General features: G+C 61.4%; 110 protein-coding genes, 1 other RNA gene and 2 pseudogenes (2 of these 113 cut by a window edge). 32 read left to right on the top strand and 81 right to left on the bottom strand.

All coding sequences use genetic code 11. The features are described from left to right. From E5221_RS26830 to E5221_RS26885, 12 genes are all read right to left on the bottom strand, one after another. Positions 1 to 487, bottom strand: the beginning of a protein-coding gene (locus E5221_RS26830; protein WP_021783604.1) for an MFS transporter. The gene continues 827 nt to the left of window position 1, outside the view; only the first 487 of its 1314 coding nucleotides appear in the window; its start codon is at positions 485 to 487; its stop codon lies off the left edge, out of view. 72 nt (positions 488 to 559) lie between these two features. Further along, positions 560 to 1399: a class II aldolase/adducin family protein gene (locus E5221_RS26835; RefSeq protein WP_009681448.1), complete on the bottom strand. Its 840-nt coding sequence runs from the start codon at positions 1397 to 1399 to the stop codon at positions 560 to 562. 252 nt (positions 1400 to 1651) lie between these two features. Continuing rightward, on the bottom strand, positions 1652 to 1867 hold the full coding sequence (locus tag E5221_RS26840; protein WP_009681449.1) for a 4-oxalocrotonate tautomerase family protein: 216 nt from the start codon (positions 1865 to 1867) through the stop codon (positions 1652 to 1654). Positions 1868 to 1915: 48 nt separating this feature from the next. Next, positions 1916 to 3013: an alkene reductase gene (locus E5221_RS26845; RefSeq protein WP_082044636.1), complete on the bottom strand. Its 1098-nt coding sequence runs from the start codon at positions 3011 to 3013 to the stop codon at positions 1916 to 1918. Between the two features lie 28 nt (positions 3014 to 3041). Continuing rightward, positions 3042 to 3608: an OsmC family protein gene (locus E5221_RS26850; RefSeq protein WP_021783602.1), complete on the bottom strand. Its 567-nt coding sequence runs from the start codon at positions 3606 to 3608 to the stop codon at positions 3042 to 3044. A gap of 67 nt (positions 3609 to 3675) precedes the next feature. Further along, positions 3676 to 4347 carry a DsbA family oxidoreductase gene (locus tag E5221_RS26855; protein WP_021783601.1) on the bottom strand — a complete coding sequence of 224 codons (672 nt, stop codon included), beginning with the start codon at positions 4345 to 4347 and terminating at the stop codon, positions 3676 to 3678. A 45-nt stretch (positions 4348 to 4392) separates the two neighbouring features. Next, on the bottom strand, positions 4393 to 4725 hold the full coding sequence (locus E5221_RS26860; RefSeq protein ID WP_009681453.1) for a carboxymuconolactone decarboxylase family protein: 333 nt from the start codon (positions 4723 to 4725) through the stop codon (positions 4393 to 4395). Positions 4726 to 4820: 95 nt separating this feature from the next. Continuing rightward, the gene (locus E5221_RS26865; RefSeq protein WP_021783600.1) at positions 4821 to 5381 is read right to left on the bottom strand and encodes a TetR/AcrR family transcriptional regulator; all 561 of its coding nucleotides are present in this window, start codon (positions 5379 to 5381) and stop codon (positions 4821 to 4823) included. A 59-nt stretch (positions 5382 to 5440) separates the two neighbouring features. Next, on the bottom strand, positions 5441 to 6226 hold the full coding sequence (locus E5221_RS26870) for an SDR family oxidoreductase (RefSeq protein ID WP_021783599.1): 786 nt from the start codon (positions 6224 to 6226) through the stop codon (positions 5441 to 5443). 397 nt (positions 6227 to 6623) lie between these two features. Continuing rightward, complete coding sequence (locus E5221_RS26875) at positions 6624 to 6989, bottom strand: histone-like nucleoid-structuring protein, MvaT/MvaU family (protein WP_021783598.1); 366 nt, start codon at positions 6987 to 6989, stop codon at positions 6624 to 6626. 142 nt (positions 6990 to 7131) lie between these two features. After that, entirely contained in the window at positions 7132 to 7338 is a 207-nt protein-coding gene (locus E5221_RS26880) for a hypothetical protein (protein ID WP_021783597.1), read from the bottom strand. An 80-nt stretch (positions 7339 to 7418) separates the two neighbouring features. After that, entirely contained in the window at positions 7419 to 7610 is a 192-nt protein-coding gene (locus tag E5221_RS26885; protein WP_021783596.1) for a hypothetical protein, read from the bottom strand. Between the two features lie 343 nt (positions 7611 to 7953). Between E5221_RS26885 and E5221_RS26890 the strand changes: the two genes are divergently transcribed. Together E5221_RS26890 and E5221_RS26895 are read left to right on the top strand one after the other, a co-directional pair. Beyond that, complete coding sequence (locus E5221_RS26890; RefSeq protein ID WP_155249904.1) at positions 7954 to 8250, top strand: hypothetical protein; 297 nt, start codon at positions 7954 to 7956, stop codon at positions 8248 to 8250. 702 nt (positions 8251 to 8952) lie between these two features. Next, positions 8953 to 9246 carry a hypothetical protein gene (locus tag E5221_RS26895; RefSeq protein ID WP_021783593.1) on the top strand — a complete coding sequence of 98 codons (294 nt, stop codon included), beginning with the start codon at positions 8953 to 8955 and terminating at the stop codon, positions 9244 to 9246. A 16-nt stretch (positions 9247 to 9262) separates the two neighbouring features. Here the strand turns inward: E5221_RS26895 and E5221_RS26900 are convergent, their stop codons facing one another. The 4 genes from E5221_RS26900 to E5221_RS26915 all read right to left on the bottom strand — a co-directional run bounded on the left by E5221_RS26900 (position 9263) and on the right by E5221_RS26915 (position 11316). Next, positions 9263 to 9655, bottom strand: coding sequence for a hypothetical protein (locus E5221_RS26900; RefSeq protein ID WP_021783592.1), 393 nt, complete (start codon positions 9653 to 9655; stop codon positions 9263 to 9265). 65 nt (positions 9656 to 9720) lie between these two features. Next, on the bottom strand, positions 9721 to 10449 hold the full coding sequence (locus tag E5221_RS26905) for a metallophosphoesterase family protein (protein WP_047934421.1): 729 nt from the start codon (positions 10447 to 10449) through the stop codon (positions 9721 to 9723). Positions 10450 to 10536: 87 nt separating this feature from the next. Then, positions 10537 to 10932, bottom strand: coding sequence for a hypothetical protein (locus E5221_RS26910; RefSeq protein ID WP_047934419.1), 396 nt, complete (start codon positions 10930 to 10932; stop codon positions 10537 to 10539). A gap of 3 nt (positions 10933 to 10935) precedes the next feature. Further along, positions 10936 to 11316, bottom strand: a complete 381-nt coding sequence (locus E5221_RS26915) for a hypothetical protein (protein WP_031322386.1) — start codon at positions 11314 to 11316, stop codon at positions 10936 to 10938. 225 nt (positions 11317 to 11541) lie between these two features. Here E5221_RS26915 and E5221_RS26920 point away from each other — a divergent pair, with 225 nt between their 5' ends. Then, the gene (locus E5221_RS26920) at positions 11542 to 12033 is read left to right on the top strand and encodes a helix-turn-helix transcriptional regulator (protein WP_021783588.1); all 492 of its coding nucleotides are present in this window, start codon (positions 11542 to 11544) and stop codon (positions 12031 to 12033) included. Positions 12034 to 12154: 121 nt separating this feature from the next. On the opposite strand, the gene E5221_RS26925 is transcribed toward E5221_RS26920, so the two are convergent. The 8 genes from E5221_RS26925 to E5221_RS26960 all read right to left on the bottom strand — a co-directional run bounded on the left by E5221_RS26925 (position 12155) and on the right by E5221_RS26960 (position 21657). Beyond that, entirely contained in the window at positions 12155 to 12988 is an 834-nt protein-coding gene (locus tag E5221_RS26925; RefSeq protein WP_021783587.1) for a thymidylate synthase, read from the bottom strand. Continuing rightward, on the bottom strand, positions 12985 to 13497 hold the full coding sequence (locus E5221_RS26930; protein ID WP_021783586.1) for a hypothetical protein: 513 nt from the start codon (positions 13495 to 13497) through the stop codon (positions 12985 to 12987). Before E5221_RS26930 ends, E5221_RS26925 begins: the two co-directional genes overlap by 4 nt. Beyond that, entirely contained in the window at positions 13497 to 15584 is a 2088-nt protein-coding gene (locus tag E5221_RS26935) for a site-specific integrase (protein ID WP_047595866.1), read from the bottom strand. The genes E5221_RS26930 and E5221_RS26935 overlap by 1 nt, the downstream gene beginning before the upstream one ends. A 3-nt stretch (positions 15585 to 15587) precedes the next feature. Then, complete coding sequence (locus tag E5221_RS26940) at positions 15588 to 17975, bottom strand: site-specific integrase (protein ID WP_170033503.1); 2388 nt, start codon at positions 17973 to 17975, stop codon at positions 15588 to 15590. Beyond that, positions 17972 to 19207: a site-specific integrase gene (locus E5221_RS26945; RefSeq protein WP_047595867.1), complete on the bottom strand. Its 1236-nt coding sequence runs from the start codon at positions 19205 to 19207 to the stop codon at positions 17972 to 17974. The genes E5221_RS26940 and E5221_RS26945 overlap by 4 nt, the downstream gene beginning before the upstream one ends. Positions 19208 to 19295: 88 nt before the next feature. After that, positions 19296 to 20000 (bottom strand): thymidylate synthase, encoded by a 705-nt coding sequence (locus tag E5221_RS26950; protein ID WP_282189722.1) that lies wholly within the window; start codon positions 19998 to 20000, stop codon positions 19296 to 19298. Positions 20001 to 20051: 51 nt separating this feature from the next. Continuing rightward, positions 20052 to 20858, bottom strand: a complete 807-nt coding sequence (gene lgt, locus E5221_RS26955; RefSeq protein WP_013974665.1) for a prolipoprotein diacylglyceryl transferase — start codon at positions 20856 to 20858, stop codon at positions 20052 to 20054. Between the two features lie 16 nt (positions 20859 to 20874). Further along, positions 20875 to 21657, bottom strand: coding sequence for a sulfite exporter TauE/SafE family protein (locus E5221_RS26960; protein WP_247846690.1), 783 nt, complete (start codon positions 21655 to 21657; stop codon positions 20875 to 20877). A gap of 128 nt (positions 21658 to 21785) precedes the next feature. Here E5221_RS26960 and E5221_RS26965 point away from each other — a divergent pair, with 128 nt between their 5' ends. Further along, a complete protein-coding gene (locus tag E5221_RS26965) occupies positions 21786 to 22532 on the top strand; it encodes an NRDE family protein (protein ID WP_061550293.1) in 747 nt (248 codons plus the stop codon). Between the two features lie 134 nt (positions 22533 to 22666). Here E5221_RS26965 and ptsP read toward each other — a convergent pair whose 3' ends face one another. Together ptsP and E5221_RS26975 are read right to left on the bottom strand one after the other, a co-directional pair. Then, positions 22667 to 24946 (bottom strand): phosphoenolpyruvate--protein phosphotransferase, encoded by a 2280-nt coding sequence (gene ptsP / locus E5221_RS26970; RefSeq protein ID WP_013974668.1) that lies wholly within the window; start codon positions 24944 to 24946, stop codon positions 22667 to 22669. A 22-nt stretch (positions 24947 to 24968) separates the two neighbouring features. Further along, positions 24969 to 25448 (bottom strand): RNA pyrophosphohydrolase, encoded by a 480-nt coding sequence (locus E5221_RS26975; protein ID WP_003249017.1) that lies wholly within the window; start codon positions 25446 to 25448, stop codon positions 24969 to 24971. A 141-nt stretch (positions 25449 to 25589) separates the two neighbouring features. On the opposite strand from E5221_RS26975, the gene E5221_RS26980 reads away from it, so the two are divergent. Then, complete coding sequence (locus E5221_RS26980) at positions 25590 to 26246, top strand: HAD family hydrolase (RefSeq protein ID WP_247846691.1); 657 nt, start codon at positions 25590 to 25592, stop codon at positions 26244 to 26246. Positions 26247 to 26375: 129 nt separating this feature from the next. Here the strand turns inward: E5221_RS26980 and E5221_RS26985 are convergent, their stop codons facing one another. Both E5221_RS26985 and ilvA read right to left on the bottom strand, forming a co-directional pair. Next, positions 26376 to 26801 (bottom strand): DUF2269 domain-containing protein, encoded by a 426-nt coding sequence (locus tag E5221_RS26985; RefSeq protein ID WP_015272187.1) that lies wholly within the window; start codon positions 26799 to 26801, stop codon positions 26376 to 26378. Between the two features lie 194 nt (positions 26802 to 26995). Continuing rightward, entirely contained in the window at positions 26996 to 28510 is a 1515-nt protein-coding gene (ilvA, locus tag E5221_RS26990; protein ID WP_013974671.1) for a threonine ammonia-lyase, biosynthetic, read from the bottom strand. A gap of 134 nt (positions 28511 to 28644) precedes the next feature. On the opposite strand from ilvA, the gene rpiA reads away from it, so the two are divergent. Beyond that, on the top strand, positions 28645 to 29319 hold the full coding sequence (gene rpiA / locus E5221_RS26995) for a ribose-5-phosphate isomerase RpiA (RefSeq protein ID WP_013974672.1): 675 nt from the start codon (positions 28645 to 28647) through the stop codon (positions 29317 to 29319). Positions 29320 to 29435: 116 nt separating this feature from the next. On the opposite strand, the gene E5221_RS27000 is transcribed toward rpiA, so the two are convergent. From E5221_RS27000 to E5221_RS27015, 4 genes are all read right to left on the bottom strand, one after another. Further along, positions 29436 to 30338, bottom strand: a complete 903-nt coding sequence (locus E5221_RS27000) for an SdiA-regulated domain-containing protein (protein WP_061550289.1) — start codon at positions 30336 to 30338, stop codon at positions 29436 to 29438. 90 nt (positions 30339 to 30428) lie between these two features. Then, entirely contained in the window at positions 30429 to 31349 is a 921-nt protein-coding gene (locus tag E5221_RS27005) for an SdiA-regulated domain-containing protein (protein ID WP_247846692.1), read from the bottom strand. Between the two features lie 182 nt (positions 31350 to 31531). Beyond that, positions 31532 to 32197, bottom strand: coding sequence for a fumarylacetoacetate hydrolase family protein (locus tag E5221_RS27010; protein WP_015272191.1), 666 nt, complete (start codon positions 32195 to 32197; stop codon positions 31532 to 31534). Between the two features lie 25 nt (positions 32198 to 32222). Further along, positions 32223 to 33620, bottom strand: a complete 1398-nt coding sequence (locus E5221_RS27015; protein ID WP_061550287.1) for an FAD-binding oxidoreductase — start codon at positions 33618 to 33620, stop codon at positions 32223 to 32225. A 170-nt stretch (positions 33621 to 33790) separates the two neighbouring features. Between E5221_RS27015 and serA the strand changes: the two genes are divergently transcribed. Next, positions 33791 to 35020, top strand: coding sequence for a phosphoglycerate dehydrogenase (gene serA, locus E5221_RS27020; protein WP_003258542.1), 1230 nt, complete (start codon positions 33791 to 33793; stop codon positions 35018 to 35020). A gap of 105 nt (positions 35021 to 35125) precedes the next feature. On the opposite strand, the gene E5221_RS27025 is transcribed toward serA, so the two are convergent. Then, on the bottom strand, positions 35126 to 35602 hold the full coding sequence (locus E5221_RS27025) for a DUF4399 domain-containing protein (protein ID WP_024087878.1): 477 nt from the start codon (positions 35600 to 35602) through the stop codon (positions 35126 to 35128). Between the two features lie 224 nt (positions 35603 to 35826). On the opposite strand from E5221_RS27025, the gene E5221_RS27030 reads away from it, so the two are divergent. Continuing rightward, positions 35827 to 36315 carry a transporter substrate-binding domain-containing protein gene (locus E5221_RS27030; protein WP_061550286.1) on the top strand — a complete coding sequence of 163 codons (489 nt, stop codon included), beginning with the start codon at positions 35827 to 35829 and terminating at the stop codon, positions 36313 to 36315. A gap of 122 nt (positions 36316 to 36437) precedes the next feature. On the opposite strand, the gene E5221_RS27035 is transcribed toward E5221_RS27030, so the two are convergent. Together E5221_RS27035 and E5221_RS27040 are read right to left on the bottom strand one after the other, a co-directional pair. Next, entirely contained in the window at positions 36438 to 36941 is a 504-nt protein-coding gene (locus tag E5221_RS27035; RefSeq protein ID WP_061550285.1) for a DUF523 domain-containing protein, read from the bottom strand. After that, a complete protein-coding gene (locus E5221_RS27040; protein ID WP_061550324.1) occupies positions 36928 to 37560 on the bottom strand; it encodes a 2OG-Fe(II) oxygenase in 633 nt (210 codons plus the stop codon). Before E5221_RS27040 ends, E5221_RS27035 begins: the two co-directional genes overlap by 14 nt. Before the next feature lie 113 nt (positions 37561 to 37673). Between E5221_RS27040 and E5221_RS27045 the strand changes: the two genes are divergently transcribed. Further along, entirely contained in the window at positions 37674 to 38426 is a 753-nt protein-coding gene (locus E5221_RS27045) for a DUF2059 domain-containing protein (protein ID WP_003258544.1), read from the top strand. On the opposite strand, the gene E5221_RS27050 is transcribed toward E5221_RS27045, so the two are convergent. Next, positions 38427 to 39353: an alpha/beta hydrolase gene (locus tag E5221_RS27050; protein WP_247846693.1), complete on the bottom strand. Its 927-nt coding sequence runs from the start codon at positions 39351 to 39353 to the stop codon at positions 38427 to 38429. Between the two features lie 212 nt (positions 39354 to 39565). Here E5221_RS27050 and E5221_RS27055 point away from each other — a divergent pair, with 212 nt between their 5' ends. After that, the gene (locus tag E5221_RS27055; protein WP_061550283.1) at positions 39566 to 40135 is read left to right on the top strand and encodes a DUF6436 domain-containing protein; all 570 of its coding nucleotides are present in this window, start codon (positions 39566 to 39568) and stop codon (positions 40133 to 40135) included. On the opposite strand, the gene E5221_RS27060 is transcribed toward E5221_RS27055, so the two are convergent. Next, positions 40114 to 40680: a sugar O-acetyltransferase gene (locus tag E5221_RS27060; RefSeq protein WP_015272200.1), complete on the bottom strand. Its 567-nt coding sequence runs from the start codon at positions 40678 to 40680 to the stop codon at positions 40114 to 40116. The two genes, E5221_RS27055 and E5221_RS27060, sit on opposite strands and share 22 nt — an antisense overlap. Before the next feature lie 86 nt (positions 40681 to 40766). On the opposite strand from E5221_RS27060, the gene E5221_RS27065 reads away from it, so the two are divergent. Further along, positions 40767 to 43172, top strand: a complete 2406-nt coding sequence (locus E5221_RS27065; RefSeq protein WP_247846694.1) for a penicillin acylase family protein — start codon at positions 40767 to 40769, stop codon at positions 43170 to 43172. A gap of 85 nt (positions 43173 to 43257) precedes the next feature. Further along, a complete protein-coding gene (locus E5221_RS27070) occupies positions 43258 to 44076 on the top strand; it encodes an alpha/beta hydrolase (RefSeq protein ID WP_247846695.1) in 819 nt (272 codons plus the stop codon). An 85-nt stretch (positions 44077 to 44161) separates the two neighbouring features. Here E5221_RS27070 and E5221_RS27075 read toward each other — a convergent pair whose 3' ends face one another. The 14 genes and pseudogenes from E5221_RS27075 to E5221_RS27140 form a co-directional block, all read right to left on the bottom strand. Next, positions 44162 to 44947, bottom strand: coding sequence for a MetQ/NlpA family ABC transporter substrate-binding protein (locus E5221_RS27075; RefSeq protein WP_013974690.1), 786 nt, complete (start codon positions 44945 to 44947; stop codon positions 44162 to 44164). A gap of 175 nt (positions 44948 to 45122) precedes the next feature. Next, positions 45123 to 45953, bottom strand: a complete 831-nt coding sequence (locus E5221_RS27080) for a sigma 54-interacting transcriptional regulator (protein ID WP_247846696.1) — start codon at positions 45951 to 45953, stop codon at positions 45123 to 45125. Between the two features lie 64 nt (positions 45954 to 46017). Further along, the gene (locus E5221_RS27085) at positions 46018 to 46599 is read right to left on the bottom strand and encodes an alpha/beta hydrolase (protein WP_061550280.1); all 582 of its coding nucleotides are present in this window, start codon (positions 46597 to 46599) and stop codon (positions 46018 to 46020) included. A 147-nt stretch (positions 46600 to 46746) separates the two neighbouring features. Next, positions 46747 to 46830 (bottom strand): annotated as a pseudogene (locus E5221_RS27090) (MotA/TolQ/ExbB proton channel family protein); the annotation flags it as partial. Positions 46831 to 46941: 111 nt separating this feature from the next. Further along, positions 46942 to 47721, bottom strand: coding sequence for an RHS repeat-associated core domain-containing protein (locus E5221_RS27095; RefSeq protein WP_247846697.1), 780 nt, complete (start codon positions 47719 to 47721; stop codon positions 46942 to 46944). A gap of 387 nt (positions 47722 to 48108) precedes the next feature. Further along, complete coding sequence (locus E5221_RS27100) at positions 48109 to 49098, bottom strand: sulfate ABC transporter ATP-binding protein (protein ID WP_247846698.1); 990 nt, start codon at positions 49096 to 49098, stop codon at positions 48109 to 48111. Between the two features lie 3 nt (positions 49099 to 49101). Then, positions 49102 to 49974 (bottom strand): sulfate ABC transporter permease subunit CysW, encoded by an 873-nt coding sequence (gene cysW / locus E5221_RS27105; protein WP_015272212.1) that lies wholly within the window; start codon positions 49972 to 49974, stop codon positions 49102 to 49104. 11 nt (positions 49975 to 49985) lie between these two features. Then, the gene (cysT, locus tag E5221_RS27110) at positions 49986 to 50804 is read right to left on the bottom strand and encodes a sulfate ABC transporter permease subunit CysT (RefSeq protein ID WP_247846699.1); all 819 of its coding nucleotides are present in this window, start codon (positions 50802 to 50804) and stop codon (positions 49986 to 49988) included. A gap of 100 nt (positions 50805 to 50904) precedes the next feature. Next, on the bottom strand, positions 50905 to 51912 hold the full coding sequence (locus E5221_RS27115; RefSeq protein WP_013974696.1) for a sulfate ABC transporter substrate-binding protein: 1008 nt from the start codon (positions 51910 to 51912) through the stop codon (positions 50905 to 50907). A 48-nt stretch (positions 51913 to 51960) separates the two neighbouring features. Then, the gene (gene oscA / locus E5221_RS27120) at positions 51961 to 52143 is read right to left on the bottom strand and encodes a sulfur starvation response protein OscA (RefSeq protein WP_003258557.1); all 183 of its coding nucleotides are present in this window, start codon (positions 52141 to 52143) and stop codon (positions 51961 to 51963) included. Between the two features lie 248 nt (positions 52144 to 52391). Beyond that, the gene (locus tag E5221_RS27125; protein ID WP_013974698.1) at positions 52392 to 55445 is read right to left on the bottom strand and encodes an efflux RND transporter permease subunit; all 3054 of its coding nucleotides are present in this window, start codon (positions 55443 to 55445) and stop codon (positions 52392 to 52394) included. Continuing rightward, positions 55442 to 56509 (bottom strand): efflux RND transporter periplasmic adaptor subunit, encoded by a 1068-nt coding sequence (locus E5221_RS27130; protein WP_013974699.1) that lies wholly within the window; start codon positions 56507 to 56509, stop codon positions 55442 to 55444. Before E5221_RS27130 ends, E5221_RS27125 begins: the two co-directional genes overlap by 4 nt. Then, positions 56506 to 57594 carry an efflux RND transporter periplasmic adaptor subunit gene (locus E5221_RS27135; protein WP_247846700.1) on the bottom strand — a complete coding sequence of 363 codons (1089 nt, stop codon included), beginning with the start codon at positions 57592 to 57594 and terminating at the stop codon, positions 56506 to 56508. Before E5221_RS27135 ends, E5221_RS27130 begins: the two co-directional genes overlap by 4 nt. A 216-nt stretch (positions 57595 to 57810) precedes the next feature. Continuing rightward, entirely contained in the window at positions 57811 to 58089 is a 279-nt protein-coding gene (locus E5221_RS27140) for a DUF3077 domain-containing protein (protein WP_247846701.1), read from the bottom strand. A 506-nt stretch (positions 58090 to 58595) separates the two neighbouring features. Between E5221_RS27140 and E5221_RS27145 the strand changes: the two genes are divergently transcribed. After that, positions 58596 to 59051 (top strand): transposase, encoded by a 456-nt coding sequence (locus E5221_RS27145; protein ID WP_039614989.1) that lies wholly within the window; start codon positions 58596 to 58598, stop codon positions 59049 to 59051. Positions 59052 to 59158: 107 nt separating this feature from the next. Here E5221_RS27145 and E5221_RS27150 read toward each other — a convergent pair whose 3' ends face one another. From E5221_RS27150 to E5221_RS27180, 7 genes are all read right to left on the bottom strand, one after another. Next, a complete protein-coding gene (locus E5221_RS27150) occupies positions 59159 to 60052 on the bottom strand; it encodes an ABC transporter permease subunit (protein ID WP_003258560.1) in 894 nt (297 codons plus the stop codon). Then, positions 60049 to 60969, bottom strand: coding sequence for an ABC transporter permease subunit (locus E5221_RS27155; protein ID WP_015272217.1), 921 nt, complete (start codon positions 60967 to 60969; stop codon positions 60049 to 60051). The genes E5221_RS27150 and E5221_RS27155 overlap by 4 nt, the downstream gene beginning before the upstream one ends. Next, positions 60966 to 62108 carry a polyamine ABC transporter ATP-binding protein gene (gene potA, locus E5221_RS27160; protein ID WP_013974704.1) on the bottom strand — a complete coding sequence of 381 codons (1143 nt, stop codon included), beginning with the start codon at positions 62106 to 62108 and terminating at the stop codon, positions 60966 to 60968. Before potA ends, E5221_RS27155 begins: the two co-directional genes overlap by 4 nt. A gap of 71 nt (positions 62109 to 62179) precedes the next feature. Further along, positions 62180 to 63274 (bottom strand): polyamine ABC transporter substrate-binding protein, encoded by a 1095-nt coding sequence (locus tag E5221_RS27165; protein WP_015272218.1) that lies wholly within the window; start codon positions 63272 to 63274, stop codon positions 62180 to 62182. Positions 63275 to 63432: 158 nt separating this feature from the next. Further along, complete coding sequence (locus E5221_RS27170) at positions 63433 to 64530, bottom strand: polyamine ABC transporter substrate-binding protein (RefSeq protein ID WP_039615410.1); 1098 nt, start codon at positions 64528 to 64530, stop codon at positions 63433 to 63435. A gap of 170 nt (positions 64531 to 64700) precedes the next feature. Then, positions 64701 to 66062 (bottom strand): aspartate aminotransferase family protein, encoded by a 1362-nt coding sequence (locus E5221_RS27175; RefSeq protein ID WP_015272220.1) that lies wholly within the window; start codon positions 66060 to 66062, stop codon positions 64701 to 64703. A 46-nt stretch (positions 66063 to 66108) separates the two neighbouring features. Beyond that, the gene (locus E5221_RS27180) at positions 66109 to 67467 is read right to left on the bottom strand and encodes a glutamine synthetase family protein (RefSeq protein WP_013974708.1); all 1359 of its coding nucleotides are present in this window, start codon (positions 67465 to 67467) and stop codon (positions 66109 to 66111) included. Between the two features lie 41 nt (positions 67468 to 67508). Here E5221_RS27180 and E5221_RS27185 point away from each other — a divergent pair, with 41 nt between their 5' ends. Both E5221_RS27185 and E5221_RS27190 read left to right on the top strand, forming a co-directional pair. Continuing rightward, a complete protein-coding gene (locus E5221_RS27185; protein ID WP_063912150.1) occupies positions 67509 to 67769 on the top strand; it encodes a hypothetical protein in 261 nt (86 codons plus the stop codon). 272 nt (positions 67770 to 68041) lie between these two features. Beyond that, entirely contained in the window at positions 68042 to 69418 is a 1377-nt protein-coding gene (locus tag E5221_RS27190; protein WP_003259348.1) for a glutamine synthetase family protein, read from the top strand. Between the two features lie 150 nt (positions 69419 to 69568). Here the strand turns inward: E5221_RS27190 and argA are convergent, their stop codons facing one another. Then, positions 69569 to 70867 (bottom strand): amino-acid N-acetyltransferase, encoded by a 1299-nt coding sequence (gene argA, locus E5221_RS27195; protein WP_247846702.1) that lies wholly within the window; start codon positions 70865 to 70867, stop codon positions 69569 to 69571. A gap of 124 nt (positions 70868 to 70991) precedes the next feature. Further along, on the bottom strand, positions 70992 to 72134 hold the full coding sequence (gene argE, locus E5221_RS27200) for an acetylornithine deacetylase (RefSeq protein WP_247846703.1): 1143 nt from the start codon (positions 72132 to 72134) through the stop codon (positions 70992 to 70994). Between the two features lie 218 nt (positions 72135 to 72352). Here argE and E5221_RS27205 point away from each other — a divergent pair, with 218 nt between their 5' ends. Further along, positions 72353 to 73720 carry a CYTH domain-containing protein gene (locus E5221_RS27205; RefSeq protein ID WP_003259352.1) on the top strand — a complete coding sequence of 456 codons (1368 nt, stop codon included), beginning with the start codon at positions 72353 to 72355 and terminating at the stop codon, positions 73718 to 73720. An 85-nt stretch (positions 73721 to 73805) separates the two neighbouring features. Here E5221_RS27205 and E5221_RS27210 read toward each other — a convergent pair whose 3' ends face one another. Next, positions 73806 to 74276 (bottom strand): Lrp/AsnC family transcriptional regulator, encoded by a 471-nt coding sequence (locus E5221_RS27210; RefSeq protein ID WP_015272225.1) that lies wholly within the window; start codon positions 74274 to 74276, stop codon positions 73806 to 73808. A gap of 126 nt (positions 74277 to 74402) precedes the next feature. Between E5221_RS27210 and E5221_RS27215 the strand changes: the two genes are divergently transcribed. The 3 genes from E5221_RS27215 to E5221_RS27225 all read left to right on the top strand — a co-directional run bounded on the left by E5221_RS27215 (position 74403) and on the right by E5221_RS27225 (position 77012). Beyond that, the gene (locus tag E5221_RS27215) at positions 74403 to 74708 is read left to right on the top strand and encodes a hypothetical protein (protein WP_003259353.1); all 306 of its coding nucleotides are present in this window, start codon (positions 74403 to 74405) and stop codon (positions 74706 to 74708) included. A 214-nt stretch (positions 74709 to 74922) separates the two neighbouring features. Then, a complete protein-coding gene (locus tag E5221_RS27220) occupies positions 74923 to 76608 on the top strand; it encodes a GspE/PulE family protein (protein ID WP_247846704.1) in 1686 nt (561 codons plus the stop codon). Positions 76609 to 76697: 89 nt separating this feature from the next. Further along, positions 76698 to 77012, top strand: a complete 315-nt coding sequence (locus E5221_RS27225) for a DUF2388 domain-containing protein (protein WP_003259356.1) — start codon at positions 76698 to 76700, stop codon at positions 77010 to 77012. A gap of 119 nt (positions 77013 to 77131) precedes the next feature. Here the strand turns inward: E5221_RS27225 and gcvP are convergent, their stop codons facing one another. The 10 genes from gcvP to E5221_RS27275 all read right to left on the bottom strand — a co-directional run bounded on the left by gcvP (position 77132) and on the right by E5221_RS27275 (position 89547). Further along, complete coding sequence (gene gcvP, locus E5221_RS27230; RefSeq protein WP_061550272.1) at positions 77132 to 80005, bottom strand: aminomethyl-transferring glycine dehydrogenase; 2874 nt, start codon at positions 80003 to 80005, stop codon at positions 77132 to 77134. Between the two features lie 193 nt (positions 80006 to 80198). Beyond that, positions 80199 to 80582 (bottom strand): glycine cleavage system protein GcvH, encoded by a 384-nt coding sequence (gene gcvH, locus E5221_RS27235; protein WP_013974715.1) that lies wholly within the window; start codon positions 80580 to 80582, stop codon positions 80199 to 80201. 51 nt (positions 80583 to 80633) lie between these two features. After that, positions 80634 to 81716, bottom strand: a complete 1083-nt coding sequence (gene gcvT, locus E5221_RS27240) for a glycine cleavage system aminomethyltransferase GcvT (protein WP_015272229.1) — start codon at positions 81714 to 81716, stop codon at positions 80634 to 80636. Positions 81717 to 81841: 125 nt separating this feature from the next. After that, a complete protein-coding gene (locus E5221_RS27245; RefSeq protein ID WP_061550271.1) occupies positions 81842 to 83464 on the bottom strand; it encodes an iron ABC transporter permease in 1623 nt (540 codons plus the stop codon). 143 nt (positions 83465 to 83607) lie between these two features. After that, positions 83608 to 84609 (bottom strand): extracellular solute-binding protein, encoded by a 1002-nt coding sequence (locus E5221_RS27250; protein ID WP_013974718.1) that lies wholly within the window; start codon positions 84607 to 84609, stop codon positions 83608 to 83610. 122 nt (positions 84610 to 84731) lie between these two features. Continuing rightward, positions 84732 to 85949, bottom strand: coding sequence for a 2-octaprenyl-3-methyl-6-methoxy-1,4-benzoquinol hydroxylase (locus E5221_RS27255; RefSeq protein ID WP_177328631.1), 1218 nt, complete (start codon positions 85947 to 85949; stop codon positions 84732 to 84734). Between the two features lie 9 nt (positions 85950 to 85958). Next, positions 85959 to 86444 carry a DUF4442 domain-containing protein gene (locus E5221_RS27260; RefSeq protein ID WP_013974720.1) on the bottom strand — a complete coding sequence of 162 codons (486 nt, stop codon included), beginning with the start codon at positions 86442 to 86444 and terminating at the stop codon, positions 85959 to 85961. Then, entirely contained in the window at positions 86441 to 87640 is a 1200-nt protein-coding gene (ubiH, locus tag E5221_RS27265) for a 2-octaprenyl-6-methoxyphenyl hydroxylase (RefSeq protein WP_247846705.1), read from the bottom strand. The genes E5221_RS27260 and ubiH overlap by 4 nt, the downstream gene beginning before the upstream one ends. After that, positions 87637 to 88971: a Xaa-Pro aminopeptidase gene (pepP, locus tag E5221_RS27270; RefSeq protein ID WP_003259366.1), complete on the bottom strand. Its 1335-nt coding sequence runs from the start codon at positions 88969 to 88971 to the stop codon at positions 87637 to 87639. Before pepP ends, ubiH begins: the two co-directional genes overlap by 4 nt. 21 nt (positions 88972 to 88992) lie before the next feature. Continuing rightward, complete coding sequence (locus E5221_RS27275; protein ID WP_003259367.1) at positions 88993 to 89547, bottom strand: YecA family protein; 555 nt, start codon at positions 89545 to 89547, stop codon at positions 88993 to 88995. A gap of 181 nt (positions 89548 to 89728) precedes the next feature. On the opposite strand from E5221_RS27275, the gene E5221_RS27280 reads away from it, so the two are divergent. The 4 genes from E5221_RS27280 to E5221_RS27295 all read left to right on the top strand — a co-directional run bounded on the left by E5221_RS27280 (position 89729) and on the right by E5221_RS27295 (position 91113). Beyond that, the gene (locus tag E5221_RS27280; RefSeq protein WP_029886233.1) at positions 89729 to 89911 is read left to right on the top strand and encodes a TIGR02449 family protein; all 183 of its coding nucleotides are present in this window, start codon (positions 89729 to 89731) and stop codon (positions 89909 to 89911) included. Beyond that, on the top strand, positions 89908 to 90228 hold the full coding sequence (locus E5221_RS27285; RefSeq protein WP_003259368.1) for a cell division protein ZapA: 321 nt from the start codon (positions 89908 to 89910) through the stop codon (positions 90226 to 90228). The genes E5221_RS27280 and E5221_RS27285 overlap by 4 nt, the downstream gene beginning before the upstream one ends. Before the next feature lie 17 nt (positions 90229 to 90245). After that, a non-coding RNA gene (gene ssrS, locus E5221_RS27290) (6S RNA) lies at positions 90246 to 90425 on the top strand. Between the two features lie 79 nt (positions 90426 to 90504). Further along, positions 90505 to 91113: a 5-formyltetrahydrofolate cyclo-ligase gene (locus tag E5221_RS27295; RefSeq protein ID WP_003259369.1), complete on the top strand. Its 609-nt coding sequence runs from the start codon at positions 90505 to 90507 to the stop codon at positions 91111 to 91113. 18 nt (positions 91114 to 91131) lie between these two features. Here E5221_RS27295 and E5221_RS27300 read toward each other — a convergent pair whose 3' ends face one another. Continuing rightward, on the bottom strand, positions 91132 to 91284 hold the full coding sequence (locus tag E5221_RS27300; protein ID WP_170033651.1) for a hypothetical protein: 153 nt from the start codon (positions 91282 to 91284) through the stop codon (positions 91132 to 91134). Between the two features lie 178 nt (positions 91285 to 91462). Here E5221_RS27300 and E5221_RS27305 point away from each other — a divergent pair, with 178 nt between their 5' ends. The 4 genes from E5221_RS27305 to E5221_RS27320 all read left to right on the top strand — a co-directional run bounded on the left by E5221_RS27305 (position 91463) and on the right by E5221_RS27320 (position 96951). Beyond that, positions 91463 to 91912: an EVE domain-containing protein gene (locus tag E5221_RS27305; RefSeq protein WP_039612292.1), complete on the top strand. Its 450-nt coding sequence runs from the start codon at positions 91463 to 91465 to the stop codon at positions 91910 to 91912. A gap of 248 nt (positions 91913 to 92160) precedes the next feature. After that, positions 92161 to 93120 (top strand): HlyD family efflux transporter periplasmic adaptor subunit, encoded by a 960-nt coding sequence (locus E5221_RS27310; protein WP_039612293.1) that lies wholly within the window; start codon positions 92161 to 92163, stop codon positions 93118 to 93120. Beyond that, the gene (rbbA, locus tag E5221_RS27315) at positions 93117 to 95837 is read left to right on the top strand and encodes a ribosome-associated ATPase/putative transporter RbbA (protein WP_247846706.1); all 2721 of its coding nucleotides are present in this window, start codon (positions 93117 to 93119) and stop codon (positions 95835 to 95837) included. The genes E5221_RS27310 and rbbA overlap by 4 nt, the downstream gene beginning before the upstream one ends. 1 nt (position 95838) lies before the next feature. After that, positions 95839 to 96951, top strand: coding sequence for an ABC transporter permease (locus tag E5221_RS27320; RefSeq protein WP_039612295.1), 1113 nt, complete (start codon positions 95839 to 95841; stop codon positions 96949 to 96951). 181 nt (positions 96952 to 97132) lie between these two features. Here the strand turns inward: E5221_RS27320 and E5221_RS27325 are convergent, their stop codons facing one another. Continuing rightward, complete coding sequence (locus E5221_RS27325; RefSeq protein WP_003259380.1) at positions 97133 to 97537, bottom strand: flagellar basal body-associated protein FliL; 405 nt, start codon at positions 97535 to 97537, stop codon at positions 97133 to 97135. A gap of 168 nt (positions 97538 to 97705) precedes the next feature. Between E5221_RS27325 and E5221_RS27330 the strand changes: the two genes are divergently transcribed. Continuing rightward, entirely contained in the window at positions 97706 to 98683 is a 978-nt protein-coding gene (locus E5221_RS27330; RefSeq protein WP_061550266.1) for an NADPH:quinone oxidoreductase family protein, read from the top strand. Positions 98684 to 98797: 114 nt separating this feature from the next. Here the strand turns inward: E5221_RS27330 and E5221_RS27335 are convergent, their stop codons facing one another. From E5221_RS27335 to trxA, 5 genes are all read right to left on the bottom strand, one after another. Beyond that, a complete protein-coding gene (locus E5221_RS27335; RefSeq protein ID WP_247846707.1) occupies positions 98798 to 99448 on the bottom strand; it encodes a gamma-glutamylcyclotransferase in 651 nt (216 codons plus the stop codon). Between the two features lie 246 nt (positions 99449 to 99694). Further along, complete coding sequence (locus E5221_RS27340) at positions 99695 to 100663, bottom strand: CDP-6-deoxy-delta-3,4-glucoseen reductase (RefSeq protein WP_013974732.1); 969 nt, start codon at positions 100661 to 100663, stop codon at positions 99695 to 99697. After that, positions 100663 to 102129: a 4-hydroxy-3-polyprenylbenzoate decarboxylase gene (ubiD, locus tag E5221_RS27345; protein ID WP_013974733.1), complete on the bottom strand. Its 1467-nt coding sequence runs from the start codon at positions 102127 to 102129 to the stop codon at positions 100663 to 100665. Before ubiD ends, E5221_RS27340 begins: the two co-directional genes overlap by 1 nt. A 201-nt stretch (positions 102130 to 102330) precedes the next feature. After that, positions 102331 to 103590, bottom strand: coding sequence for a transcription termination factor Rho (rho, locus tag E5221_RS27350; RefSeq protein WP_003253661.1), 1260 nt, complete (start codon positions 103588 to 103590; stop codon positions 102331 to 102333). 373 nt (positions 103591 to 103963) lie between these two features. Continuing rightward, positions 103964 to 104290, bottom strand: a complete 327-nt coding sequence (gene trxA, locus E5221_RS27355) for a thioredoxin TrxA (protein ID WP_012274768.1) — start codon at positions 104288 to 104290, stop codon at positions 103964 to 103966. A 256-nt stretch (positions 104291 to 104546) separates the two neighbouring features. Here trxA and ppx point away from each other — a divergent pair, with 256 nt between their 5' ends. Further along, positions 104547 to 106049 carry an exopolyphosphatase gene (gene ppx, locus E5221_RS27360; RefSeq protein ID WP_004375529.1) on the top strand — a complete coding sequence of 501 codons (1503 nt, stop codon included), beginning with the start codon at positions 104547 to 104549 and terminating at the stop codon, positions 106047 to 106049. Here the strand turns inward: ppx and ppk1 are convergent. Beyond that, on the bottom strand, positions 106036 to 108276 hold the full coding sequence (gene ppk1, locus E5221_RS27365; protein ID WP_013974735.1) for a polyphosphate kinase 1: 2241 nt from the start codon (positions 108274 to 108276) through the stop codon (positions 106036 to 106038). The two genes, ppx and ppk1, sit on opposite strands and share 14 nt — an antisense overlap. 213 nt (positions 108277 to 108489) lie before the next feature. Between ppk1 and E5221_RS27370 the strand changes: the two genes are divergently transcribed. Continuing rightward, on the top strand, positions 108490 to 109134 hold the full coding sequence (locus tag E5221_RS27370; RefSeq protein ID WP_015272245.1) for a DedA family protein: 645 nt from the start codon (positions 108490 to 108492) through the stop codon (positions 109132 to 109134). Positions 109135 to 109635: 501 nt separating this feature from the next. Here E5221_RS27370 and E5221_RS27375 read toward each other — a convergent pair. Next, positions 109636 to 110262, bottom strand: a pseudogene (locus E5221_RS27375) (sterol desaturase family protein); the annotation flags it as partial. Positions 110263 to 110374: 112 nt separating this feature from the next. On the opposite strand from E5221_RS27375, the gene elbB reads away from it, so the two are divergent. Further along, positions 110375 to 111034, top strand: a complete 660-nt coding sequence (gene elbB / locus E5221_RS27380; RefSeq protein WP_169775119.1) for an isoprenoid biosynthesis glyoxalase ElbB — start codon at positions 110375 to 110377, stop codon at positions 111032 to 111034. A gap of 180 nt (positions 111035 to 111214) precedes the next feature. Here the strand turns inward: elbB and E5221_RS27385 are convergent, their stop codons facing one another. Then, positions 111215 to 111667 carry a YaiI/YqxD family protein gene (locus tag E5221_RS27385; protein WP_013974739.1) on the bottom strand — a complete coding sequence of 151 codons (453 nt, stop codon included), beginning with the start codon at positions 111665 to 111667 and terminating at the stop codon, positions 111215 to 111217. A gap of 172 nt (positions 111668 to 111839) precedes the next feature. Here E5221_RS27385 and E5221_RS27390 point away from each other — a divergent pair, with 172 nt between their 5' ends. Beyond that, positions 111840 to 113234, top strand: the 5' portion of a protein-coding gene (locus E5221_RS27390) for a class I adenylate cyclase (protein ID WP_247846708.1). Its footprint extends 1461 nt past the window's final position; the window shows 1395 of its 2856 coding nt (coding positions 1–1395); its start codon is at positions 111840 to 111842; its stop codon lies off the right edge, out of view.

The raw sequence follows: 113234 nt of genomic DNA on the forward strand, positions 1-113234 counted from the left end.
GGATGCCAGTGAGGAACATCGCAGTAATTTTCCCGCGCCGGGAAGACGGGAACCAGTAGGTCAGGTAAAGGATGATACCGGGGAAGAATCCGGCCTCAGCAACCCCCAGCAGGAATCTCAGCATGTAGAACATGGCGGGCGTTTGTACGAACACCATACAGGCTGACAGTACACCCCAGCTGACCATGATGCGGGCGATCCACCGACGAGCGCCGATCTTGTGCAGCATCATGTTGCTCGGCACCTCAAAGATGAAGTAACCGAAGAAAAAGATCCCGGCCCCAAGACCGTACACGGTCTCGCTGAACTTGAGTTCGTCGAGCATCTGCAACTTGGCAAAGCCGACGTTCACCCGATCCAGGTAAGCGAACACGTAGCACAGAAAGAGAAAGGGGATCAGTCGAAGGGTTAAGCGCGCGTACAGCTTTGACTCGTCCGGAATGGAACGCGAATCGGGGACGCAGGCAGCATCAAGAGCATTAGGCATCTGCCTATCTCCAGTCATTGTTATTGTGCGGTAAGGAAGAGGCGCCGCCCGGACGGACAACGCCAGAGGGCGTTACGAGAACATGTCAGGCTGCTCAGCCGCGATCTTGTCGTACAGCGCCTGGAAGTGCAGCCAGCCAATGAAGGGGCTGCCCACGTTCTCACGGCTGTAGCGGCAACGTTCTGGCGACACCAGTTTTGGTGTGATGCCAGAGGCCTCGATCAGCAACTGCTGCTGGCAGCAGCGTTCCAGAGCGATGAACCAGAATGCGGCTTCGTCGATGCTGTGGCGGCTCGCGGTCAGCAGGCCGTGGTTTTGGTGAATAGCAGCGCGCACGTCTTTGAAGTAATCGCAGACGGCGTTACCAGCCTTGGTCTCCACCGCAACGGCGCCGGCTTCTGCAGTGATGACGACGTGGTCTTCAAAAAACACGGCAGCATCTTGGGTGATCGGCAGCAGCGGACGCCCGGTGGAGGCCCATGCGCCACCGTAGATGGTGTGAGCGTGGCACATCGCAACGATGTCCGGGTGCGCTTCGTGGACGGCAGCGTGCAACACGAAACCGGCACGGTTGATGGCGTAGTCACCCTGAACCACTTTGCCCTTGTGGTCGGCCAGGATCAGGTTGGACATCTTGACCTGTGAGAAGTGAACGGCCATCGGGTTCGTCCAGTACAGCTCAGGAAACTCTGGATCACGGACAGTCAGGTGACCAGCAAAGCCGTAATCGAGGCTGTGCTCGGCGAATGCGCGGCACGCAGCCACCAGGTGCTTCTTGCGGTACTGACGCTCTTCTTCGAAGTTCTTGAACTCAGGGATCTCGGGGAAGATGAGCCCTTCCTGTTCAGGCTGATAAATCGAAATGCGCTTCTTACCGCCTGCGGTTGGGTCAAGTTTGAGTACCGATTCCACGATTACCACCTCTGGATATTGTTTGGGGTGACGTCATGGTCTCGATCTGGCGTGGGGGTGACAAACGATCCGTTTTCAAGCAAGGCTCAATAAAATTCAGTCTTCGCTGTTTGGCATCTACGGCATGAAGCCGGCACTACGAAAGCTCTCGAGGGCCTGATTGTAATTCAGCCCTTGAAACGCAAAATGCCCTGGAGCGAGTAAACGCCAGGGCACATTGCACTGATGCTGCGATGCAGCATTGGAAGGTTGTCAGGCGTTTTGCATAGCTCTGACTTTGTCAGTGGTAATGAGCTCACCACCGATGCCCCAGTCACCGCTCTTCACCTCTTCGAAGATGACCCAGGTCACACCACGCATTTTCTCGCCTTCAACCGAGACCATGGCGTCGGTGATCTTGCTGATGATCTCTGCCTTCTGCTCCGCAGAGAAAACACCTTCGATGCCTTTCACAGTTACCAATGGCATAACCGCACTCCTTCAGTTATTGGGTATTCCGATGATCAACACGCCTGATCAAGCCTGGTAAGGCGCGTAGTCCGTGTAGCCTTTTGCCCCGATCACACCGTAGAACGTGGAATGATCGCTGGGGGCCAGAGGCCAGCCGTTTTGCATCCGCTCCACCAGATCGGGGTTGGCGATGTAGGAGGTGCCGAAGGCGATCAGATCGTGATTGCCGTTCTGCAGCTCCGCTTCTGCCAGCTCAGCGGTGAAGCCACCTGCGCCAATGACCGTGCCCTTATAGAGCGAGCGGAACTGCTTGTAGAAACCATCCGGGAATGGAACCGCGTCCAGTGTTGGCTGGTAGTTCAGATGGACGAAGGCCAATTCGCGCTCGTTCAATTCGGCAGCAACACTGTTCCAGGTTGCTTCCTCTTCCGGGTACGGGCGAAGGTCATACAGGCGCCCAAACGGCGAGATACGAACACCGACACGGAAGCTGCCAATGGCATCAGCAATCGCGTCGACCGTTTCCAGCAAGAAGCGCTGTCGGTTTTGAATCGAGCCGCCGTACTCATCGGTACGCGTGTTGATTTGGCTGCTCAGGAACTGGTCGAACAGGAATGCGTTAGCCGCCATGAGCTCCACACCATCGAAGCCCGCATCCACCGCTCGCAGTGCGGCGGCAACGAAGTCTTCGGTCACGCGGTGGATCTCATCCACAGTTAAAGCACGCGGGACACTCGGTGCGACCGGGCCAGCCACACCGGGTGCAGTCCAGGCGTAAACCGTAGTGCCCACAGCAGGCTCGGCACTTGCCGAAACAGGCGCTGCGTTGCCAGGCTGCAGCGATTCGTGAGACATCCGGCCTACATGCCACAGCTGGGCGAAGATCTTGCCGCCTTTAGCATGAACGGCATCAGTTACCTCGCGCCAAGCGCGGGTCTGCTCGTCGGTGTAAATGCCGGGGGTGTACAGGTAACCGCGCCCCTCGTCGGAGATCGGCAGGCCTTCAGTGATAATTAGGCCCGCCGAGGCCCGCTGCGCGTAGTACAGAGCGGTCAGCTCGGACGGCACATTGTCTTCCGTCCGGGTGCGGGTCATTGGGGCCATCACAACGCGGTTGGCGAGTTTGAGGCCTTCCAGGTCGTAAGGAGTAAACAGCTTTTTCATGATCTACCTCTGCAAACAACTTCGTGAATCAGGCGGTTGGTTGACCAGCGATAACTTCCAGCTTGGGCACCATGCGGATGGCCTTCGAGAAGTTGGCGAGGTTCACGGAAGTCTTGGTGACGATGCGATGCAGCTCTTCCACTTTTTCTGCAGGTGCATCGGTGTGGATGCGCACCACGTAGCTCATCTCGTCAAAGCCTGGGTTGACGCTTTCGTCCAGGCCCAGGAAGCCACGCAGATCCAGCTCGCCACTGGTTTCGATTTCCAGACTGTGGATAGTGATGCCCATGGCCGACGCGTTCACCACATAGCCAACTGAGAGGCAGGCGTTCAGGCCAGAGATGAGTAGCTCCTGCGGGTTGGGGGCAGAGTTGGTACCCAGCAGCTCCAGCGGCTCATCAGCCGCGATCTGGACGTTTCGTGGGTAGTCGGTGCCGCTCAGGTGGAAGCGGTCAATGGTCGCCACGGTGCGGGTCTGATGTTCCCACTTGGTGTTGATTTTGAAGCGTGCGTGACGCTTGGCTGGATCTTCAGCGACGCCCTGTGCAAAGGCTTGCAGAGCAGCGACATCGATACCGTTGAGATGCTTGTCCATTTTCAGTTCCTCTCAAAATCGTGGATAAAAAATCAGAAATAAAAAACAGGTGAAGGCGATGGCCTGGTCAGCTCTCGCAACCAGAAATCGAGCAACTTGCTCCACTCACGCTCTCTCCATCGTTCGAAAGATCCTCAACAGCTGATTTCAGCACCTTGGAGAACACCTCAATCTCTTGGGCCCCTGAGAGATAGCGGTTGCCATTGACAACGAACAATGGGATGCCGGTGCCAAGGCCCTTAACGGTTGCTTCATCGCTGAGAATCGCTGCTTCCGAAGAATCGAATCCAAAGAGGTCAGCAGCACCAACTTCAGCTGCAAGATCTCTAAGTGTTCGCTCATCGAAAATGTCGCGCCCCTCTGTAGTTCCAGCTGCGTAGAGTCGCTCTACATATTTCGCCTGTAGCGTCGGACTCGAAATGGCTTTCACGTACTGATGCGCCGCACTGGTGTCCCCGAAACGCATCACATCGAAGCGGTAGTCCAAGCCCTCAAGAGAGGCGACTTCCTGAATAGCTTCCATGAAGACCTGTGCACGAGCCCGGCTACCTGTCTTCAGCACCAGTGCCTTCTCGAATGCGATGGGCTGCATGCCTTTGGCCAAGCGGTAGGCCCTGGGTACAACTTCAACCTCTACGTCGCTCGGAAGAGCGCCGATTGCCTGCTCCAATCGCTTCTTTGCTATCCAGCACCAGGGACAGACAAAGTCGGAATAGACTTCAACCGTGATCTTTTTCATAACTTTCCTCTGCACCTTTGCTGTCACAAAGAACGGCCTGGGCTATCAGCTACGATCCATGGCATCCAGCACGTGGGTGCTGTAAACAACCGCCGCGCCGGCATTCAGGTTCACTGCTACTCCAAGTGCCTCAGCGACTTCCTCGGTCGTGATGCCAAGCTTCTTGGCTTCCGCTGCATGGAACGCGATGCAGCCGTCACAGCGAGTCGTTACTGCCACCGCCAGCGCGATCAGCTCGCGAGTCTTCGCGTCCAGGTGATTGGTTTTGTTGCCGGCGTTACCGAGCATTGCCACGCCCCGCAGGGTGTCAGGCGAATGTGCGCCGAACTCTTTCAGGCGGGCACTGACGTCGGTGATGGTTTGTTCCCAATTAGGCATGCTAGACATGATTACCACCCTACTAGTTGATAGGTAAGATTAGCCAAAAAATGGGCCGACACGGACAGCGCTTCGACCCTGTGCTCTTGCAGAGATCAGTACTCTGCGATCATCCAAATTACTGCCTTGTTCACATGGTCATCTTCGTTGGTGGCCCAGTTAATGAAGCTGGAACCTTCAAGGATGCTCAACAGCAAATAAGCCTTCTCTCTGGAGCCCCTACCTCGGGTGATTTCTCCTGAGGCGATTCCTTGCTCCATGACTCCGGTCAACCAGGACAGCTGCACATCGAAAAACCTGCGCGTTTGTCGCTGCAGCCCCTCGGGCAACGCAGCCATTTCAGCGGCCAGCGCACCACACAGTGGTAGAAGCCCACCTTCAGTACTGGCATGGAACAACACGAAAAACGCATGAAGTCTGTCCAGTGCACTTGGGTGATTGATTTCGATACGTTCGAACTCAGCCTCCACCCGAGATACATATTCTTCAACGATCGCAATCCCAAGGTCTTCCTTCGTCGGGAAGTGGTAGTGAATGCTCGCCTTTCGAATACCTACCGCATCGGCAAGATCTGCATAGCTGAATGCCGCATACCCCTTGGTACGCATCAGCCCTTCAGCGGTTTGAATCAATGCGTCCCGTGTTGCCAGTGTCATAAATTCTCCTGCCACAATCGCTCGACCAGAAAAGAGCGATTCCGGCCACTACCAGTATGTTACTTGCCTTGCTTACGACCGGCCATGACCCCGCCGTCAACATCCCACACCGCGCCAGTTACCCACGACGCCTTGTCCGACAGCAGGAAGACGATCGATTCAGCGACATCACGCGGAGTGCCGTTGCGGCCCAGCGGGTGGAAATTGTTGAAGTCCTTCAGGGCACCATCCAGCTGATCACCAGGAATGAAGCGTTCGAAAATCTTGGTTTCCACAATGCCAGGGCTTACCGAATTCACGCGGATACCATGCTCTGCCAACTCTGCACCTGCGTGGCGAGTGAGCGTGTCCAGGCCGATCTTGGCCATTGAGTAAGCTGATGCGGGTACACCTTCAACGGCCTGGCGGGCAGCAGCAGCAGTTACGTTTACGATCGAGCCATGCTTTTTCTGCGCGACCAATTCTGCAGCTACGTGACGGGTCAGGAAGAAAATGGCGCGATTGAGGTTGAGGAAGTTGTCGTAGTCCTCCAACGAGTGCTCAACGAAGGCCTTTGGATAATAGATGCCGGCGGAGTTGACCATCAGATCAATGTCCTTGTGCTCGGCAGCCAGTTTCTCGATCAATCCCTTCACGCTAGCGAAGTCGGTGAGGTCAGCCGAATAAGCAATGACCTTATTCTCACCTACCAGAGCTGCCAGCTCTTTACGGGCCGCTTCGGCCTTTTCGGCACGGTTACCCACGATCACGACTGAGCCGCCTTGTTCCGCCACCATACGTGCGGTTTCAAGACCGATGCCGCTCGTACCACCTACAACCAGAAGCTTACGACCTTTGAACTGCATGAGTAGTACCTCCTCGCTTGTCTATCTACTGGTAGGTAGATTAGGCCTGCGTGATTTGGGTGTCAAGCTACCGCCTGTCGTGATCGGTCAGAGGGAGTGGATGACGCCGCGAGGGGGCGCTAACCCGGGCGGATCAGAAACCGGTACAACTAAAGGAAGCTAGACCAGCTAATGACCAGCACGAAGACACCCTTCATTTGATCGTTCTTGGATTGCCCAAGCCAGGTCGAGACGGAAACAAAAAAACCGCCAACAGGCGGTTTTTTTAATGGTGTAGCTCGGGGTCTCCGACTCTCCGCGACGGGGGATTGATTTACCGCTGAAGGGTTCATTTCCTCGTCGGCGATTTACCAGATGAGGCTATCTATCGGGCCCACACCTCATCAAAACGCGATGATTACTGGCGCCACGACTCCACAGTCTCAGCACCATGTTCAGCTTTCCAAGCTTTCAAAACAGCGTGGTTACCGCCTTTGGTCTGCACTAGCTCACCATTGTGCGGGTTTTTGTATACCTTGATTTCACGTGGTTTGCGAACGGACTTCTCTTGAGGCTGGGGAGCTTGACGGCGGCTGCCTGCTTGCGGATCCAGGATGTTGATGACATCCCGAAGGGTGTAGCCATACTCGCCAAGTAAGGCGCGCAGCTTCTCCTCAAATTCCATCTCCGCCTTGATTGCGGAATCACCTTTCATAGCTTCCAGCTCTGCGAGCTGTTGAGCGAGTTGCTGCTCTAAGCGTCGGAATTCGGCGAGACGAGACATATGCTTCTTCCTAGATGGTTGTTTCAACAAGAGGATAGTTTGTCATATTCGACTGCTACATCGAAGTGAAAAAGTACTGCCCAATTGGGCCTAATTCGAAACTCATACTTAAGAGTGCCAGTTGACTAACCAGTATCATCGTTCAATGACTGGTCACTGCCGGGCCGCCCAGAGCCTGAAGCTGATAGTCCGTGACCGCCTGGAAGCGGTGATCAGTGAGCAAACGCAGCCGCTCAAGCTCAGCACCAGTAATACCGCCATCCTGCGCCTGGTGATACGCCTTCAACGCCTCGACGGCTTCCGCGTACATCGGATGATCATGAGGAAGCATTTTGCTGAGGTCTTTCATGACTGCTACTCCAATGGACAAAGGTTCCGGGTGGCGTGAGCTCAAGATTACTCAGGCTTGAGGGGCGTTGAGTATGTCGATCATCCCTCTCTACCACCTCCTGTATTCTCGAGGATGCAGCTCACGACCCCAGCCAGTCCTGGGTGTTGACCGGCTGCCTGAAGCTCTTTGGCCAGCCGTTTCAACTCAGCAGATTCTTGGCTCGTGAAGATCAAATCGCAGTAGTGAAGATCTGCGGTGGCCTCATTCAACCTGGCCTGATAATCCTTCATGGAAGATACCTGGGCTAGCCAAGAGCTATCGGCCGCGACGCCAACCTAAACCGCCCATTGGTGCCTTCAAATTGACCACGAACGGGCTCGGAAACGGCGTCACGGCCACCGAGGTGTGGTAAGGGCTGCTCAAAAAAAATCTAAGCCGCTCTGCATTTGAGGTCAATAGAAAAGCTAGCCGGCCTAGCGGCCGGATAAGCGATTACCACTACGACGGCTCAAGGCAGGAGACATCGTAGCCTTTGATAAAAAAAGCATCAAAAGCCAGTCGACCTTCCTGTTAATAGCGAATAGCCATGGACAAAGAAAAAGCAAAGCAATAGAAGCAGCTGAAGGGTATTCGATGAGTGACGGGGGAAAGGTGGGAGAGAGCAGCTTATTTTTGATTACAAATAATATACTCCGTCCCGCAAAAAAAATTTCAAGGGGGGTCTTTGAAAATATTTTCGGAAGTCGCCTTTCAATGGCTCATGGCCATCAACCACCTGCAGGATCTACCGAAGAGCAAAACCTCATCGATCCCGCTTCAATCCCTGCCCCTCGTGAAGTTTTCTATCCGCCCAAAGGCTTCATCGGCCAGGAAGGCGTCCGCTTTTTCTTCGAACATCATGCCGAGCCACCGCGCTCGCTTGATGCCTGATAGCTGAGTGAAGAAGCAGCTTTCACAGAGGTGCAACTCGTACACCTCACTCTGGTGTGTCGCCCCGTTACCCCATGCTCCGTGCAGTGTTCCAAACTGAAAATCGCCCTCACTCCCACGCGTAGAACACCCACAGCCGTCACAAGTGACGTCGACAATTTCGTTAGGTTCATCTAATCGCGAGAGCTTCATTCCTTATCCCACTCTTTAACTCGCTCATCAGGACTCAAGCCATACACTCAGTGCCTGGTTTCCGAATTCTCACGAGCGCATTCGCCAGCCCAATCGCACACCACATAGACACTGCGTAAGGTTCGTACAACCAAGAAGCCCTGAAGCTCTTGGAAGTCGAGGACGATTGATGTGATGATCGACGATCCATCCTCGAAGCGACGCTCGCGATCACCGAAAACGATCCCTTTGAGGGATAGCTCACCGGCCCCATATCGCACACTCGACAAGTACCCCGTTATCTCGACCCCAAAGGAACGTTCCATTGCGTTTGCGACGCTGCTTGGGATGGTGATCGCTGGAGTTTCCTCGATTGGACAGCTAGAGAGCGGTATGCGGCTTTTGACCATTTCAATCTCCTTGCGTGATCGTTGCTACGTCTGAACTGAGCGCTCCATGGCCGGACTGTTAACAGGCGAATGAATAAACGCGTGATAGCCTTGCCATCCCCATTCCCTAGGAGAACCCTCCTTGAGCACCACCTCGCGTCCTGGCTATTACGCGTCCCTTATCCATGCGCCCGCTTTCGCCGCCGATGCCACCGGCAGGCGTCAGAGCGAGTGCTGGAAACGCCTCGTTGATGACATTCACAGCTGCACAACCGAGCAAGACCTTTGCGTGGCAAGAGCCAAGGCAGAAGGCTTCATCTTCGGCCTGGTCGAAGCTGGCCATCTCCGCCCAGACGGCGAAAGGGACTACGTAATCCTGAGCAGCATCCAGCGCCGAAAAGATTTCCTGCGGACGCTGCTTTCGACGGTCAGTTGATGAACCATTCGCGTCTTCAGGCGCCCGTCAAGGCGCCTGGCTGCCTTGCTGAACGCGAATCCGGCTCGTCGGCTGTTGCGATCAATGCTCGAAGGCTGTCACGGCCTGTGCCGCGCCTGAAGGTCGTCAGCACGTAATTCCCGCATTTCGAGGAGATCACCCAATACCGCCCTATCTTCGACAGGGTGTAGATCGGCTCCGTCCTCAGCGTGTAGCCACGCATGTGCGACCCATGTCCTTGAACCATCTGACCAAAAACAACACCGAGCGCGCAGTCGGACGAGATGACCACATCACTCAGGTAAGCCGTGATGGGCATAGGGTACTTCTGAGCCATTGCCCGGATGACCCGTTTGAGTTGAAAAGTAGAGAGCTCTTCACCGCAGTATTCCTTGATTTGATCTGCCATTCACACATCCTGTTAATGCGTCTAAACCATACCAATGCACTTGGTGCTGACCGCTTAAGCGGCTTTCAAATATCGACGGTGAACTCCGGAGAAAACCCCGTACGCTCACCCGGATATCCTTTCGGATTGGAGACCACACGGCAGCCAAAAACGACTTTGTCCACCGCGTGATGCGTATGACCAAAAATCCACACGTCGGCCTGCGCTACCAAGTCGTGCCAAGCATTGAAATAAGCAGCCCCCAAGTGACCCTCATGACCACTCCCGGCGACCTCAGGGATAGGGCAATGGTGCGTGACCACGACGGTCGAACCGTCAAAGCTCTTGGCGAGCTCTGAGGCCAGGTAAGCACGAGCAGCAATGTTCCGGGCAATGAGGTCGACTGGGCGAAGCTTGCTGTAGCCGGTACCGACGCGGATCCGTTTGAAGTCAGTCATCCACTCTGCGCACTCCCGCATCGCGGCCCTGTAATCACCGGTTGCGGTGTAATCCGTCCAAGCCGTAGCGACCAAAAAACGGACGCCGCCAATGACGATGCTCTGGTTGTCCAGCACATGCACGTGGTGCGCAGCAGCCTCACACATTTTGGCCAACGTCCGGTCAACGTTTCCGCCGTAATGCTCGTGGTTGCCGCAGGCATAAATCACCGGGCAATCGAAGACCTCATTTGCCCAATGCACACCCCGGCTACGCACTGAAATGTCGCCTGCAAGTACAACGAGATCCGCGTCTACTGAAGGTGGCTGGAAGTCAGCAAACTCCAAGTGCAAATCAGAAAAAACCAAAACCTTCATACGGAACCCCGTACTCCACGCTGCGGAAGGCTACGTCGCCCATCCAAGGCCACCCAGAGGGGGCCGGGCTCAAAAATCTGGAATGCTCTACGGCTGCAACGACAAAACCAGCTCGAGCTTCGCCTGCTTCCTGTAACCATCTCCGACGAGAAGGTAGACCGTGCTTTTCGTTTCAAACATGCACGGGTGCTCGAACGAAACCGCATACGTGGATCTCACCCAGGAGCGTGGCGCAAAGCGCCTCCGGCTGTCATGGATCACGTCATGGGCAAAGATCACCATGGGCGCTATTCCATTCGGTAACGTCTCAACCTCTTCCGGAGGCAGCTCTACCAGAATCCAGCGCTGCACCAGGCAAAACGCTTTACCTGAAAAGCGTTCGTGCGCAGCTTGAACTAGTTCAACTCTCGTACCTGTCCAACCCTCCAATAGCTCCCCGGCGCCGTAAAGAAACTCCGTTATCTCATCCAACGAGATGACCATGATTCAGCCTCTCGCGCTCGAATAGACGTGGCCATCACTCGTGACAAATTCGTACACCGGGGTCGGCTGGGTACCTTCCTTGATCCGAATTTCGGAGAGCAGCTTCATCGAGAACTCGGATTGATTGGTCATCGCTGGAGGGGCGAGTAGCTGGACTTTATTAACGCTTAAAAAATCCACTGCATCCCCTTTGCAGAGGGAATCTACAACCTCAACGCTCGACACCAAACGCACGGAGGGGCCTAAACAGCCATTAACGAAGCCACTTCCTTCAACGACAAAGTAATAGCAATCAGGATTGAGGCTTGCTGAATCCCAAAACAAATTCAGGCTGTCCAGAGCTAAAAACTGCCCTCGTAGTTCGGTTCTTTGGGTGACCAGCACAACACACTCCACCTATCAATCGCGGGCATCTAGCTAGCACTTCGCCCTTAAACAATTCATATAAATTGACAATCTCGCGCCCACGGATGATCGTGCTTTGAGAACAAAAGCCACATGCGGGAACGGATGGCGCCACCATAACACCATTCTACATTCACTGCCTATAGTACGTGGATGTAGAATTTTCAGTGTGGCCTTATGCTTCCCTTTGCGGGAAGCTCTACCATGCCAACGCGATACACCCTGGCAGCCGTGCTCCGCACCACTCGTGCCGCTCGCGGCCTGTCCCAAGAACAGCTCGCATCCACGGTGGAGCCTCGGCATTTGCACAGGATCGAGCACGCGAAATCCAACATCAGCTTCGAGATGCTCGAAGACATCAGTAAACGCTTGGACGTCGACTCGGTAGCACTCCTCGCAGCTGCCGCTTGCTACGAGCGCCAAGAACAACTTGAAGAGTTCATGACGCACCTCTGGACAGAGCTGAGTAAGCTTCGTGAGATGCGTGTGATGGAAAGCCTGCCTGCGCAATTCTCGAATGGGAGTCTGATAGCAGCCAAATCCGGCAAGCCGCCGACTCCTCCAGACAGGATCAAAGCAATCCTCGACTGCAAGGCTGAAGGCCTCAGCCAGAAAGCGACCTCAGTGAAGCTGGGGATGCCTTATTCCACCGTCCACAAGTTCTGGCACATGCCAGCGGGGGAGCGGAAGGCCTGAGCAGTTGAGCCTTCAAATTCTCACCAGGGGGCGCTGTAGGCTCCCCGAGTTGTACTGCCGGCGGGAAGTCAGCTGAACACGACAACCGACCCATAGGGCCGGTAATCGTATGCCAGGTCAATCAGACCGAGACGGCTGCCGCGATGTGAGGGTGCGGGTCGTAGCCAACGAGTTCGAAATCTTCGAACTTGTAATCGTAAATCGATGCCGGCTTGCGAAGCAGCTTCAACTCAGGCAGCTGCCGAGGCTCACGAGCGATTTGAGTTTTCACCTGCTCCATGTGATTGGAGTAGATGTGGACATCACTCAACGAAATCACGATCTCACCTACATCCAGGTCGCACTGCTGAGCCAGCATGTGGGTCAAGCACGCCAAGGACGCCGTATTGTATGGCAGGCCGAGGAAGCTGTCGGACGAACGGATGAATAAATGTGAAGACAGCTTGTTGTTCACAACATAGAACTGGTACAGCAGGTGGCACGGAGGGAGTGCCATCTTGCCGTTTTTGGCGTTCTCTTTCGGGCTCACCTTCTCATCAGGGAGGAACTCGACATTCCACCCATGGAACAAGATCCGTCGGCTATTAGGGTTCGTCTTCAGCGCATTGACGACATAGTCGATCTGATTGATCGTCTTGCCGTCCTTGGTAGGCCAGGCTGTCCACTGTTTGCCATAGACCGGGCCTAGATCACCGTCTTCGGTGGCCCACTCATTCCAAATCTTCACGCCATTCTCATTGAGCCACTTAATATTGGTATCACCATTAAGGAACCAAATCAGCTCATTAACAATACTCTTGAAATGCAGCTTCTTAGTTGTAAGTAATGGAAAGCCTTTCGACAAGTCATGGCGAAACTGACGACCAAAGACACTCACAGTACCGGTACCAGTGCGATCATCTTTGACCGCACCGTTTTCTAGAACATCTGTCAGTAGTTCCAGGTAGCTTTTCATGAAATTTTCTCCGCCTGGGCAGCTTCCAGGATACTGATAACCTGCTTGAGTCTATCAATTTCCTTCTGGGAGTCCAAGAGCCGCTTGTTAGCATCCGCCAGAAGGTTTTGATAAGTATCTCGAGAACTTACCATGTTAATATATTTTCTTTCGCTCTTCTGATGCTCTTCCTCCGCATCCCTGCACTTAGTGAACCAATGAAGAATCTCAACCCTTGCGTTCTCCAGCTTTTCAGTCAGAAGCACCACAGGATCAACTGGTTTCTTTTTTGTGACCTGTTGGCGAAGAACTTCAATGCGCCGGTTTTCTTTGATGGTCTCCAGCCGTTCCAGAGGCCATACACGCTGCCTGATAGTATTGCGGTGAATACCCGTTAGCCGGCTCAGTTCCGCCGCCGTTGCTTTCAGTGAGTCATTCGCCGCGATATCCAGAAGCGCTTGCGCGAGCAGCTCAGAATAACGATCAAAATCTTCTTTGTTTTTCTGATCGAAAGCGTGGGAATCCGTCATCAGAGTTCTTCTCCCAGCAGCTCAAGCACCCCGTAGGCCTCTTCCATTGCAGCTTTGCTTTGGGCATGCAGATGGGCGTACTCAAGGTTCTCCAGCAGCTTCTTGTTTTGATAATACACATCTCGCCAGGCAGGGGCGTTGGCCTTGCTGACGACAGCATTTTCGCAACGGTTCGGGTTGCAGCGAAGCCCGCCGATGCAGGGGATCGATTCATCGAACTCCATGGGCCCGCCACCGTAGCAGAAGCCCTGGCCCACGCTGATGACAGCGATGTGCTGTTCAGCCATGGCCTCGAAGATATCGTCCTTGGTGTGTCCGGATGCCATGTATCCTTTGAAGACCCTCTGCAAACGCTCCTTGTGGGCTGCAGCGTTCACACCGGCATAACTGCCATCAGGATCGAATCGCTGCTTAATGCTCTCCACCTCGGCGTCATGGCGGAAGGACTTGCCGCTTACGCCCCTACCGCCACTTTTCGTCAGCATTTCAGCGATTTCACCGTACCCCAGAGTCGTCTTACTGAAGCCCCGCTCGGAATGGCCAACCCCTACGATTTCGCCAAAGTGCTTCAGCTGGTGAGAGATGAAGGGAAGGCCCACATCCGCACGGTACAGTTGATAGGCGAGCGTATGCCGCATCATATAAGCATTGAAGTCGAGGTCGGAGAACTGCTCAGGAGTCAGAACCTTCTTGAAGAATTTATCTAGCGTCTCCTTGGAGCCGGCACCACCAAGCGGCTGACCCTGCTTGCCAAAGGGCACCGTGTCGACGTTCGAAAAAATGAAATCGTTATTCTTATATTTGGCAAGTAACTGAGCAACACGCACAGCATCGCGAACAATCGGAATCGCCAACCAGAAGTCATCAAAGAGTTCGACTAGGTTATCTTCTTGCTTACTGACATTACTTCTCAACACCCAGTAAGTGCCATCAAATATTAAGCAGGAACTCGCCAAAAGTTCGGCATATTCAGAAGGGCGCATGCCTGTATACTGGCCAATGACGTACATACAAGCATAGTTAACATAATTCAAATAATACCTAAACCCATCGTCAATCTTTGAGCCAGTATCTTCAGAATACATCTTCACCGCATCTAGAGCGTCTGTAAAAAAGTAATAGCTTGAATCAAAAAACGTATCCCCAACCACCTTGGAGACTTCACTCTTAGGAAAACCCTTGTACGCAAGACGCTTATAAACATACACGTTAAACTTGAGCGGACACAATCCATATATATGACTTAATAATTGTTTTTCCGAGTTGCGCCGACTCAAAGTAAGAGTATCGACAACCCTTTCACCCATAGCGTCAAGAAAATCGACGATGGCCAGCGAGGAAGCGCGCGAGGATACTTCAAAAACGTCGTTTGGAAGCACCTGTCGCTTCTTTTTCTCCTCTCCCTCAGGACGTTTAGCTTTACCAAGAAGCTTCCATTTTAGCGTTGAAAGGTTTACAACTGGCAAGCATGAGCCAAAGACATTCTCTACGAGATATCCAGAGCGAAGCCCTTTAAAAAAAACTTCCAAAGCATTATCAAAGACATATTCAAAGTCTTTCGCAGCTTCCTCGTACAAGTGAGAAGGCAGCATGTGAACCGACAGAAATTCGCGTTCAACATGTTCCCGCCCTAACTCTTGGACTGCAGCCGAAAAGGTTTTATCTAAGAATCGTAATCCAGCTTCGAATCTAGCTATTACTGTATTAGGTTTTGGAAGCGCCTTGGAAATTCGCATGGAGCTTCCTTGCTCCGGCACTCCACTAATCCCCTTCAAAATAAGCATGAAGGCAGTTCGCAACTCAAGCATCGCAAACTCAGGAATATTCGGGTACTTTGTGAAGTCCATTCGCAGCTTCGCTCCGCGAATGTGCCGTGATGCATTCGGATAGTCCGCATTGAAGTCCCAGACCGGCGAAACAAAGGCGGAAAGCTTGGATACCTGTAATGACTGGATATAATTCAGAAATTTGAGAGCTTCACCCGAAGCAATATCATCATCACCTGACTTCAACTGAAGCAGAATCGCAGATACGGTTTCTCGGTACTTGGCGAAAGACAGTAGAGTTGAAAATTCGAACTGCTCCATATACTACAACCCCACGCCATCAATAAGAATAGTTGTATCTACGAACTCAGCGAGACGACGACCTTCGGCAAGCTCATCAGCAGTAAAATCAGATTTATCACCAAGGATACTTTCGAGCAGCGACAAATTCTCATGCACTACATGCCCATAAGGGGTATCCATCACTCGGCTGACCTCAGCAAGTTTTCGATAATCCCGCTCCATGGCAAATAGCTCAGGCAGGTTGGAAGCAGTGAGCAGGACATTCTCACAGCCCAAGCACATGTTGTACATGGAACATGGCCGTCCAGGTACATAAGTGCTCAACTTCTTGATGAAATCTGGGGGGTTGAAGATGTTCTTGCAGCTTGCCAATGGCGTCTTGAACACTACCACTGGAGCATCGAGCTGTACGACCTCGATAAGATTTGCGGACTGTGTCTCGTTCGGCTTGGGCGCAATAGCCAGGTCTGCTGCCCCAACCGCACGGTCGTGAAGCTGCCGTAGCGCCACATCTAGCTTGGCACGCGCAATGGTGTTGAAGTCCATCCGATCGAGGTATGCCTGGGTGGTCTTGATGTGTTTGTGGCCCAGAATCAACTGGATTTCACGAATCGGCACACCACGCTCAACCAGCTCGCTGATGAAGCTCGGACGTAGGCGTGCGGGAGTAAGGTTGAGCGGGGTGCCTTCATCGCTGAGGATGCCCTTTCGCTGCGCATAGCTGTTGAAAACGACCGTTACGAACCCGTTCTTACCCGTGGTAAACGACTTAACCTCAAGGAAAGCGCCGGGCGAACTCGATTGCCAGATGAATAGGCTGTTTCTCGCTTTCTCAGGCGCAGCGCCACGGAACCCCTCGGTGAGGGCCTCCACGTCCTTGAAGACTTTCGCTACCGCTTCAGCCTGAGAAGTGGTGAGCCAGGTGATATCCGCATCAAATAGATCAACGGGCATCACCTTTCCGCCCCCTGAGCGCTCCTTCCAATATTTCAAGCAGGCACGCCCGGTCAGCTCATGCTGCGGCTCGAAGTCGTCCAAATTCAGATATTTTAGCGAATCCGCATTAAGACCCGTTATTTGTCCCAATTTAATCGCATACGGTGCGATAACTTGGGAGTCGATAACATAATGCGTACCCCAGCTCTCTAGGAGCTCACGCAGGCCTACACCAGAACGACTAACGATGCCCCAGAAGGCATCAGTGTATGAATCACCCCTAGTTCTCGATCTCGTACCTACCACATTGCAGTTCAGTTTGTTTTCGAAAATCCACCGGGCATTGTCGAGCGTACCGAATCCCTTTTTCACTTGGCCATTGGAGCCGACAGGATCCTCACCAACACCGGATAACTGATATGGCTGCGCGAGCGCATTGTTGCGCAAGATGTCTTCATCTACGCATGCGGCGATCCGTCGACGCTCGGAACTTGTATACGGACGATACTGATCAGTGACTCGGTCAGCATCGAACCCCTGGCAGTTGACAAAGTCAGGCCCAGCGTAGCCCTTCAGGTTCTTGATAGTGGTGAGCGTTTTACGAAACGCACTGAGCAGAGTATTGGCAAAGCTTGGAGACGATTCACCACGGACAATCATCTGCTCCAGATGGCTATAGAAGCGAGGAAGGATAAACGCATCCAAGGTAGCAGCAATAGGCTCGCCTCCGGTGAGCCCACGCTCAAGGAAAAACCGCGACACAAGGTTGAACGCGTCGAGGTAGTTGCGCTCGCCCGAATCGCTCGCCGTTTTCAACGAAGCAATTGCAAATGCGTGCTTGAGATCATTGAATGGCTTAACCTCTGAGGCTGCCTCAAGGTCGGCTACGGTCACGAACTCTTTCATTCGCAGGCGCTTAAAATCAACGAGGATAGGTTCCTGAGGAACGTATTCTTCTTTGTTTTCGCGCCGCTCTTTGACAGTTTGGTAGTCGCTGGAGATTACTCCAAGGCGCTGAAGGTCTTGGTTGATTTCATTATAAGCGCTGGCAACGCTGGCGTAGCGACTCAGCTGGGACTCAATGCCCTCTAAGCCTGGCACCAATGTAAGACCGCGACGAATGCTCAGCTTGTTGCCGAAAATAGGAAGCTTGCGCTTATCCTCCTCTGGAAGGCTCTTGTACCAACCCAAGACCTTGAGGCGCCAATTGCACCCCGCAGCAGACTCACCAAGATGGATTGCTCCACTGATGCACATATCCAAGATGATTTTCTGTTCCGCCAACTCGAATACCTCAAGTGACGGGTTAAGATCTTTGCTTGCAATATAAGAAGCACTTAGCGTGAGCGGAGCATACATTCCGCTATCATTATCACTAAGTTCGATCTCGTAGTAACCGTGCGGATCCTCTTCCAGCTCCTTCAACCAGCTGTATACCCGCATGCCTCCGATGGCGCGCTCATGAGTAGTCATTTTTTATCTCCCAAACGGATTTTGAGCGCGGTCTCGGCAACGAGGGCCGCCATGCTACTTTCCTTAGTTGCTATCTTTCCATTAGAGGAATGGCAGATGCGGAAGACTTCTTGCGGAAGTTGAAGGTAATGCCTTTCGGTAGTGGCGCTGCTGCTATGCCCCAACGACAACTGAGCCGCGACCAGATTATCCAAATAGGTCTTACCCAAGTCAGGGCTGGTCATGATTTCGTACCCATGTCCATGGCGAAGCTTGTGCGGAGAGACACTGCGATCTAGCCGCTTACTTTTTATAGCTCGCTCCGATACCCGCTCAAGCAGTTTGCTGACAGAATCTGCGTTGAATGGAGAGCCCTCTGAGTTGAAAAAGCAGGGAGTGACATCGGCGGACTCATACTGTCTCGCGTATTTTCGGTACAAAGGAGTAGCATGATAGCGCTTGATACGTTCAAGCGTAGACTTACTCACAATTGCATATCGCTCTTTAAGCTCTTGCCCGCGCCCCTTGCTACCCTCGATGAAAAGTGGGCAATAATCGGGATGTATCCACTCAATATCGTTTTCACCGATGAAGTTAGCGCGGGAGAATTCCAGGGCTTTGTTGACCGCACCAAGAGTAATCCTGCCAACCTCGCTCCGACGAATACCCGCATCAAAGATTGTCTGCAGGAGAACCCGTTCCCTTTCACTTTCAGTGCTCAAGATGAGTGCCTTCAGATCTTTGAGCGAACATGGCTCGATCAGTTTCTTCTTCGGCGGCGGGGAAATGAATCCAGCTGCATACGGATTATCTTCTCGCAGAGCGGGTTGATGATTGCGGCCAACACACAAGAAGTCGTTGAATAGGGCAGCGTAACAACCATCTCTGTTCCGGATAGTTACCGACGACAAACCTTCAACCTCGCGCAGATGAATAAAGTATCTGGCGATTCCCTGCTGGCTTACATTGAGGAGGATTTCATCCCAAGATGAATTGTGGAACGTGGTAGTTCCTTTAAGGTTTTCGAGCAAGTAGCCGATATTTCGCCCATATGTTTCAGCAGAAGCAAAGGAGAGATTCGCGGTTTTAATAGCTTGGGTGAGGTACTCACTTACAAGCGGAACGAGCCTCTCTTCTGAGTCAAAAAGCCCCACCGCCGTCACGGATGCCAGGCCAGCTGCGTGTGGCCCGTCTTCGTTGAGCATCGACCCGCCTAGGTCGATCATTTGATTTTGTGTGACTACAACCTTCACCGACTACCCCCTTTTGAAGGCCGCCCATCCTATGCAGAATGTGCAACTTGTCAAGGTCAAGATAAAGTCGGGAGAGAGGCAAATTTTTTTACGCTGCTAGCACGTACTGTGCGTTATTAGCTGCGTCATATAAAAGGCCCAGGTCGTTCGAGCGGATGTAGAGGGTCAGGGAGATTTCTCTGGTCTCAACGTTCGGGTGGAACTGGTACAGCAGGTGGCACGGCGGCAAGGCCATTTCGTCCAGCTGCGCGCAGTTCCAGCCGTGGAACAGGATACGGCGGCTGCCCGGGTCATTGGCGATGGTGTCCAGGCACTGCCGCACCTGGTCGATGGCCTTGTACAGGATGACGAACGCGACGCCGTCCTCCTCGTCCTGAGCGATGCGGCGGAAGCCCGCCTTCTCGGCCATTTCGATGGCCGCCGGGTTGCTCAGCGGGATGCGCTTGTAGCCCGGCCACTGGCGCCATTGCACGCCGTAGATCTCGCCCAGGTCGTCATGGCCCTGACGGAACGGGTTGGCCAGCCACTGGGCGTTCTCGTTGGCGTTCTGGTCCCACACCTTGCAGCCCAGTTCGCGGAATTCACCGGCGCTCTTCACGCCACGCAGGAAACCGACCATTTCGCCGATCGCCGACTTGAACGCCAGTTTGCGCGTGGTAATGGCCGGGAAGCCCTTCTGCAAGTCGAAACGCAGCATGGCGCCCGGCAGGCTGATGGTGCGGATGCCGGTGCGGTTGCCCTGCAGCGTGCCGTTGTCGATGACGTCGCGGACCAGGTCCAGATACTGTTTCATGGCTTACCTGTAGCAAAAACGGCAGGGGGATCGCCCCTGCCGTGGGATTAATCAGGCGGGTTTCGCCGTAGGCTTGCGATTATAAGCCCACCAGATCAGGCCAAGGCCAGCCAGGATCATCGGCACGCACAGAATCTGACCCATGGTCAGCCAACCCCAGGCCAGGTAGCCCAGCTGGGCATCCGGTACGCGGACGAATTCGACGATGAAGCGGAAGATGCCGTAGAACAGCGCGAACATGCCGGATACCGCCATGGTCGGCCGCGGCTTGCGCGAGAACGCCCAGAGGATGAGGAACAGCGCCACACCTTCGAGTGCGAACTGGTACAGCTGCGATGGGTGACGCGGCAGCTGCGCCGGGTCGCTGAACGGCGGGAAGACCATCGCCCATGGCACGTCGGTGGCCTTGCCCCACAGCTCGGCGTTGATGAAGTTGCCGATGCGCCCGGCCCCCAGGCCGATCGGCACCAGCGGGGCGACAAAGTCCATCAGCTCGAAGAACGACTTGTTGTTGCGCTTGCCGAACCACAAGGCCGCCAGCATCACGCCGATGAAACCGCCGTGGAACGACATGCCACCCTTCCACACCTCGAAGATCAGCGTCGGATTGGCCAGGTAGGCGTGCAGGTCGTAGAACAGCACGTAGCCCAGGCGACCACCGACGATCACACCCATCGACAGCCAGAACACCAGGTCGGAGAGCTTTTCGCGCGTCCAGGTGGGGTCGAAGCGGTTCAGCCGGCGCGAGGCGAGCAGCCAGGCACCGCCGATGCCGACCAGGTACATCAGGCCGTACCAATGGATTTTCAGCGGCCCGATGGCCACGGCCACGGGGTCTATCTGCGGGTAAGGCAGCATGGAACTTCCTCTCGATTCAAATCAAAAAGCTGAGACCGACACAGAACAGCAGGGCTGCGAACAGGCGTTTCAACAAACGTGGCGACAGCTTGTGCGCCAGGCGCGCGCCGAAGCGGGCGAAAAACATGCTGGTCAGGGCAATGCCGAGCAGCGCCGGCAGGTACACGTAACCCAGGCTGTGGGCCGGCAGGTGCTCTTCGTGCCAACCCAGCAGCATGAAACTCAGGGCACTGGCCAAGGCAATGGGCAGGCCACAGGCCGAAGACGTGGCCACTGCCTGCTGCATGGGCAGGCTGCGCCAGGTCAGGAACGGCACGGTCAGCGAACCGCCCCCGATGCCGAAAATGGCCGAAGCCCAGCCGATCACCCCACCTGCACCGATCAGCGCGGGCTTGCCGGGAATACCTCGACTGGCCTTGGGCTTGAGGTCCAGGGCCATCTGCGCGGCGATGACCAGGGCGAACACACCGATGATCTTTTGCAGCAACGGCCCCTGTATCAGCGAGGCGGTCTTGGCGCCGACACCGGCCCCAAGAAGGATGCCGAGGGTCATCCAGGCGAAGATCGGCCATTGCACCGCGCCCTTGCGATGGTGCTCGAGCACGGCGTTGATCGAGGTGAAGACGATGGTTGCCAGCGACGTACCGACAGCCAGGTGGGTCAGCACCGAGGCATCGAAACCCTGCAAGGTGAAGCTGAACACCAGCACCGGCACGATGATGATACCGCCGCCCACGCCGAACAGCCCGGCCAGCACACCGGCGCAGGCACCCAACAGCAGATAGAGCACGAATTCCATTCGTCTTCCCCAAGAAATCAATCCGGCATGGTAACGGAAGCCGGGCTCACGGCTCTAGTGAACTGTGTGTCAGGTTGGAAGTGCCCCATCGGAGTGGGTACAGTGGAAAAAAACCGGAGGCCCTACCGATGTGCCTGATCGTATTCGCCTGGCGACCGGGGCACGCCCTGCCGCTGATCGTGGCGGCCAACCGCGATGAATTCTATGCCCGCCCCACCCAGGCCCTGGCGGCCTGGGAGGATGCTCCCGGGGTATATGCCGGGCGCGACCTGGAGGCCGGCGGCACCTGGCTGGGCGTCGGCCCGCAGGGGCGGTTCGCGGCGCTGACCAATATTCGCGACCCGGCGCAGGCTTTGGGGCCGCGCTCGCGGGGCGAGCTGGTGGCGGCGTATCTGCAGGGGGAGTTGGGGGTCGAGGCCTATCTTGACCAGGTGGCCAGCCGCAGCAGGCAATATTCAGGGTTCAACCTGCTGGTGGGCGATGGACTGCAGCTGGGCTATCTGCATGCCCGAGACGCGGCGCCGCGCTTGCTGGAGGCTGGGGTTTACGGGCTTTCCAATGCCGGGCTGGATACGCCTTGGCCTAAGCTGGTGAAGGCGCGCAGTGGGCTGGAAGGGTTACTGGAAACGCCAGAGCCACAGCGCTTGCTGGCATTGCTGGCCGATGCCGAACCTGCGCCGGAGGGCGAGTTGCCGGAGACGGGCGTGGGGTTGGCGACCGAGAAGCTGCTGTCGAGCGTGTTCATTGCCAGCCAGAACTACGGGACGCGGGCGAGCACGGTGCTAATTGTGGATGATCAGGGGAAAAGGCGGCTTATTGAGCGCAGTTTCGGGCCATTTGGCGGGCACTTGGGGGAAGTTGAGTTGCTGGCCTGATAATTTGACGTTGCTTGCTCCGGCCTCTTCGCGGGTAAACCCGCTCCCACAGGGATTGCGCCGCATCTGAAGGCTGCGCTGTACCTGTGGGAGCGGGTTTACCCGCGAAGAGGCCGGAACAGGCCACCTCACACTCAGAGGGTTTTATTGGCCCCAGGCCCGATCATCCGCGCCAACCCAAGGTTTTTCAGGGCCAGTTGCAGCGAGCTGTGGATAACCTGCGGGTTGTCATGACTCAAGGCCTCGACCAGCAGCTCCTTGGCCTTGCTCATATTCACCTGACGCAGCATCCACTTCACCTTCGGCAGGTTGGTGGCGTTCATCGACAGGCTGTCGAAGCCCATGGCCATCAACAGGATCGCCGCTGCCGGGTCACCGGCCATCTCACCGCAGATACTCACCGGCTTGCCTTCGCCATGGGCGTCGCGCACCACCGTGTTCAGCGCCTGCAACACCGCCGGGTGCAGGTAGTCGTATAGGTCGGCGACCCGCGGGTTGTTGCGGTCCACCGCCAGCAGGTACTGGGTCAGGTCGTTGGAACCGACCGACAGGAAGTCCACCTGCCGCGCCAGCTCCTTGGTCTGGTACACCGCAGCAGGAATTTCCACCATCACGCCAACCGGTGGCATCGGCACATCGGTGCCTTCGTCACGCACCTCGCCCCAGGCGCGGTGGATCAGGTGCAGCGCCTCTTCCAGCTCATGGATGCCGGAAATCATCGGCAGCAGGATACGCAGGTTGTTCAGCCCCTCGCTGGCCTTGAGCATGGCGCGGGTCTGCACCAGGAAGATTTCCGGGTGGTCGAGGGTGACGCGAATGCCGCGCCAGCCGAGGAACGGGTTTTCTTCCTTGATCGGGAAGTACGACAGCGACTTGTCGCCACCGATGTCGAGGGTACGCATGGTCACCGGCAGCGGGTGGAAGGCCGCCAGCTGCTCGCGGTAGATGGCCAGCTGCTCTTTCTCGCTGGGGAAGCGCTGGTTGATCATGAACGGCACTTCGGTGCGGTACAGCCCCACCCCTTCGGCGCCACGCTGCTGGGCACGGGCAACGTCGGCGAGCAGACCGGTGTTGACCCACAGCGGCATGCGGTGGCCGTCCGGGGTAACGCACGGCAGTTCGCGCAGGGCATCCAGGCCCTGGGCCAGCTGGCGCTCCTCCTCGACCACGTCGCTGTACTGCTTGCGCAGCACTTCGCTGGGGTTGGTGAACACCTCGCCCTTGTAGCCGTCGACGATCATCTCGATGCCGTCGACCTTGGAATAAGGCAAATCGACCAGGCCCATCACCGTGGGGATGCCCATGGCGCGAGCCAGGATGGCGACGTGGGAGTTGCCCGACCCCAGTACCGAGACCAGGCCGACCAGCTTGCCTTCAGGCACTTCGCCGAGCATCGCCGGGGTCAGCTCTTCGCTGACCAGGATGGTGTTGTCGGCGTACACCAGCGACTGCGCGCGGGCTTCCTGCAGGTAGGCCAGCAGGCGCCGGCCCAGGTCCTTGACGTCGGAGGCGCGCTCGCGCAGGTAGTCATCGTCCATCAGCTCGAAGCGGTTGACGTGCTCGCCCACCACCTGGCGCAGGGCACCCTGGGCCCACTGGCCGGTCTTGATGACTTCGGTCACCTCACCGCCCAGGGCCGCATCTTCGAGCATCATCAGGTACACATCGAACAGTGCACGCTCCTCCGGGCGCAGCTGGGTGGCCAGCTTGGCCGACAGCTTGCGCATATCGTCGCGCACACCTTCGAGGGCGTTCTGGAACAGCTTCAGTTCGGCGTCGATGTCATCGACGGTCTTGTCCGGTACCACTTCCAGATCGGCTGGCGGCAGCATAACCACTGCGCGCCCCACGGCGGCACCGGGCGAGCCCGGTACGCCGACGAAGCGCGCTTCCTGGATACCCTTGCCCTGGCGGCCCAGGCCACGGATCGAGCCAGTAGCCTCGGCGTGGGCGATAACCCCGGCGAGCTGGGCGCTCATGGTGACCAGGAAGGCCTCTTCGCCCTCGTCGAACTGGCGGCGCTCCTTTTGCTGGATGACCAATACCCCGACCACGCGGCGGTGGTGGATGATCGGCGCACCGAGGAAGGAGGCGAATTTTTCCTCGCCGGTTTCGGCAAAGTAGCGGTAACGCGGGTGGTCGGCAGCGTTTTCCAGGTTCAGCGGCTCTTCCCGGGTACCGACCAGGCCGACCAGGCCTTCGTTGGGGGCCATGCTGACCTTGCCGATGGATCGCTTGTTCAGGCCTTCGGTGGCCATCAGCACGAAGCGGTTGGTTTCCGGGTCGAGCAGGTAGACCGAGCAGACCTGGCTGCCCATGGCCTCCTTGACACGCAAGACAATGATCCCCAACGCCGACTTGAGATCTTTGGCGGAGTTTACTTCCTGGACGATCTTGCGCAGCGTATTGAGCATGGCTCGGGGTCGAACTCCGTCGTCAGTCGCGCGTCAGCAGACGCGGTGCTAGCTCTTTCAGGGCGCGTCGGTAGACCTCGCGCTTGAATGTCACAACCTGGCCCAGCGGGTACCAATAGCTGACCCAACGCCAGCCGTCGAATTCCGGCTTGCCGGTCAGGTCCATCCGCACCCGTTGTTCGTTGCTGACCAGACGCAGCAGGAACCATTTCTGCTTCTGGCCGATGCACAGCGGCTGGCTATGCGTACGCACCAGTCGCTGGGGTAAACGATAACGCAACCAGCCACGGGTGCAGGCAAGAATTTCCACATCATCGCGTTCAAGGCCAACTTCTTCGTTCAGCTCGCGGTACAGGGCATCTTCCGGCGTCTCGTCAGGGTTGATGCCACCCTGGGGAAACTGCCAGGCATCCTGGTTGATCCGTCGAGCCCATAGCACCTGCCCGGCATCATTCGTGAGAATGATCCCGACATTGGGGCGAAAACCATCCGGGTCGATCACGGCAGCAACCTCGCAAACGCATGTCACCGCATTGTTCCACAAAGCTTGCGAGCGCAGCAACGCGCCCGCCAAGCTTATGTGCAGCAGCGTGAAAACTCCGTATTCTGCGGGCCTACCCTGTGGCTTATGCGAGTGACCGCGATGCGCCTGGCTTTATTCGACCTGGACAATACCCTCCTTGGTGGCGACAGCGACCATGCCTGGGGTGACTACCTTTGCCAGCGCGGCATCCTCGACTCGGTTACCTACAAGCAACGCAACGATGGCTTCTATCAGGAATACCTGAACGGCACCCTGGACCTGCAGGCCTACCTGGCCTTTTCCATGGAAATCCTTGCGGCAACACCGGTAGCCCAGCTCGACGAATGGCACCGCGACTTCATGCGCGCCTGCATCGAGCCGATCATCCTGCCCAAGGCGCTGACCTTGCTGCAGCAGCACCGCGAGGCCGGCGACCAGCTGGTGATCATCACCGCCACCAACCGCTTCGTCACCGCACCGATTGCCCGGCGCCTGGGGGTTCGCGTGTTGCTGGCGACCGAATGCGAAACGCGTGATGGCCGCTATACCGGGCGTAGTACCGATATACCGTGTTTCCGTGAAGGCAAGGTGACGCGGCTGGAGCGCTGGATGCTGGAGAACGGCTTCGACCTTGAGGACAGCTATTTCTATAGCGACTCGATGAACGATTTGCCGCTGTTGCAGCGGGTGGCGCATGCAGTGGCGGTGGATCCCGACCCGAAGCTGCGGACGGAGGCCGAGATGCGTGGGTGGCCGGTGGTTTCGCTGCGGGATTGAGGTTTTCCTGTGCCGGCCTCTTCGCGGGTAAACCCGCTCCCACAGGTACTGCACAGCCCTCAAGCCTTGCTCAGACCCTGTAGGAGCGGGTTTACCCGCGAAGAGGCCAGCACATACAGCACAAAGCTGTCAGACCGGCTTGGCCCCCATCAGCCCGGCGATGGACAGGAAGCAAACCCCACTGAACACCGCCAGTGCCAGGGTAAAGCGCAACCCCACCACCTCGGCCTTGCGCAGCCGGTTCAACCGCACCAGCAGCCACCACACGGCAAACGCGCCCAGCGTATAGATGACGCTGGACGCCAGCACCCAGGTCTGCCCCAGCGGCCAGCCCACCAGGTGCACCAGCCACCAGCCGGTGAACGGCATGCTCACCAGGCACAGGCCCATCACCAGCCAGACGAACACCAGCGGCCGACGCAGTAGCTTGGCGTAAGCCTCGGCATCGCCCTGGCGGCGGGCGCGCACGGTCCATAGCGCCAGGCCCAGAGCACCCAGCAGCAGGAGCGCGGTGGCGATGATGTGCAGGGTCTTGAGGGTGGTCAGGTGTTCCATGTCCGAATTGTCCTTTGTCAGGCCATTTATGCAGCAGCCCCTAACCCTTGTAGGAGCGGCCTTGTGTCGCGAAAGGGCTGCAAAGCGGCCCCGGGATCTCGGCCATGATTACACATTGTCGGGGCCGCCTTGCGGCCCATCGCGACACAAGGCCGCTCCTACAAAAAGCGAGATTTCTGGCTTAGCTTAGCCGCTCAGCCCAGGAACAGCTTGTAAGCCGGGTTGTCAGTCTCGTCCCAGTACGGGTAGCCGATCTTCGCCAGCGCCGCCGGCACCAGATGGCGCTCGTCTTCCGGCACCTGCAACCCCGCCACCACGCGCCCGTCAGCGGCGCCATGGTTGCGGTAATGGAACATCGAGATGTTCCAGCGCCCGCCCAGCTTGTTGAGGAAGTTGAACAGCGCCCCCGGCCGCTCGGGGAACTCGAAACGCAGCACCATCTCGTCACTGGCACCGGCCGAATGACCACCAACCATATGGCGAATATGCAGCTTGGCCAGCTCGTTGTCGGTCAGGTCGGTAACCGGGAAGCCCTGCTCGGTCAGTTGCTGTACCAGCGCCGCACGCGGGTCGTTTTCCGGGTGGGTCTGCACGCCGACGAAGATATGCGCCTCGTCGGAGGTGTGCTTGCGGTAGTTGAATTCGGTGATCTGGCGCTTGCCGATAGCCTCGCAGAAGGCCTTGAAGCTGCCCGGGCGCTCGGGAATGGTAACGGCGATGATCGCTTCGCGCTTTTCACCCAGCTCGGCACGCTCGGCCACATGGCGCAGGCGGTCGAAGTTGACGTTGGCACCGGAGTCGATGGCCACCAGGGTCTGCCCGGTCACGCCGTACAACTCGACGTACTTCTTGATGCCCGCCACGCCCAAGGCACCAGCAGGTTCGGTGATCGAGCGGGTATCATCGTAGATATCCTTGATAGCCGCGCAGATTTCGTCGGTACTGACGGTGACCACTTCATCCACATGATGGCGGCAGATGTCGAAGGTGTGCTGGCCGATCTGAGCCACCGCTACACCGTCGGCGAACAGCCCGACCTGCGGCAGCACCACGCGCTCGCCGGCCGCCATGGCCGCCTGCAGGCAGTTGGAGTCGTCCGGCTCGACACCAATCACCTTGATTTCCGGGCGCAGGTATTTCACGTAGGCAGCAATGCCGGCGATCAGGCCACCGCCACCCACCGGCACGAAGATCGCGTCCAGCTGGCCTGGGTGCTGGCGCAGGATTTCCATGGCCACGGTGCCCTGCCCGGCGATAGTGTGCGGGTCGTCGTAGGGATGCACGTAGACGAAGCCCTTTTCATCGACCAGTTTCAGCGAATAGGCCAGCGCCTCGGGGAACGAGTCGCCATGCAGCACCACCTTGCCGCCCCGCGAACGCACGCCCTCGACCTTGATCTCCGGGGTGGTCTTGGGCATCACGATAGTGGCCTTGATACCCATCTCGCGCGCAGCCAGGGCCAGGCCCTGGGCATGGTTGCCGGCAGAGGCGGTGACCACGCCGCGGGCCAGTTCTTCCGGGGTCAGTTGGGCCAGCTTGTTGTAGGCCCCGCGGATCTTGAACGAGAACACCGGCTGCAGGTCTTCGCGCTTGAGCAGAATCTGGTTGCCCAGGCGCTTGCTCAGCTGCCCGGCGCTCTGCAGCGGGGTTTCGACCGCGACGTCGTAGACGCGCGAGGTGAGGATCTTCTTGACGTACTGTTCGAGCATCGGGAATGCATCACTGGGCCGCGGGACAAGGGCTGGGAGTCTACCCCAGCGCTACGTCGGGCGACCACAGCAAAGCCGCCCGAGCCGTTATACTAGGCTCTTTTCAAATCCGCCCTGCCCCTCTCGGAGCCCGCATGACCCAGGACCAACTCAAACAGGCCGTCGCCCAGGCCGCTGTCGACTTCATTCTGCCCAAGCTGGATGAAAAGAGCGTCGTCGGCGTCGGCACCGGTTCGACCGCCAACTTCTTCATCGACGCCCTGGCTCAGCACAAGACCGCCTTCGACGGCGCGGTCGCCAGCTCCGAAGCCACTGCCCAGCGTCTGAAGGGCCATGGCATCCCGGTCTACGAGCTGAACAGCGTCAGCGAACTGGAGTTCTACGTGGACGGCGCCGACGAGAGCGACGCGCACCTGAACCTGATCAAAGGCGGCGGCGCAGCCCTGACCCGCGAGAAGATCGTCGCCGCCGTGGCCAAGACCTTCATCTGCATCGCCGATGCCAGCAAGCTGGTACCGGTGCTGGGCGCGTTCCCGCTGCCGGTCGAAGTGATCCCGATGGCCCGCAGCCACGTGGCGCGCCAGCTGGTCAAACTGGGCGGTGACCCGGTGTACCGTGAGGGCGTGGTTACCGACAACGGCAATGTGATCCTCGATGTGCACAACCTGCAGATCACCAACCCGGTGGAGCTGGAAGCGCAGATCAACGCCATCGTTGGCGTGGTGACCAACGGCCTGTTCGCGGCACGGCCGGCGGATTTGCTGCTGCTGGGTACCTCTGAGGGCGTGAAGAGCCTCAAGGCCGAGTAACTTTCTGCTAGAGCTTCGCCCTCGATTCGCAGCACAAGGCTGCTCCTACAGGGGTACGCGGTTTCCTGTAGGAGCAGCCTTGTGCTGCGAATGGGCTGCAAAGCAGCCCCACCTGCTCACTCCGCTGGCTGTTTGAACACATAGAACAGGTTCGGCTCACTGACCAGATAGATGGTCCCCGCCTCATCCATCGCAATCCCCTCCGCCTGTGGCACCGTCGCCTGCAACCCCTGGAACCCCTTGCGCAACGACAAGGTACTCAGCGGCCGGCCCTCCACATCCAGCTCCAGCACCAGCCGCGACTCGTCCGACAGCGCCAGCAAGTGCCCGCTGCGCTCATCGAACTGCAAGCTCGACAGGTCCCGCACGAACAGCCGCGAATCGCGCTTGCGGTCCTGCACCACATGCACCGCATAGGGCTGCTCAGGATTGTCGTGCGGGAAGCCATGCACCTCGTAGATCAGCATTGGGTCACGCTCCTTGGCCACGAACAGGCGCTTGCCCGCCGAATCATAGGCCAGCCCCTCGAAGCCCTTGTTGCCATTCAGGCCAATGCCCAGGGTCAGCTGCTCGGCATCGCCGGCATCGAGGAACATCGCGTCGTCCTCCAGGCGCACGCGAATCAGCCGCTGCTGACGCTCATCGGTGATCACATAGCTGTTGGGCCCGACGTACTCCACGGCTTCCGGGTCGCCGAAGCCGGTCAGCGGCACTCGGCGCAGGATGCGCCCGTCCAGCGATAGCTCGATCAGCTCCGAGCGTGCGTTGGTAACGGTAAACAGAGTCTTGCGGTCGGGGTCGTAGGTCAGCGCCGAGATGTCATCATCCAGCCCCTCGATCGGCTGCGCCTCCACCACCACCCGGTATCGGTCCAGGCCGATGCTTTGCTCGGCTGGCTGCCACCAGGCCTTGAGGTTGAACCAGCCACGCTCGAACAGGCGAAACTCCTGCCCGGCCAAGCCGAGCAGGATCAGGCCAATAACGACCAGAACAGGGAACGGACGAACAAAACGGCGCATGAGGGAAAACTCGACACAGGGGTGACGAATCTAATCACGCACAACTGAAGTAAAGCTTAATGCCAGCATCCGAAAAGTCGGATGTTTGGGTCAGTTTTTGCTGAAGCGATAGAACAGTGCCGGCTCGCTGACCATGTACAGGTTGCCCTTGTCGTCCATGGCCACCCCTTCGGCACGCGGGATGGTGTCCTGCAGGCCGTTGAAACCGCCGAGCAGGGTCATGAAACTGACTTGCTGGCCCTGCTCGTCCAGTTCCAGAAGCATGTTGGAGTCGGACGACAGCACCAACAAGTGGCCGGTACGCGGATCCACGCCAAGCGCCGAGAGGTTGCGCAGGTCCAGTTCATCACTGGGCAAAAGCTGTTTTTCACCCGTGAGCGGGCTGCGGCCGTCGGTATTCCAGGTATACAGCCTGGGCGGGCGCTCCTCGCCGATTACCAGGCGCTGGCGCAGCGGGTCCCAGGCCACCGCCTCGAAGCCCTTGTTGCTCTTCACCGACGGGCCCAGGTCGTGGCTCTGGAAATCATCATGGTTCAACGAGGTGGTCTGCGCATCCACCTTGACCACGGTCAGGTCGTGCAGGCGCTCATCGGTGATTGCCAGGTAGCCGTCCTCCAGCACGGCGACGCCTTCCGGGTTGTTCCAGCCGTTTAGGGGGATCTTGCGCAGCACATCGCCATCCAGGCTCAGTTCGACCAGGATCGGGTTCTTGCCCATGACTGCGAACAGGGTGCGGGTACGCGGGTTGAAGGCCACATCCGACGCCTCATCGTCGTCCATGCCCGGCAAGGGTTTGGCATCGATGTCGACCTTGTAGTCTGGTAGCCATACGCTCTCGCTGCGCTCGGCGGCGCTTTCGAATCTTTCCTTGACCCACAGCGCACCGCGGTCATCCCAATGCATGGCTACGGCCACGCCATAGCCGACTACCGCCGCCGCGGCCAGGCCGAAGGGCCAGCGCAGGAAGAAACGACGCTTGGGGGTTGCCGGGGCGCTGGAGGGAGATGGCATGCGGGGGTCCTGGGGAAATGGGCGTAGATTCGCGCATTATCCGGATCAGGTGTGAAAAATCGGTAAACAGGACCGGCCTCTTCGCGGGTAAACCCGCTCCCACAGGCATAGCGTCGCCCTTGAGGGTTGCGCAGTACCTGTGGGAGCGGGTTTACCCGCGAAGAAGGCGACGCGGTCTCGAGTCAGAGCACCCGGCTTTCGAAGCGGCTCACACCTGGCAACTCCAGCACCAGTTCATCACCGACATTGAACGGCCCCACACCCGCCGGGGTACCGGTAAGGATCACATCCCCCGCCTGCAGCGAGAAATGCGCGGCCATGTGCTGGATCATCGGCACGATCGGGTTAAGCATCATCGCGCTGTTACCATCCTGGCGAACTTCGCCGTTGACTGTCAGGCGCACCGGGATGTCGGTCACATCCTCGAAGCTGGCGGCCGACACGAACGGCGGCAGTACGCAGGCGCCATCGAAGCACTTGGCCAACTCCCAGGGCAGGCCCTTCTCTTTCAGCTTGGCCTGCACGTCACGCAGGGTAAGGTCTAGCGCCGGTGCATAGCCGGAAATGGCGTCCAGCACCTCTTCCTCGCTCGGATGAGTCGACAGCGGCTTGCCCAGCAGCACGGCAATTTCCGCCTCATAGTGCACCGAGCCACGTTCCGTCGGAATCTTGAAGCCACCCTCGGCTGGTACCACGCAGCTGCCCGGCTTGATGAACAGCAGCGGTTCGGTGGGGATCGGATTGTCCAGCTCCTTGGCATGCTCGGCATAGTTACGGCCGATGCACACCACCTTGCCCAGCGGGAAGTGAATGCGTGTGCCGTCTACGTACTGATGCTGGTAACTCATGGCCGACTCCTCTGGATACTGCTTTCTATTCAGGTGCGAAGATCTTACCCGGATTCATGATGCCGTTAGGGTCGAACACGGCCTTTATCGCCTTCATGCAGGCAATTTCTTCGGGCGAGCGGCTGTAGCCCAGGTAGTCACGCTTGGTCATGCCCACACCATGCTCGGCGGAGATCGAGCCGTTGTAGCGCTCGACGATCTCGAACACCCACTTGTTGACCTTGGTGCACGAGGCGAAGAAGTCGTCCTTGCTCATGTGCTCGGGCTTGAGGATGTTCAGGTGCAGGTTGCCGTCGCCGATGTGGCCGTACCACACCACTTCGTAATCCGGGTAATGTTCGGCGACGATGGCATCTATATCGCGCAGGAACGCTGGCACTTTCGACACCGTGACAGAAATGTCGTTCTTGTACGGGGTCCAGTGCGAGATGGTTTCCGACAGGTACTCGCGCAGTTTCCACAGGTTTTTCAGCTGGGTCTCGCTCTGGCTCATCACCCCGTCCAGCACCCAGCCTTGTTCGACGCAGTGCTCAAAGGTGGCCAGGGCTTCGTTGGCCACCTCCTCGGTGCTGGCCTCGAACTCCAGCAGCGCGTAGAACGGGCAGTCGGTCTCGAACGGCGCCGGCACGTCGCCACGCGCCAGGATCCTGGCCAGGCCCTTGTCGGAGAAGAACTCGAAGGCAGTCAGGTCCAGCTTGCCCTGGAAGGCATGCAGCACAGGCATGATCGAGTCGAAATCGGGGGTACCCAGCACCATCGCGGTGAGGTTGCGCGGCGCACGGTCCAGACGCATGGTGGCCTCGACCACGAAGCCAAGGGTACCTTCGGCACCGATGAACAGCTGGCGCAGGTCGTAGCCGGTGGCGTTCTTGATCAGGTCCTTGTTCAGCTCCAGCAGCTCACCCTTGCCGGTCACCACTTTCAACCCGGCCACCCAGTTGCGGGTCATGCCGTAGCGAATCACCTTGATTCCACCGGCATTGGTGCCGATATTGCCGCCAATCTGGCTGGAACCGCTGGAGGCGAAGTCCACCGGGTAATACAAGCCCTGTTCTTCGGCGTAGGCCTGCAGCTGGCGGGTAATAACCCCTGGCTGGCAGACTACGGTGCGGTCGAATGCATTGAAGCCGAGAATCTGGTTCATGTAGTCGAAGGCGACCACCACTTCGCCGTTGGCCGCCACGGCGCCTGCGGAAAGCCCGGTACGACCGCCAGACGGCACGAGCGCCACCTTGTGCGTATTGGCCCAGCGCACGATCGCCTGCACCTGCTCCACCGTCTTGGGAAAGACGATGGCACTGGGTGCCGGTGGGTAATGCTTGGTCCAGTCCTTGCCATAGGCTTCCAGGGAAGCTGCGTCGGTCAGGACCTTGCCAGGGTCGACAAGGGTCATCAGTTCATCAATTACAGCGGGGTGGGTCATCGCTGGAACTCTCGACTTATTCATAGTCACCCTGAGCACTCTTCACCTGTCGGGATAAGCTCAGATTGTGTCGCGTATGCTAGCATAGCCCTCCCGCTGTTCATGCTAAGGCCGCCTTTGCGCCTGGCATCACCCTCGCCATTTTTTCTCCGGGATACAGGTTTACGCAGATGAGCAAGACTTCTCTCGACAAGAGCAAGATCCGGTTCCTTCTTCTTGAAGGTGTGCACCAGAACGCGGTCGATACCCTCAAGGCCGCCGGCTACACCAACATCGAATACCTCACTGGTTCGCTGCCGGAAGCCGAGCTGAAGGAAAAGATCGCAGATGCCCACTTCATCGGCATCCGTTCGCGCACCCAGCTGACCGAAGAGATCTTCGACTGCGCCAAGAAACTGGTCGCCGTTGGCTGCTTCTGCATCGGCACCAACCAGGTCGACCTGGAAGCTGCCCGCGAGCGCGGTATCGCCGTGTTCAACGCGCCATACTCCAACACCCGTTCGGTAGCCGAACTGGTACTGGCCGAAGCCATCCTGCTGCTGCGCGGCATCCCCGAGAAGAACGCTTCCTGCCACCGTGGCGGCTGGATCAAGAGCGCGGCCAATTCCTTCGAAATCCGCGGCAAGAAGCTGGGTATCGTCGGTTACGGCTCGATCGGCACCCAGCTGTCGGTCCTGGCCGAGAACATGGGCATGCAGGTGTATTTCTACGACCCGCTGACCAAGCTGCCACTGGGCAACGCCGTGCAGGTCACCAGCCTGCACGAGCTGCTGGGCCTGGCCGACATCGTTTCGCTGCACGTGCCTGAGCTGCCGTCCACCCAGTGGATGATCGGCGAGAAGGAAATCCGCGCGATGAAGAAGGGCGCGATCCTGATCAACGCCGCACGCGGCACGGTGGTCGAGCTGGACCACCTGGCCGCCGCCATCAAGGACCAGCACCTGATCGGCGCCGCCATCGACGTGTTCCCGGTGGAGCCGCGCTCCAACGACGAGCAGTTCGAAAGCCCGCTGCGTGGTCTGGACAACGTGATCCTGACCCCGCACATCGGTGGTTCCACTGCCGAAGCCCAGGCCAACATCGGCCTGGAAGTGGCCGAGAAGCTGGTCAAGTACAGCGACAACGGTACCTCGGTATCCTCGGTCAACTTCCCGGAAGTGGCCCTGCCGGCGCACCCAGGCAAGCACCGCCTGCTGCACATCCACGAAAACATCCCGGGCGTGCTCAGCGAGATCAACAAGGTCTTCGCCGAGAACGGCATCAACATCTCTGGTCAGTTCCTGCAGACCAACGAGAAAGTCGGTTACGTGGTGATCGACGTTGACGCCGAGTACTCCGACCTGGCGCAAGAGAAGCTGCAACAGGTCAAGGGCACCATCCGTTCCCGCGTCCTGTTCTAAGTTCGCTGGCGGCATGAAAAAAGGGAGGCCCTGGTGGCCTCCCTTTTTTTGCCTGTTACATTGGTGTCGCTTGCTTCGCGGGCTTGCCCGCGAAGAGCTCAACCCCTATTTCACGTCGACAGTAATCTTCTGCGACACGACGCTCGGCTTGAACGGCACGTGATACTGGTCACCCAGCACCAGCTGCAGGGTGTGCTTGCCTGGGGTCAGGGTAATGCTGGTTTCGGTCTGCGCCTTGCCGAAGTGCAGTACTTGCGGGCCATCCGGCAACGCGGTGCCGGCCTGTGGCATCAGGCTGGCCGGCAGGGCCATGTCGGCCACAGGCTCTTTATCCACGTCCACCAGCAGGTGGTGGTGCCCGGTGTGCGGGGTGCTGTCACCCGCAGGCTTGAGCGCCATGCCCTCGATGCCGAACTTGACGGTGAAGGTCTTGTCGACCGTGGCGCCATCGGCGGGGGAAACGATGAAGACCTTGGCATCCTTGGGCGGCTCCTGGCTCTTCAGGGCATCTGCGGCACTGGCGAACATCGACGCTCCCATCAACAGACCAGCAACGGCAGCACGCGAAAATAGGCTGTTCATTCACTTCTCCTGTGATTCACTTATTGACCGCCGCCAGTATTCCAGTGGCGGCGGTGGTTCACCTTAGTTGATATCTGTGCCTGGATGTTCACAGCGCCAGGCAGAAATATTTCAATCAGGGTTAAACAATGCCGAGGCTTCAAGGTCATAGGCTGCGCTCGACCACGGCGAGGAAGAAAGCCGTGGCGAAGGTTATTCATCTGCCAAAGAGAAAAGGGGCTTTAATGCGTTCGACCATAGGAGTAATGCTGGCGATACTGATCACGCCATTGGCTCAGGCCGAGCTGATAGACGAAATTGCCGACCGGGGCGAACTGCGCATAGCCGTACAGGCCGACAACTCGCCGTACGCATTCAAGGAAAATGACCACCTGAGCGGCTTCGAGATCGACTTCGGCCAGGCGCTGGCCAAGGAACTGGACCTGCGCGCAGAGTTCATCGAAGCCCCTGCGGCAGAGGTACTGCCCGGTGTCGAGAGTGGCAAGTACGACATCGCACTGACCCCGTCGAGCGAATCACCCAAAGGTGACGGCCCGCTCGATGTGAGCCTGCCGTTTGGCGAGAAGCAGCTGGTGATCCCGTTCCAGAAGGACAACCCGGCGTTCGAGAGTGCGGTGAACAATGCACTGCAGCGGCTCAAGGACAGCGGGCGGACTGCCGAACTTGAGCAAAAGTGGTTCAAGGGTGTGCCTGAGACTGCGGCCGGGCAATAGGATTTTTGCTGCCTGTACCGGCCTCTTCGCGGGTGAACCCGCTCCCACAAGTTCTCCACAGCCCTCAACGCTTGTGATGTCCCTGTGGGAGCGGGTTCACCCGCGAAGGGGCCGGAACAGGCTTAAGCTGAAAGCCCGGCCAGAGCCTGCTGTGCCTCGTCCAGCTCCAGCTCGCTGAACACCAGCACCCCCGCCCGCCGCAGTAATGCCGTGGTCACCCCTTCCCCGGCCACCTTCACACCACTGAACGTGCCGTCATAGGTCAACCGGTTGCCACACGAAGGGCTTCCAGCTTTCAGCACGGCCACACGAATGCCATGCCGGTGCACCAGCTCCAGCGCCCGCTGCGCCCCAGCCAGGAACTCGGCGCTGACATCCTCGCCCGCCACCGTCAGCACCTGCGCACCACCGTCGAGCACCTCCCCACCCTGCCCGCCCGGTATCTCTGCAGGCGGCCGTGGGGTCGGCAAGCCACCCGCCACTTCCGGGCACAACGGCACCACGCGCCCTTCGACCTGCCAGCGCTGCAACAGGTCGGGGTGGCCACTGGCGCGGCCGTCATAGCGCACCGGCTGCCCCAGCAGGCAGGCGCTGACCAGCACCTTGGGCAGGTCAGAAGGGGTCATTGCCACGGCGCCGGAACCAGCCGGTCAACGAAAGCCGCTCACGCCCTGCCGGCAGCACCTCATGGGGCACCTCGCCCGACAAGAACACCACCAGGCAGCCCGCCACCGGCTCGACATCATGCTCGACACCGTCCGCCAGGAACATGCGCAACTGGCCACCGTCCTGCGGCTGCCAGCCTTCATTCAGGTACAGGACTGCCGACACCATGCGCCGGTCATCATCGCGGAAGCGGTCCAGGTGCCGGCGATAGAACGCCCCTGGCGGGTACAAGGCAAAATGGCACTCGAAGTCTTCCAGGCCAAGGAACAGGCCCTGGTTGATGGCCTGGCGCAGCTGCTCCATGGCGCTCAGGTACTGGTCGCAGGCCTCGGCCTGGCCGGGGTCGATCCACTGGATCTGGTCGCCGCGAATGGCCTCGCGCACCTCCTGGGCAGCACCGCGCCCAACCCCTGCAGGGTTGAGTTCGCCTTCGGCATCACGGCGCCGACACTCGGCCGCGAGCGCACGCACCAGGTCGGCGGGCAGAAAAAGCGCCTGCTGGGACCAGCCATGGGTGGCCAGATCGTCGACGACGGCCGCAAGCATCGGGTGTTCAGGGGAGATGTGCATGGCGCGCATCATATCCATTAGCCATGCCGGCGCACAGCGCCACTTGGCCGAGAAGCACGCGGATATCTCGACAAACCGGCGCCCGGCCACGGACAATAGCCACCTGCCGACAGGAGTCCTGAATGCGCCGTCTGTTTTCCCTGATTCTGCTGATGATCTGCACCGTGCCTGTCTGGGCAGACAACCTGGATCAACTGTACAAGGCCGCCGGCTGGCCCGACCAGCGCGCCCATTTCAATGATGCCCTGACCGCTGCCCAGGAACGCTACCGCAACAGTTTGCCACCCGCCGTGTACCAGGCGCTGGTAAACAACAGCAACCAGCGCTTCCAGGCCCAGGCGGTGGACCGTCGCGCCCAGGCGCAGCTGCGCGCAACCTTGGCCAACCCGGCACCGGCGCTGGCGTTCTTCCGGTCGCCGCTGGGGCGCAAGGTGGTGGCTGCGGAGCTCAAGGCCACACGCAAGGACGAACTGGCCAGGAATGCCAAGGGCTTGCCGAAGATCCAGGCCAGCGATGATCGCCTGCTGATAATCGGGCATCTGGCCCAGGCCCTGCCGGCGCGCGAAGCCGGCGCCGAAGTGAGCCTGGCCATTGCCGGCGTGGCGGCCGACAGCCTCAGCTCGATGATCCCCGGCCTGTTCGGCGGCGGTCAGGCCCAGAACCTGCTCGACGGCCAGCGCCAGCGCCTGATGGGCCAGATCGGCGAAGACCTCAACAACACCCTGCTGTATGTCTATCGCGACCTGTCCGATGCGGAGCTGGAAGAGTTCGCTACCTTTGCCGAGTCGCCAGACGGCAAGGCTTACTACCAGGCCGCCTTGGCCGCCGTTCGCGCAGGCCTGGCAGTTGGCCAGAGCAGCAGCGACCTTAAGTGATCAGCCCAGGCGCTGGTCGATGAAGTCGAAGTAGCGCTGACGAATGCCCGGCAGCTCGTTGGCCAGGTGGTGACGGGCCTCGGGCAGCATCAGAATCTGTGGTTCGGCGAACTTGGCCTTGAGTACTTCGAGGTTGTACGGCCAGTCCACTGTACCATCCGCTTCTCCTTGCACGATCAACGGCCGCCGCGTGCTGCGCGGCGCGGCCTCGATGCGTTTGACCCAGACAATCAAGGCACCCACCCAAGCTGTAGGCAGGCGGCGCGGTTGCAGCGGGTCGGCTTCGAGGAACGGCAGGAAGGTCGGGTCATTGGTGTTCTCGCTGAAGCGCCGCTCGATGCCATTCACGAAGTGACGCAACACGCGATAGCTCAGCTTCGACCAGCGCCAGGCACAGGGCCGCACCAGCGGTGCCAACAGGATGACCTGGCCATCGATGGGGCTGCGCGCGCCCTGGTACAACAGGTGGTCCACGGCGATGGCGCCACCGGTGCTTTGCCCGCATAGGTGCCACGGGCGCGGCAGTTGCAGCGTGCGCGCCTGTTCGAACAAAGCCTCCAGCACCTGCTGGTACACCGCGAAATCACTGATGCTGGCTCGCTCGCCGCTGGACAGGCCGTGGCCGGGCAGGTCGCAACTGATCACGGCGAACCCCTGTTTGAGCGCCCAATCGATCACATGCCTATAGAGGCCCATATGGTCGTAATAGCCGTGCAGCAGGAACAGCGTCGCGCTCGGCTGGTCGGGTAGCCAGGCCTGCCCGACCAGCTCGAAGCCTGCGGCCTGGAAGCCGCCCAGCCAGCTGTGGGCCGACAGGTTCAGGCCATAGAAGCGCTGGTAGTCCTGCGCCTGCGCCGACAACGGCTGGCGAAAGGTCAGTGGCGCCAGGCTGGTGCGCAGGAGGTCTGGGTGAAAGGCAGCGGGCATCGGGTACATCCACAGTGAAGCAAGTATTGATCTGGGATATTCAGCTCTGGCTGGCGTCGTGGCAAGCTTGCTCGATTTCAGGCCGATAGCGGTATCCCCCGGTAGGCGCAACCTTGTGCTGCGAAGAGGCCGGTACTGCCACAACAACACCATCAGTCATGCCGGCCCTTTCGCAGCACAAGGCTGCTCCTACAGAGGGCCGCGGAAACTTCATGAAGACTCGGATCATCAAACCGCTGTGCACAGCAATCGCCCTTCTGGTCGGTGTGACCATCCTCTGGCAGGCCTACACCACCTTCCAGGCCCGCTACCTGCGCCCGTTCGACAACCAGGCCACGCTGTTCGACGGCAGCCAGCTGCAGTTGCCCCCCGAGCTGGCCGGCCCCGGCCCGATCCGGGTAGTGCATTTCTGGGACCCGGCCTGCCCGTGCAACGTCGGCAACCAGCAGCACCTGGGCGACCTGATCAACCAGTTCGCCAGCCAGGGCGTGACCTTCCACGTGCTGCAAAAGCCCGACAGCCACGGCCAGCTGCCCGCCAACCTCACCGCCCTCAAGCCACTCGCCAGCCTGCCCGGCAGCGAACACCTGCCCGCCTCCCCGGCCGTGGCCATCTGGGACCGGCAAGGCCACCTGGCCTACTTCGGCCCCTACAGCGAAGGCGCGGTGTGCAATGCCAGCAACAGCTTCATCGAGCCGATCCTCAAGGCGCTACTCGACGGCCGCCAGGTGAGTGCCTCAAATACCCTGGCGGTGGGCTGCTACTGCCCCTGGGCCGGCTGACGCACCCGCGCAGGGTTGCCCACCACCACCGCCCCTGCCGGCACGTCACGGGTGACCACACTACCGGCACCCACCACGGCGTTATCGCCAATGGTCACCCCCGGCAGGATGATCGCCGCGCCGCCGATCCACACGTTGTTGCCGATGGTCACCGGCCGGCCACTCTCCAGCCCTGTGCGGCGCACCTCGGGGTCGAGCGGGTGGTCGGCGGTATAGATCTGCACGTTGGGGCCGATCTGGCAGTCATCACCGATACGCACCGGCAGCACATCGAGGATCACGCAGTTGAAATTCATGAAGGTGTTGCGGCCGACGCTGATGTTGTAGCCATAGTCGCAATAAAACGGCGGGCGGATCACCGCGCCTTCGCCGACCTGGCCAAAGTGCTCTACCAAGAGCCCATGACGTGCGTCGTTGAGCAATTCGACACTGCTGTTGTAGCGGTGCATCCAGTGCTTGTTGGCGATCTGCTCGGCCTGCAGCTCGGGACAGCCAGCGTGATAGAGCTGGCCTGTAAGCATTTTCTGTTTTTCGCTGAGGGACATGGAAACTCCTTCCTGGGGCTATGCTCTGGTCGCGAATCCGCCGATCATCGGACCACATTTTTCGCTTGAACGCACAAGGAGCCTGCATGAAGCGCAGCTTGACCCTATTGGCCGTGATGGTTGCCGTGGCCGCCGGCGCCGGATACTGGTATGTGCAGGGCAAGCTGCCGCAACGCGAGGGCGAGGTGGCCATCGCCGGTCTGCAGGCGCCGGTCAACGTGCGCTACGACGCCCGTGGGGTGCCGCACCTGCAGGCGCAGAGCGAGCCGGACCTGTATCGTGCTCTCGGTTACGTGCATGCCCAGGACCGGCTGTTCCAGATGGAGATCCTGCGGCGCCTGGCCCGGGGCGAGCTGGCCGAGGTACTGGGCGACAAGCTGCTGCCCACCGACACCCTGTTCCGCAGCCTGCGCATTCGCGAACAGGCAGCACTGATGGCCAAGCGTCAGGACCGCCAGTCACCCGCCTGGCAAGCCCTGCAGGCCTACCTCGACGGGGTGAACAGCTGGCAGGCCAGCCACCCAAAACCCGTGGAGTTCGACCTGCTCGGCATCACCCCACGCCCCTTCAGCGCCGAAGACACGCTGAGCATCGCCGGCTACCTGGCCTACAGCTTCGCCGCCGCGTTTCGCACCGAGCCCGCGCTCACCTATATCCGCGACCAGCTGGGCCCTGAGTACCTGAACATCTTCGATCTCGCCTGGCAGCCCGAGGGCGCCTTGGGTACACCGCTGGCCGCTGCCGACTGGCAAAGCCTGGAGGCCCTCGCCCGCCTCAGCCATGACGCGCTGGGCGATGCGGGCATCCCGCAATTCGAGGGCAGCAACGCCTGGGCCGTGGCCGGCAGCCGCACCCGCAGCGGCAGGCCGCTGCTGGCCGGCGACCCGCACATCGGTTTTGCGGTGCCGGCGGTGTGGTACGAGGCCGAGCTGTCGGCGCCGGGCTTCAACCTGTATGGCTACTTCCAGGCGCTCAACCCGTTCGCCCTGCTCGGCCACAACCGCGACTTCGGCTGGAGCCTGACCATGTTCCAGAATGACGACGTCGACCTGATCGCCGAGCGCACCAACCCTGCCGACGCCAACCAGGTGATGGTCGATGGCAAATGGCATGCGCTGGAAAAGACCGAGCAGCAGATTGCCGTTAAAGGCGAAGCACCGGTCACCCTCAGCCTCCGCCGCTCGCCCCATGGCCCGATCGTCAACGACGTACTGGGTGCCACTGCCGGGCCCACGCCAATCGCCATGTGGTGGGCGTTCCTGGAAACCGAAAACCCGATCCTAGACGGTTTCTACCAGCTCAACCGCGCCGATACCCTGGGCAAGATGCGCGAGGCTGCGGCCAAGGTGCATGCGCCGGGGCTGAACCTGGTCTGGGCCAATGCCCGTGGCGATATCGGTTGGTGGGCAGCGGCGCAGTTGCCGATCCGCCCCGACGGCGTCGACCCCGTGTTCATCCTCGATGGTGCCAGTGCGCAGGCAGACAAGCTCGGCTTCTACCCCTTCAGCGTCAACCCGCAGCAGGAGAACCCGGCACGCGGCTACATTGTCTCGGCCAACTACCAGCCTCCAGCAGCAGTGCCGATACCCGGTTACTACAACCTGCCGGACCGAGGCCGCCAGCTCGATCGCCACTTGGCCAACCCCGATGTGAAGTGGGATACCCAGAATAGCCAGGCGCTGCAGTTGGACACTGCAAGCGACTATGGCCCGCGCACCCTTGCACCACTGCTGGCAACGCTACGCGCAGTGGCCGAAGGTGACGAAGAGAAGGAGTTGGTTGAGCAACTGGCAGCCTGGAGCGGCGACTACCCGCTCGACTCGACCAGTGCCACGCTGTTCAACCAGTTCCTCTACGAGCTGGCATTCGCGGCCTTGCATGACGAGCTGGGCGACACCTGGTTCCCGATGCTGATCAGCACCCGCGCCATCGACGCAGCCCTGCCGCGCCTGGCGGCGGATGCCGATTCGCCGTGGTGGAACACCCGCGGAGCCAACCAGCGCACCGACCGTAACGCCGTGGTGCGCATGGCGTGGCAGAACAGCTTGAAGCACCTGCGGGAAACCCTGGGCAACGACCCGGCCAGTTGGCAGTGGGGCAAGGCCCATACCCTGACCCACAACCACCCGCTGGGGGTGAAAAAGCCGCTGAACCTGCTGTTCAACGTCGGCCCGTTCGCCGCACCGGGCACCCATGAAGTGCCGAACAACCTCTCGGCGAAGATCGGCCCGGCGCCATGGCCGGTGACCTATGGGCCGTCGACGCGGCGGCTGGTCGACTTTGCCGATGCCGGGCAGGCGCTGACCACCAACCCGGTCGGGCAGAGTGGTGTGCCGTTCGACAGGCATTTTGCGGATCAGGCCGAAGGGGATGTGCAGGGGCAGTACCAGAAGGCGCAGATGGGGGTGATCCCGGCGCAGAGTACCTTGCGTCTGGTGCCAGCCCATTCGCAGCACAAGGCTGCTCCTACAAGAGACCGCGATCCCCTGTAGGAGCAGCCTTGTGCTGCGAATGGGCCGCAAAGCGGCCCCCGACAATTTCGAATACCCTACAGCACTCCCAGCCGAGACCCATTCCATGCAAAGACACTTCATCGAAATCGACGGCGCCCGCATGAGCTACATCGACCAGGGCCAGGGTTTCCCGGTCCTGCTCGGCCACAGCTACCTGTGGTCCGCCGAGATGTGGCAGCCACAAATCGAAGCCTTGTCAGAACACTTCCGCGTCATCGTCCCCGAGCTGTGGGGCCACGGCGGCTCCGATGCTCCGCCTGCCACGACCATCGACATGAACAGCTTGGTCCACCAGCACCTGACGTTGCTGGACAAACTGGAAATTACCAAGTGCCACCTGGTCGGGCTGTCGGTAGGCGGTATGTGGGGGGCACCGCTGGCTGCTACCCACCCTGAACGAATTGATCGCCTGGTGCTCATGGACACTTACCTGAGCGCCGAGCCGGAGGAAACTCGGCTCAAGTATTTCGCCTTGCTGGATACCGCCAGCGCAGCCGGCGAATTCAGCGACCCGTTGCTCGACATCATCGTGCCTATTTTTTTCCACGCAGGCGGCCAGACCGTGCCTGAAATCCGTGAGCGGTTTCGTGCTCAGCTGAAGGCAAGCAGTGCACAAACCATTCGCGAGAGCCTCGATCCCATGGGGCGGATAATCTTTGGACGACACGACCTGCTGGAGCAACTCGAGCAGCTGCCGAGCGAGAGAACCATCCTGATGTGCGGCGATCAGGACATTCCGCGGCCGCCGGAAGAGTCCAATGAAATGGCGCGGATCATTGGCTGCCTGGCGGCGCAGATTCCGTTTGCGGGGCATATCTCCAGCCTGGAGAACCCGCGGGTGGTGAATGAGTTCCTGTTGAACTGGCTACCGCGTAACCAGTGAGATTGCCGAGGCTGCTTTGCAGCCCTTGTGAAAAACGCCGACACAAGGGTGTCGGCGTTGGGTCATGCAAGGTAATGCAAGCGCATCAGAACGCCGGCAGCACCGCACCTTGGTACTTCTTGGCGATGAACTCCTTCACTTCCGGGCTGGTCAGGGCCTTGGCCAGTTTCTGGATGGCTTCGCTGTCCTTGTTGTCCGGGCGGGCGACCAGGAAGTTCACGTATGGCGAGTCGCTGCCTTCGATTACCAGCGCGTCCTTGGCCGGGTTCAGGCCGGCTTCCAGGGCGTAGTTGGTGTTGATCATGTCCAGGTCGACCTGGTCCAGCACGCGCGGCAGCATGGCCGACTCAAGCTCGCGGAACTTCAGCTTCTTCGGGTTCTCGGCAATGTCCTTGGGGGTGGCCAGGGCGTTCTTCGGATCCTTCAGGGTGATCAGGCCAGCCTTCTGCAGCAGTAGCAGGGCGCGGCCGCTGTTGCTGCCCTCGTTAGGGATGGCAACGGTAGCGCCTTCTTTCAGTTCGCTCAGGCTCTTGACCTTCTTCGAGTAACCACCAAAGGGTTCGACATGCACGCCGATCACGGTTTCCAGGTGGGTGCCCTTGCCTTCGTTGAAGTTCTGCAGATAAGGCAGGGTCTGGAAGTAGTTGGCGTCCAGGCGCTTCTGGTCAACCTGCACGTTCGGCTGCACGTAGTCGGTGAAAACCTTGATCTGCAGGTCCACACCTTCCTTGGCCAGGGTCGGCTTGATCAGCTCGAGGATTTCGGCGTGCGGTACCGGGGTGGCGGCGACAACCAGTTTCTCGGCGGCGGTAGCCAGGCCGGCAAACGACAGGGCAGCGGCCAGGGCAGTGGTCAGCAGGGTCTTCTTCATGGTGATCCTTGTTCTGGTTCTGGGCCATCGACGATGGCGAATCGGGTGCCCAACCGGTTCACCAGCGGGCGTGAGGCGGACAATACCCAGATTTTTTATTCCGTAAAAATATCTTTTATTTAGCTGCTTATTCCAAAAACAAAATGCTATCAGCCATTTTGCTTTTGAGCAGTGCCTAGCGCGCAGGGTCGGGCAGGTCCAGGTCCTCTGCCAGGATCTCCTCGCCGTCATTCACCAGCAAGGCAAAGTGGATGACATTCTCCAGTTCTCGGGTGTTGCCGGGCCAGGGGTGTGCCTCCAGCACCTGCTGCGCCGCCTCGCTCACCAGCGGCACAGGCCGCTGTAGCCGCACGCTGTAGATGCCCACGAAATACTCGGCCAACGGCAAGATATCGCCCGGCCGCTCGCGCAGTGGCGGTAGCTCCAGCGCTCCCTCGCGCAGGTACTGGTACAGGCGCTCGTTGAAGCGCCCCGCGCGCACCACCCGCGCCAGGTCGATACTGGTGGCGGCTACCAGGCGCACGTCCACCGGTTGCGGCTGCTGCGCGCCCACCCGGGTAACCTCGCGGTTTTCAAGGGCGGCCAGCAGCTTGCCCTGGATGGCCAGCGGCAAGTCGGCGATCTCGTCCAGGTACAACGTGCCGCCGTTGGCCGAGCCGAACCAGCCGGCACGGCTGCTGGCTGTGCCGCCTTGGCTGCCGGCACTGTAGCCGAACAGCTCGGCATCGGCGTAGGTGGGGCTGATGGCAGCGCAGTTGACCGACACGAACAACCCGCTGCGGTCACTGGCACGGTGGATCTGCCGGGCCAGCAGTTCCTTGCCGGTGCCGGTTTCGCCACGGATCAGCACCGGCAAGGATTGTGGCGCCAGGTGCTCGAGCTCCTCGCGCAGCTGCTGCGAACGTGGGTCGATGAACACCAGCGCCTTGGCGCGGATGCTCAGTGGGCTCTTGTCCAATTCAGGGAAGGTCAGCAACGGCTGGCCAAAAGGGTTTTGAAAAGTCATGACGAACTCCCGCCCCAGGCCTTCAATGGCCGGGCGTCAGGCAAACGGTAAACAGTAAGGGCGATCAGGCGCGGCGCAGTGCGCGCTGCTCGACCCGGCTCTGCAAGCGATACAAGTAGGCGAAACCTTGTTCCCAGCGCTCATGGCCGGACTTGACGTTGATGTGCCCGGCGTTGGTCAGCAGCCCTGCTTCGGCGCCCCAGACCTGGGCCAGGTACAACGCCCTTGGCACGCTCACGGCCGGGTCGTTGTCCGAGCTGACCACCTGGCTGGGGAATGGCAGTGCTTCGGTCGGTATCGGCGCGAAGTTGCGCAGAGCCGGCGCGCAGGTCGGCCGCTCTACGTCAGAGGGTGCCACCAGCAGCGCGCCACGGACCCGCCGCAGCAGGGCCGGGCTGGCTTGCGCGGCCCAGTGAGCGACGGTTATGCAGCCCAGGCTATGGGCAATCAGAATCACCGGTGAGCGCTCGGCGGCAATCGCCTGCTCCAGTGCCTGCACCCAGTCCTGGCGTTGCGGAGTCAGCCAGTCGTGCTGCTCGACCCGCACACTGTTCGGCAGGGTGCGCTGCCAGTGACTTTGCCAATGGTTGTCTGGCGATCCTTGCCAGCCCGGCACAATCAGGTAACGAATCGACTCATTGCGCATGGGGACGCCTCCAGTGAGCTTGCGTGCTTGGAGACAAGTATAGGGGCGGACATATATCAGTAAAGGAATAAGAAGCTATTTGTTAATAACCAAAAGCTACCAATGACGCGATCCCTGTGGGAGCCTCGGGTTGAAAAAAAGGGGCCAAAGACTACCTAGGCTGGCGGAGCCGGCCGCGCTGATGCCCTTGAGCGCTTCCATGATGCCCCAGACGGTGCCGAACAGGCCGATTCGAGAGAGTATGCCAGAAGGCTCATGATGACACCCCTCGCCCCCCGCAGCTTTACTTCTTAGATGATGGCCTGCATACCTTGCATGCCTAAAAAATGCGCGGGGCATCGCTCATCGACGCATCATTTGACCAACCATACGAACACTCATCGCTGGTACATTTATCGACCTCAAGTAATTCACCGCCGCCTGTGAGCTTCTGTAACTAGGAAGATAATGACCCGAATGATTATCAACATAAGTTTGACCATTTTCCCTATATATATATCCCGCAGCTACAACCGGAGAGGCCGACCTTAACTGACGTCGACCAAGCTCCGCAAGACTGGCGTGAGAAAGAGGAGCATCATCAAACTCGGAAAAGGTACTGATAAAAAAATTTTCATCCTGCCTTAGAATGAATTTATGCTTTTTCTCAGAAAGGTCCAACACCGACAAGCCCTTCTGATTCACCACATGCGTCACGCTCTCTTTACCAGATGAAATTTTTTCTTTGGCATATCTAACCTCTGGAACAATCGATTCTTTCTTCCAGTTCCGTAATGGGCGCCATTCAACGGGACCTTTAATCTTGGCAAAGAGCAGACTTTTAAAGCGACGCGCCGCAATCGCGGTCAACGCCGGCGTCGCGAAAGAAGTTTTTCCGTTAGGGTCTTGACGATTAACAGGATCCCCTAAGCAATAACAGTAACAATTCAACCCACCGCTATCGAAAGGACTTAACTCATCAGGTCCATTGAAACGCATCAACGCTGGACTGAACGCCCTGTATCCGAGCCCTAGAAAATATAGATCACTTAGTGCATCAAGGTGTTCACCATTAAAATTCAATGCACCTACAAAAGCACTCACAGAGAAAAAATATCCATAAGGAGAGTATGAATTAAACATATTACAAGCCCCATGATTTTCTACGCGATGAATTTAAACCTCAGGACACCTTAATAACAATGGCCGTGGCAACAGCCCAGAAAAGGCGCACTCGACAATTCCTTGACTCAGGCCCACCCAAAAACCCAATACTCCGCCGATTCCCGGCGATTGAAAACTAGCAAATTTACTAGGCCAAGAATCAAGAGCTTCTAGATCGACAGCTATATAGGACCTCCGCCGTTATCCACAGCGAGAAGCCGATTACTTAACCAACCGCTAAATCTTGCGCACGCATCGTTTATTAATAAAAAACAGACGTTTCTGCTTAGCGTTAGCGCCGCCATTCTGTCAGGCATAAAAAAAGCCCGGGACCGCCCCCCGGGCTTTTTCATCGTCAAAGGCGAATCAAATATCCGCCACCTTCTGCCAAACCTTCGGCCGGAAGAACAATGTCTCCCCCCGCGCCAACCCGGTCAGGCTGTCATGGTCCTTGACCACTTCGGCCTCGATCAGCTCGCTCTGCCCTTCCACCTTCAATGTCACCCGCGTGGTCGCGCCCAACGGACGGATGTCGCGCACCTCGGCCGCATGGTGCCCTTCGGTCTCGTGCCGCGACAGCGACACTTCGTGGGGGCGGAACAGCACATGATGCCCTTCGCTCAGGGCCAGGCGGTTGGAGTCACCAAGGAAGTGGTAGACGAAATCGTTGGCCGGGTGCTCGTACACCTCGCCCGGCGAGCCGATCTGCTCGATCACGCCCTTGTTCATCACCACGATGCGGTCAGCCACCTCCATGGCTTCTTCCTGATCGTGGGTGACGAACACCGACGTCAGGTTGATGTCCTCGTGCAGGCGCGCCAGCCAGCGGCGCAGCTCCTTGCGCACCTTGGCATCCAGCGCACCGAAAGGCTCGTCCAGCAACAGCACCTTGGGTTCCACCGCCAGCGCACGGGCCAGGGCGATACGCTGGCGCTGGCCACCGGACAACTGCTCGGGGTAGCGGTCGGACAGCCAGTCCAGCTGCACCATGTTCAGCAGTTCATGCACCTTCTCGGCTATCTTGCCCTCGCTCGGGCGCTCGCCCTTGGGCTTCATGCGCAGGCCGAAGGCGACGTTGTCGAACACACTCATGTGGCGGAACAACGCGTAGTGCTGGAACACGAAACCGACGTTGCGGTCGCGCACGTCATGGCCGGACACGTCCTCGCCATGGAACACGATATTGCCCTGGTCGGGGGTTTCCAGGCCGGCGATGATGCGCAGCAACGTGGTCTTGCCGCAGCCGGAAGGGCCAAGCAGCGCCACCAGCTCGCCGCTGTTGATGTCCAGGTTGATGTTGTCCAGGGCCTGGAAGCTGTTGAAGCGCTTGCTGACGTTACGAACTTCGATCGACATGAATCATTCCTCCGCGGCGCTGTGGCGCAGGCGGTTAATACGGTTCTCGCTCCACTGCTTGAGCAGCAGGATGAAGAGCGCCAGGATCAGCAACAGGCTGGCCACGCTGAAGGCCGCGACATGGTTGTACTCGTTGTAGAGGATCTCCACGTGCAGCGGCAAGGTGTTGGTCACGCCGCGAATGTGGCCGGACACCACCGACACCGCGCCAAACTCGCCCATGGCCCGCGCGGTGCACAGCACCACCCCATAGATCAGGCCCCATTTGATGTTTGGCAGGGTCACGTGCCAGAACATTTGCCAGCCATTGGCGCCGAGCAAGCGCGCGGCCTCCTCTTCCTGCGTGCCCTGCTCCTGCATCAGCGGGATCAGCTCACGGGCCACGAACGGTACGGTGACGAAGATGGTGGCCAGGACGATGCCCGGCAGGGCGAACACGATCTGGATATCGTGGTCCTGCAGCCATGGCCCGAACAGGCCTTGCGCGCCGAACATCAGCACGTAGACCAGGCCCGCGATCACCGGCGACACCGAGAACGGCAGATCGATCAGGGTGACCAGGATACTCTTGCCACGGAAGGTGTACTTGCTCACGCACCAGGCGGCGCTGACACCGAACACCAGGTTCAGCGGCACCGAAATGGCCACGGCGAGCAGGGTCAGCTTCAGCGCCGACAATGCGTCAGGCTCGAAGATCGCCTCGAAGAAGGTGCCAAAGCCGTTCTTCAGCGCCTGCGACACCACGATCACCAGTGGCAGCAGCAGGAACAGCGCGAACACCAGCCAGCCAAGGCCGATCAGGATACGCCGCGAAGTGGCGCTGCCCCGGCGGGCGGCGTTGGCGGCGGCGGTTGCATTCAGGGATGAACTGGACATGCCGGCCTCCTTCAAGGGGTTTCGATGCGGCGCTGCAGCAGGTTGATCAGCAGCAGCAGGATGAAGGAAACCACCAGCATCAGCACGCCGATGGCGGTCGCGCCGGTGTAGTCGTATTGGTCGAGCTTGACCATGATCAGCAGCGGCAGGATCTCGGTTTTCATCGGCATGTTGCCGGCAATGAAGATCACCGAACCATACTCGCCCACGCCGCGGGCGAAGACCAGGGCAAAACCTGTCAGCCAGGCAGGCAGCAGCGCTGGCGCCAGCACATGGCGGAACACCTGCAGCGGCTTGGCGCCCAGGCAGGCAGCGGCCTCCTCCACTTCACGCGGAATGTCGGCCAGCACCGGCTGCACCGTACGCACCACGAACGGCAGGGTGACGAAGGTCAGCGCCAGGGTGATGCCCAGTGGGGTGTAGGCGATCTTGAAGCCCAGGTCGGTGGCGAACTGGCCGACCCAGCCCGAGGGTGCGTACAGGGCGGTCAGGGCAATACCGGCCACGGCGGTGGGCAGGGCGAACGGCAGGTCGATCATTGCATCGATGATCTTGCGCCCAGGGAAGGTGTAGCGCACCAGCACCCAGGCCAGCAGGGTACCGATCACACCATTGATGATGGCGGCGAACAGGGCGGTGCCGAAACTCAGCTTGAGCGCGGCGATCACCCGCGGTGCACTGATGATGTTCCAGAACTGCTCCCAGGTAAGCTGCGCGGCATGCACGAACATGGCGGCCAGCGGTATCAGCACTATCAGGCTGAGGTACACCAAGGTGTAGCCCAGCGTCAGCCCGAAGCCGGGTATGACGGGGGAAATGCGACGTGACATAAATATCCCTGGTTGAACGCACGAAACCCGGGACAGATCCCGGGTCGGTGCAAGCTTCTGAATCCTGGGGCCGCAGCGCGGCCCCGCTTTTCCTTGGCGATTACTGTGCCTGATAGATCTGGTCGAACACACCGCCATCATTGAAGAATTTAGGTTGTGCAGTCTTCCAGCCACCAAAGTCCTTGTCGATGGTCACCAGGTCCAGTTTCGGGAACTGCTTGCCGAACTCGGCAGCGACCTTCTCGTCACGCGGGCGGTAGAAGTTCTCGGCTGCGATCTTCTGCCCGGCCGGGCTGTACAGGTGCTTGAGGTATTCGGTGGCAATCTCGGTATTGCCCTTCTTCTCGGCGTTCTTGTCCACCACCGCCACTGGCGGTTCGGCGAGGATCGACAACGACGGCACGACGATCTCGAACTTGTCGGCACCTCCGTCTTCCTTCAGCGCCAGGAAGGCTTCGTTTTCCCAGGCCAACAGCACATCGCCCTGGCCGTTATTGACGAAGGTGATGGTCGAGCCACGGGCGCCGGTATCCAGCACCGGGACGTGCTTGAACAGCTCCTGCACGTACTCCTTGGCCTTTTCTTCGCTACCGCCGGCCTTCAGGCCATAGGCCCAGGCCGCCAAGAAGTTCCAACGGGCGCCGCCGGAGGTTTTCGGGTTGGGGGTGATGACCGACACGTCCTTCTTGATCAGGTCGCCCCAGTCCTTGATGCCTTTCGGGTTGCCCTTGCGCACCAGGAACACGATGGTCGAGGTGTACGGGGTGCTGGCATCCGGCAGGCGGGTCTGCCAGTTGTCTGGCAGGGTCTTGCCGAGCTTGGCGACTTCATCGATGTCGCCGGCCAAGGCCAGGGTCACCACGTCGGCACGCAGGCCGTCGATCACCGCACGGGCCTGCTTGCCCGAACCGCCGTGGGATTGCTGGATCTTCACCTTGTCGCCCGGGTGGGCCTGCTGCCAGTGCTTGATGAACTCGGCGTTGTACTGCTGGTACAGCTCGCGGGTCGGGTCGTAGGACACGTTCAGCAGTTCGTAGTCCTTGGCGATGGCGGAACCGGCAAAAACAGCACTGGCCAGGGCGGCAAGCGCATAACGGCGGATGGACATGGTGAAGCTCCCGATTGGCATTTTTCTAGTTTTGAATGTGTGGCGCGATCAGCCGGTCTTGTTGCCGGGCTGCTGCAGGCGGAACTTCTCCTTGCGCTCGATCTGTACGACCTGAGCGTTGTGCACGGTTATCTCCACCGCACCGAATCGCAGGTCGCGCAGAGCGCTCTGGATTTCACGCAGAATGGTGGCTTCGTCCTGACCGTCGATGCTACGCAGAGATGCACTCATGCTCGTTCTCCTTGGAGTGAGGGTGCCGGGCTGAGGTTTGAAGGGGATTTGCGCCTGGCTTGAGGGCAATAGTAGTGAGGCGGGGTTATTCTTAAAAATACTGTTTGAGAATGTTTATATAACCAAAACAAAATACAATTTTGAAAGCGACGGAAGACCCTGTGGGAGCGGGTTCACCCGCGAATGCGGCGGTGGTTCCACCATCGCATTCGCGGGTGAACCCGCCCCCACAGGGCCCGTGCAGGGCTTCAGTTGTGTTTCTGTGGCTCGCGGATCTTGTACCAGGCCACATACAAGGCCGGCAGGAACAGCAGCGTCAGCAGGGTCGCCACGATGATCCCGCCAATCATGGCGTAGGCCATCGGCCCCCAGAACACTTCGCGGGCAATCGGGATCATGCCCAGGCTCGCCGCTGCTGCGGTCAGCAGAATCGGCCGGCGCCGGTGGTTGGTTGCCTCCACCACCGCATCCCACGGCGACAAGCCCTGGGCTTCGAACTCATCGATCTGGGTCACCAGGATCACCGAGTTACGAATGATGATGCCCGCCAGCGCGAGAATGCCGAGAATCGCCACGAAGCCCATGGGCGTACCTGTGGGCACCAGCGCAATGATCACGCCAATCAACCCCAGCGGCGCCACGCTGACCACCAGGAACAGCTTCTGCACGCTGTGCAGCTGGATCATCAGGAACGTCGCCATCAGGAACAGCATCAGCGGGATGACCTTGCGGATCGGCCCCTGCGCCTTGGCGCTCTCCTCCACCGTACCGCCGGTGGCCACCTCGAAGCCCACCGGCAACTTGCTGGCGAACTCGTCGATCTTCGGCTTCAGCTGGGCCACCAGGTCGGTGGGCTGGATGTCGCCGTTGACCGAAGCCTTGATGGTGATGGTCGGCTTGCGGTCGCGACGCCACACCAGCGGCTGCTCCAGCTCGTAGCGCACGGTGGCGAACGCCAGCAGCGGGATCGAAGTGCCGTTGGGTGTCAGGATCTGCAGGTTCTGCAGGGTATCCGGCGAGCCACGCTCGCTGTCCTCGGCACGGGCGACCACGTCGACCAGGTAGATGTTGTCGTTGACCTGGGTGATCTGCACGCCGCTGACGATGCTGTTCATCACATTGGCCACGTCCTCCGACGACAGGCCCAGCTGGCGCGCCTTGTCCTGGGCGATTTCCACGCGCAGCACCTTACCCGGCTCGTTCCAGTCGTAGATCATCTCGCCGATGTGTTCGTTCTGGTCGAGCAAGGTGGCCAGCTCGATGGCGTGCTTGCGAACCTCGTCGATATTGGCACCGCTTACCCGATACTGGATCGGTCGGCCCACCGGTGGGCCCATTTCCAGCGATTGCACGTTGGTGCCGACGCCAACGAATTCTTCATGCAGGATCTTCTGCAGGCGCTCCATCATGGCCTGACGTTCTTCGAAGCCCTTGCTGACGATCACCAGCTGCGCGTAGTACGGGTTCTGCAACTGCTGGTCGAGGGGCAGGTAGAAGCGGATCGCGCCCTGGCCGATATAGGTACTCCAGTGCACCAGGTCCGGGTCGTCCTTGATCCGCGCCTCGAAACGGTCGACCACCTTGCGCGTCTCCTCGATCGAGGCGTTCTGCGGCAGGTTGAGGTCGACGAGGATTTCCGGGCGGTCAGAGGACGGGAAGAACTGGTTCTGCACGAAGCGTTCGCAGAAGATCGCCAGGGCGAACAGCACCACGGTGCCGATGATGGTCAGCCAGCGGTTGCGCATGCACCACAACAAACCATGCTCGAAGGCCCGGCCGACACGGCCCGGCTCGGCTTCATGGTGCTTGAGCTTGGCACTGCTGAGGATGTGCACGCCTAACACCGGAGCGAAGAATACCGCCACCACCCACGACACCATCAGTGCCACGGCAATTACCGCAAACAGCGTGTAGGTGTATTCACCCGCCGAGCTGGCGTTGAGGCCGATCGGCACGAAGCCGGCCACAGTCACCAAAGTGCCGGTGAGCATGGGGAAGGCTGTGGAGGTATAGGCAAAAGTTGCCGCCTGCTCCTTGCTTTCGCCCATTTCCAGCCGTGTGACCATCACTTCCACAGTGATCATCGCATCATCCACCAGCAGGCCCAGGGCGATGATCAGCGCCCCCAGCGAAATCCGCTGCATGGTGATACCGCTGTATTCCATGAACACGAACACCATGGCCAGCACCAGCGGGATCGAGCAGGCCACCACCAGCCCGGCACGCACACCGAGGCTGACGAAGCTCACCGCCAGCACGATCACCACCGCCTCGAACAGCGCACTGGTGAAGCCACCGACGGCTTGCTTGACCACCACGGCCTGGTCGGAAACAGTGTGTACCCCGACGCCCACCGGCAGGTCTTCGACCACCTGGTCCATGCGCTTTTTCAGCGCCGCGCCGAACACCTGGATATTGCCGCCGGCCTTCATGCCGATGGCCAGGCCCAGCGCCGTCTGGCCGTTGTAGCGGAACATCGGCGAAGGAGGGTCGACGTAGCCGCGCTCGATATCGGCGATGTCTGCCAGGCGGAAGAAGCGGTCGTTAATCTTCAGGTTGACGGTTTCCAGGTCCTTTTCCGAGGTGAACTGCCCAGAGGTACGCACCGAGATACGTTCCGGCCCGGCCTCGATCACACCGGCAGGGGTCACGGCGTTTTGCGATTGCAGGGCCTGCATGACCTGGCGCTGATCGATGCCCAGGGCTGCCAGCTTGCGGGTGGAGAAGTTCAGGTAAAGCACTTCGTCCTGGGTGCCGATCAGCTCGATCTTGCCGATGTTGGGCACATCGCGCACTTCGGCCCGCGCCTGTTCCACGTAGTCGCGCAGCTGGCGCAGGGTCAGGCCGTCGGCGGTGAAGGCATAGATAGAACCGAACACATCGCCGAATTCATCGTTGAACCCGGGCCCTTGTATACCCGCAGGGAATTCACCGCGAATGTCCTGGATCTTCTTGCGCACCTGGTACCAGATTTCCGGGATGTCCTTGGCCTTGGTGGTGTCGCGCAGGTACACGTAGACCGTGGATTCGCCGGGGCGGGTGTAGCTTTTGGTGTAGTCGAGGGAGTCGAGTTCCTCGAGCTTCTTCTCGATACGGTCGGTGACCTGGTACAGGGTTTCGTCCTGGGTCGCGCCGGGCCAGCGGGTCTGGATGACCATGGTCTTGATGGTGAACGACGGGTCTTCCTCACGGCCCAGGTTGAAGTAGGAAAAGATCCCCATCAGCAGGCCGACGAACATCAGGTACCAGACGAACGATTGATGCTTGAGTGCCCAGTCGGACAGGTTGAAGCTTCCTTTCATTGCGCATCCTCGTCGAAGGTGACCTTCTGGCCAGGCTTGAGGCTGTTCACGCCCGCAGTCACCACCCGCTCGCCGGGCTGTACGCCCGAGGTCAGGACGATGCTGTCGGCGGTTCGACCGATCAGGGCCACATCACGGGTGGCCACGGTCTTCTGCTGCGTATCGATCACCCATACCTGGGTCTTGCCGTCGCGCTCGAGCAAGGCACTCAAGGGCAGTTCGCTGCGCGGCGACACCTCCGAACTCAGGGTCACGCTGATGGCGGTGCCCAGGTGGAACGCCGCCGGGGTGCTCGCCAGGGTCAGGCGCGCGCGGCGGGTGCGCGTGGTGGCGTCGGCCTGGGGTTCCAGTTCCCGCAAGCTGGCGGTGGTGTTGATGGTCGGGTCCAGCTGCGAAGCAACGGTGAAGGTCAGGCCTTTGCTCAACTGCTCGGCCAGGCCGATCGGCAGATCGATCACCGCTTCCTTCACATCCGGCCTGGCCAGGGTTACCACGGCCTGGCCAGCGGTGACGGTTTGCCCGGCTTCGGCCTGCCAGGCAGTGATTACCGCGGCATGGTCGGTTCGCAAGGTACTGTAGTCGAGCTGGTCACGCGCCTGGCTGAGCGCAGAGCGCGCCTGTTCCAACGCCGCGCTGGTGGTTTTCAGGTTGGTCTGGGCGATATCCAGCTGGGCCTGGGCGCCTACGCCACGGTCATATAGCTGTTGCTGCCGGCGGGCATCGGCCTGGGCGTTGATCCACTGCGCCTGCACCTTGGCCAAGTCGCCTTCGGCGGCGCGCAACTGGTTCTGCTGGTCGGTCGGGTCGAGGGTGGCCAAGGTGTCACCCGGTTTCACCTGGGCGCCCACATCCAGCCAGCGCCGGGCAATACGCCCGGAAACCCGGAAGCCCAAGGTGCTTTCGAAACGGGCCTGGATACTGCCGGCGAAGCGGCCCAGCTGCGACTGCACCTGGGGTTCGACCTTGACCGACAGCACCGGCCGAATCGGCTCCGGCACTTCATCCTCGCTACTGCAGCCGGCCAACAGCACGCCGGCCGACAGCATCAGCAGCAGGCGCTTCATAGCTCACCCCCTTTGGCCTTGGCATCGACCTTCAGCACCTGCATGCCGGGGTGCAGCAACTGCCCGCCATTGACCACCACGGTCTCGCCGCCTTTCAGGCCACTGGCGACCACGATCCTGCCGGTGAGGTAACGGCTGACCTCGACCTTGCGCAGCTCTACCTTGTCACCCTCGCCCACCACCCACACGGCAGGCTCATGCAGGGCCTTGGTCAGTGCCGACCATGGCAGCTCGATACTTGGTCGGCCCTGGGCATTGGTGGTGGCCGTCACCGGTGCACCCAGTTGCATCCCTGGCGGCACATCCCTCAGCCCGACCTTGACCTGTACCGTGCCGCTTTGCGCGGATACCGTGGGGGTGATTTCGCGCACGAAGCCACGGGCCTGGACCTTGGGGTCGTCCAGCAGGCTGACGATCACGCCGGCGTCGCTTGGCGGAGCCACCAGCAGCGATTCGTAGACATTGAACACGGCATCACGGTCACCATCGGTGGCCAGGCTGAAGATCGGCATGGTCGCCTGCACCACCTGGCCAACCTCGGCCTGGCGCTCGGTGATGACCCCATCGGCCTCGGAGACCAGCGCGGTATAGCTCAGTTGTTCGTTGGCATTGGCCAATTGTGCCTGTGCGGCCTTGAGCGCGCTCTGGTTGCTACGCAGCGCGGCTTCGGCGGAATCGTATTCGCTCTGGCTGGTGTAGCCCTTGGGCAACAGCTTTTGCTGGCGTACGAAGGCAGCGCTGGTCTGGGTGACCCGCGCCTGCGCGGCGAACACCTCGGCCTTGGCCGAGTCGACATTGTTCTGCAGGTCTTTCGGGTCCAGCCGCGCCAGCACCTGGTTGGCCTTGACGTGGTCGCCGACATCGACACTGCGCGAAATGATCTTGCCGCCCACCCGGAACGACAGGTCGGTCTGCACCCGCGCCTGCACATCGCCGGTCAGGGTGACCCTGGCAGCGAAATCGGTGGGTGATACCTGTTGCACGCCTACGCGTGGCAGTGTTTCGGTGGTTTCTTCCTTACTACAGCCCGACAGCAGGGACACAAGCCCCAGGTAGACGACCAACAGCGGACGTATCAACGTCATGCAGGCTCCTTGCTTGCGCGCAAATGATTCGTGGGATGCGACTGTTAGCGTAGATCAGGGTTCGATAAACGGCACTGACTGCGATCAAGCTGGCATTTTCGGCGCCTGCGCGGGCCCCTTCGCGGGTAAACCCGCTCCCACAGGGCATGCGCAAGCCCTGAAGGCTGCACAGTCCCTTGTGGGAGCGGGTTTACCCGCGAAAAGGGCCGGTACAGGTCAGAGCTGAACTGAAGCCTTGTTCAGTCCCAGTTCGATGTCATCGATCAGTGCTTTGGCAAAGCCACTGAGAATTCTCGCGGCACTACCGGCCAGCCGGTCATTTTCCATCTCGGCTTCGGTCGTCAGGTGATTGATGCACCCGAGCATTACGGAGAGTTCGGAGAAGGCATGGTTGAAGGGGATATTGGCCTGGACGCGGAACAGGTCCATGCAGGTTTCGCGGCCGACAGTGCTGCTGTGTGATGGATGGGGAGTGCCTGGTGCAGAATTGGTCATGGTGGATCTCCTATATCTGGACAAGGAGTTGCCACCTTCATCTTTCTCACGGACCAGGGCGGCAACCGTACGCGAGGTGAGAAACCGCGGATATAGGAACGCAGCCAGACGTAAGTCTGCCCGCGCACGGTTGCCATGACGAAAGCACTATATCGTTGGGTTCTCACACCCAGCCCCGACGACGTTATCCCTGGGGCATTTCCCCAGCAACAGAGCAGCTTCCACACGGCTCGTAGGATAATTCCCAAGCCGATCCAACTGAAGCCTTTGGTTTGAGTTGATGAAAAGTCGTACGCCTTCAGGGCCTCTTCGCGGGTGAACCCGCTCCCACAGGTATTGCGCAGGTCCTGAAGGCTGCACATGACCCTGTGGGAGCGGGTTTACCCGCGAATGGGCCAGTACTGCCATCCACAAATCTCTGCCATATCCAGAAACCATGATCTACACAGCACCTGCATCTCAGCCACTACCTTTGAAAAGTCACCTGCTTTTCAAGGAAGAAGCCAATGTCGCGAGCCCAGTCTCACCTGCTTCGCCGTGGTCGCTATTCAGAACTTGGCCAGCTCTATCTGCTGACCACCGTCACCCACCAGCGCAAGCCGCTGTTCCATGATTTCCACCATGCCCGGCTGGTCATTCACCAACTGCGACAATCAGACCAGGAACATGCCTGCCGATCATTGGCCTGGGTGCTGATGCCGGACCATCTGCATTGGCTGATCGAGTTGAAAGGTACGACGTTGGGCACCTTGATGCGCAGGTTCAAGTCCAGGTCCAGTCTGGTTTTGCATCAGGCGGGGGTTGAGCATGATCCGGTATGGCAGCCTGGGTATCAGGACCGGGCACTGCGGCGGGAGGAGAGCATGGTGCATGTTGCCAGATACATTGTCGCCAACCCCTTGCGGGCTGGCTTGGTCAGAAGTGTCAGAGACTATCCGCACTGGGACGCAGTCTGGCTTTGAATGTGTGCTGGGGCATTCGCGGGTGAACCCGCTCCCACAGGTACTGCGCAGGTCTTGAAGACTGCACATGACCCTGTGGGAGCGGGTTCACCCGCGAAGAGGCCAGATCAGGCCGACGCAGCCACCTGCGCCGGGCGCTTGACCTGTGGCTGCGAAGCATTCGCTGCAGCGCCCTCTTCGATCGCCTGCTGTATCGCCTTGCGACGGCGCTCTTCGGCCTGGCGGCTGAAGTACCAGACGAAGAAGGTCACCAGCGACACCGACAGCAGGATCAGGCTGGCCACGGCGTTGATTTCCGGCTTCACGCCCAGGCGCACCGCCGAGAACACTTCCATCGGCAAGGTGGTCGAACCAGGGCCGGAGACGAAGCTGGCCAGTACCAGGTCATCCAGCGACAGGGCGAACGACATCATGCCGCCCGCCGCCAACGACGGCGCGATCATCGGGATGGTGATCAGGAAGAACACCTTCCACGGCTTGGCACCCAGGTCCATCGCCGCTTCCTCGATCGACAGGTCCAGCTCCCGCAGGCGTGCCGACACCACCACCGCCACATACGCCGCACAGAACGTGGTATGGGCGATCCAGATGGTGACGATGCCGCGCTCCTGCGGCCAGCCGATCATCTGCGCCATGGCCACGAACAGCAGCAACAGCGACAGGCCGGTGATCACCTCAGGCATTACCAGCGGCGCGGTAACCAGGCCACCGAACAGCGTGCGCCCCTTGAAGCGGGTAACCCGGGTCAGCACGAACGCCGCCAAGGTACCCAGCGCCACCGCCGCCACCGCCGTGTAGCAGGCGATTTCCAGCGAACGCATCACCGAACCCATCAACTGGGTGTTGTCGAGCAGGCCGACGTACCACTTCACCGACCAGCCACCCCACACCGTCACCAGCTTGGAGGCGTTGAACGAGTAGATCACCAGGATCAGCATCGGCAGGTAGATGAACAGCAAGCCGAGCACCAGCATCAGCTTGGAGAAACTGAAGCGCTTCATGCCCTGCCCTCCATTTCTTTGGCCTGGCTGCGGTTGAACAGCAGGATCGGCACGATCAGGATCGCCAGCATCACTACCGCCAGCGCAGAGGCCACCGGCCAGTCACGGTTGTTGAAGAACTCTTGCCACAGCACCTTGCCGATCATCAGGGTTTCCGGGCCGCCAAGCAGTTCAGGAATCACGAACTCGCCCACCACCGGGATGAACACCAGCATGCAGCCGGCGATGATGCCGTTCTTCGACAGCGGCACGGTGATCTTCCAGAAGCTGTTGAAGGTGCTCGAACCCAGGTCCGAAGCGGCCTCGAGCAGGCTCGGATCGTGCTTCACCAAGTTGGCGAACAGCGGCAGGATCATGAACGGCAGGTACGAATAGACCACGCCGATGTACACCGCCAGGTTGGTGTTGAGGATTTGCAGCGGCTGGTCGATCAACCCGGTCCACAGCAGGAAGCCGTTGAGCAGGCCGTTGTTGCTGAGAATGCCCATCCAGGCATAGACGCGGATCAGAATCGCGGTCCAGGTCGGCATCATGATCAGCAACAGCAGGACCGTCTGGGTTTCCTTCTTGGCGTTGGCAATGGCATAGGCCATCGGGTAGCCGATCAGCAGGCACAGCAGGGTGCTGAAGAAGGCCATCTTCAGCGAGCCCAGGTAGGCCGAGATATACAGCTCATCCTCGGTCAACAGGCCATAGTTGGCCAGGTTGAGCACCAGCTGGACCTTGTCTTCGACGTAGCTGTAGATCTCGGTATACGGCGGGATCGCCACGTCGGCTTCGGCGAAGCTGATCTTCAGCACGATGAAGAACGGCAGCATGAAGAACAGGAACAGCCAGATGAAAGGCACGCCGATCACCAGGTGCCGCCCCTCCGGGGTAATACGCTGGAAGGCTCGCTTGAGCTTGCGCAGTTTCATGACCGCAGTACCACGCCGCTGTCGTCTTCCCACCACACGTACACTTCATCGCCCCAGGTCGGGCGCGTGCCCTGGCGCTCGGCGTTGGCGACGAACGACTGGACGACCTTGCCGCTCGGCAACTCGACGTAGAACACCGAGTGGCCACCCAGGTAGGCAATGTCGTGAACCTTGCCGCGCGACCAGTTGTGCTCGCAGGTCGGTTGCTGGGTGGTGACCAGCATCTTTTCCGGGCGCAGGGCGTAGGTGATGTGCTTGTCTTCCACCGACGTGGTGATGCCATGGCCGACATAGATCTTGCGCTCCAGCTCCGGGCTGGCAATGATCGCGTGGCCTTCGGCGTCGTCGACCACTTCACCTTCGAACAGGTTGACGTTGCCGATGAATTCGCACACCAGGCGGCTGGTAGGCGTCTCGTAGATGTCCACCGGCGAGCCGATCTGAGCGATCCAGCCCAGGTGCATGATGGCGATGCGCTGGGCCATGGTCATGGCCTCTTCCTGATCGTGGGTCACCATCACGCAGGTCACGCCAACGCGCTCGATGATCTCCACCAGTTCCAGCTGCATCTGCGAACGCAGTTTCTTGTCCAGTGCACCCATCGGCTCGTCGAGCAGCAGCAGCTTGGGGCGCTTGGCCAGCGAGCGGGCCAGGGCCACGCGCTGGCGCTGGCCGCCGGACAGCTGGTGCGGCTTGCGCTTGGCGTACTGGGTCATGTGCACCAGCTTGAGCATCTCGGCCACGCGGGCGTCGATCTCGGCCTTGGGCATCTTGTCCTGCTGCAGGCCGAAGGCGATGTTCTGCGCCACGGTCATGTGCGGGAACAGCGCGTAGGACTGGAACATCATGTTGATCGGCCGCTCGTAGGGCGGCATGTCGGTGATGTCGACGCCATCGAGGAAGATCCGCCCTTCGGTCGGGCGTTCGAAGCCGGCCAGCATGCGCAGCAAGGTGGACTTGCCGGAACCGGAGCCCCCCAGAAGAGCGAAGATCTCGCCCTTGCGGATTTCCAGGGACACATCGTCCACGGCTACCGTTTCGTCGAACTTTTTCGTGACCCGGTCGATCTTGACCAGCACCTGCTTGGGTTGCTGGCCACCCTCGAGGGCTTTTTTATAGGCACCGGAGGCAACTGCCATGAGTGAAACTCCCAACAAGATTTTTGTGCCCGCGAGCCCTGTTCTACAGGTGCCGCCACGGGCCTGGATTTTTACTTGCCCGACTTGACCTTGGTCCAGCTACGGGTCATCAGCCGTTGCACCTTGGGTGGCAACTCTGAATTCACGAACATCTTGTTCAGCACTTCCTGCGGTGGGTAAACCGCGGCGTCAGTCCTCACGGCCTGGTCCATCAGGTCGCCAGCCTTGGGGTTCGGGTTGGCGTAACCGACGTAATCACTGACCTGGGCGATAACCTCAGGCTTCAGCAAATAGTTGATGAAGGCATGCGCCTCTTTGACGTTCTTGGCGTCCTTGGGGATCGCCAGCACGTCGAACCAGAGGTTGCCGCCTTCCTTGGGAATGGCGTAGGCCAGGTTCACGCCCTTCTTCGCTTCTTCGGCGCGGGTCTTGGCCTGGAACACATCACCCGAGAAACCTGCCGCGACGCAGATGTCGCCGTTGGCCAGGTCGGTGATGTACTTGGACGAGTGGAAGTAGGTCACGTACGGGCGTACCGCCAGCAGTTTCTTCTCGGCGGCCTGGTAGTCCTTGGCATTGGTGCTGTTGGGGTCCAGCCCCATGTAGTTGAGCACCGCCGGCAGCATTTCGTCCGCCGAGTCGAGGAAGGCCACGCCGCACTTGGCGAGCTTCTTCATGTTCTCGGGCTCGAACAGCACCGCCCAGGAGTCGATGGTGTCCACGCCCAGCGCGGCCTTCACCTTGTCGACGTTGTAACCGATGCCGTTGGTGCCCCACAGGTAAGGCACGGCGTACTGGTTGCCCGGGTCGTTCCTTTCCAGGCGCTTCATCAGCGCCGGGTCCAGGTTGGAATAATTGGGCAGCAGGTTCTTGTCGAGCTTCTGGAACGCGCCCGCCTTGATCTGCTTGCCGAGGAAATGGTTGGACGGCACTACCACGTCATAGCCGGTATTGCCGGCCAGCAGCTTGCCTTCCAGGGTTTCGTTGGAATCGAACACATCTTGCACGGGCTTGATGCCCGTGGCTTTCTCGAAGTCCGCGAGTGTGGTCGGGCCGATGTAGTCGGACCAGTTGTAGAAGTGCACCGTAGGCGCCGCTTGGACGCTGCATGCCAGCGTCAGGCCCGCTCCAGCCATCAAGGCCTTGCGGAATACAGAAATGGACAAGTGGGTGGTCCTCACAATCAGTGCCTGGGTAGCGACAATGCTGCCGCACACGCAAAACCGGCGCGCAACTTACCTTCGCAGCTTCGATGCCGCAATCATCAATTGCCTTTCACTGGCTCTGGGCCGGGATTCCCCGGCCCAGAGGTACCGCATCGGGCTTATTTGCCCGACTTGATCTTGGTCCAGCTGCGGGTGATCACACGCTGGGCAGACGCTTCAGGCGCAGCGATCGCGTACAGCTGCTTCTTCACTTCAGCTGGCGGATAGATGCTCGGATCGCTGGTGATTTCCTTGTCCACGAACTGGGTGGCGGCAGCGTTGCCGTTCGGGAAACGCACGGCGTTGGTGATCTCGGCCATGATTTCCGGCTGCATCAGGAAGTTCATGAACTGGTAGGCAGCGTCTTTATGCTCGGCATCCTTGGGGATGGCGACCATGTCGTAGAAGGTACCGGCACCTTCCTTCGGAATGACGTAGTCCACCTTGACCTTGTCGCCGGCTTCGTGAGCACGAGCCTTGGACTGCTCCAGGTCACCCGAGTAACCGACAGCTACGCAGATGTTGCCGTTGGCCATGTCGCCGATGTACTTGGACGAGTGGAAGTAGGTGATCGAAGGACGGATCTTGAGGAACAGGTCCTCGGCGGCCTTCAGGTCTTCCTTCTTGGTACTGTCGGTCGGCAGGCCCAGGTAGTGCAGAGCAGCCGGGAGCATTTCGGTCGGGGCATCGAGGAAGCTCACGCCGCAGCTCTTGAGCTTGGCGATGTTCTCAGGCTTGAACACCACGTCCCACGAGTCGATCTTGTCCACGCCCAGCGCGGCCTTGACCTTCTCCGGGTTGTAGCCGATACCGATCGAGCCCCACATGTACGGGAAGGCGTGCTTGTTGTCCTTGTCGCTGGCATCGCCAACGGCCTTGAGCAGGTCAGGGTCGAGGTTTTTCCAGTTCGGCAACTTGGAGCGGTCCAGTTCCTCATACACGCCAGCCTTGATCTGCTTGGCCAGGAAGTTGTTGGACGGCACTACGATGTCGTAGCCGGACTTGCCGGCCAGCAGTTTGGCCTCGAGGGTTTCGTTGCTGTCGAATACGTCGTACTTGACCTTGATGCCCGACTGTTTCTCGAACTTGGCGATGGTGTCCGGAGCGATGTAGTCCGACCAGTTGTAGACGTTCAACACCTTGTCTTCAGCCTGAACAGCGGTAGCCATGGCACCCATCAGGGCGGTGGCCAGCAACGTCTTGCCCAATTTATTCATGCGTAATGCTCCAGAATTTTTTATTTAGCCATCTGTTCAGCAGCCAGGACCTACGGTGCAGAGCGCGCGGCGACTGAAACAGTCGCTAGTCTGGCAAGTTACAAGGCTCTGTATCAAGGAAAGCAGGGCCTTGTAACGACTTAATGTCACATCGCTAGCCTAGCAAACTGTCAACGAATCGCTTCGAGCGTCAGGTCCAGGCATTTGCGTGCCTTTTCCACCAGTTCGTCGATCTCTGCATGGCTGATCACCAGCGGCGGCGCAATGATCATGGTGTCACCCACCGCACGCATGATCAGGCCGTTTTCGAAGCAGAAGGTGCGGCAGATCATGCCCACGCCCTTGCCTTCGTAACGGCTGCGGGTGGCCTTGTCCTTGACCAGCTCGATCGCGCCGAGCAGGCCCAGGCCGCGTACCTCGCCCACCAGAGGGTGGTCCTGCAGCTCACGCAAACGCTTTTGCAAATAAGGTGCCGCTTCGGTGCGCGCCTTCTCGACGATTTTCTCGTCGCGCAGGATGCGCAGGTTTTCCAAGCCCACCGCCGCCGCTACCGGGTGGCCGGAGTAGGTGAAGCCGTGGTTGAAGTCGCCGCCTTCGCTGAGTACCTGGGCCACGGTGTCACGCACGATCACACCGCCCATGGGGATGTAACCGGAAGTCAGGCCCTTGGCGATGGTCATCAGGTCGGGCTTAAGGTCGTAGTAGTCGGAGCCGAACCACTCGCCGGTGCGGCCGAAACCGCAGATCACTTCGTCGGCAACGAACAGGATTTCGTACTTGGCGAGGATCTCCTTGACCTTCGGCCAGTAGGTTTCCGGCGGGATGATCACGCCGCCGGCACCCTGGATCGGCTCGGCGATGAAGGCGGCGACGTTGTCTTCGCCGACTTCGAGGATTTTCTGCTCCAGCTGCTCGGCCGCCCACACCCCGAACTCGTCCGGGGTCATGTCGCCGCCTTCGCCGAACCAGTAAGGCTGTGGGATATGCACGATGCCAGGAATCGGCAGGCCGCCCTGCTCGTGCATGCCGCTCATGCCACCCAGGCTGGCACCAGCCACGGTGGAGCCGTGGTAGCCGTTGATGCGGCCGATGATGGTCTGCTTCTGTGGCTTGCCTTTCAGCGCCCAGTAATGGCGGACCATGCGCAGCACGGTGTCGTTGCCTTCGGAGCCGGAGCCGGTGAAGAACACATGGGTCATGCCTTGCGGCGCCACGTCGGAGATCGCCTTGGCCAGTTCCAGCGCAGGCGGGTGGGCAGTCTGGAAGAACAGGTTGTAGTACGGCAGCTCGCGCATCTGCTTTTCTGCCGCCTGCACCAGTTCTTCACGGCCATAGCCCACTGCCACGCACCACAGGCCAGCCATGCCGTCGAGGATCTTGTGCCCCTCGCTATCCCACAAATGCACACCCTGGGCCTTGGTGATGATGCGCGGCCCCTTCTCCTTCAGCTGCTTGTAGTCGCTGAAGGGCGCGAGGTGATGCTCCCCGCTCAGGGTTTGCCATTCACGGGTTTGCGGGTTGTTGACGCTCATGTGCTTCTCCGTTGTTCGACAGCCGCGTCCTGCGGCACCAAGTTGATCAGACAGCAAACAGCAGGAACTCACGCTCCCAGGAACTGATGACTCGCTTGAAGTTCTCGTGCTCGGCGCGCTTGGTAGCGACGTAGCCGGTGATGAACTTCTTGCCCAGGTACTGCACCAGTGCACGGCTGTTTTCCATGCGTTCCAGGGCATCTTCGATGGTCAGTGGCAGGCGCAGGTTGCGGCGTTCGTAGCCACGGCCCTGCACCGGCGCGCTGGCGTCGATGCCTTCGACCATGCCGATGTAGCCACACAGCAGGCTGGCAGCGATGGCCAGGTATGGGTTGGCGTCGGCGCCTGGCAGGCGGTTCTCGACCCGGCGGCTTTGCGGGCCGGCGTCCGGCACGCGCAGGCCGACGGTACGGTTTTCCTCGCCCCACTCCACGTTCACCGGCGCCGAGGTGTCGGGCAGGAAGCGACGGAACGAGTTGACGTTGGGGGCGAACAGCGGCAACGCCTCGGGGATGAACTTCTGCAGGCCACCGATGTGGTGCAGGAACAGTTCGCTCATGCTGCCGTCGTCGTTGCTGAAGATGTTCTTGCCGGTGGCCACGTCGACCACGCTCTGGTGCAGGTGCATGGCACTGCCTGGCTCACCGGTCATGGGCTTGGCCATGAAGGTGGCGGCCACATTGTGCTTGAGCGCGGCCTCGCGCATGGTGCGCTTGAACACCAGGATCTGGTCGGCCAGGTGCAGGGCGTTGCCATGACGGAAGTTGATCTCCATCTGCGCCGTGCCGTCTTCATGGATCAGCGTGTCGAGGTCCAGCTGCTGCAGTTCGCACCAGTCGTAGACGTCTTCGAACAGCGGGTCGAATTCGTTGGCGGCTTCGATCGAGAACGACTGACGGCCGGTTTCCGGGCGGCCCGAACGGCCTACCGGGGGCTGCAGCGGGAAGTCCGGGTCTTCGCTGCGCTTGGTCAGGTAGAACTCCATCTCCGGCGCGACGATCGGCTGCCAGCCCTTGTCGGCGTATAGCTTGAGGACTTTCTTCAGCACGTTGCGCGGCGACAGTTCGACCGGGTTGCCCTTCTTGTCGTAGGTGTCGTGGATCACCTGGGCGGTCGGCTCGATGGCCCATGGCACCAGGAACACGGCGTTCTCGTCGGGGCGGCAGATCATGTCGATGTCCGCCGGGTCCAGCAGTTCGTAATAGATGTCGTCGTCGACGTAGTCGCCGGTCACGGTCTGCAGCAGCACGCTCTCGGGCAGGCGCATGCCTTTTTCGGCGATGAATTTGTTGGTAGGCGAAATCTTGCCGCGCGTGATGCCGGTCAGGTCACTGATCATGCATTCGACTTCGGTGATCTTGTGCTCTTTCAACCAATCGGTGAGCTGGTCGAGGTTGTTACTCATAAATACCTCAGGAGGTAAGGTGGTCCGCGCACTGATTCTGGATGGAGTACATTGCTAAAGCAAAAACCCCCGTGCAGAGCCACAGTGGATACACTGAAAACAGGTGCGTCCGTAATGAGTTCGAAAGGCAGGAAGACGAAACGAAGGGCGGCAAGCCGCTACGAGGGCAGGTCCGGGAGCGCCAAACGTCAATTATTGCGGCCAGGGCGGCCACGCCATTGACGAAGCTTGCAAAAATGACGGATGTACCTGATGGCACCGCGCAGGCAGTGCTTTCAGGTCGCGGCAAGCGGACCATGTGACCCTCGTATTATTGTGTTCTGGGTTGAGACCGAGCTTAGCCTTGTTCATTTTTTTACACAACACCTCCGTAAAAAATAAAACACGGTTGGTCGGAGATAGCCCTTTGCGAGGGAAATAGCGGATAATGGCTTGCCCCGATATGCAGCAAATCTGCCGTCGATGTGCCATTTCAGGGCATCATGGGGTTGGCTTGACATCAGTTTGTCTTTTCGATTGACTGGTCTTGCAAGCCCCCCTTGATTGATATTTTTAACAACAAAGGTGTTGCATCATGTCGGTACCCCCGCGTGCCGTTCAGCTTAACGAAGCGAACGCGTTCCTTAAGGAACATCCTGAGGTTCTCTACGTTGACCTTCTGATTGCAGATATGAATGGTGTGGTGCGTGGCAAGCGCATAGAGCGCACCAGCCTCCACAAGGTTTACGAGAAAGGCATCAACCTGCCTGCCTCCCTCTTCGCCCTGGACATCAACGGCTCCACCGTTGAAAGCACCGGGCTGGGCCTGGACATCGGCGATGCTGACCGCATCTGCTATCCAATCCCTGACACCCTCTGTAACGAGCCGTGGCAAAAGCGCCCTACCGCTCAGCTGCTGATGACCATGCATGAGCTCGAAGGCGAGCCGTTCTTCGCCGACCCGCGTGAAGTGCTGCGTCAGGTGGTGAGCAAGTTCGACGAACTGGGCCTGACCATCTGTGCCGCGTTCGAGCTGGAGTTCTACCTGATCGACCAGGAGAACGTGAACGGTCGCCCGCAGCCGCCGCGCTCGCCAATTTCGGGCAAGCGCCCGCAGTCGACCCAGGTGTACCTGATCGACGACCTCGACGAATACGCCGACTGCCTGCAGGACATCCTGGAAGGCGCGAAGGAGCAAGGCATCCCGGCCGACGCCATCGTCAAGGAAAGCGCCCCGGCGCAGTTCGAAGTCAACCTGCACCACGTGGCCGACCCGCTCAAGGCCTGCGACTATGCGGTACTGCTCAAGCGGTTGATCAAGAACATCGCCTACGACCATGAAATGGACACCACCTTCATGGCCAAGCCCTACCCGGGCCAGGCAGGCAACGGCCTGCATGTACACATTTCCGTGCTGGACAAAGATGGCAACAACATCTTCACCAGCGAGGATCCCGAGCAGAACGCCGCGCTACGTCACGCTGTCGGCGGTGTGCTCGAGACCCTGCCCGCGTCCATGGCGTTCCTTTGCCCGAACGTCAACTCGTACCGCCGCTTCGGCGCGCAGTTCTATGTACCGAACGCGCCAAGCTGGGGCCTGGACAACCGCACCGTGGCCCTGCGCGTGCCGACCGGCTCGCCGGACGCCGTACGCATCGAGCACCGCGTGGCCGGTGCCGACGCCAACCCGTACCTGATGATGGCCGCCGTACTGGCCGGCGTGCACCATGGCCTGACCAACAAGGTAGAACCGGGTGAGCCGATCGAAGGCAACTCGTACGAGCAGCTGGAGCAGAGCCTGCCGAACAACCTGCGCGATGCCCTGCGCGAGCTGGACGACAGCGAAATCCTGAACAAGTACATCGATCCGAAGTACATCGACATCTTCGTCGCGTGCAAGGAGAGCGAGCTGGAGGAGTTCGAGCACTCGATCTCCGACCTCGAGTACAACTGGTACCTGCATACCGTGTAAACGAAAACGCCGCCCACAAGGGCGGCGTTTTTGTTCGAGATCGGTGTCGACTGCTTCGCGGGCTTGCCCGCTCCCACAGGGACCGCGCCGGCCTCAGTCCGGTGAAGATCCTGTGGGAGCGGGTTCACCCGCGAAGAGGCCAGTACAGGTTTACAAGTGCTTCTCGAAAATCTTCGAATTACGCTGGTAGTTGTACAGCGAAGCCCGCGCCGCTGGCAGTCGCTCGACCCCACTCGGAGCAAACCCGCGTTCGCGGAACCAGTGCGCGGTACGCGTCGTCAGCACGAACAGGGTGTTCAGCCCCAACTGTCGCGCCCGGCTTTCGATGCGCTCCAGCAGCTCGTCGCCACGCCCGCCATGGCGGTACTCGGGGTTCACCGCCAGGCACGCCAGCTCGCCGGCGTCGGAGTCGGCAATCGGGTACAACGCCGCACAGGCGATGATCATGCCTTCGCGCTCAACCACGCTGAACTGCTCGATCTCCCGCTCCAGCACCTCACGCGAACGGCGCACCAGGATGCCCTGTTCTTCCAGCGGGCTGATCAGCTCCAGCAAACCGCCCACGTCCTCGATGGTCGCCTCGCGTACCACTTCGAACTGCTCCTGCGACACCAGTGTGCCGCCACCGCCACGGGTGAACAGCTCGGTCAGCAAGGCGCCGTCCTCGGCATAGCTGACGATATGGCTGCGCGCCACGCCGCCTTTGCAGGCTTCGGCCGCGGCATCCAGCAATTCGCCCTGGTAATCGCTGCCCAGGCGCTGCAGATGCGGGGCAACCTGCTGCGGGCGCAGCTCACGCACCAGCTTGCCATCGGCATCCAGCAGGCCCGGCTCGGCACCGAACAGCAGCAGCTTGTCGGCACCCAGTTCGATGGCGGCGCGGGTGGCCACGTCTTCGCAGGCCAGGTTGAAGATTTCCCCCGTGGGCGAGTAGCCCAGCGGTGACAACAGCACGATCGAGCGCTCGTCGAGCAGGCGGCTGATGCCCTTGCGGTCGACCCGGCGCACTTCGCCGGTGTGGTGGTAGTCCACGCCTTCGAGCACGCCTATCGGCCGCGCAGTGACCAGGTTGCCGGACGCCACGCGCAGGCGCGAGCCCTGCATCGGAGAAGCGGCGATGTCCATCGACAGGCGTGCCTCGATGGCCAGGCGCAGGGCGCCGACGGCATCGATCACGCAATCCAGGGTGGCGGCATCGGTGATGCGCAGGCCACGGTGGTAGTGCGGGGTCAGGCCGCGATCAGCCAGGCGGCTTTCGATCTGCGGGCGCGAGCCATGCACCAGCACCAGGCGCACGCCCAGGCTGTGCAGCAGCACCAGGTCGTGGACGATGTTGCCGAAATTAGGGTGCTCCACCCCATCGCCAGGGAGCATGACCACGAAGGTGCAGTCGCGATGGGCATTGATATACGGGGAGGCATGACGCAGCCAGTTGACGTAGTCGGGCATGACAGGGCCTGTGGATAAGTGGACGGAGAACGGCGATACAGGGGGCGTTCAGGATCATCGTCGGAACAGGCTTGCGGTCACGCGCGGTCTCCTCTAGGCAGGAACGAAACAGTTCGGTTGACGTTTAGTCCAGGCAATAGTGCCGGATCAGGTCACGCAATAGACGCACGGTAGGCTCGATTCGTGACATTTCCAGGTATTCGCCGGGCTGGTGAGCACAGGCGATGTCGCCGGGGCCCAGCACGATGGTCTGGCAACCCAGTTGCTGAAGATAAGGCGCTTCGGTGCCGAACGCCACCGCTTCGGCGCGATGGCCGGTCAGGCGCTCCGCCACTTGCACCAACTCGGCGTCGGCTGCCTGCTCGAACGGCGGCACCTCCGGGAACAGCGGCGCATAGTCGATGCGCACCTCAAAGCGCTCTGCCACCGGCACCAGCTTGGCGCGGATGGCTGCGCGCAGTTGCTCCACGTCCATGCCTGGCAGCGGACGCAGGTCGAACTCCAGGGCGCACTGGCCGCAGATGCGGTTGGGGTTGTCGCCGCCGTGAATGCAGCCGAAGTTCATGGTCGGGGTCGGTACGGTGAACTGCGGGTTGCGGTAGGTTTGCTGCCATTGCTGGCGCAGGCCCATCAGCTCGCCCATCACTGCGTGCATGGCCTCCATGGCGCTGCGGCCCAGGCTTGGGTCCGAGGAGTGGCCGCTGCGCCCGAGGATGTCGATGCGGTCCATGAGGATGCCCTTGTGCATGCGGATCGGCCGCAGCCCGGTGGGCTCGCCGATCACCGCCGCACGGCCGAGCGGCTGGCCGGCCTCGGCCAGGGCGCGGGCACCGGACATGGAGCTTTCTTCGTCACAGGTGGCGAGGATCAGCAGCGGCTGCTTGAAATCGTGCTCCAGCAGCGGGATGACCGCCTCGATGACCAGGGCGAAGAAGCCCTTCATGTCGCAGCTGCCCAGGCCGACCCAGCGGCCTTCGGTTTCGGTCAGCTTCAGCGGGTCGCTGGCCCACAGTTGTTCGTCGTAGGGCACCGTGTCGCTGTGCCCCGCCAGCACCAGGCCACCCGGGCCGGTGCCACGGCTGGCCAGCAGGTTGAACTTGCCGGGGCTGACCTGCTGGATGTCGCACTTGAAACCCAGGTCGCCCAACCAACCGGCCAGCAGGTCGATGACCTGGCGATTGGACTGGTCCAGCGCAGGCTGGGTGCAACTGACCGAGGGCGCGGCGATCAGGGCGGCGAACTGGTCTTTCAGCGTCGGCAACGGCATGCGCGTACTCCTCGGAAGCGTTGCCCATCATAGCAATGCCGTCCAACCGTGTGGGCTTCTTCGCGGGTAAACCCGCTACCACAGGGAAAGCGCCGCACCTGAGGGCAGCACAGGACCTGTGGGAGCGGGTTCACCCGCGAAGAAGCCTCCACGATCCAACAGACGAGAGCCGACTCCTGTAGACTGCTGGGCAACCACGCCCCTCCTTCGAGCCTGTGATGCACAAAGAAACCGAACTCAAGCTCCGCGCCAGCCGCGAGACCCTTGCCGCCCTGCGCGAGCACCCTCTGCTGAAAAAGCGCAACAAGTCCGGCTGGCAGACCCGCGAACTGCTCAACCAGTACTTCGACACTCCCGAGCGCGAGCTCTCTGCTGCCCGTGTCGCCCTGCGCCTGCGCCGCGATGGCGAGGCCATCATCCAGACCCTCAAGTGCCGCGGCACCAGTGTGGCCGGTCTGTCCGAGCGCAACGAGCATGAATGGCAGCTGGACAAGGTCAAGCTCGACCTGAAGAAGCTCGACGACAGCTGCTGGCCCGCGCAACTGGCCAACCTGGACAAAAAGACCATCAAGCCGCTGTTCACCACCGACTTCAGCCGTGAATACGCCGAAATCGCCTGGGGCCGTGGCAAGAGCAAGGTGGTGATCGAGGCCGCGCTGGACCAGGGTTTCGTGATCGCCGGCAAGCGCAAGGAAGAAATCTGCGAGCTGGAACTGGAACTGCGTGAAGGTGAGCCGCAGGCACTGCTGGAACTGGCCGCCGAGCTGGCCGCCAGCCTGCCGCTGATGCCATGTGACATCAGCAAGGCCGAGCGTGGCTACCGCCTGCTGGAGCCGGACAGCTACGAGCTGGGCCTGCCGCACACCGAGCTGGAAGCCGAAATGGCCGTGGACGACGCCTACGCCGCACTGGCCTGGCAACTGCTGGGCAGCAGCCAGCGCCTGGCCGAGCAATACCGCCACAACGGCCATTGGCGCTTGCTGCAGGACTGGGTCGAGTGCCTGAGCGAGCTGCGTGCCATTACCGCCAGCCTGGGCCAGGCCGCGCCACGCGCCACCACCCGTGACCTGCGCAGCAGCCTGGACGCCTTGCTCGAAGACTGGCGCCCGCTGGTGCAGGCCGGTAACGAAGACGAAGATATCCGCCGTGCCGCGCCCGAGCAGTTCGCCGAAGAGCTGGAGGACGTGCGCTGGGGCCAGTTCTCGCTGGAAACCTCGCGCTGGCTGCTGGCCCGTGCCTGGACCGTGGAGCGCAAAGGCCGTGGCGAGCGCCAGGGCAAGGCGCAGCTGGCAAGCTGGCTGGCGCACCTGCTGGGCGAAGAAGGCCGAGCGCTGAAGCTGCCGCTGTACACCCAGCGGCCGGAAGACCTGGCCGAGCAACTGCCGCGTATCGAGCAGCTGCTGGCCTGGCTGCACCATGCTCGCCAGGTGCTGGAGGCGCCCCAGATGGACCGCCTGTATGGCGACCTAAAGAAGCTGCATGAGCTGGCTGAGCAGCCGATCAGCGATGAAGTACTGGAAGCGCGTATCGAGCAGGCTCGGGCGGTGGATCAGAGCCGCGGCTGGAAGCACCTGCTCAAGGCTTGATACCGCGTCGCCTGCTTCGCAGCACAAGGCTGCTCCTACAGGGCACCGATATCCCCTGTAGGAGCAGCCTTGTGCTGCGAAGACCTCAGCGCGACAGTGGCAAGCTGGTGGTGGACTTGATCTCCGACAGCGCCACGATCGAGTTCACCTCCTGAATCCCCGGCACGTTCGACAGCTTTTCGAAGAAGAACCGTTCATAAGCCTCGATATCCGGGGTGACGATGCGCAACAGAAAGTCCACCGACCCCATCAGCACATAACACTCCAGCACCTCGGGAAACCCGCGGATCGCGTCGGTGAACTCTGTGAAGTTGGAGCGCCCGTGGGCGTTCAGTTTCACCTCGGCGAAAATCTGCGTGTTCAGGCCGACCTTCTTGCGGTCCAGCAAAGTCACCTGCCCACGAATCACTCCCTCCTCCTTCAACCGCTGGATACGCCGCCAGCACGGCGATTGCGACAGCCCCACGCGTTCGGCGATCTGCGCGCTGGACAGCGAAGCGTCCTCCTGCAGCAGTTCGAGGATACGGCGGTCGTAGGCATCCAGCTCGCTGTGCATAAATAATTCTCCAGAGAATAACTTTATGAATAGATCAATTCGCCAATACAGCGAAATGATCAAATCATAGCGAAAAAATACCGCCGCCAACGTGCAAGAATTTCTCCCACATTTGCGGAGACCAGCATGAACGCACAGCCCCGTACCGACGCCTGGGCCGCCAGCAGCGCCCACAGCACCGTGCACTATCGCCTGCAGGCCGAGGCCGAGCCTGACAGCCTGTGCCGGGTGCTCAACCTGTTTGCCCTGCAGTTCCTGACCCCGCACAGCGTGCAGGTCAGTCAGCAGGACGACTGGCTGGATATCGAGGTCGGCATCGGCGGCCTCAGCTGGCACCGGGCCGAGGTGATTGCGCAGAAACTGCGCAACCTGGTGTGTGTGGGTGAAGTGAGCCTGAGCAACCTGCAGCGGGTGGAGCTGGCGGTGGTCTGAGCCATGCTCGGTGCTTGTGCCGGCCTATTCGCGGGTAAACCCGCTCCCACAGGTACTGCACAACATTCAAGTTTGTGCGGTCCTGTGGGAGCGGGTTTACCCGCGAAGAGGCCGGCACAAGCAAAGCAAAATTTCGAAACCTTTCACCCTCGGTAACCCTCCCTCGCCCGGCTAGCCTTGATCAGCACTCCCCTATCAGGCACGGACGCCAACCATGCACACCCCCGACAACCCGGCACTCGACCTCAAGCGCGTGCTCCAGGTCCTGCTCGCCGACCAGCACCTGTACGCCAACGACACCCTGCAGGTACTCGAGCACGCCGCCAATCACCCCACCGCCCACCCGCTGGAACAGGTCGCCGCCTGCGCCCTGGAAGACCGCCGACACCCTGGCAAGCCCCTGGACCTGGACCGCCTCTGCCAATGGCTGGCCAACAAGGTCGGCCAGCCCTACCTGCGCATCGACCCGCTGCAACTGGACCTGCCCCAGGTCACCGGCCTGATATCCCCGGCCTTCGCCCAGCGCCACGGCATCCTTATCGTCGCCGCCGACGCCTCCAGCGTCACCGTCGCCAGCGCCCAGCCCTACCAGGACGACTGGCTGGCCGACCTCACCCGCAGCCTGGGCCGGCCGATCCGGCGCGTTCTGGCCAGCCCGCAGCAGGTCCGCCAGGCAGGGCAGTCGTTCCACCGCCTGGCCCAATCGGTAAAGGGCGCGCAACACCAGCAGTCAGCCAGCCTGGGCGAACTCGAACAGCTGCTGGAGCTGGGCAAGCGCCAGGCCGAGGCCAGTGCGGACGACGCGCACATCGTGCATATCGTCGACTGGCTGCTGCAGTACGCCATCGAGCAACGCGCCAGCGATATCCACCTGGAACCACGCCGCGAACAGGGCCAGCTGCGCTACCGCATCGACGGCCTGCTGCACAACGTCTATGCCTTCCCTGCCGGCGTGACCTTGGCGCTGGTCAGCCGCCTGAAACACCTGGGGCGCATGGACGTCGCGGAAAAGCGCCGACCGCAGGATGGCCGGCTGCAAAGCCGCCTGCCTGGCGGCGGCGAGGTAGAACTGCGGCTGTCGACCTTGCCGACTCCGTTCGGCGAGAAACTGGTGCTGCGCCTTTTCGACCCGCAACAGTTGCAAGAAGGCTTCGACCGGCTCGGCCTGGACGGGGCGCAACTGGACCAGTGGCAAGGCCTGCTGCGTCATCGTCAGGGCATCATCCTGGTTAGGGGCCCCACCGGGTCCGGCAAGACCAGCACGCTTTACGCCAGCCTCAAGCTGCTGGCCACGCCGCAGGTCAACCTGTGCACCATCGAAGACCCGATCGAGCGCCTGGAACCCGCCTTCAACCAGTTGCAGGTGCAACCCGCCCTGGATCTGGGATTCGCCAATGGTGTGCGGGCCATGCTGCGCCAGGACCCGGACATCATCATGATCGGCGAAATCCGTGATCGCGAGACCGCCCTGGTGGCGGTGCAGGCAGCCCTGACCGGGCACCTGGTGCTGTCGACCCTGCATACCAACGACGCCTGTGGCGCGATCACCCGCCTGCAGGAACTGGGTGTGGCCGACTACCTGATCAAGGCGACGCTGGTGGGGGTCATGGCCCAGCGGCTGGTGCGCACACTGTGCGCGGATTGCCGGGGTGATACAGCGCTGCGCGAAGGGCAGCCATGCCGTACCTGTCGTGGCACGGGGTTCCATGGCCGCACAGGGTTGTTCGAGCTGCTGATACCCAGCGACAGCCTGCGCGCCCTGATAGGCCCGGACAGCGATCTGGCCAGTTTGCGGCGCCAGGCCGTGGCCGATGGCTTGCTCGATCTGCGCCGCTGCGGCGATGCCAAGGTAGCCTGCGGGCAGACCCGCCAAGAGGAAGTGCTACGGGCCTGTTCCTGAGCAAAAATCCTTTGTATTCAAGGAACTTGCACCCCTGCGGCAGGATCAAATCGCGCATCTTCAACCCTCACCCTTCGAGGTGTTTCAACATGCGTTTCAAAACCGCCATCGCTGCCGCTGCCTTGCTTTCGCTGCCTATCGGCTCGGCCATGGCCGATACCTTCTGGCGTAACGTGATGACTACTGGTGCTACCACGGCATCGAGCTACCTGACTTCCGGGGATCACAAGCTGGTGATGGCGGCGCAGGATGACGCCGGCAGCTTCGTGGCCAGCGAAGGCGCGATCCGTGGGCCGTTCCTCGAAGCGGCGATTCGCCAGGCTCGCGCGGAGAACCCAGGGATGCAGGCTTCCGACATGGAACTGGCCAATGCCATCCTGGCCAAGAATGCGGTAGCCGAGTAACCGCGGCGCCTGCTTCGCGGGTGAACCCGCTCCCACAGGTACTGCACAGTATTCGAAACTTGTACAAGTCCTGTAGGAGCGGGTTTACCCGCGAAGGGGCCGCCACAGGCAAACCACAATTAGCGATACGCCTCCACCGGCACACAAGCACAGAACAGATTCCTGTCCCCATAAACGTTGTCGACCCGGTTCACCGCTGGCCAGTACTTGTGCTGGCGCACGTGAGCACTGGGCGCCACCGCCTGCTCCAGGCTGTAAGGCCTGTCCCACACCGTCAGCACATCGGCCAGGGTATGCGGCGCATGCTTGAGCGGGTTGTTCTCCGCAGGCCAGTTGCCCTCCTGAACTTCGCCAATTTCCGCCCTAATCGCCAGCATCGCCTCGACGAAGCGGTCCAGTTCAGCCTTCGATTCACTCTCGGTCGGCTCGACCATCAGCGTGCCCGGCACCGGGAACGACATGGTCGGGGCATGGAAGCCATAGTCCATCAGGCGCTTGGCCACGTCCTCTTCACTGATGCCGGTCAGCGCCTTCAGCGGCCGCAGGTCGAGGATGCACTCATGCGCCACCCGCTGGTTGCGCCCGCGGTAGAGCACCGGGAAGGCACCACCCAGCTGGCTGGCCAGGTAATTGGCCGAGAGGATCGCCACCTCGCTGGCATCGGCCAGTTGCGGGCCCATCATGGCTATGTACATCCAGCTGATCGGCAAAATGCTCGCACTGCCCCAGGGCGCGGCGCTGACCGCGCTGTTGTTCGGGTCCAGGCCGGGTACCGGCACCACCGGATGGCTGGCAACGAACGGCTTGAGGTGCGCGCGAATGCCGATCGGGCCCATGCCCGGGCCGCCACCACCGTGGGGGATGCAGAAGGTCTTGTGCAGGTTCATGTGTGAAACGTCGGCGCCGATATCCGCCGGACGCGCCAGGCCCACCTGGGCATTGAGGTTGGCGCCATCCATGTACACCTGGCCACCATGCTGGTGGACCACTTCGCAGATTTCGCGAATCCCCTCCTCGTACACGCCGTGGGTCGATGGGTAAGTGATCATCAGGCACGACAACCGATCCCCGGCCGAGTGGGCCTTGGCCTTGAGATCGGCCAGGTCGACGTTGCCATCGTCGTCGCAATCGACGATCACCACCTCCATGCCGGCCATTTGCGCCGACGCCGGGTTGGTGCCGTGGGCCGACGACGGGATCAGGCACAGCGTGCGTTGCGGCTGGTGGCGGCTACGGTGGTAGCGGGTAATGGCCATCAGACCGGCGTACTCGCCCTGGGCACCGGAGTTGGGCTGCATGCAGATAGCATCGAAGCCGGTAATGGCGCACAGCCAGCTTTCCAGTTCGTCGATCATCGCCTTGTAGCCGGTTGCCTGAGCCGCCGGGGCAAACGGATGCAGCTGGGCAAAGCCAGGCCAGGTGATGGGGATCATCTCGCTGGTGGCGTTGAGCTTCATGGTGCACGAACCCAGTGGGATCATCGACTGGTTCAGCGCCAGGTCCTTGTTCTCGAGTTGCTTGAGGTAGCGCAGCATCTCGGTTTCGCTGTGGTGCAGGTTGAACACCGGGTGGGCGAGGAACGGCGTGCGCCGCACCAGGCTGGCAGGGATGCCTTCGGGCAGCGCCAACTGGTCGAGTGCGGCTATATCCAGGCCGTGATCCACCCCCAGGAAGATATCGAACAGGCGCAGCACGGTCTGCTCCGAGCAAGTCTCGTCCAGGCTCACGCCCAGGTGCCCGCGGCCAAGGATTCGCAGGTTGATCTGGGCGGCCTCGGCGCTTTCGATGATGGCCGCCTGGGCACCGCCGACGTCCAGGGTAAGGGTGTCGAAGAAGTGCTGGTTGAGGCGCTTGATGCCCTTGGCCTCAAGGCCGGCGGCCAGGATGAAGGTCAGCCGGTGCACGCGCTGGGCAATGCGCTGCAGGCCTTCGGGGCCATGGTATACCGCATAGAAGCCGGCAATGTTGGCCAGCAGCACCTGGGCCGTGCAGATGTTGGAGTTGGCCTTCTCGCGGCGGATATGCTGCTCGCGGGTCTGCAGGGCCATGCGCAACGCGGTGTTGCCACGGGCATCGCGCGACACGCCGATGATGCGCCCCGGCATGGCTCGCTTGTAGTCATCGCGGCAGGCGAAATAGGCCGCGTGGGGGCCGCCATAGCCCATCGGTACGCCAAAGCGCTGGGTCGAGCCCAGCACAACATCGGCACCCAGCTCCCCAGGCGGTGCCAGCACCACCAGGCTGAGCAGGTCGGCGGCAACGCAGGCCAGGGCATGCTGGCTGTGCAAATGGTCGATCAGCGGGCGCAGGTCGCGCACCTCGCCGTGGGTATCCGGGTACTGCAGCAAGGCCCCGAAAACCGCGTGTTTGCCAAGGTTATCCACAGAGTCGACGATCAGCTCGAAGCCGAAGCCCTCGGCACGGGTCTTGAGTACCGACAGGGTTTGCGGGTGACAGTGCTCGTCGGCGAAGAAGGCATTGCTCTTGTTGCGCGCCACCCGCTTGGCCAGGGCCATTGCCTCGGCGGCGGCAGTGGCTTCGTCGAGCAGCGAGGCATTGGCCAGGGCCAGCCCGGTGAGGTCGATGACCATCTGCTGGAAGTTCAGCAGCGCCTCCAGCCGGCCTTGGGCAATCTCGGGCTGATAGGGCGTGTAGGCGGTGTACCAGCCCGGGTTCTCCAGCACGTTGCGCAGGATGACCGTGGGGGTGATGGTGCCGTGGTAGCCCATGCCGATCAGGCTGGTCCAGACCTGGTTCAGCCCGGCGTAACCGGCGAGCTTGGCCAGAGCGGCCTGTTCGTCCAGTGCCGGCGGCAGGTCGAGGGGGCGATTGAGGCGGATGTCTGGCGGTACGGTCTGCTCGATCAGCTCACTGCGGCTGGCGACACCCAGCGCGTTGAGCATGGCCTGCTGCTCCGTGGCATCCGGGCCAAGGTGGCGACGCAGGAAAGGGTTGAGCTCTTGCAGTTGATGCAGGGATGGCGACTGGGACATGACGACGCTCTCTTCCTGGAACAGCTCTCATGGAGACTTACAAGTCTAGGAAGGGATTGCCGATTCTGCGGGGAAAGTTGCTCGCAGGCCCGGCCTCTTCGCGGCAAAGCCGCTCCCACAGGGACCGCACAGGTATCAGACGCTGTGCATTCCCTGCGGGAGCGGCTTTAGCCGCGAAGACGGCGACGCGGTCTTACTCGCCGATCGCGGCCTTGTAGCCCGCAGCGTCCAGCAGCTTGTCCAGTTCGGCCGGGTTGCTTGGCTTCAGCTTGAAAATCCAAGAATCGTAAGGTTCTTCGTTGAGCAGCTCAGGGCTGTCAGCCAGCTCTTCGTTGACCGCAATCACTTCGCCACCGACCGGGGCGTAGATGTCCGAAGCGGCCTTGACCGACTCGACCACACCGGCCGCATCGCCAGCGGCGAATACCTTGCCGACTTCGGCCAACTCGACGAACACCACGTCACCCAGGGCTTGCTGGGCGTGGTCGCTGATACCAACAGTCACGGTGCCGTCGGCTTCCAGGCGAGCCCACTCGTGGCTTTCGGCAAAACGCAGTTCGGCGGGGATATTGCTCATGTCTTGAATTCCTCGATTGGCTCAGCGGTACGCCCGCCGGTTAAATATTGTTCAGATCAAAATCTTGCCGTGGCGCACGAAGGTCGGTTTGACCACCCGCACCGGGTACCACTTGCTGCGAATTTCCACCTCGGCCCGGTCGCCGGTGGCCATGGGCACGCGTGCAAGGGCAATGGACTTGCTCAGCGTAGGCGAGAAACTACCACTGGTGATCTCCCCTTCGCCAATCCCGGCTACACGCACCACCTGGTGGGCACGCAGCACGCCACGCTCTTCCAGCACCAGGCCGACCAGTTTTTCCTGCACGCCGTGCTCGATTTCCGCCAGCAGCCCGGCGCGCCCGATGAAGTCGCGCTCGGCCGGCTCCCAGGCGATGCTCCAGCCGAGGTTGGAGGTGAGCGGTGTGTGGTTTTCGTCGATGTCCTGGCCGTACAGGTTCATGCCGGCTTCCAGGCGCAGGGTATCGCGGGCACCAAGGCCGCTGGGGGCGATGCCGGCACCGACCAGGTCGTTGAAGAAGGCCACGGCCTGCTCGCCGGGGAGGATGATCTCCAGGCCGTCTTCACCGGTATAACCGGTGCGGGCAATGAACCAGTCGCCTTCGGCAAAGCCTTCGAAAGGACGCAGTTCGCGGATCAGCGCCGCACGCGAGGGGCTGAGCAGGGCTGCAACCTTTTCTCGAGCATGCGGGCCCTGGATGGCAAGGATGGCCAGGTCTGGGCGGACCTGGAAGTCCACGGCAAAACCGCCACGCTGCTGCTGCAGCCAGTCGAGTACCTTGGCACGGGTGGCGGCGTTGGTGACCAGGCGATAGCCATGTTGTGTGCGGTAGACGATCAGGTCGTCGATCACCCTGCCCTGTTCCTGCAACAGCGGGCTGTACAGCGCCTTGCCGGTGTCGTCGAGGCGGGCCACGTCGTTGGCCAGCAGACGCTGCAACCAGGCGGTGGCGTCGCTACCATCGACATCGATCACGGTCATGTGGGAAACATCGAACACCCCGCAATCGCTGCGCACCTGATGGTGCTCCTCGACCTGCGAGCCATAGTGCAGGGGCATGTCCCAGCCACCGAAATCGACCGTCTTGGCGCCAAGCGCCAGGTGCAGGTCATACAAAAGCGTGCGCTGTCCCATGGGTTTCTCCTTCCGGGCGTGGCGAAGCGGCGGCGGTCGATGACGTCGGGTCGTCAGCTCTTCTTGTGTAGGACCCGCCGCGCGAATGCCGCGCATTGTAGCCGCAAGGGCGCGGGCTGGCACCCTCAGTGACTGTGACCAGGTCGACGTGCCGAACGGCGGATCAGGCCGATGACCGGCAGCAGGCCCACCAGCACCAAGGTCAGTGCCGGCAGCGATGCACGCGCCCACTCACCCTCGCTGGTCATCTCGAACACCCGTACCGCCAAGGTATCCCAGCCGAACGGGCGCATCAGCAAGGTGGCCGGCATTTCCTTGAGCACGTCGACGAACACCAGCAGGGCGGCGCTGAGCGCGCCAGGCACCAGCAGCGGCAGATACACCTTGAAAAACAACCCCGCGCCACCGACGCCGAGGCTACGGGACGCCTCGGGCAGTGACGGGCGGATACGCTCCAGGCTGCTCTCCAGCGGCCCGTAGGCCACCGCGATGAAGCGCACCAGATAGGCCAGCAGCAACGCGGCCAGGCTGCCCAGCAGCAGCGGCTTGCCGGCACCGCCCAGCCAGCTGGACAGCGGGATGACCAGGTGGTTGTCGAGGTAACTGAAGGCCAGCATGATCGACACCGCCAGCACCGAGCCGGGCAAGGCATAGCCAAGATTGGCCAGGCCCACCCCGGCGCGAATACCACCCGTCGGCGCCTGGCGCCGGGCAAAGGCCAGCAGCAACGCCACGCACACCGTGACCAGCGCCGCCATGCCGCCCAGGTACAGGGTGTGCAACACCAGGCCGACATAGCGCTCGTCCAGGTCATGTCGGCCACGCTGCCAGAACCACGCCAGCAGTTGCAGCAGCGGGATGACGAAGGCGCAGGCGAACACCAGCAAGCACCAACCGCTGGCCAGCAACGCCTTGACCCCGTGCAGGTGGTACAACGCCTGCCCGCGCGGCCGCTCGTTGCCGCTGCGGCTGGCCCCCCTGGCACGGCGCTCGCCATACAGCACCAGCATCACCGCCAGCAGCAGCAGGCTGGCCAGCTGGGCAGCGCTGGACAGGCTGAAGAAGCCGTACCAGGTCTTGTAGATGGCCGTGGTGAAAGTGTCGAAGTTGAATACCGCAACCGCGCCGAAGTCGGCCAGGGTTTCCATCAGGGCCAGGGCAATACCGGCGCCGATCGCCGGCCGAGCCATGGGCAGGGCCACGCGCCAGAACGCTTGCAGCGGGGACAGCCCCAGCACCCGCGCGGCTTCCATCAGGCCCTTGCCCTGGGCCAGGAATGCGCTGCGCGCCAGCAGGTAGACATAGGGGTAGAACACCAGCACCAGTACGACGATCACCCCGCCGGTGGAGCGCACCCGCGGCAGGCGCATCGGCCCGAACACCTCGCGCAGTGCGCTCTGCACCGGGCCGGCGAAGTCCAGCAGGCCGACGAAGACGAACGCCAGCACATAGGCCGGTATGGCGAACGGTAGCATCAGCGCCCAGTCCAGCCAGCGCCGGCCAGGGAACTCGCAGAGGCTGGTCAACCAGGCCAGGCTGACCCCCAGTACCGTGACGCCGAAGCCCACACCCGCCACCAGCGTCAGGGTATTGCCCAGCAGGCGAGTCATCTGGGTGTCGAGCAGGTGCGACCAGATCTGCAGGTCGATCGACTGCCAGGACAGCAGCAGGACGCTCAGGGGCAGGAGCACCAGGGCGGCGACCAGGGTGACCGGGAGGTACCAGCGGCGTTGGGGGGCGTGGGGCAAGTTGAATGTCTCTGTGGCTGGTTTGCGACCGCTATGCGGTCGTTCGCGGGCACGCCCGCTCCCACAGGGATCGAGTAATCCTGTGGGAGCGGGCATGCCCGCGAAGAGGCCCTGAAAGGCCCCGGAAGGATAAAGCCTGGCGCTTAGTTCCAGCCAGCCCGATCCATCAAGCGAATCGCTTCAGCCTGGCGCTTGCCAGCGATTTCAACCGGAATGCTGTCAGCCTTGAAGCTGCCCCACGCTGCCACTTCTTCCGATGGCTTGACCTTCGGGTTGGCCGGGAACTCCTGGTTGATGTCGGCGAACAGCTTCTGCGCCTCTTCACCAGTCATCCATTCAACCAGCTTCTTCGCTGCCTCCGGGTGTGGCGCATGCTTGGTCAGGCCGATGCCCGACAGGTTCACATGCACGCCACGGTCACCCTGGTTGGGCCAGAAGATTTTCACCGGCAGTTTCGGGTTCTGGTTGTGCAGGCGACCGTAGTAGTAGGTGTTGACCACGCCCACATCGCACTGGCCGGCCTCGATGGCCTGGATCACTGCGTTGTCGTCGGAGAACACGTCGGTGGACAGGTTGTTGACCCAGCCTTTGACAATCTGCTCGGTCTTCGCCTCGCCGTGGGTCTCGATCAGGGTGGCGGTGAGCGACTGGTTGTACACTTTCTTCGCCGTGCGCAGGCACAGGCGGCCTTCCCACTGCTTGTCGGCCAGGGCTTCGTAGGTGCTCAGCTCTTGCGGCTTGACCCGCTCGGTGGAGTAGATGATGGTGCGCGCGCGCAGGCTCAGGCCGGTCCAGTCGTGGGACGAGGCGCGGTACTGCGACGGGATGTTCTGGTCGATGATGTCGGACTTGATCGGCTGCAGGATGCCCATCTGCTCAGCCTGCCACAGGTTGCCGGCATCGACGGTCAGCAGCAGGTCGGCCACGCCGTTTTCGCCCTCGGCCTTGATGCGCTGCATCAGCGGGGCTTCCTTGTCGGTGATGAACTTGATCTTGACCCCAGTCTTGGCGGTATAGGCATCGAACACCGGCTTGATCAGCTCGTCGATGCGCGAGGAGTACACCACCACTTCGTCCGCTGCCTGGGCGGTGCCGCCGAACAGGGTCAGGGCCAGGGCGGCCAGTAGGGGCTTGCGTGGCAACATGGAAAGCACTCCTCGGATCGTATGAGAGGCGCAAATGGTAGTGAATCCCATTTTCCGACTCATCTACCTAGCCGTTACCGAATGTTGCAGAACTTGCTCCTACAGCTGATCGTGCAAGACCTTCAGGCTTTGGCCAGATCCGGAAGGTCACCGCTCAAACCCAGCGCCTGCCGCACGAACATCGCCTTGGCCTCCGGCATCTGCTCCACCAGCTTCAACCCGCTGTTACGCAACCAGCGCAACGGCAACGGGTTCGCCTGGAACAACCGCTCGAACCCCTCCATCGCCGCCATCAGCGCCAGGTTGTGCGGCATGCGCCGTCGCTCGTAACGGCTCAGTACCTTCACATCCGCCAGCCGCTCGCCACGCTCGCAGGCGTTGACCAGCACCTCGGCCAGCACTGCAGCATCGAGGAAGCCCAGGTTGACGCCCTGCCCGGCCAGCGGGTGAATGGTGTGCGCGGCATCGCCGATCAATGCCAGGCCTTCATCCACATAGCGCTTGGCGTGGCGCTGGCGCAGCGGCACGCACACCCGAGGGTCGGCCTGCAATACATCACCCAGGCGCCCCTCGAAAGCCCGCTCAAGGGCCTTCAGGAACGCAGCTTCATCCAGCGCCATCAACTGCTCGGCATGCTCCGGCGTGGTCGACCACACGATCGAGCACCAGTCCTGCTGGCCGTCGCGGGTCAGCGGCAGGAACGCCAATGGTCCTTCGTCGGTAAAGCGCTGCCAGGCCGTGGCCTGGTGCCCGGCGCTGCAACGCACGCTGGTGACAATAGCGTGGTGCAGGTAATCCCACTCGCGGGTTGCGCAGCCGGCCAGGCGCCGCACTGCCGAGTTGGCACCGTCGGCCGCGATCACCAGCGGCGCACGCAGCTGGCGGCCATCGGCGAGGGTCAGCAGCCACTCGTCGCCGGAGCGGCGCAGCTGTTCGAGCCGCGCATTGGGCAGCAGGCCGATATCGCTGTCATGCAGGCGCTCCAGCAGGCCATCCTGCACCACCCGGTTCTCGACGATGTGGCCGAGCACCTGGGCATGCACGCTGGCCGCCGAGAAGTGAATCTGCCCGGTGCCGCTGCCATCCCATACATGCATGTCCGAGTATGGCGTGGCACGCCGGCGGGCGATGCCATCCCAAGCGCCAAGGCGCTCGAGGATGCGCTGGCTGGCTGCCGACAGCGCGCTGACACGCGGCTCGAACGGGGCCTGGGCATCGAACGGCTTGACCGTCAGCGGGCCGCCGTCGAGCAAGAGGATTTGCAAGCCACTGTGGCGCAACGCCAGGGCCAGGGCGCTGCCGACCATACCGGCACCGACAATCAACAGATCTGCGCGCATTTCCATGCCTTACGCCAGCCTCGCTTGCGGCTTGAGCCGCACATATAGGGTTTTATCGACCCGCGCCACCAGCTCGCCGGCGCCGTCGCGGATATCGACCTGCAAACGCGGCAGGCACTTCTTGCCGGTGGCAGTCTGCTGGCGGATTTCGTCCAGCAGCGCGTCATCGACGTGGAGTTCGGCATACACCGGGCCTTTGCCCGGCGAAATGAAATCGATGCTGGCGGCCTTGTCCCAGACGATGTAGTCACGCCCCAGCTGCTCGATCAACAGCAGCATGTAGAACGGGTCGACCATGCCGTACAGGCTGCCGCCGCACTGGGTGCCGACGTAGTTGCGGTTCCAGCGGGTCAGCTTCATCGCCACCTTGACGCTGCGCAGGTCCGGGCTGATGTGCTGTACGCGGATACCAGCGCCGAGGTGCGGCGGGAACAGGTTCAGCCGCCAGCGCAACAGGCACGCCCGGCGCGCCAGCCTGCGCGTGTTGTCACTCATGCTTGACCTCGCGGATCGGGGCGGGTGCCCAGGCCCATGGCCTGGCGGGCGAACCAGCTTTTGGCCGGTGGCAGCAGGTCGAGCCCGAGCAGGCCAAGGTTGCGGCCGGCGGCCAGCAATGGCTGGCTGCTGCCGAACAGACGGGTGACCTGGTCGGAAAAGCCGATGGTCATGGCCTGGTCCACACGCTGGCGCTGGTGGTAGGCCTGCAATGTTGTCAGGTCGCCAGGCTGCTGCGGGCCGGCCAGCAGCGCCTCGGCAAGCGCCTGCACGTCACGCAGCGACAGATTGAAGCCCTGGCCGGCAATAGGGTGCAGGCTGTGCGCGGCGTTACCCAGCACCACCAGATGCGGCCGCACCTGCTCCTGAGCCTCGATCAGCGACAGTGGGTAGAGGTGCCGCGCGCCGACCTGGCGCAAGGCGCCCAGGCGATAGCCGAACACGCCCTGCAGTTCACGCAGGAAATTGCGCTCGTCGATGTCGGCCAGACGCCGCGCGTCCATGCCCTGGCGGGTCCAGACCAGCGCGCAGCGGTTATCCGGCAGCGGCAGCAGGGCCATGGGGCCTTCTTCGGTGAAACGTTCGAAGGCCTGGCCGCCGTGGGCCTCGCCCGGGGTTATGTTGGCGATCAGCGCGCTCTGTTGGTAGGGCGTGTGGCGCACGTGGATACCCAGTTGTTCGCGCAGGCCGGAACGGCCACCGTCGGCCAGTACAGCCAGGTCGCACTCCAACTGGGTGTCATCGTTCAGCTGCAGGCGGTAACCACCTTCGATGGCCAGCATCGCAGTCACTTCCGCCGGGCAGCGCCAGCTCACCACCTCGCTGTCCAGCCCTTGCCAAAGGCACTGGCCCAGCCAGGCGTTTTCCACCACGTAGCCAAGCGCCGGCACACCCTCTTCCCGGGCATCCAGGCGGGTGGCACCGAAACGGCCGCGGTCGGACACGTGAATCTGCAAGATTGGCTCGGCGCGATGGCCGATAGCCTGCCACAGGCCCAGCTGCTGGTAGATCTGCTGGGTACCGAACGACAGTGCCGACGAACGCGCGTCGTAGCTGGGCTGGAAGCTGTCACCGGGGGCGAACGGCTCGATCAGCAGGATCTTCCAACCTCGCGCCTTGGCACCCGCCTGCAGGGCCAGGGCCAGGCTCGCGCCCACCAGGCCGCCACCGATGATCGCCAGGTTTACCCGATTCATGCCACGTCCTTGCGGGCGGCCTGCATCAGCGCCTCGATCTCGGCGACCGTGCGCGGCACGCCCGAAGTCAGGATTTCACAGCCTTGCCTGGTCACTACCACGTCGTCCTCGATCCTTACACCAATGCCGCGCCATTTCTTGGCCACGGCCTGATTGTCGGCGCCTATGTAGATGCCCGGCTCGACGGTCAGCGCCATGCCGGGTTCGAGCACCCGCCACTCGCCGCCCACCTTGTACTCGCCCACATCGTGCACATCCATGCCCAGCCAGTGCCCGGCGCGGTGCATGTAGAAGGCACGATAGGCCTCGCTGTCGATCAGCGCCTGTACCTCGCCCGTCAGCAGGCCCAGTTCCACCAGGCCCTCGGTGATGACCCGCACGGTCGCCTCATGGGCGTGGTTCCAGTGCTTGCCAGGGGCGATTTCGGCAAACGCCGCTGCCTGGGCCTTGAGCACCAGCTCGTAGATGGCCCTCTGCTCGGGCGAAAAACGCCCGCTGACCGGGAAGGTACGGGTGATGTCGCTGGCGTAGCAGTCGATCTCGCAGCCGGCGTCGATCAACACCAGGTCACCATCCTTGAGCGGGGCGTCGTTCTGCTGATAGTGCAGGATGCAGCCATTGCGCCCGGCCGCGACGATCGAGCCGTAGGCCGGCATCTTCGCCCCGCCCTTGCGGAATTCGTAGTCCAGCTCGGCTTCCAGGCTGTATTCGTGCAACCCGGCCCGGCAGGCCTGCATGGCTCGCACGTGGGCCCGCGCCGAGATGTCTGCGGCAGCGCGCATCACCTTCACTTCCGCTGCCGATTTATACAGACGCATGTCGTGCAGCAGATGATCCAGCGCAACGAACTCGTTCGGCGGCTGGGCACCCAGGCGGGCCTTGGAGCGGATCACGTTGATCCAGTCCATCAGCCGGCGGTCGAACTCGGGGTTGCTGCCCATGGCGCTATACACCCGCTCACGGCCTTCGATCAGGCCCGGCAGGATCTCGTCGATGTCGGTGATGGGGAAGGCATCGTCTGCGCCAAAATCGCGCACCGCACCTTCCTGGCCGGCCCGCAGACCATCCCACAGCTCGCGCTCGGGGTTGCGTTCACGGCAGAACAGCACGTATTCGCCATGCTCGCGACCCGGGATCAGCGCAATCACCGCTTCCGGCTCGGGGAAACCGCTGAGGTACTGGAAGTCGCTGTCCTGGCGGTAAACGTGCTCGACGTCGCGGTTACGGATGGCAACCGCGGCGGCGGGCAGGATGGCGATGCTGTTGGGGACCATCTGCGCCATCAGCGCCTTGCGCCGACGGGCATACTCGGCCTTGGGAATGTGGCTCATGGGCAGACTACCCCTGGTTGATCAGTGCAGCGATGGCTTGGGTGCAGGGGCGGCCGGCTTGGCCAGCTCGGAGAACAGCAGCAACGGCGCCACACGCAGGTATTCCATGACTTCCATGTAATCGCTCTCGCCATCCTCGGACTCCTCGAGGGCTTCCTGGACCTGGGAAATGGCCACCAGGTCCTGCAGCACTTCCTTGGCCTCGTCGGACAGGTCCTTGCCACCGGCATTCAGGCCGAAACCGGTGATGAAGCCCTGGCACCACTGGCCCAGCGCGGTGGCGCGATCGCTCAGGGCGGCGTCGTCGGAAGGCAGCAGCAGGACGATCGCCATGTCGTCGCTGGTCAGTTCGCCCTTGACCATTTCCTGCAGGCCGACCAGGGCGTTGCGTACGGTGTCACCGGGCTCGGTTTCCAGCAGCTGGGCGGCATCGGCCAGCCAGCCGTCGGCGTCGAAGCCGGCACCGGCGCAGCTGCGGCCGATCAGCAGGCCGTGCAGTTCGGCCGGGGTTACAGGATGGCCATTGCTGGACAGCAGCATGGCGAAGGCGATGTAGGGCGATTGGGTATTGGGCATGGGCAGCTAGGCGCCAGACGGCGCAATGACTAGAATGGAGACCTTGTATCCTAGCACCGGCAGGCGCGCCAAGACCATCGGCACTGGCCGTCGCCGCCCAGGGAGAGGCATCATCGCCAGGTGACTCAACGACGGAGCGAATCGAGTGCAACCCACGCAAGAGAACGACCTGCAGGCACTGATGAGCCGATTCGAGTTGCTGATCGAACGTGTCGAGCAACTAAAACGGCAAAATGCACTCCTAGTAGCTCAGGAAAAGTCCTGGCGCGAAGAGCGCGCCCACCTCATCGAAAAGAACGAGATCGCCAAGCGCAAGGTCGAGTCGATGATTTTACGCCTCAAGGCTCTGGAGCAAGACTCATGAGTTCAAGCAATAGCGTCACCGTGCAGATCCTCGACAAGGAATATTCGATCATCTGCCCGCCGGAAGAGCGCAACAACCTGGTCAGTGCCGCGCGCTACCTGGACGGCAAGATGCGCGAAATCCGCAGCAGCGGCAAGGTGATCGGCGCCGACCGCATCGCGGTCATGGCAGCGTTGAACATCACCCACGAAATGCTGCACCGCCAGGAAGACCGCAACGATGCCCCGGCAGGCGGCACCACCCGCGAACAGGTGCGCGACCTGCTGGAACGGGTCGACCAGGCACTGTCCGACGACGCGGATACCAAAATCGGCTGAGATTGGTATACTGGCGCCACTCCCTGGGGGATGCGCCAGTCGGTTATGTCCCTGAGCCGATACGCACAACCACGGGGGTTGCACGCTGGGGCAGGTGTGCATGTCCGCCCGACGGAAAGCCTTAACGCCCCCTGCAATCTCCACCTTGAACTTTCGGGTTCAAGGGCTACACCGATAGCGGTCTTATCGGGGAGCCTGAATTCTCTTGCCCGCCCCTTCCGGCGGGCAATTCGTATTGGCCGACCACGTCGGCCAGCACCTGGGATCGCCCGTGCCATGACCGACACCGCGCAGCTCACCCGCCCCCAGCTCCGTCGCCTGCTCCGCAATGCCCGCCGCGCCCTTACCCCTGCCCAGCAACGCCAGGCCGCCCTTGGCCTGTATCGCCAGCTGGCGCAGCACCCGCTGTTCCGACGCGCCCGGCACATTGCCCTGTACCTGCCCAACGACGGCGAGATCGACCCTTACCTGCTGCTGCGCGAAGCCCAGCGCCGCGGCAAGCGCACCTACCTGCCGGTGCTGCACGCCTGGCCGCGCACGCGCATGGTGTTCCAGCGCTTCGAGCAGGGCGAGAAGCTCAAGCCCAACCGCTTTCGCATTCCCGAGCCGGTCACCGAGCGCAAGCGCCAGCGCCCGATCTGGTCGCTGGACCTGATCCTGCTACCGCTGGTCGGTTTCGACGAAGTGGGCGGTCGCCTGGGAATGGGCGGTGGTTTCTATGATCGCAGCCTAGCCTACCAGGCGCGTCGCCAGACCTGGAAAAAGCCGTTGCTGTTGGGGCTGGCACATGAATGCCAGAAGGTCGAGCGGCTGGCTCAGGCCAGTTGGGATGTACCGCTGCAGGGGACGGTCTCGGACCGTGGCTGGTACCTGGCGCCGCGTTGAGCGGCGCCAGCGGGGGCATCAACGTTGCGGCTGGCTGGCGTCGACCGGCATCTGATAGGCGTTGTCCAGCTTGCGCTCCCAGAACCCTTGCGCATAACCGGTAGTGACCACACCCAGGCCGAAAATGAACACCAAGACCCACAACAGATCCGGCTTGTTACGTTGATTCATCGAAGATTGCCCCCCAGGCAAACTGTTCACGCTCGGCAACTTTCTGGGTATTGCCGGAGCATCGCGCTTTAAACGGGGCGCATTTTCCGACAACCTGCGTCTGCACGCAAACCTTGACGCCAACCGGCTGTCGGTTTCGTGCAACAGGTTATTTCAAACCTTTTCAGGAGCAGCACCCATGGCCTACTGGCTGATGAAATCCGAGCCCGACGAGCTCTCCATCGAAGCCCTCGGCCGGCTTGGCGAAGCGCGCTGGGACGGCGTGCGCAACTATCAGGCACGTAATTTCCTGCGGGCCATGAGCGTTGGCGACGAGTTCTTCTTCTACCACTCCAGCTGTCCGCAGCCGGGCATCGCCGGCATTGCCAGGATCACCCGCGCAGCCTACCCGGACCCAACCGCGCTGGACCCGCAGAGCCCCTACTACGATGCCAAGGCCACGGCCGACAAGAACCCTTGGAGCGCGGTCGATGTGGCCCATGTGCAAACCCTGCCACGGGTGCTGGAGCTAGGCTGGCTGAAACAGCAGACAGGCCTGGCCGAACTGCCGCTGGTGCAGAAGGGCAGCCGCCTGTCGGTGATGCCGGTGACGCCAGAGCAATGGGCGGTGATTGTCGCTTTGCGTTGAAACTGCGGCTAAGGTCAGTCTTTGCGCAGTTACTCGGTAATGTGGGAGCGGCCTTGCGTCGCGAAAGGGCTGCGAAGCAGCCCCATAGATTTGTGCAGGGGCGCGAAAATCCTGGGGCCGCGTTGCGCGCCCTTTCGCGACACAAGGCCGCTCCCACAGGCACCGCATAAGGACTTTGACCGGCATCAACACATCGCTCATGGCCGCAGGCCATGATGCAGTGTGCATGACCGCAAGGATGCAGACCGATGAACCGATACGCCCCCAGGATCTTCGCCACCGCGCTGATCGCCCTACTCGCAGCAGCCGGTGGGCTGGGGTACTGGAAGTCGATCCACGACCAGTTGCCCGAAGGCCTGAGCATGGGCAACGGCCGCCTGGAAGCCACCGAAGTGCAGATCGCCAGCAAAATCCCTGGCCGCCTGGCCGAGGTGCTGGTCGACGAAGGTGACAAGGTGTCTCGCGGCCAACTGCTGGCGCGCATCGACACCCGTACCATGGAAGCCCAGCGCAGCCAGGCCGAAGCCGAAGTGCTGCGCGCCCGGGAAAACTACGCCGCCGCCCAGGCCAGCGTGCAGCTGCGCCAAAGTGAACTGCTGCTGGCCAGCCAGGAGCTCAAGCGCGTGCGTGAGATCTTCCAGCGCAAATACGCTAGCCAGCAATTGCTCGACCAACAGCAGGCGCGCTTCGACACAGCCAACGCCGCCGTGGTCGCCGCCCGCGCCCAACTGGCGGCGATCAAGGCCGCCATCGGCGCCGCCGAGGCCCAGGTAGCGCAGCTCACCAGCGAAATCGACGACAGCAGTCTGCGCGCACCGATCAGTGGCATCATCCAGCTGCGCCTGGCCGAGCCCGGTGAAGTGCTGGGTGCCGGCGGCCGCGTGCTGATGCTGATCGACCCCAGCGACCAGTACATGAACCTCTACCTGCCGGCGGCCACCAGCGGCCGACTGACCGTCGGCGACCAGGCGCGGATCGTGCTCGACGCCCTGCCCGAGCGGGCGCTGCCGGCGAAGGTGGCCTTTGTCGCGGCCAAGGCCCAGTTCACCCCCAAGCAGGTGGAAACCCGCGACGAGCGGCAGAAGCTGGTGTTCCGGGTCAAGCTGCGCCTGACCGACCCGGGCGCCGTGCCGCAGGCCAAACCGGGCATGCCAGGCGCCGGCTATGTACGCACGGCTGAGGTGGACTGGCCGGCCAACCTGCAATGAACGCCCCGGCACTGCTGGCCGAGGGTATCAGCCATCGCTACGGCGACCTGGTGGCCCTGCATCCCCTCGGGTTCAGCCTGCCGGCGGGCACCCGTTGCGCGCTGATCGGCCCTGACGGGGCTGGCAAATCGACCCTGCTGGGGCTGATCGCCGGCGTCAAGCGCCTGCAACAGGGCGAACTGCAGGTGCTGGGTGGCTCGATCCGCCAGCGGTGCCATCGCGCGGCGCTGTACCCGAAAGTGGCGTTCATGCCGCAGGGGCTGGGCAACAACCTGTATCCGGAGCTGTCGATCAGCGAGAACATCCGCTTTTTCGCCACCCTGTTCGGCCTCGGCCGTCGCGAATGCGAACAGCGCATGGCCAACCTGCTACAGGCCACCGACCTGCAGCGCTTTGCCGAGCGCCCGGCGGGCAAACTGTCGGGCGGCATGAAGCAGAAGCTTGGCCTATGCTGCGCGCTGATCCACGAGCCGGACCTGCTGATCCTCGACGAGCCGACCACCGGCGTCGACCCACTGTCGCGGCGGCGCTTCTGGCAGCTGGTCGAACAGGTACGCGCACAGCGCCCGCAACTGACCCTGCTGGTGGCCACCGCCTACATGGAAGAGGCCGAACAGTTCGAGCATTGCCTGATGCTCGATGGCGGCCGCCTGCTGGCCGCCGGCCCCAGCCATGAGCTGAGCGCAGTCACCCCCAGTGGCAAGCTGGACGACGCCTTCACTCACTACCAGGGCGCGGGCAAGGCACAACATCGTCCGCTCATCATTCCACCGCGCCCGGCCACTGACACCTCGGTCGCCATCGAGGCTCACGACCTGACCCTGCGCTTTGGCGATTTCACTGCCGTGAACAAGGTCAGCTTCGCCATTGGCCGCGGGGAGATTTTCGGCTTCCTGGGCTCCAACGGCTGCGGCAAGACCACCACCATGAAAGTGCTCACCGGCCTGATGCCGGCCAGCGAAGGCAGCGCCAGCCTGCTCGGCCGCCCGGTGGATGCCAGCGACCTGGCCACGCGCAAGCGGGTCGGTTTCATGTCGCAAAGTTTTTCGCTGTATGGGGAGCTCAACACCCGGCAGAACCTCACTCTGCATGCACGCCTGTTCGACCTGCCCAAGGCCGAGAGCGCCCGGCGCATCGACGAGCTGATCGAGCGCTTCGACCTGGGTGCCATCGCCGACCAGCCATCCGGCGCCCTGCCCCTCGGCCTGCGTCAGCGCCTGTCACTGGCGGTAGCGGTGCTGCACCGACCGGAAGTGCTGATCCTCGACGAACCCACCTCCGGTGTCGACCCGGCTGCCCGTGACGACTTCTGGCGCCTGCTGGTGGAGCTTTCACGCGAGCAGGGCGTGACCATTTTCCTTTCTACCCACTTCATGAACGAAGCCCAGCGCTGCGACCGTATCTCGCTTATGCATGCAGGCCGGGTGCTGGCCTGCGACACGCCGGATGCCCTGCAACGCCACTATCAGGGCAACACTCTGGAAGACGCGTTCGTGCGCTGCCTGGAACAAGCTCAGGAACTGGCGCCGCAAGCCACCGGCAACGCCGTGCTGGAACAGGCCGCCGCGCCTGCGCCGCCGCTGCGCCAGGGCTTCAGCCTGCGTCGCCTGCTGGCGGTGGCCAGCCGTGAGGGCAAGGAGCTGTTGCGCGACAAGGTGCGCCTGGCCTTCGCCCTGCTGGGGGCGATGTTCATGATGGTGATCTTCGGCTATGGCATTTCACTGGATGTGGAAAACCTCGCCTTCGCCGTACACGACCAGGACCAGAGCCCGCAAAGCCGTGCCTACCTCGAAGCCTTCCGTGGTTCACGCTATTTCGCCGAACAGGCGCCCATCCGCGACACCCGCGAAATGCACCAGCGCCTGCAGCGCTCGGAAATCAAACTGGCACTGGAAATTCCACCCGGCTTCGGCCGCGACCTCTATGCCGGGCGTCAACCGGTGGTGGCCGCCTGGCTCGATGGCGGTATGCCGTTCCGCGCCGAAACCAGCCGCAATTACGTGGAAGCCGTGCACCAGGCCAACCTCGAGCAACTGGCCAAAGCCAGCCCACAACCGCAGCCGCGCCAGGACCTGGTGCGCCTGGAAACCCGTTTTCGCTACAACCAGGATGTGGTCAGCGTGAACGCCATCGGCCCAGGGGTAATGGCGCTGATCCTGGCCTTCATCCCGGCCATGCTCACCGCGCTGGGTATCGTCCGCGAGAAAGAGCTCGGCTCCATCACCAACTTCTACGCCACACCCCTCACCCGCCTGGAGTTCCTCCTCGGCAAGCAGATGCCCTACCTGGCCGTGAGCCTGGTCAACCTGGCACTGCTGGTGGCGATGAACCGCTGGCTGTTCGCCGTGCCGCTAAAGGGCAGCGTGCTCGCCCTGGCCTGCGGCGGCGTCGCCTACCTGCTGGCTACCACCAGCCTGGGCCTGCTGATCTCGGCCTTCACCCGCACCCAGATCGCCGCCATCCTGGGCACCATGATCATCACCAGCCTGCCGACCATCCAGTTCTCCGGGCTGATCGTGCCACGCTCGTCGCTGGACGGCGCGGCGGCGGTGATGGGCCAACTGTTCCCGGCGGGCTACTTCCTCGATATCTCGGTCGGCACATTCACCAAAGCGCTGGGACTGCGCGAGCTGTGGCCGCAGTGCCTGATCCTGCTCAGCTTCTTTGCCGTGTTCACGGGCCTGAGCCTGGCCATGCTGAAGAAGCAGGAGGCCTGATATGTCACGCCTGAACCACACCCTGCGTCTTGGCCTGAAAGAGCTGACCAGCCTGCGCCATGACAGCGTGCTGCTGTTGTTCCTGCTGTATGCCTTCAGCGTGGCCATTTACATGCCGGCAGCCGGCTCGGTGATCGGCGTGCACAACGCCAGTGTCGCGATGGTGGACGAAGACCACAGCCTGCTATCGCGCAAGCTTGGTGAAGCCCTGCAACCACCCGAGTTCCAGCCCGCCGTGCCACTGGCCCCGCAGCGTCTGGACCAGGCCATGGACAGCGGCCAGTACACCTTCGTGATCAACGTGCCGGTGAACTTCCAGAGCGACCTGCTGGCCGGGCGCTCGCCGGAACTGCAGATCTATGTCGACGCCACGGCCATGAGCCAGGCGTTCATGGGGGCCGGCTACATCGGCCGCATCTTCGAACGCGAGTTGCTCGACTACAGCCAGCGCAGCAACACACAGAGCCCGGTGGTAATAAACGCCAAGGCTCTGTTCAACCCCAACCTAGAGGGCGGCTGGTTCCTTGCGGTGATCCAGATCGTCAACAACATCACCATACTGGCGATCATCCTCACCGGCACCGCGTTGCTGCGCGAGCGCGAGCACGGCACCCTCGACCACCTGCTGGTGCTACCGCTGACCGCGCTGGAAATCATGCTGGCGAAGATTGCCAGCAACGCGCTGGTAGTGGTGATCTGTACCTGGATTTCGCTGGTGGTGGTGGTCAAGGGCGCGCTTGGCGTGCCGCTGTCCGGTTCGATGGGCCTGTTCCTGGCCGTGACGGCGCTCTACCTGTTCGCCAGTACCGCACTGGGCATCTTCCTCGCCACCCTGGCGCGCTCGACGCCACAATTCGGCCTGCTGGCGATTCCGGTGATCATCCCGATGCTGTTGCTGTCCGGCGGCAGCACACCGCTGGACAGCATGCCGCAGTGGCTGCAGTGGGTGATGCAGGGGTCGCCGTCGACGCACTTTGTCAGCCTTGGCGCCGCAATTCTGTTTCGTGATGCCGGTTGGACGGTGGTGTGGCCGGACATCCTGGCGCTGGCCGTGATCGGGCTGGTGTTCTTCGGCGTGGCACTGGCGCGGTTTCGTCGAAGCCTGGCGTCTTGATCCGCGCATACCCGGCTCAAAATCTGAAAGATTGCGCGATTCCTGTGGGAGCGGGTTTACCCGCGAACACCGGCGCAGCCGGTGCCATGCACCGCGTTGGATTCTTCGCGGCTAAAGCCGCTCCCACAGGGATCGCGCCACAGTGCGGATTGCGCTGTTCCTGAGAGAGCCGGCTTGCCGGTCACTGCACGATCAGGTTGTTGAACAGCAAGTCTTCAACGATCGGTTTGCCCTCTTCGGCTTCCATCACCTGCTGCACCTGTTTCAGCGCTTCCTGGCGAAGATGCTCCTTGGCCTCGACATTGCTCATGCTGTCCACCGACTGTTGGGTGAACAGCGCCACCAGCTGGTTGCGGATCAGCGGCTCGTGGTGCTTCACCGCCTTGGCGGCTTCGTCGCCGGTCACGCGCAGGGCCACGTCGGCCTTGTACACGCGCAGCCGCGGGCTACCGTCGAGGGCGTAGTTGCCCACAAAGGGCGGGCTCAGGCTGATGTAGGCGACTTTCGGCGCCCCTTCCTTGGCTTCCTCGCCCATGGCCGCAGCCGGCAGCAGCAGCGCCAGCACCATCAAGATCCACGCTTTCAAGAATTCGCTCCTCAATACAGTTGGTGCCAGCTTACCCAGCATGCCGCTCAAACCCAAGCCCGTGCTTGTGCCGCCGCTTATGCCTACACATCAGGGCGCCCCATGCTCGTTGACCGGGCAGGCGGCCCTCCTACACTTATCGGCCACGACCCGCAAAGGAATAGCCCGATGAAAGCTGTGTTGTGCAAAACCCTGGGCCCGGCGCGCGACCTGGTGCTGGAAGAGGTGGCCAGCCCGGTGCCGAAGAAAAACGAGATCCTGCTGGATGTGCAGGCCGCTGGGGTCAACTTCCCCGACACCCTGATCATCGAAGGCAAGTACCAGTTCCAGCCACCGTTGCCGTTCTCCCCCGGCGGCGAGGCAGCGGGCTTGGTGGCCGCAGTCGGGGAAAAGGCCGGCGCGTTCAAGGTCGGTGACCGGGTCATGGCGCTGACCGGCTGGGGTGCATTCGCCGAGCAGGTGGCGGTGCCGTTCTACAATGTGTTGCCGATCCCGGCGAGCATGGACTTCACTACTGCCGCGGCATTCGGCATGACCTACGGCACCTCCATGCACGCCCTGCGCCAGCGCGGCCAGTTGCAGGCGGGCGAGACCCTGTTGGTGCTGGGTGCATCCGGCGGGGTCGGCCTGGCGGCGGTGGAGATCGGCAAGGCCATGGGCGCGCGGGTGCTCGCGGCCGCCAGCAGTGCGGAAAAACTGGCCGTGGCCAAGGCAGCCGGCGCGGATGAACTGATCGACTACAGCCAGGCCAGCCTGCGTGAAGAGATCAAGCGCCTGACTGGCGGCCAGGGCGTAGACGTGATCTACGACCCGGTGGGTGGCGAGTTGTTCGAGCAGGCCGTGCGCGGGCTGGCCTGGAATGGCCGGTTGCTGGTGGTGGGCTTTGCCAGCGGGACCATCCCGCAGCTGGCGGCCAACCTGGTGTTGCTCAAGGGCGCAGCGGTGCTCGGGGTGTTCTGGGGGGCGTTTGCCCAGCGTCAGCCGGAGGACAATGCGGCCAACTTCCGGCAGCTGTTTGCATGGCATGCCGAAGGCAAGTTGAAGCCGCTGGTGTCGCAGACTTATCCACTGGCTGAGGCAGGGGCTGCCATTGAAAAGTTGGGGCAGCGTCAGGCTGTGGGTAAGTTGGTGGTGCTGGCCAGGTAAGACAGTTCCGGCCTTTTCGCGGGTGAACCCGCTCCCACAAGGACCGCACCGCCCTCAAGGAATGTGCAGTACCTGTGGGAGCGGGTTCACCCGCGAAAAGACCGGCACAGGTGATCAAACCTCCCGCAGGTTATGGCAGCGCCTGAAACGCGCCTCCAGGTTGCGATCGGGCATCTGGTGGCTGCGCAGGGCATTCAGGGTCTGCTCGACATAATCACGCGTGGTGCCATAGCGCCCCTTGGCACTGGCCAGGATCTGGCTTAGCAGGGTGTCCGGCAGGTTCCCGGCATAGCACGGCAAATGCCGCTCCAGCACGAAGCCCAGGGCCTGCACCTTGCTGCCATCATCCAACCGGCAGCTGAGCCAGTGCGGCCGGTACGCCGGGTACGGCATCTCGCGCTGCCACAAGGCCATCAGCGAATCGTCCAGGCTGCTGTCATCCAGCCGATAGGCAAAACCGCTGCAGGAGCCACCACGGTCCAGGCCGAACACCAGGCCAGGGGTTTCCGGGGTGCCACGGTGCTCATGCGACCACAGGTACAAGCCACGGTGGTAACCATGCACCCGCGCGCGCTGGCGCTCCACCGAGTTGCATTCCGGCCGCCAGATCAATGAACCATAGGCGAACAGCCACACCGGCCCACCCTGATGGCGAGACATGGTTGTCTTCATGGAGTTGAACAACTGTTCGCTAGTATGTTGCTGACCGAAGTCGAGTGTCGGTGGATATGAAACTTCCCAGGACATACTTTCAAGTGCCGACATAAGCTGCCGCCATTATCCCTGTGAACTACGGATGTAGCGAGATTCGATTAAGATGCGACCCCAAGCCTCTGTACCAGGGGCGCTTGCAATAACCATAGGACAGAAGTGCAGGAATACTCAAGCCCTCCCGCCAGAGTTTCATCCTCGCTCCCGACGACTGGAAAGTACTGTTTCAGCAACTGTGAAAGTTATTAGCCAAGGCGGTAACAATTACCGCCTTATACCAATACTTTCAAACTCCAGTTATTAGCCGCGCGGTGCGTAGGCAAACACATCGGCACGCATGCGATGCGCATCCATGCCGGCTTCGACCAAGGCGTCGAGCGTGGCATAGATCATGTTCGGCGAGCCGCTGGCATATACATGCACGCTGTTGAGATCGGCGATGTCTTCGCAGACCGCCTCATGCAGCATGCCGCAACGGCCTTCCCAACCGCACAGGTCGCTGACCACCTGGTGCAGGAACAGGTTGGGCAGGCGCTGCCATTCGTCCCAGTGCTCGATCTGGTAGAAGTCCTCGGGCCGACGCACGCCCCAGTACAGGTGCACCGGGTGCTTGAAACCTTGTGCCCGGCAATGCTCGACCAGGCTGTGCATCTGACCCATGCCGGTGCCAGCAGCGATCAGCACCAGCGGCCCGTCGGGCAACTCGGCCAAGTGGGTGTCACCGAACGGCATTTCAATGCGCGCCAGGCCGTCGCGCTTGAGCTGTTCGATAAGTTGCAGCGCACTGGGCTCGCGCGCCAGCACATGCAGCTCCAGCTCGCGCCCGGCATGGGGTGCGGAAGCCAGCGAAAACGCCGCCTGCTTGCCGCCTTCGCGCTCGATCATCAGGTACTGCCCCGCGTGATAGCGCGGCGGCCTGCCAGCCGGCGCGCGCAACCGCACGCGCCAGACGTCGCCACCGACCTCGACGCACTCACTGACACTGCACGCCAGTTTGCGCACCGGCAGCTCGCCAAGGGCGAGCACACCATCCCAGAGCAACACGCAGTCCTCCAGCGGTTCGGCAATGCAGGTGAACAGCTCGCCATGGTCGCGGACTTCGCCGTCCTGGCGTACCCGGCCTTCGACCAACAACGCGGCGCAGACATGGCAATTGCCATTGCGGCAGCTGTTCGGGCAGTCATAGCCCAGCCGCCGCGCTCCATCCAGGATCCGTTCCCCGGGTTCGAGCGCCAGCACCGCCCCGGACGGCTGCAACGTTACCTGCATCAATCTATTCCCAACTGATCCCACAGCTCATCGATACGGCGGGTGACGGCTTCGTCCTTGACGATGACCCGTCCCCATTCGCGTGTAGTCTCGCCCGGCCACTTGTGCGTGGCATCCAGGCCCATCTTCGACCCCAGCCCGGATACCGGTGACGCGAAGTCCAGGTAATCGATCGGGGTGTTGTCGATCATCACCGTATCACGCTTGGGGTCCATGCGTGTGGTGATGGCCCAGATCACGTCATTCCAGTCACGGGCATTGATATCGTCATCGGTGACAATAACGAACTTGGTGTACATGAACTGTCGCAGGAACGACCACACACCCAGCATCACGCGCTTGGCGTGGCCCGGGTACTGCTTCTTCATGGTCACCACCGCCATGCGATACGAGCAGCCTTCCGGTGGCAGATAGAAATCGACGATTTCCGGGAACTGCTTCTGCAGGATCGGCACAAACACTTCGTTCAGCGCCACGCCGAGGATCGCCGGCTCATCTGGCGGGCGACCGGTGTAGGTGCTGTGGTAGATCGGTTTCTGCCGATGGGTGATGCGCTCGACGGTGAACACCGGGAAGCTGTCCACTTCGTTGTAGTAGCCGGTGTGGTCGCCATACGGGCCTTCCGGGGCCATTTCGCCCGGGTGGATCACGCCTTCCAGGATGATTTCGGCGGTGGCCGGTACCTGCAGGTTGCTGCCCCGGCACTTGACCAGTTCGGTGCGGTTGCCACGCAGCAGGCCGGCAAAGGCATACTCGGAGAGGGTGTCCGGCACCGGGGTCACGGCGCCGAGGATGGTGGCCGGGTCGGCGCCCAGGGCCACGGCGACCGGGAACGGCTGGCCAGGGTTCTTCTCACACCATTCGCGGTAGTCCAAGGCGCCGCCACGGTGGCTGAGCCAGCGCATGATGACCTTGTTGCGGCCGATAACCTGCTGGCGGTAGATGCCCAGGTTCTGACGGTCCTTGTTCGGGCCGCGGGTGACGGTAAGGCCCCAGGTGATTAGCGGTGCCACGTCGCCCGGCCAGCAGTGCTGGATTGGCAGAGCGCCGAGGTCGACGTCATCGCCCTCGATGACCACTTCCTGACACACCGCGTCCTTGACCACTTTCGGCGCCATCGACACGACTTTCTTGAAGATCGGAAGCTTGGACCAGGCATCCTTCAGACCCTTCGGCGGCTCGGGCTCCTTGAGGAAGGCCAGCAGCTTGCCGATTTCCCGCAGTTCATCGACCGACTCGGCACCCATGCCCATGGCCACACGTTCCGGGGTGCCAAACAGGTTGCCCAGCACCGGGATATCGAAGCCGGTGGGCTTTTCGAACAGCAATGCAGGGCCCTTGGCACGCAAGGTGCGGTCGCAGACCTCGGTCATTTCCAGGACGGGGGAGATCGGAACCTGGATGCGCTTGAGCTCGCCGCGCTGTTCCAGGCCACGGATGAAGTCGCGCAAGTCGCGATACTGCATGCAGAAGCCTCATGTTGGCCGTATCGGTCGGGGGTGCAGAGTGTAGCGCCGTTCAGTACCCAATGGCCAAAAATGACTTGGGGCCGCTTCGCGCCCCATCGCGACACAAGGCCGCTCCTACAGGGAATGCGTAATCCTGTAGGAGCGGCCTTGTGTCGCGATGGGGCGCGAAGCGGCCCCATAAATTCCGGCCTGAAACGCTTACTTGCGCTTCATCGACAGGAAGAACTCGTCGTTGGTCTTGGTCTGCTTGAGCTTGTCGACCAGGAACTCGATGGCGGCGATTTCGTCCATCGGGTGCAGCAACTTGCGCAGGATCCACATGCGCTGCAGCTCGTCGTCGGCAGTCAGCAGCTCTTCGCGGCGGGTACCGGAGCGGTTGATGTTGATGGCCGGGAACACGCGCTTCTCGGCGATGCGGCGGTCCAGAGGCAGCTCCATGTTGCCGGTGCCCTTGAACTCTTCGTAGATCACTTCGTCCATCTTCGAGCCGGTTTCGACCAGCGCGGTAGCGATGATGGTCAGCGAACCGCCTTCCTCGATGTTACGCGCGGCGCCGAAGAAGCGCTTCGGCTTCTCCAGGGCGTGGGCGTCGACACCACCGGTCAGTACCTTGCCGGAGCTCGGGATCACGGTGTTGTAGGCACGCGCCAGACGGGTGATCGAGTCCAGCAGGATGACCACGTCCTTCTTGTGCTCGACCAGGCGCTTGGCCTTCTCGATTACCATTTCGGCAACCTGCACGTGGCGGGTTGGCGGCTCGTCGAAGGTGGAGGCAACCACTTCGCCGCGCACGGTGCGCTGCATTTCGGTCACTTCTTCCGGGCGCTCGTCGATCAGCAGGACGATCAGGTGGCACTCGGGGTTGTTACGGGTGATGTTGGCCGCGATGTTCTGCAGCATGATCGTCTTGCCCGCTTTCGGCGGAGCAACGATCAGGCCACGCTGGCCTTTGCCGATCGGGGCGCACAGGTCGATGACGCGGCCGGTCAGGTCTTCGGTGGAGCCGTTACCGGCTTCCATCTTCAGGCGCTTGTTCGGGAACAGCGGCGTCAGGTTTTCGAACAGGATCTTGTTCTTCGCGTTTTCCGGGCGGTCGAAGTTGATGGTGTCGACCTTCAGCAGGGCGAAGTAACGCTCCCCTTCCTTCGGCGGGCGGATCTTGCCGACGATGGTGTCGCCGGTACGCAGGTTGAAGCGGCGGATCTGGCTGGGCGAGACGTAGATATCGTCAGGGCCGGCCAGGTAGGACGCATCAGCCGAACGCAGGAAACCGAAACCATCCTGGAGAATCTCCAGCACGCCGTCACCCGAGATCTCTTCGCCGCTTTTCGCGTGCTTCTTCAGCAGGGCGAAAATCACGTCCTGTTTGCGCGAACGGGCCATGTTTTCGATGCCCATCTGTTCGGCCATTTCCAAAAGATCGGTAATCGGCTTTTGCTTGAGTTCAGTCAGGTTCATAAGGGGAATGACGTAATCATGTAAGAAGGGAGAATTAAGCTTCTGGCTTAATGAGGCCGCGCCGCTAGATGGCGACAGGATCGCGTACTGATTCGAATTAGGGATGCTTCGGCGACGGCGTGTAGAGGGCACTGGAGAAGCAGTGCGAGGCCGAATGTAACACTTGCTTTTTTCTGCGTCTAGTGGTTTTGCCCTGCCATTTTCAGCTGCAACACACCTGTCTGTAGGAGCAGCCTTGTGCTGCGAAGAGGCCATCAGCCGCAGCGACAACGTCAGCCTTACCGGCCCTTTCGCAGCACAAGGCTGCTCCTACATGGGCAAGACTGCCTTTGCAGAGGCAAAAAAAACCCCGCATCTGCGGGGCTTTTTCACATCACAGGTGGGCGTCGAGGAACGCGGCCAGCTGCGATTTGGACAGGGCGCCGACCTTGGTGGCTTCGACGTTGCCGTTCTTGAACAGCATCAGCGTCGGGATACCACGCACGCCGTGCTTGGCCGGGGTTTCCTGGTTCTCGTCGATGTTCAGCTTGGCGACGGTCAGCTTGCCCTCGTAGGTGGCAGCGATGTCGTCCAGAACCGGAGCGATCATCTTGCATGGGCCGCACCATTCAGCCCAGTAGTCGACCAGCACCGGGCCTTGAGCCTGCAGTACGTCGGCTTCGAAGCTGGCGTCGGTGACGTGTTTGATTTTGTCGCTCATGGAAATCTCCAAGGTCGTAAGCAATAAAAAACGTTGCCCATCATAGCCGCACCCGTCTCCTACAGGAAGCCGCGGACGATTGAGTGTAACTATAGTTGTGCAAGACGCCACGAATCGAAACTGTCATACAGACGTCATAGCATCGAATGGCACATTGCCTTACATCAAGGCCAGCTCAACGGCTGTGTGCCACGCGTTGGCGACAGCCTGCTATCGTGGCACGATTGCCGGGTTAACGACCGAGAACAACCAGATCATGCCGCATACCATCGCGAAGAACCTGTCCCTGATCGCCGCCATCGACCTTGGCTCCAACAGCTTCCACATGGTCGTGGCCAAGGCCCACCATACCGAAATCCGCATTCTCGAGCGGCTCGGCGAGAAGGTTCAGTTGGCCGCCGGCATCGACGAAGAACGCATGCTCAGTGAAGAGGCAATGGAACGAGGCCTGGATTGCCTCAAGCGCTTTTCCCAACTGATCAACGGCATGCCGGCAGGCTCCGTGCGCATCGTCGGTACCAACGCCTTGCGCGAAGCGCGCAACCGCAACGAATTCATCCAGCGCGCCGAAGCCATCCTTGGCCACCCGGTCGAGGTGATCTCCGGCCGTGAAGAAGCGCGCCTGATCTACCTGGGCGTGTCGCACACCCTGGCCGATACCCCCGGCAAGCGCCTGGTGGCCGATATCGGCGGCGGCAGTACCGAGTTCATCATCGGCCAGCGCTTCGAGCCGCTGCTGCGCGAAAGCCTTCAGATGGGCTGTGTAAGCTTCACCCAGCGCTACTTCCGCGACGGCAAGATAACCCCGGCCCGCTACGCCCAGGCCTACACCGCCGCGCGCCTGGAGCTGATGAGCATCGAGAATGCCCTGCACCGCCTGACTTGGGACGAGGCCATCGGCTCGTCCGGTACCATTCGTGCCATCGGCGCCGCCATCAAGGCAGGCGGCCTGGGCAATGGCGAGGTCAACGCCGAAGGGCTGGCCTGGGTCAAGCGCAAGCTGTTCAAGCTTGGCGAGGTCGACAAGATCGACTTCGAAGGCGTCAAGCCGGACCGCCGCACCATCTTCCCGGCGGGCCTGGCGATTCTCGAAGCGATCTTCGATGCCCTGGAACTGCAGCGCATGGACCACTGCGACGGCGCCCTGCGCGAAGGCGTACTGTTCGACCTGCTGGGCCGCCACCACCACGAAGACGTGCGCGAACGCACCCTGAACTCGCTGATGGAGCGCTACCATGTGGACCAGGGCCAGGCTGCGCGCGTCGAGCGCAAGGCGTTACACGCCTTCGACCAAGTGGCCGACGCGTGGGACCTGAAAGACGGAAATTGGCGCGATCTTCTGGGCTGGGCGGCGAAAGTTCACGAAATAGGTCTGGATATCGCCCACTACCATTACCACAAGCACGGCGCCTACCTGATCGAGCACTCCGACCTGTCGGGCTTCTCCCGCGAGGACCAGCAGATGATGGCCTTGCTGGTACGCGGCCATCGCCGCAACATCCCAAAGGACAAGATCGCCGAACTGGGCGAGGAAGGCGTCAAGCTGCTGCGCCTGTGCGTGCTGCTGCGCTTCGCCATCCTGTTCCACCACATCCGTGGCAATCAGCAGATGCCGAAGGTCGAGCTCAAGGCTGCCGACAGCAGCCTCGATGTCGCCTTCCCTGAGGGCTGGCTGGAACAGAACCAGCTGACCCAGGCCGACTTCGCCAACGAGGCGGAGTGGCTGGCCCGGGTCGGCTTCGTCCTCAGCGTACGTTGAGGACCGGGTTACTCAGGCGCTCCAGCAGGGTCGCCTGGGCACTGCGCGGGTTCTGGTTGCCGGTCGGCGTGCTGCGCACATAGCGCCCGTCCGGCTGCAGGGTCCAGGCGTGGGTGTTATCGGTCAGGTAGCCTTCCAGCTCCTTCTTCACCCGCAGCAACAGCTTCTTGCCTTCCACCGGGAAGCAGGTTTCGACGCGCTTGTCGAGGTTGCGCTCCATCCAGTCGGCACTGGACAGGTAGATCTGCTCTTCGCCGCCATTGAGGAAGTAGAACACCCGCGTGTGCTCGAGGAAGCGGCCGATGATCGAGCGCACCTGGATGTTGTGCGAAACCCCCGGAATGCCTGGGCGCAGGCAGCACATGCCACGCACCACCAGGTCGATCTTCACGCCCGACTGGCTGGCCTTGTACAGCGCCTTGATGACCTTCGCGTCGGTCAGCGAGTTGAACTTGGCGATGATATGCGCCGGCTTGCCTTCGAGGGCGAACTGGGTTTCCCGCGCGATCATGTCGAGCATGCCCTTCTTCAGGGTGAACGGCGCGTGCAGCAGCTTCTTCATGCGCAGGGTCTTGCCCATGCCGATCAACTGGCTGAACAGCTTGCCGACGTCCTCGGTGAGGGCGTCGTCGGAGGTCAGCAGGCTGTAGTCGGTGTACAGACGGGCGTTGCCGGCGTGGTAGTTACCGGTGCCCAGGTGCGCATAACGCACGATCTCGCCGTGCTCGCGGCGCAGAATCAGCATCATCTTGGCGTGGGTCTTGAAGCCGACCACACCGTAGATCACCACCGCACCGGCCGCTTGCAGGCGGCTGGCCATCTGCAGGTTGGACTCTTCATCGAAGCGCGCCCGCAACTCGATCACCGCAGTGACCTCCTTGCCGTTACGCGCCGCGTCCACCAGCGCATCGACGATTTCCGAGTTGGCCCCGGAACGGTACAGAGTCTGGCGCACGGCAAGCACGTGCGGGTCCTTGGCGGCCTGGCGCAGCAGGTCGATCACCGGGGTAAAGGACTCGAACGGGTGCATCAGCAGGATGTCCTGCTTGCCGATCACGCTGAAGATGTTGTCGGCGTTCTGCAGCAGCTTGGGGATCGCCGGGGTGAACGGCGTGTACTGCAGCTCGGGGTGGCTGTCCAGGCCGGTGATGCTGAACAGGCGGGTAAGGTTGACCGGGCCGTTGACCTGGTACAGCTCGCTTTCGCTGAGGCTGAACTGCTTGAGCAGGTAGTCCGACAGGTGTTTCGGGCAGGTGTCGGCCACCTCCAGGCGAACGGCGTCACCGTAGCGGCGCGAGAACAGCTCGCCACGCAGGGCGCGGGCCAAGTCATCGACCTCTTCGGAGTCCAGCGCCAGGTCGGCGTTACGGGTCAGGCGGAACTGGTAGCAGCCCTTCACCTTCATGCCCTGGAACAGGTCGTCGGCGTGCGCATGGATCATCGACGACAGGAACACATAGTTGGCGCCCGGGCCACCCACCTCTTCCGGCACCCGGATGACCCGCGGCAGCAGGCGCGGGGCCGGGATGATCGCCAGGCCCGAGTCGCGGCCGAAGGCGTCGACACCCTCGAGCTCGACGATGAAGTTGAGGCTCTTGTTCACCAGTAGCGGGAACGGGTGGGTCGGGTCGAGGCCGATCGGGGTAATGATCGGGGCGATTTCGTCGCGGAAGTAGCGGCGCACCCAGGTCTTGAGCTTCGGCGTCCAGTAACGCCGGCGGATGAAGCGGATATGGTGCTTTTCCAGCTCGGGCAGCAGCACGTCGTTGAGGATCGCGTACTGGCGCTCCACTTCGCTGTGCACCAGGTCGCTGATGCGCGCCAGCGCCTGGTGCGGCTGCAGGCCGTCGGCACCGGCCTGTTCACGGGCAAAGTTGATCTGCTTCTTCAGGCCGGCGACGCGAATCTCGAAGAATTCGTCGAGGTTGCTGGAGAAGATCAACAGGAACTTGAGGCGTTCGAGCAGCGGATAGTTCTCGTCCAGCGCCTGCTCCAGCACACGGATATTGAACTGCAACTGCGAGAGTTCGCGATGAATGTACAGGCTGCTGTCGTCCAGGCCTGGGATGACGATCGCCGGGGCCGGCGCAGGGGCCGGGGCCGCAGTCTCTGCCACCGGTTCGGCAGGCAGGGGCGCTGGCGGCAGGTCTGGCGGGGTCTGCACCATCTCTTCGGGGAGCTCCTGAGCATCCTTGATCGCGACAGGGGTTAGCACTTCATTATTCATCTGGCGTTCCTGAGGACGTTAACGCCCTATCATCTATTGAGCGGCAAGATAAGCGCCCATTATGACGCCTGTGTTACATGCCAGGGCAAGCCGTGGCGCGTGGCTTCTGGCATTCTCCAAGCAGGAATTGTTCATGTCGAGACACATCTGGACACTTTCACGAACGCGCGCGAAGGGGTAGGCTTCGCGTTCATTTCGCCAGCACCTCAGAAAATGCTTCAACAATTCCTGCAGGATTTCGGCTACTTCGCCCTTTTTCTAGGCACCTTCTTCGAAGGCGAGACCATCCTGGTGCTTGCAGGATTCCTTGCGTTCCGCGGTTACATGGACATCAACCTGGTGTGTCTGGTGGCATTTTTCGGCAGTTATGCCGGCGACCAGCTGTGGTACTTCATGGGCCGCCGCCACGGGCGCAGGATCCTGGCGCGCAAGCCACGCTGGCAGGCGATGGGTGACCGGGCGCTGGACCACATCCGTCGCCACCCCGACATCTGGGTACTGAGTTTCCGCTTCGTCTATGGCTTGCGCACGGTCATGCCGGTGGCCATTGGCCTGTCCGGCTACCCGCCACGCCGCTACCTGCTGCTGAACGGTATCGGCGCGGCCATCTGGGCAGTGGCCCTGGGCGCGGCCGCGTATCACTTCGGCGCCATCCTTGAAGGCCTGCTGGGCAACGTGAAACGCTACGAGCTATGGGTGCTCGGTGGCCTGTTGGCGCTGGGCGGCCTGTTGTGGCTGCGCCGGCGTTTCCGCACGTTGCGCGCGGAGCGCAAGGCGGCGGGCAAAGCCCAGGCCCCAGAGGCTGAGCAAGCTGTAAGCCACGAGGAACAACCAGGTCGGCGGCACGACCACCGCTAGGCCCAGTGCGCCTGCCAGGTACAGCGCCGGCGCATTCGCCAGCAACCGTACCAACTCCAGGCGCATGGCCCATGGTCGGTTCTCCAGCAGCGCACCAAGTACGAACAAGCCAAACGCCATCAGCGCCCAGCCAAGTACCAGGGCGGCGGTTGGCACGCGCTCGGCCACCTCCATCAGATAGCTGCCTAGCGCCACGTAACCCACGAATTGCGCCGCCACATAGGCCTGCTGCGCACGGCCCAAGGCAACCTCGAACTTGCGAAATAACGCCAGCTCCTGCTTGGCCTGCGGGTAGCGTGCGGCCACATCGGCCGGGCGCCAGCCGGTGGGCATGAACCAGATGCGCAGCTTGTCCCACAGGCTGTCGGCGCGCCGGGCGTCGTGCCAGAGCTGGGCATAGAACTGCAGGTTGGCCCACAGCGGGTTCCAGCTGGCCAGCGGCGTGGTCACCCCGAACACCACCGGCTCGGCTGGGTCCTCCTCTTTGAAGGTGCCGAACAGACGATCCCAGAGAATGAACACGCCGCCGTAATTGCGATCCAAGTAAGCAGGATTTTGCGCATGGTGGACGCGATGGTTGGATGGCGTGATCAACACCCACTCAAGCCAGCCCAGCTTGGGAATGTGCCGGGTATGCACCCAGAACTGGTACAGCAGGTTGAGCGACGCCACCGTGATGAACACCAGCGGCGGCACACCGAGCAACGCCAGCGGCAGGTAGAACAGCCACGAGAAGATGAACCCGCTGCTGGTCTGGCGCAGCGCCGTGGTGAGGTTGTATTCCTCGCTCTGGTGATGCACCGAGTGCGCAGCCCACAGCACGTTGCGCTCGTGGCCAAGACGATGCAGCCAGTAGTAGCAGAAGTCGTACAGGACAAAGGCCAGCAGCCACACCCACCAGGCCTGCGGCGGCAGGCGCAGCAACGCCATGTGCTCGAACGCCAGGGCATAGGTCACCAGCCCCACCCCTTTGGTCAGCAAACCGGTACTGGTCGACAGCGCACCGGTGCTGAGGCTGTTGATCGAGTCGGCCAGGGTGAAGTTGCGCTGGCCGCGCACACGGTCGGCCAGCAGTTCGACGGCGATAAGCACGAAGAAGAACGGCACGGCCAGCAGGATCAGGTCCATGGGTACGACCTCAGGTGTTATCCGCCAAGATTAGGCCGCGCTTGCAGGAATCCCTATGGCTACATCTGCCAAACTAGAGGACATTTAGCGCCTCGACAGTGGAGTAAAAAGCATGACAAAAAAAGTAGCGGTGATTCTTTCCGGCTGTGGCGTTTATGACGGCGCCGAAATCCACGAAAGCGTGATCACCCTGCTGCGCCTCGACCAGCGTGGTGCGCAGGTGCAGTGCTTCGCGCCGAACATTGCGCAGATGCATGTGATCAACCACCTGACCGGCGAGGAAATGCCCGAATCGCGCAATGTGCTGGTGGAGTCGGCGCGCATTGCCCGCGGCGAGGTCAAGGACATCCGCGAGGCCAAGGCCGAAGACTTCGATGCGCTGATCGTGCCGGGCGGTTTCGGGGCGGCGAAGAACCTGTCCAACTTTGCCATGGAAGGCGCCAACTGCAGCGTCCACCCAGATGTGCTGGCCCTGGCCGAAGCCTTTGCCGGTGCCTGCAAGCCGGTTGGCCTGATCTGCATCTCGCCGGCGCTGGCGGCGAAGATCTACGGGCCAGGCGTGGTCTGCACCATCGGTACCGACGCTGGCACTGCGGCGGCCGTGCAGAAGATGGGTGGCACTCATGAAGAATGCGATGTGCACGATATTGTCGAGGACACCCAGCGCAAGCTGGTGACCACCCCGGCGTACATGGAGGCCAAGTCGATCAGTGAAGCGGCTGGCGGGATCTACAAGCTGGTGGATCGGGTGCTGGAGCTGACGCACGAGTAACTGGTGCAAGATTCAGAATCTGACGCGGTCCCTGTGGGAGCGGCCTTGTGTCGCGAAAGGGCCGCAGCGCGGCCCCGGCAATTTATGCGGCGAAGCTGAAAATCCTGGGGCCGCTTCGCGGCCCTTTCGCGACACAAGGCCGCTCCCACACGTCGTGTCCATCCTGCCAGCCGGGTCGCTTCAGGGTTTGGACAACCGGGCGATGATCCGGTCCAGCGCATTGGCAAACGCCTGCTTCTCGCGCTCGCCATAAGGCGCCTGCCCTCCCCCCACCTGGCCCTGCTCGCGCAACTCGGTAAACAAGTTGCGCGCCGCCAGCCGGTCACCCATGTTGCGTTCGTCGAACTCGCGCCCGCGGGGGTCCAGCGCCGCCACGCCCTTTTTCACCAGGCGGTCGGCCAGCGGCACGTCACTGCAGATCACCAACTCACCAGGCACGGCGTGCTCCACCAGGTAATCGTCGGCTGCGTCCATGCCGCTGGGTACCACGATCAGGCGCACGATAGCGAACGCCGGCTTGGCCACAGCCTGGCCCGCCACCATCACTACCTCGAACTTGCGCTTGAGGGCGAACTTGACGATCAGATCCTTGGCTGCCTTGGGGCAGGCGTCGGCATCGATCCACACACGCATCGGAAAACCTCGCAATCAGCTTGAGGCCCCCATCATGCCTCAAGCGCAACGAAAGCTGCAGCGGCCACCCATTAGCGCTGGAAAAATGGCGCCAATATTTCAATTGCCGCTTATCCGACCTCGCCACTCAGGCTACACTCGCCACAGCCCCGCTGGCCTGCCCGAGTGCGCAATGAACCACCCCCACGAAATCCGCCCCGACCTGGACGAAGGTATCGACCGCAAGGTCCTGGCGACATTGCGTGCGCGCTTCCTGCGGCTCAACCAGGGCCGGCTGCAGCGGGCCCTGGAGGGCCTGTCGACGCGCCAGCAACAGGTGCTGACACTGCTGCCGCTGCTGTTTCATGTGAACCACCCGCTGCTGCCAGGCTATGTTTCCGGCAGCACTCCTGCCGGCGTATCGGGCTACGAGCCAGGCGCCGATCTTGTAGTCGAGGCACAGCGTCTTGCCCGCTCGTTCACCTACAAGGCCCGTCATGGCAATCCGCCGCGGCCGATCCACGGCCTGTTCCTGATGGGCAGCCTGGGCTCACTGGCCCAAGCCGAGCAAAGCGACATGGACCTGTGGGTTTGCCACGCCCCGGGCCTGGCCGATGAGCTGCTGGACGAACTGCGCCGCAAATGCCAGCTGCTTGAGGCATGGGCGGAAAGCCTGGGTGCCGAGGCGCACTTCTTCCTGATCGACACGCAAGGTTTCGCCCAGGGCCAGCGCGAAGGCCAGCTCGGCTCCGACGATTGCGGCACCACCCAGCACTATCTGCTGCTGGACGAGTTCTACCGCACCACTATCTGGCTGGCCGGGCGCACGCCACTGTGGTGGCTGGTGCCGGTCTACCAGGAACACGATTACCACACCTATACCCAGACCCTGCTGTCCAAGCGTTTCATCCGCAGCCAGGACGCCCTCGATCTCGGCAACCTGGCGCACATCCCGCCCGGCGAGTTCGTCGGCGCCGGCTTGTGGCAGCTGTTCAAAGGCATCGACTCGCCCTACAAGTCGCTGCTCAAGCTGCTGCTGACCGAGGCCTATGCCAGCGAGCACCCCACCGTTCGCTGCCTGAGCCTGGACTACAAGCAGGCAGTGTTCGCCAACCAGCTAGACCTCGACGAGCTGGACCCCTACGTGATGGTGTACCGGCGCATCGAGCGCTACTTGCTGCAGCGTGGCGAACACGCGCGCCTGGAGCTGGTGCGGCGCAGCCTGTACCTGAAGGTTAACAAGAAGCTCAGCGACCCGACCCGGGCCAATGGCTGGCAACGCCGGCTGTTGCAGCGCCTGGCCGACGAATGGGGTTGGGACGAGCGCCAGCTGGCCCTGCTGGACAGTCGCAATCAATGGAAGGTGCAGCAGGTTGCCATCGAGCGCCGTGAACTGGTGGCCGAACTGAACCATAGCTACCGATTTCTCAGCCAGTTCGCTCGCACCCAGAACGCCAGCAGCCGCGCCGACCAACGCGATCTCAATGTGCTGGGCCGGCGCCTTTACGCCGCCTTCGAGCGCCGCGCCGGCAAGGTCGAAGTCATCAACCCCGGTATCGCCCCGGACCTGGCCGAAGGCACCCTGACC

This window comes from Pseudomonas sp. A2 (assembly GCF_023100865.1).
GTDB classification, from domain to species: Bacteria; Pseudomonadota; Gammaproteobacteria; order Pseudomonadales; family Pseudomonadaceae; genus Aquipseudomonas; species Aquipseudomonas asiatica.

Coding starts and splice junctions, on each gene's coding strand:
- E5221_RS26840 (WP_009681449.1), bottom strand. CDS start 1,867: ATGCCATTGGTAACTGTGAAAGGCATCGAAGGTGTTTTCTCTGCGGAG.
- E5221_RS26845 (WP_082044636.1), bottom strand. CDS start 3,013: ATGAAAAAGCTGTTTACTCCTTACGACCTGGAAGGCCTCAAACTCGCC.
- E5221_RS26850 (WP_021783602.1), bottom strand. CDS start 3,608: ATGGACAAGCATCTCAACGGTATCGATGTCGCTGCTCTGCAAGCCTTT.
- E5221_RS26855 (WP_021783601.1), bottom strand. CDS start 4,347: ATGAAAAAGATCACGGTTGAAGTCTATTCCGACTTTGTCTGTCCCTGG.
- E5221_RS26860 (WP_009681453.1), bottom strand. CDS start 4,725: ATGCCTAATTGGGAACAAACCATCACCGACGTCAGTGCCCGCCTGAAA.
- E5221_RS26865 (WP_021783600.1), bottom strand. CDS start 5,381: ATGACACTGGCAACACGGGACGCATTGATTCAAACCGCTGAAGGGCTG.
- E5221_RS26870 (WP_021783599.1), bottom strand. CDS start 6,226: ATGCAGTTCAAAGGTCGTAAGCTTCTGGTTGTAGGTGGTACGAGCGGC.
- E5221_RS26875 (WP_021783598.1), bottom strand. CDS start 6,989: ATGTCTCGTCTCGCCGAATTCCGACGCTTAGAGCAGCAACTCGCTCAA.
- E5221_RS26880 (WP_021783597.1), bottom strand. CDS start 7,338: ATGAAAGACCTCAGCAAAATGCTTCCTCATGATCATCCGATGTACGCG.
- E5221_RS26885 (WP_021783596.1), bottom strand. CDS start 7,610: ATGAAGGATTATCAGGCCAGGTTGAATGAGGCCACCGCAGATCTTCAC.
- E5221_RS26890 (WP_155249904.1), top strand. CDS start 7,954: ATGAGTGACGGGGGAAAGGTGGGAGAGAGCAGCTTATTTTTGATTACA.
- E5221_RS26900 (WP_021783592.1), bottom strand. CDS start 9,655: ATGGCAGATCAAATCAAGGAATACTGCGGTGAAGAGCTCTCTACTTTT.
- E5221_RS26905 (WP_047934421.1), bottom strand. CDS start 10,449: ATGAAGGTTTTGGTTTTTTCTGATTTGCACTTGGAGTTTGCTGACTTC.
- E5221_RS26910 (WP_047934419.1), bottom strand. CDS start 10,932: ATGGTCATCTCGTTGGATGAGATAACGGAGTTTCTTTACGGCGCCGGG.
- E5221_RS26920 (WP_021783588.1), top strand. CDS start 11,542: ATGCCAACGCGATACACCCTGGCAGCCGTGCTCCGCACCACTCGTGCC.
- E5221_RS26925 (WP_021783587.1), bottom strand. CDS start 12,988: ATGAAAAGCTACCTGGAACTACTGACAGATGTTCTAGAAAACGGTGCG.
- E5221_RS26930 (WP_021783586.1), bottom strand. CDS start 13,497: ATGACGGATTCCCACGCTTTCGATCAGAAAAACAAAGAAGATTTTGAT.
- E5221_RS26935 (WP_047595866.1), bottom strand. CDS start 15,584: ATGGAGCAGTTCGAATTTTCAACTCTACTGTCTTTCGCCAAGTACCGA.
- E5221_RS26940 (WP_170033503.1), bottom strand. CDS start 17,975: ATGACTACTCATGAGCGCGCCATCGGAGGCATGCGGGTATACAGCTGG.
- E5221_RS26950 (WP_282189722.1), bottom strand. CDS start 20,000: ATGAAACAGTATCTGGACCTGGTCCGCGACGTCATCGACAACGGCACG.
- lgt (WP_013974665.1), bottom strand. CDS start 20,858: ATGCTGCCTTACCCGCAGATAGACCCCGTGGCCGTGGCCATCGGGCCG.
- E5221_RS26960 (WP_247846690.1), bottom strand. CDS start 21,657: ATGGAATTCGTGCTCTATCTGCTGTTGGGTGCCTGCGCCGGTGTGCTG.
- E5221_RS26965 (WP_061550293.1), top strand. CDS start 21,786: ATGTGCCTGATCGTATTCGCCTGGCGACCGGGGCACGCCCTGCCGCTG.
- ptsP (WP_013974668.1), bottom strand. CDS start 24,946: ATGCTCAATACGCTGCGCAAGATCGTCCAGGAAGTAAACTCCGCCAAA.
- E5221_RS26980 (WP_247846691.1), top strand. CDS start 25,590: ATGCGCCTGGCTTTATTCGACCTGGACAATACCCTCCTTGGTGGCGAC.
- E5221_RS26985 (WP_015272187.1), bottom strand. CDS start 26,801: ATGGAACACCTGACCACCCTCAAGACCCTGCACATCATCGCCACCGCG.
- ilvA (WP_013974671.1), bottom strand. CDS start 28,510: ATGCTCGAACAGTACGTCAAGAAGATCCTCACCTCGCGCGTCTACGAC.
- rpiA (WP_013974672.1), top strand. CDS start 28,645: ATGACCCAGGACCAACTCAAACAGGCCGTCGCCCAGGCCGCTGTCGAC.
- E5221_RS27000 (WP_061550289.1), bottom strand. CDS start 30,338: ATGCGCCGTTTTGTTCGTCCGTTCCCTGTTCTGGTCGTTATTGGCCTG.
- E5221_RS27005 (WP_247846692.1), bottom strand. CDS start 31,349: ATGCCATCTCCCTCCAGCGCCCCGGCAACCCCCAAGCGTCGTTTCTTC.
- E5221_RS27010 (WP_015272191.1), bottom strand. CDS start 32,197: ATGAGTTACCAGCATCAGTACGTAGACGGCACACGCATTCACTTCCCG.
- E5221_RS27015 (WP_061550287.1), bottom strand. CDS start 33,620: ATGACCCACCCCGCTGTAATTGATGAACTGATGACCCTTGTCGACCCT.
- serA (WP_003258542.1), top strand. CDS start 33,791: ATGAGCAAGACTTCTCTCGACAAGAGCAAGATCCGGTTCCTTCTTCTT.
- E5221_RS27025 (WP_024087878.1), bottom strand. CDS start 35,602: ATGAACAGCCTATTTTCGCGTGCTGCCGTTGCTGGTCTGTTGATGGGA.
- E5221_RS27030 (WP_061550286.1), top strand. CDS start 35,827: ATGCGTTCGACCATAGGAGTAATGCTGGCGATACTGATCACGCCATTG.
- E5221_RS27035 (WP_061550285.1), bottom strand. CDS start 36,941: ATGACCCCTTCTGACCTGCCCAAGGTGCTGGTCAGCGCCTGCCTGCTG.
- E5221_RS27040 (WP_061550324.1), bottom strand. CDS start 37,560: ATGCGCGCCATGCACATCTCCCCTGAACACCCGATGCTTGCGGCCGTC.
- E5221_RS27045 (WP_003258544.1), top strand. CDS start 37,674: ATGCGCCGTCTGTTTTCCCTGATTCTGCTGATGATCTGCACCGTGCCT.
- E5221_RS27050 (WP_247846693.1), bottom strand. CDS start 39,353: ATGCCCGCTGCCTTTCACCCAGACCTCCTGCGCACCAGCCTGGCGCCA.
- E5221_RS27055 (WP_061550283.1), top strand. CDS start 39,566: ATGAAGACTCGGATCATCAAACCGCTGTGCACAGCAATCGCCCTTCTG.
- E5221_RS27060 (WP_015272200.1), bottom strand. CDS start 40,680: ATGTCCCTCAGCGAAAAACAGAAAATGCTTACAGGCCAGCTCTATCAC.
- E5221_RS27065 (WP_247846694.1), top strand. CDS start 40,767: ATGAAGCGCAGCTTGACCCTATTGGCCGTGATGGTTGCCGTGGCCGCC.
- E5221_RS27070 (WP_247846695.1), top strand. CDS start 43,258: ATGCAAAGACACTTCATCGAAATCGACGGCGCCCGCATGAGCTACATC.
- E5221_RS27075 (WP_013974690.1), bottom strand. CDS start 44,947: ATGAAGAAGACCCTGCTGACCACTGCCCTGGCCGCTGCCCTGTCGTTT.
- E5221_RS27080 (WP_247846696.1), bottom strand. CDS start 45,953: ATGACTTTTCAAAACCCTTTTGGCCAGCCGTTGCTGACCTTCCCTGAA.
- E5221_RS27085 (WP_061550280.1), bottom strand. CDS start 46,599: ATGCGCAATGAGTCGATTCGTTACCTGATTGTGCCGGGCTGGCAAGGA.
- E5221_RS27095 (WP_247846697.1), bottom strand. CDS start 47,721: ATGTTTAATTCATACTCTCCTTATGGATATTTTTTCTCTGTGAGTGCT.
- E5221_RS27100 (WP_247846698.1), bottom strand. CDS start 49,098: ATGTCGATCGAAGTTCGTAACGTCAGCAAGCGCTTCAACAGCTTCCAG.
- cysW (WP_015272212.1), bottom strand. CDS start 49,974: ATGTCCAGTTCATCCCTGAATGCAACCGCCGCCGCCAACGCCGCCCGC.
- cysT (WP_247846699.1), bottom strand. CDS start 50,804: ATGTCACGTCGCATTTCCCCCGTCATACCCGGCTTCGGGCTGACGCTG.
- E5221_RS27115 (WP_013974696.1), bottom strand. CDS start 51,912: ATGTCCATCCGCCGTTATGCGCTTGCCGCCCTGGCCAGTGCTGTTTTT.
- oscA (WP_003258557.1), bottom strand. CDS start 52,143: ATGAGTGCATCTCTGCGTAGCATCGACGGTCAGGACGAAGCCACCATT.
- E5221_RS27125 (WP_013974698.1), bottom strand. CDS start 55,445: ATGAAAGGAAGCTTCAACCTGTCCGACTGGGCACTCAAGCATCAATCG.
- E5221_RS27130 (WP_013974699.1), bottom strand. CDS start 56,509: ATGAAGCGCCTGCTGCTGATGCTGTCGGCCGGCGTGCTGTTGGCCGGC.
- E5221_RS27135 (WP_247846700.1), bottom strand. CDS start 57,594: ATGACGTTGATACGTCCGCTGTTGGTCGTCTACCTGGGGCTTGTGTCC.
- E5221_RS27140 (WP_247846701.1), bottom strand. CDS start 58,089: ATGACCAATTCTGCACCAGGCACTCCCCATCCATCACACAGCAGCACT.
- E5221_RS27145 (WP_039614989.1), top strand. CDS start 58,596: ATGTCGCGAGCCCAGTCTCACCTGCTTCGCCGTGGTCGCTATTCAGAA.
- E5221_RS27150 (WP_003258560.1), bottom strand. CDS start 60,052: ATGAAGCGCTTCAGTTTCTCCAAGCTGATGCTGGTGCTCGGCTTGCTG.
- E5221_RS27155 (WP_015272217.1), bottom strand. CDS start 60,969: ATGAAACTGCGCAAGCTCAAGCGAGCCTTCCAGCGTATTACCCCGGAG.
- potA (WP_013974704.1), bottom strand. CDS start 62,108: ATGGCAGTTGCCTCCGGTGCCTATAAAAAAGCCCTCGAGGGTGGCCAG.
- E5221_RS27170 (WP_039615410.1), bottom strand. CDS start 64,530: ATGAATAAATTGGGCAAGACGTTGCTGGCCACCGCCCTGATGGGTGCC.
- E5221_RS27175 (WP_015272220.1), bottom strand. CDS start 66,062: ATGAGCGTCAACAACCCGCAAACCCGTGAATGGCAAACCCTGAGCGGG.
- E5221_RS27180 (WP_013974708.1), bottom strand. CDS start 67,467: ATGAGTAACAACCTCGACCAGCTCACCGATTGGTTGAAAGAGCACAAG.
- E5221_RS27185 (WP_063912150.1), top strand. CDS start 67,509: ATGGAGTACATTGCTAAAGCAAAAACCCCCGTGCAGAGCCACAGTGGA.
- E5221_RS27190 (WP_003259348.1), top strand. CDS start 68,042: ATGTCGGTACCCCCGCGTGCCGTTCAGCTTAACGAAGCGAACGCGTTC.
- argA (WP_247846702.1), bottom strand. CDS start 70,867: ATGCCCGACTACGTCAACTGGCTGCGTCATGCCTCCCCGTATATCAAT.
- argE (WP_247846703.1), bottom strand. CDS start 72,134: ATGCCGTTGCCGACGCTGAAAGACCAGTTCGCCGCCCTGATCGCCGCG.
- E5221_RS27205 (WP_003259352.1), top strand. CDS start 72,353: ATGCACAAAGAAACCGAACTCAAGCTCCGCGCCAGCCGCGAGACCCTT.
- E5221_RS27210 (WP_015272225.1), bottom strand. CDS start 74,276: ATGCACAGCGAGCTGGATGCCTACGACCGCCGTATCCTCGAACTGCTG.
- E5221_RS27215 (WP_003259353.1), top strand. CDS start 74,403: ATGAACGCACAGCCCCGTACCGACGCCTGGGCCGCCAGCAGCGCCCAC.
- E5221_RS27220 (WP_247846704.1), top strand. CDS start 74,923: ATGCACACCCCCGACAACCCGGCACTCGACCTCAAGCGCGTGCTCCAG.
- E5221_RS27225 (WP_003259356.1), top strand. CDS start 76,698: ATGCGTTTCAAAACCGCCATCGCTGCCGCTGCCTTGCTTTCGCTGCCT.
- gcvP (WP_061550272.1), bottom strand. CDS start 80,005: ATGTCCCAGTCGCCATCCCTGCATCAACTGCAAGAGCTCAACCCTTTC.
- gcvH (WP_013974715.1), bottom strand. CDS start 80,582: ATGAGCAATATCCCCGCCGAACTGCGTTTTGCCGAAAGCCACGAGTGG.
- gcvT (WP_015272229.1), bottom strand. CDS start 81,716: ATGGGACAGCGCACGCTTTTGTATGACCTGCACCTGGCGCTTGGCGCC.
- E5221_RS27250 (WP_013974718.1), bottom strand. CDS start 84,609: ATGTTGCCACGCAAGCCCCTACTGGCCGCCCTGGCCCTGACCCTGTTC.
- E5221_RS27255 (WP_177328631.1), bottom strand. CDS start 85,949: ATGCGCGCAGATCTGTTGATTGTCGGTGCCGGTATGGTCGGCAGCGCC.
- E5221_RS27260 (WP_013974720.1), bottom strand. CDS start 86,444: ATGAGTGACAACACGCGCAGGCTGGCGCGCCGGGCGTGCCTGTTGCGC.
- ubiH (WP_247846705.1), bottom strand. CDS start 87,640: ATGAATCGGGTAAACCTGGCGATCATCGGTGGCGGCCTGGTGGGCGCG.
- pepP (WP_003259366.1), bottom strand. CDS start 88,971: ATGAGCCACATTCCCAAGGCCGAGTATGCCCGTCGGCGCAAGGCGCTG.
- E5221_RS27275 (WP_003259367.1), bottom strand. CDS start 89,547: ATGCCCAATACCCAATCGCCCTACATCGCCTTCGCCATGCTGCTGTCC.
- E5221_RS27280 (WP_029886233.1), top strand. CDS start 89,729: ATGAGCCGATTCGAGTTGCTGATCGAACGTGTCGAGCAACTAAAACGG.
- E5221_RS27285 (WP_003259368.1), top strand. CDS start 89,908: ATGAGTTCAAGCAATAGCGTCACCGTGCAGATCCTCGACAAGGAATAT.
- E5221_RS27295 (WP_003259369.1), top strand. CDS start 90,505: ATGACCGACACCGCGCAGCTCACCCGCCCCCAGCTCCGTCGCCTGCTC.
- E5221_RS27300 (WP_170033651.1), bottom strand. CDS start 91,284: ATGAATCAACGTAACAAGCCGGATCTGTTGTGGGTCTTGGTGTTCATT.
- E5221_RS27305 (WP_039612292.1), top strand. CDS start 91,463: ATGGCCTACTGGCTGATGAAATCCGAGCCCGACGAGCTCTCCATCGAA.
- E5221_RS27310 (WP_039612293.1), top strand. CDS start 92,161: ATGAACCGATACGCCCCCAGGATCTTCGCCACCGCGCTGATCGCCCTA.
- rbbA (WP_247846706.1), top strand. CDS start 93,117: ATGAACGCCCCGGCACTGCTGGCCGAGGGTATCAGCCATCGCTACGGC.
- E5221_RS27320 (WP_039612295.1), top strand. CDS start 95,839: ATGTCACGCCTGAACCACACCCTGCGTCTTGGCCTGAAAGAGCTGACC.
- E5221_RS27330 (WP_061550266.1), top strand. CDS start 97,706: ATGAAAGCTGTGTTGTGCAAAACCCTGGGCCCGGCGCGCGACCTGGTG.
- E5221_RS27335 (WP_247846707.1), bottom strand. CDS start 99,448: ATGTCGGCACTTGAAAGTATGTCCTGGGAAGTTTCATATCCACCGACA.
- E5221_RS27340 (WP_013974732.1), bottom strand. CDS start 100,663: ATGCAGGTAACGTTGCAGCCGTCCGGGGCGGTGCTGGCGCTCGAACCC.
- ubiD (WP_013974733.1), bottom strand. CDS start 102,129: ATGCAGTATCGCGACTTGCGCGACTTCATCCGTGGCCTGGAACAGCGC.
- rho (WP_003253661.1), bottom strand. CDS start 103,590: ATGAACCTGACTGAACTCAAGCAAAAGCCGATTACCGATCTTTTGGAA.
- trxA (WP_012274768.1), bottom strand. CDS start 104,290: ATGAGCGACAAAATCAAACACGTCACCGACGCCAGCTTCGAAGCCGAC.
- ppx (WP_004375529.1), top strand. CDS start 104,547: ATGCCGCATACCATCGCGAAGAACCTGTCCCTGATCGCCGCCATCGAC.
- ppk1 (WP_013974735.1), bottom strand. CDS start 108,276: ATGAATAATGAAGTGCTAACCCCTGTCGCGATCAAGGATGCTCAGGAG.
- E5221_RS27370 (WP_015272245.1), top strand. CDS start 108,490: ATGCTTCAACAATTCCTGCAGGATTTCGGCTACTTCGCCCTTTTTCTA.
- elbB (WP_169775119.1), top strand. CDS start 110,375: ATGACAAAAAAAGTAGCGGTGATTCTTTCCGGCTGTGGCGTTTATGAC.
- E5221_RS27385 (WP_013974739.1), bottom strand. CDS start 111,667: ATGCGTGTGTGGATCGATGCCGACGCCTGCCCCAAGGCAGCCAAGGAT.